At 37.7% G+C, this 115343-nt stretch carries 117 protein-coding genes, 4 tRNA genes, 1 other RNA gene, 2 riboswitches and 1 other annotated feature (2 of these 125 running past the window's edge); of the genes, 36 read left to right on the top strand and 86 right to left on the bottom strand.

All coding sequences use genetic code 11. The features are described 5' to 3' along the window. The 7 genes from dnaX to OXPF_RS05030 form a co-directional block, all read right to left on the bottom strand. Window positions 1-64, bottom strand: partial view of a DNA polymerase III subunit gamma/tau gene (gene dnaX, locus OXPF_RS05055; protein ID WP_054874110.1) — the start only. It extends 1559 nt beyond the left edge of the window; 64 of the gene's 1623 nt are visible here — the first part of the coding sequence; it begins with the start codon at window positions 62-64; the stop codon falls past the left edge of the window. A 114-nt stretch (window positions 65-178) separates the two neighbouring features. Further along, an RNA gene (gene ffs, locus OXPF_RS21595) (signal recognition particle sRNA large type) lies at window positions 179-445 on the bottom strand. Window positions 446-492: 47 nt separating this feature from the next. Next, a tRNA-Ser gene (locus OXPF_RS05050) sits at window positions 493-582 on the bottom strand. A 101-nt stretch (window positions 583-683) separates the two neighbouring features. After that, window positions 684-1229: a DUF5317 domain-containing protein gene (locus OXPF_RS05045; protein WP_054874109.1), complete on the bottom strand. Its 546-nt coding sequence runs from the start codon at window positions 1227-1229 to the stop codon at window positions 684-686. A 9-nt stretch (window positions 1230-1238) separates the two neighbouring features. Continuing rightward, window positions 1239-2510, bottom strand: a complete 1272-nt coding sequence (locus OXPF_RS05040) for an HD-GYP domain-containing protein (RefSeq protein ID WP_054874108.1) — start codon at window positions 2508-2510, stop codon at window positions 1239-1241. A 234-nt stretch (window positions 2511-2744) separates the two neighbouring features. After that, window positions 2745-3356: a hypothetical protein gene (locus tag OXPF_RS05035; protein WP_054874107.1), complete on the bottom strand. Its 612-nt coding sequence runs from the start codon at window positions 3354-3356 to the stop codon at window positions 2745-2747. Window positions 3357-3554: 198 nt separating this feature from the next. Beyond that, entirely contained in the window at window positions 3555-4748 is a 1194-nt protein-coding gene (locus OXPF_RS05030) for an aminotransferase-like domain-containing protein (RefSeq protein WP_054874106.1), read from the bottom strand. A 265-nt stretch (window positions 4749-5013) separates the two neighbouring features. On the opposite strand from OXPF_RS05030, the gene OXPF_RS05025 reads away from it, so the two are divergent. After that, on the top strand, window positions 5014-5568 hold the full coding sequence (locus OXPF_RS05025; protein ID WP_054874105.1) for a rubrerythrin family protein: 555 nt from the start codon (window positions 5014-5016) through the stop codon (window positions 5566-5568). A gap of 47 nt (window positions 5569-5615) precedes the next feature. Here the strand turns inward: OXPF_RS05025 and OXPF_RS05020 are convergent, their stop codons facing one another. Together OXPF_RS05020 and OXPF_RS05015 are read right to left on the bottom strand one after the other, a co-directional pair. Continuing rightward, window positions 5616-6335, bottom strand: a complete 720-nt coding sequence (locus tag OXPF_RS05020) for an EAL domain-containing protein (protein ID WP_054874104.1) — start codon at window positions 6333-6335, stop codon at window positions 5616-5618. Between the two features lie 142 nt (window positions 6336-6477). Beyond that, a riboswitch (cyclic di-GMP riboswitch) is annotated at window positions 6478-6565 on the bottom strand. Window positions 6566-6596: 31 nt separating this feature from the next. After that, window positions 6597-6782, bottom strand: a complete 186-nt coding sequence (locus OXPF_RS05015; RefSeq protein ID WP_054874103.1) for an aspartyl-phosphate phosphatase Spo0E family protein — start codon at window positions 6780-6782, stop codon at window positions 6597-6599. A 234-nt stretch (window positions 6783-7016) separates the two neighbouring features. Here OXPF_RS05015 and OXPF_RS05010 point away from each other — a divergent pair, with 234 nt between their 5' ends. Continuing rightward, a complete protein-coding gene (locus OXPF_RS05010; protein WP_054874102.1) occupies window positions 7017-7577 on the top strand; it encodes a tyrosine-type recombinase/integrase in 561 nt (186 codons plus the stop codon). A 484-nt stretch (window positions 7578-8061) separates the two neighbouring features. On the opposite strand, the gene OXPF_RS05005 is transcribed toward OXPF_RS05010, so the two are convergent. Genes OXPF_RS05005 through OXPF_RS04995 form a run of 3 tightly spaced genes read right to left on the bottom strand, consistent with a single transcriptional unit; the run spans window position 8062 to window position 9920 of the window. Continuing rightward, on the bottom strand, window positions 8062-8946 hold the full coding sequence (locus tag OXPF_RS05005) for a hypothetical protein (RefSeq protein WP_054874101.1): 885 nt from the start codon (window positions 8944-8946) through the stop codon (window positions 8062-8064). A 27-nt stretch (window positions 8947-8973) separates the two neighbouring features. Beyond that, on the bottom strand, window positions 8974-9474 hold the full coding sequence (locus OXPF_RS05000) for a GNAT family N-acetyltransferase (protein WP_152967696.1): 501 nt from the start codon (window positions 9472-9474) through the stop codon (window positions 8974-8976). A gap of 14 nt (window positions 9475-9488) precedes the next feature. Next, window positions 9489-9920 carry a VOC family protein gene (locus OXPF_RS04995; protein WP_054874099.1) on the bottom strand — a complete coding sequence of 144 codons (432 nt, stop codon included), beginning with the start codon at window positions 9918-9920 and terminating at the stop codon, window positions 9489-9491. Window positions 9921-10303: 383 nt separating this feature from the next. Between OXPF_RS04995 and OXPF_RS04990 the strand changes: the two genes are divergently transcribed. Continuing rightward, a complete protein-coding gene (locus OXPF_RS04990) occupies window positions 10304-11248 on the top strand; it encodes an alpha-hydroxy acid oxidase (RefSeq protein ID WP_054874098.1) in 945 nt (314 codons plus the stop codon). Window positions 11249-11444: 196 nt separating this feature from the next. Here the strand turns inward: OXPF_RS04990 and OXPF_RS04985 are convergent, their stop codons facing one another. From OXPF_RS04985 to OXPF_RS04975, 3 genes are all read right to left on the bottom strand, one after another. Then, on the bottom strand, window positions 11445-12167 hold the full coding sequence (locus tag OXPF_RS04985; RefSeq protein WP_054874097.1) for a hypothetical protein: 723 nt from the start codon (window positions 12165-12167) through the stop codon (window positions 11445-11447). Next, entirely contained in the window at window positions 12160-12645 is a 486-nt protein-coding gene (locus OXPF_RS04980) for an RNA polymerase sigma factor (RefSeq protein WP_054874096.1), read from the bottom strand. The genes OXPF_RS04985 and OXPF_RS04980 overlap by 8 nt, the downstream gene beginning before the upstream one ends. 435 nt (window positions 12646-13080) lie before the next feature. Then, window positions 13081-13320, bottom strand: coding sequence for a hypothetical protein (locus tag OXPF_RS04975; protein WP_054874095.1), 240 nt, complete (start codon window positions 13318-13320; stop codon window positions 13081-13083). A 149-nt stretch (window positions 13321-13469) separates the two neighbouring features. Here OXPF_RS04975 and OXPF_RS04970 point away from each other — a divergent pair, with 149 nt between their 5' ends. Together OXPF_RS04970 and OXPF_RS04965 are read left to right on the top strand one after the other, a co-directional pair. Next, the gene (locus OXPF_RS04970; protein ID WP_160317149.1) at window positions 13470-13949 is read left to right on the top strand and encodes a Mu transposase domain-containing protein; all 480 of its coding nucleotides are present in this window, start codon (window positions 13470-13472) and stop codon (window positions 13947-13949) included. Window positions 13950-14061: 112 nt separating this feature from the next. Next, on the top strand, window positions 14062-14679 hold the full coding sequence (locus OXPF_RS04965; protein ID WP_054874093.1) for an ATP-binding protein: 618 nt from the start codon (window positions 14062-14064) through the stop codon (window positions 14677-14679). A 380-nt stretch (window positions 14680-15059) separates the two neighbouring features. Here OXPF_RS04965 and OXPF_RS04960 read toward each other — a convergent pair. From OXPF_RS04960 to OXPF_RS04915, 11 genes are all read right to left on the bottom strand, one after another. Next, window positions 15060-15152, bottom strand: a tRNA-Ser gene (locus OXPF_RS04960). A 7-nt stretch (window positions 15153-15159) separates the two neighbouring features. Further along, entirely contained in the window at window positions 15160-15591 is a 432-nt protein-coding gene (gene tadA, locus OXPF_RS04955) for a tRNA adenosine(34) deaminase TadA (RefSeq protein ID WP_054874132.1), read from the bottom strand. A gap of 156 nt (window positions 15592-15747) precedes the next feature. After that, entirely contained in the window at window positions 15748-16227 is a 480-nt protein-coding gene (locus tag OXPF_RS04950; RefSeq protein ID WP_054874092.1) for a cytochrome c oxidase assembly factor Coa1 family protein, read from the bottom strand. 130 nt (window positions 16228-16357) lie between these two features. Beyond that, window positions 16358-16543 (bottom strand): hypothetical protein, encoded by a 186-nt coding sequence (locus tag OXPF_RS04945; protein WP_054874091.1) that lies wholly within the window; start codon window positions 16541-16543, stop codon window positions 16358-16360. 139 nt (window positions 16544-16682) lie between these two features. Further along, window positions 16683-16758 (bottom strand) — tRNA-Arg (locus OXPF_RS04940). 140 nt (window positions 16759-16898) lie between these two features. Then, window positions 16899-17525: a hypothetical protein gene (locus tag OXPF_RS04935; protein WP_054874090.1), complete on the bottom strand. Its 627-nt coding sequence runs from the start codon at window positions 17523-17525 to the stop codon at window positions 16899-16901. 203 nt (window positions 17526-17728) lie between these two features. Further along, window positions 17729-19186 carry a nicotinate phosphoribosyltransferase gene (locus OXPF_RS04930; RefSeq protein ID WP_054874089.1) on the bottom strand — a complete coding sequence of 486 codons (1458 nt, stop codon included), beginning with the start codon at window positions 19184-19186 and terminating at the stop codon, window positions 17729-17731. Window positions 19187-19702: 516 nt separating this feature from the next. Then, window positions 19703-19825, bottom strand: coding sequence for a hypothetical protein (locus OXPF_RS23315; protein ID WP_278308344.1), 123 nt, complete (start codon window positions 19823-19825; stop codon window positions 19703-19705). Window positions 19826-20185: 360 nt separating this feature from the next. Further along, complete coding sequence (locus tag OXPF_RS04925) at window positions 20186-21127, bottom strand: SPFH domain-containing protein (RefSeq protein ID WP_054874088.1); 942 nt, start codon at window positions 21125-21127, stop codon at window positions 20186-20188. A 47-nt stretch (window positions 21128-21174) separates the two neighbouring features. Continuing rightward, entirely contained in the window at window positions 21175-21387 is a 213-nt protein-coding gene (locus OXPF_RS04920; protein ID WP_054874087.1) for a hypothetical protein, read from the bottom strand. A gap of 2 nt (window positions 21388-21389) precedes the next feature. Next, on the bottom strand, window positions 21390-21815 hold the full coding sequence (locus tag OXPF_RS04915) for an NfeD family protein (protein WP_054874086.1): 426 nt from the start codon (window positions 21813-21815) through the stop codon (window positions 21390-21392). A gap of 286 nt (window positions 21816-22101) precedes the next feature. On the opposite strand from OXPF_RS04915, the gene OXPF_RS04910 reads away from it, so the two are divergent. The 3 genes from OXPF_RS04910 to OXPF_RS04900 all read left to right on the top strand — a co-directional run bounded on the left by OXPF_RS04910 (window position 22102) and on the right by OXPF_RS04900 (window position 25193). Next, window positions 22102-22692, top strand: a complete 591-nt coding sequence (locus OXPF_RS04910) for a DUF1836 domain-containing protein (protein ID WP_054874085.1) — start codon at window positions 22102-22104, stop codon at window positions 22690-22692. 139 nt (window positions 22693-22831) lie between these two features. Continuing rightward, window positions 22832-24157 carry a D-alanyl-D-alanine carboxypeptidase family protein gene (locus tag OXPF_RS04905; protein WP_054874084.1) on the top strand — a complete coding sequence of 442 codons (1326 nt, stop codon included), beginning with the start codon at window positions 22832-22834 and terminating at the stop codon, window positions 24155-24157. Window positions 24158-24260: 103 nt separating this feature from the next. Beyond that, window positions 24261-25193 carry an aminoglycoside phosphotransferase family protein gene (locus OXPF_RS04900; RefSeq protein ID WP_054874083.1) on the top strand — a complete coding sequence of 311 codons (933 nt, stop codon included), beginning with the start codon at window positions 24261-24263 and terminating at the stop codon, window positions 25191-25193. A 4-nt stretch (window positions 25194-25197) separates the two neighbouring features. Here OXPF_RS04900 and ilvA read toward each other — a convergent pair whose 3' ends face one another. Further along, entirely contained in the window at window positions 25198-26442 is a 1245-nt protein-coding gene (gene ilvA / locus OXPF_RS04895; RefSeq protein ID WP_054874082.1) for a threonine ammonia-lyase, read from the bottom strand. 30 nt (window positions 26443-26472) lie between these two features. Then, entirely contained in the window at window positions 26473-26952 is a 480-nt protein-coding gene (locus OXPF_RS04890; protein WP_054874081.1) for a DUF3189 family protein, read from the bottom strand. A gap of 149 nt (window positions 26953-27101) precedes the next feature. Here OXPF_RS04890 and OXPF_RS04885 point away from each other — a divergent pair, with 149 nt between their 5' ends. The 3 genes from OXPF_RS04885 (at window position 27102) to OXPF_RS04875 (ending at window position 30188) form a co-directional block, all read left to right on the top strand. Further along, a complete protein-coding gene (locus tag OXPF_RS04885; RefSeq protein ID WP_054874080.1) occupies window positions 27102-27866 on the top strand; it encodes a hypothetical protein in 765 nt (254 codons plus the stop codon). Window positions 27867-28008: 142 nt separating this feature from the next. Beyond that, window positions 28009-29322: a sensor histidine kinase gene (locus tag OXPF_RS04880; RefSeq protein WP_054874079.1), complete on the top strand. Its 1314-nt coding sequence runs from the start codon at window positions 28009-28011 to the stop codon at window positions 29320-29322. Between the two features lie 44 nt (window positions 29323-29366). After that, a complete protein-coding gene (locus OXPF_RS04875) occupies window positions 29367-30188 on the top strand; it encodes a Nif3-like dinuclear metal center hexameric protein (RefSeq protein ID WP_054874078.1) in 822 nt (273 codons plus the stop codon). A gap of 105 nt (window positions 30189-30293) precedes the next feature. Here OXPF_RS04875 and OXPF_RS04870 read toward each other — a convergent pair whose 3' ends face one another. Beyond that, window positions 30294-31607, bottom strand: coding sequence for a hemolysin family protein (locus OXPF_RS04870; protein ID WP_054874077.1), 1314 nt, complete (start codon window positions 31605-31607; stop codon window positions 30294-30296). 304 nt (window positions 31608-31911) lie between these two features. On the opposite strand from OXPF_RS04870, the gene OXPF_RS04865 reads away from it, so the two are divergent. Next, the gene (locus tag OXPF_RS04865; protein WP_054874076.1) at window positions 31912-33603 is read left to right on the top strand and encodes a methyl-accepting chemotaxis protein; all 1692 of its coding nucleotides are present in this window, start codon (window positions 31912-31914) and stop codon (window positions 33601-33603) included. A gap of 50 nt (window positions 33604-33653) precedes the next feature. Here OXPF_RS04865 and OXPF_RS04860 read toward each other — a convergent pair whose 3' ends face one another. From OXPF_RS04860 to OXPF_RS22075, 5 genes are all read right to left on the bottom strand, one after another. After that, window positions 33654-34991 (bottom strand): phosphomannomutase/phosphoglucomutase, encoded by a 1338-nt coding sequence (locus OXPF_RS04860; RefSeq protein ID WP_054874075.1) that lies wholly within the window; start codon window positions 34989-34991, stop codon window positions 33654-33656. Window positions 34992-35021: 30 nt separating this feature from the next. Beyond that, window positions 35022-35690, bottom strand: coding sequence for a rhomboid family intramembrane serine protease (locus OXPF_RS04855; RefSeq protein ID WP_054874074.1), 669 nt, complete (start codon window positions 35688-35690; stop codon window positions 35022-35024). A 31-nt stretch (window positions 35691-35721) separates the two neighbouring features. Beyond that, window positions 35722-37203 carry an aminoacyl-histidine dipeptidase gene (locus OXPF_RS04850; RefSeq protein ID WP_054874073.1) on the bottom strand — a complete coding sequence of 494 codons (1482 nt, stop codon included), beginning with the start codon at window positions 37201-37203 and terminating at the stop codon, window positions 35722-35724. Between the two features lie 96 nt (window positions 37204-37299). Next, entirely contained in the window at window positions 37300-38454 is a 1155-nt protein-coding gene (locus OXPF_RS04845; protein WP_054874072.1) for an eIF2A-related protein, read from the bottom strand. 151 nt (window positions 38455-38605) lie between these two features. Beyond that, the gene (locus OXPF_RS22075) at window positions 38606-38764 is read right to left on the bottom strand and encodes a zinc-ribbon domain-containing protein (protein ID WP_152967695.1); all 159 of its coding nucleotides are present in this window, start codon (window positions 38762-38764) and stop codon (window positions 38606-38608) included. A 171-nt stretch (window positions 38765-38935) separates the two neighbouring features. Between OXPF_RS22075 and lysA the strand changes: the two genes are divergently transcribed. After that, complete coding sequence (gene lysA / locus OXPF_RS04840; protein ID WP_054874071.1) at window positions 38936-40192, top strand: diaminopimelate decarboxylase; 1257 nt, start codon at window positions 38936-38938, stop codon at window positions 40190-40192. Between the two features lie 25 nt (window positions 40193-40217). Here lysA and nudC read toward each other — a convergent pair whose 3' ends face one another. The 10 genes from nudC to OXPF_RS04790 form a co-directional block, all read right to left on the bottom strand. Next, the gene (gene nudC / locus OXPF_RS04835; protein WP_242854321.1) at window positions 40218-40835 is read right to left on the bottom strand and encodes an NAD(+) diphosphatase; all 618 of its coding nucleotides are present in this window, start codon (window positions 40833-40835) and stop codon (window positions 40218-40220) included. Further along, entirely contained in the window at window positions 40811-41050 is a 240-nt protein-coding gene (locus tag OXPF_RS04830) for a hypothetical protein (RefSeq protein WP_054874069.1), read from the bottom strand. Before OXPF_RS04830 ends, nudC begins: the two co-directional genes overlap by 25 nt. A 133-nt stretch (window positions 41051-41183) precedes the next feature. Continuing rightward, the gene (locus tag OXPF_RS04825) at window positions 41184-42131 is read right to left on the bottom strand and encodes a tetratricopeptide repeat protein (RefSeq protein ID WP_083479695.1); all 948 of its coding nucleotides are present in this window, start codon (window positions 42129-42131) and stop codon (window positions 41184-41186) included. A 309-nt stretch (window positions 42132-42440) separates the two neighbouring features. Continuing rightward, the gene (locus OXPF_RS04820; RefSeq protein ID WP_054874067.1) at window positions 42441-43316 is read right to left on the bottom strand and encodes an SDR family oxidoreductase; all 876 of its coding nucleotides are present in this window, start codon (window positions 43314-43316) and stop codon (window positions 42441-42443) included. 158 nt (window positions 43317-43474) lie between these two features. After that, window positions 43475-43954 (bottom strand): YbaK/EbsC family protein, encoded by a 480-nt coding sequence (locus OXPF_RS04815; RefSeq protein WP_054874066.1) that lies wholly within the window; start codon window positions 43952-43954, stop codon window positions 43475-43477. 113 nt (window positions 43955-44067) lie between these two features. After that, window positions 44068-45756: a helix-hairpin-helix domain-containing protein gene (locus OXPF_RS04810; protein ID WP_054874065.1), complete on the bottom strand. Its 1689-nt coding sequence runs from the start codon at window positions 45754-45756 to the stop codon at window positions 44068-44070. A 1-nt stretch (window position 45757) separates the two neighbouring features. Continuing rightward, a complete protein-coding gene (locus OXPF_RS04805; RefSeq protein ID WP_054874064.1) occupies window positions 45758-46546 on the bottom strand; it encodes a PP2C family serine/threonine-protein phosphatase in 789 nt (262 codons plus the stop codon). Further along, window positions 46539-47225 (bottom strand): vWA domain-containing protein, encoded by a 687-nt coding sequence (locus OXPF_RS04800; RefSeq protein WP_054874063.1) that lies wholly within the window; start codon window positions 47223-47225, stop codon window positions 46539-46541. Before OXPF_RS04800 ends, OXPF_RS04805 begins: the two co-directional genes overlap by 8 nt. A gap of 141 nt (window positions 47226-47366) precedes the next feature. Beyond that, window positions 47367-47561: a DUF4250 domain-containing protein gene (locus OXPF_RS04795; protein WP_242854320.1), complete on the bottom strand. Its 195-nt coding sequence runs from the start codon at window positions 47559-47561 to the stop codon at window positions 47367-47369. A gap of 29 nt (window positions 47562-47590) precedes the next feature. Next, window positions 47591-48340: a metallophosphoesterase family protein gene (locus OXPF_RS04790; RefSeq protein WP_054874062.1), complete on the bottom strand. Its 750-nt coding sequence runs from the start codon at window positions 48338-48340 to the stop codon at window positions 47591-47593. 222 nt (window positions 48341-48562) lie between these two features. On the opposite strand from OXPF_RS04790, the gene OXPF_RS04785 reads away from it, so the two are divergent. Beyond that, window positions 48563-49612, top strand: a complete 1050-nt coding sequence (locus OXPF_RS04785) for a branched-chain amino acid aminotransferase (RefSeq protein WP_278308346.1) — start codon at window positions 48563-48565, stop codon at window positions 49610-49612. 180 nt (window positions 49613-49792) lie between these two features. After that, a complete protein-coding gene (locus OXPF_RS04780) occupies window positions 49793-50548 on the top strand; it encodes a VanW family protein (RefSeq protein WP_054874060.1) in 756 nt (251 codons plus the stop codon). Window positions 50549-50579: 31 nt separating this feature from the next. Here the strand turns inward: OXPF_RS04780 and OXPF_RS04775 are convergent, their stop codons facing one another. After that, a complete protein-coding gene (locus tag OXPF_RS04775) occupies window positions 50580-51287 on the bottom strand; it encodes a glutamine amidotransferase (RefSeq protein WP_054874059.1) in 708 nt (235 codons plus the stop codon). 22 nt (window positions 51288-51309) lie between these two features. After that, window positions 51310-52212, bottom strand: coding sequence for an amidohydrolase family protein (locus tag OXPF_RS04770; protein WP_054874058.1), 903 nt, complete (start codon window positions 52210-52212; stop codon window positions 51310-51312). Between the two features lie 210 nt (window positions 52213-52422). Here OXPF_RS04770 and OXPF_RS04765 point away from each other — a divergent pair, with 210 nt between their 5' ends. The 4 genes from OXPF_RS04765 to OXPF_RS04750 all read left to right on the top strand — a co-directional run bounded on the left by OXPF_RS04765 (window position 52423) and on the right by OXPF_RS04750 (window position 58055). After that, window positions 52423-53121 (top strand): lysophospholipid acyltransferase family protein, encoded by a 699-nt coding sequence (locus tag OXPF_RS04765; protein ID WP_242854319.1) that lies wholly within the window; start codon window positions 52423-52425, stop codon window positions 53119-53121. Window positions 53122-53338: 217 nt separating this feature from the next. After that, window positions 53339-53530, top strand: a complete 192-nt coding sequence (locus OXPF_RS04760; RefSeq protein WP_054874057.1) for a DUF1858 domain-containing protein — start codon at window positions 53339-53341, stop codon at window positions 53528-53530. Between the two features lie 112 nt (window positions 53531-53642). Next, a complete protein-coding gene (locus OXPF_RS04755) occupies window positions 53643-54203 on the top strand; it encodes a nitroreductase family protein (protein WP_054874056.1) in 561 nt (186 codons plus the stop codon). Window positions 54204-54803: 600 nt separating this feature from the next. Beyond that, window positions 54804-58055 carry a DEAD/DEAH box helicase gene (locus OXPF_RS04750; RefSeq protein WP_054874055.1) on the top strand — a complete coding sequence of 1084 codons (3252 nt, stop codon included), beginning with the start codon at window positions 54804-54806 and terminating at the stop codon, window positions 58053-58055. Window positions 58056-58195: 140 nt separating this feature from the next. Here the strand turns inward: OXPF_RS04750 and OXPF_RS04745 are convergent. The 9 genes from OXPF_RS04745 to OXPF_RS04705 form a co-directional block, all read right to left on the bottom strand. Then, window positions 58196-58271: transfer RNA gene (locus OXPF_RS04745), tRNA-Gly, on the bottom strand. Between the two features lie 115 nt (window positions 58272-58386). Beyond that, window positions 58387-59838, bottom strand: a complete 1452-nt coding sequence (locus OXPF_RS04740; RefSeq protein ID WP_054874054.1) for a TrkH family potassium uptake protein — start codon at window positions 59836-59838, stop codon at window positions 58387-58389. Continuing rightward, entirely contained in the window at window positions 59789-61195 is a 1407-nt protein-coding gene (gene trkA, locus OXPF_RS04735; protein WP_054874053.1) for a Trk system potassium transporter TrkA, read from the bottom strand. The genes OXPF_RS04740 and trkA overlap by 50 nt, the downstream gene beginning before the upstream one ends. After that, a complete protein-coding gene (locus OXPF_RS04730; protein WP_054874052.1) occupies window positions 61192-61674 on the bottom strand; it encodes a hypothetical protein in 483 nt (160 codons plus the stop codon). Before OXPF_RS04730 ends, trkA begins: the two co-directional genes overlap by 4 nt. A 204-nt stretch (window positions 61675-61878) precedes the next feature. After that, the gene (locus tag OXPF_RS04725; RefSeq protein ID WP_054874051.1) at window positions 61879-62250 is read right to left on the bottom strand and encodes a sigma-54-dependent transcriptional regulator; all 372 of its coding nucleotides are present in this window, start codon (window positions 62248-62250) and stop codon (window positions 61879-61881) included. 4 nt (window positions 62251-62254) lie between these two features. After that, on the bottom strand, window positions 62255-64081 hold the full coding sequence (locus OXPF_RS04720; protein ID WP_054874050.1) for an ATP-binding protein: 1827 nt from the start codon (window positions 64079-64081) through the stop codon (window positions 62255-62257). Window positions 64082-64109: 28 nt separating this feature from the next. Further along, window positions 64110-64544: a YaiI/YqxD family protein gene (locus OXPF_RS04715; RefSeq protein WP_054874129.1), complete on the bottom strand. Its 435-nt coding sequence runs from the start codon at window positions 64542-64544 to the stop codon at window positions 64110-64112. 16 nt (window positions 64545-64560) lie between these two features. Continuing rightward, window positions 64561-65499 carry a dipeptidase gene (locus tag OXPF_RS04710; protein ID WP_054874049.1) on the bottom strand — a complete coding sequence of 313 codons (939 nt, stop codon included), beginning with the start codon at window positions 65497-65499 and terminating at the stop codon, window positions 64561-64563. 104 nt (window positions 65500-65603) lie between these two features. Beyond that, a complete protein-coding gene (locus tag OXPF_RS04705) occupies window positions 65604-66200 on the bottom strand; it encodes a CD3073 family putative ECF transporter S component (RefSeq protein WP_242854318.1) in 597 nt (198 codons plus the stop codon). Between the two features lie 198 nt (window positions 66201-66398). On the opposite strand from OXPF_RS04705, the gene OXPF_RS04700 reads away from it, so the two are divergent. Then, complete coding sequence (locus OXPF_RS04700; RefSeq protein WP_054874048.1) at window positions 66399-66887, top strand: CD3072 family TudS-related putative desulfidase; 489 nt, start codon at window positions 66399-66401, stop codon at window positions 66885-66887. Between the two features lie 247 nt (window positions 66888-67134). Here OXPF_RS04700 and OXPF_RS04695 read toward each other — a convergent pair whose 3' ends face one another. Then, window positions 67135-67578: a hypothetical protein gene (locus OXPF_RS04695; RefSeq protein WP_054874047.1), complete on the bottom strand. Its 444-nt coding sequence runs from the start codon at window positions 67576-67578 to the stop codon at window positions 67135-67137. 359 nt (window positions 67579-67937) lie between these two features. Here OXPF_RS04695 and OXPF_RS04690 point away from each other — a divergent pair, with 359 nt between their 5' ends. From OXPF_RS04690 to OXPF_RS04645, 10 genes are all read left to right on the top strand, one after another. Continuing rightward, complete coding sequence (locus OXPF_RS04690) at window positions 67938-69212, top strand: L-cysteine desulfidase family protein (protein WP_054874046.1); 1275 nt, start codon at window positions 67938-67940, stop codon at window positions 69210-69212. Between the two features lie 148 nt (window positions 69213-69360). Beyond that, on the top strand, window positions 69361-70527 hold the full coding sequence (locus OXPF_RS04685; protein ID WP_054874045.1) for an ABC transporter substrate-binding protein: 1167 nt from the start codon (window positions 69361-69363) through the stop codon (window positions 70525-70527). A 111-nt stretch (window positions 70528-70638) separates the two neighbouring features. Beyond that, complete coding sequence (locus tag OXPF_RS04680; protein ID WP_341441968.1) at window positions 70639-71523, top strand: branched-chain amino acid ABC transporter permease; 885 nt, start codon at window positions 70639-70641, stop codon at window positions 71521-71523. Window positions 71524-71526: 3 nt separating this feature from the next. Then, the gene (locus OXPF_RS04675) at window positions 71527-72585 is read left to right on the top strand and encodes a branched-chain amino acid ABC transporter permease (RefSeq protein ID WP_054874043.1); all 1059 of its coding nucleotides are present in this window, start codon (window positions 71527-71529) and stop codon (window positions 72583-72585) included. Window positions 72586-72652: 67 nt separating this feature from the next. After that, on the top strand, window positions 72653-73423 hold the full coding sequence (locus OXPF_RS04670) for an ABC transporter ATP-binding protein (protein ID WP_054874127.1): 771 nt from the start codon (window positions 72653-72655) through the stop codon (window positions 73421-73423). After that, a complete protein-coding gene (locus tag OXPF_RS04665) occupies window positions 73416-74123 on the top strand; it encodes an ABC transporter ATP-binding protein (protein ID WP_054874042.1) in 708 nt (235 codons plus the stop codon). Before OXPF_RS04670 ends, OXPF_RS04665 begins: the two co-directional genes overlap by 8 nt. A gap of 40 nt (window positions 74124-74163) precedes the next feature. After that, window positions 74164-75147: a dihydroxyacetone kinase subunit DhaK gene (gene dhaK / locus OXPF_RS04660; RefSeq protein ID WP_054874041.1), complete on the top strand. Its 984-nt coding sequence runs from the start codon at window positions 74164-74166 to the stop codon at window positions 75145-75147. 29 nt (window positions 75148-75176) lie between these two features. Further along, on the top strand, window positions 75177-75821 hold the full coding sequence (dhaL, locus tag OXPF_RS04655; protein WP_054874040.1) for a dihydroxyacetone kinase subunit DhaL: 645 nt from the start codon (window positions 75177-75179) through the stop codon (window positions 75819-75821). A 36-nt stretch (window positions 75822-75857) separates the two neighbouring features. After that, on the top strand, window positions 75858-77570 hold the full coding sequence (locus tag OXPF_RS04650; RefSeq protein WP_054874039.1) for a sigma 54-interacting transcriptional regulator: 1713 nt from the start codon (window positions 75858-75860) through the stop codon (window positions 77568-77570). 15 nt (window positions 77571-77585) lie between these two features. Further along, entirely contained in the window at window positions 77586-78068 is a 483-nt protein-coding gene (locus tag OXPF_RS04645; protein WP_054874038.1) for an L-2-amino-thiazoline-4-carboxylic acid hydrolase, read from the top strand. Window positions 78069-78194: 126 nt separating this feature from the next. Here the strand turns inward: OXPF_RS04645 and OXPF_RS04640 are convergent, their stop codons facing one another. After that, window positions 78195-79094 (bottom strand): DMT family transporter, encoded by a 900-nt coding sequence (locus tag OXPF_RS04640; RefSeq protein WP_054874037.1) that lies wholly within the window; start codon window positions 79092-79094, stop codon window positions 78195-78197. Window positions 79095-79370: 276 nt separating this feature from the next. On the opposite strand from OXPF_RS04640, the gene OXPF_RS04635 reads away from it, so the two are divergent. Together OXPF_RS04635 and tyrS are read left to right on the top strand one after the other, a co-directional pair. Further along, window positions 79371-80543 carry a hypothetical protein gene (locus tag OXPF_RS04635; protein ID WP_054874036.1) on the top strand — a complete coding sequence of 391 codons (1173 nt, stop codon included), beginning with the start codon at window positions 79371-79373 and terminating at the stop codon, window positions 80541-80543. A 133-nt stretch (window positions 80544-80676) separates the two neighbouring features. Beyond that, window positions 80677-80932 (top strand) — a binding site (T-box leader). 92 nt (window positions 80933-81024) lie between these two features. Next, window positions 81025-82236: a tyrosine--tRNA ligase gene (gene tyrS, locus OXPF_RS04630; RefSeq protein WP_054874035.1), complete on the top strand. Its 1212-nt coding sequence runs from the start codon at window positions 81025-81027 to the stop codon at window positions 82234-82236. Between the two features lie 69 nt (window positions 82237-82305). On the opposite strand, the gene OXPF_RS22335 is transcribed toward tyrS, so the two are convergent. Both OXPF_RS22335 and OXPF_RS04625 read right to left on the bottom strand, forming a co-directional pair. After that, window positions 82306-82467, bottom strand: a complete 162-nt coding sequence (locus OXPF_RS22335) for a hypothetical protein (protein ID WP_160317148.1) — start codon at window positions 82465-82467, stop codon at window positions 82306-82308. Then, the gene (locus tag OXPF_RS04625) at window positions 82460-82978 is read right to left on the bottom strand and encodes a hypothetical protein (protein ID WP_160317147.1); all 519 of its coding nucleotides are present in this window, start codon (window positions 82976-82978) and stop codon (window positions 82460-82462) included. The genes OXPF_RS22335 and OXPF_RS04625 overlap by 8 nt, the downstream gene beginning before the upstream one ends. On the opposite strand from OXPF_RS04625, the gene OXPF_RS04620 reads away from it, so the two are divergent. Continuing rightward, complete coding sequence (locus OXPF_RS04620; RefSeq protein WP_054874033.1) at window positions 82955-84082, top strand: tetratricopeptide repeat protein; 1128 nt, start codon at window positions 82955-82957, stop codon at window positions 84080-84082. The two genes, OXPF_RS04625 and OXPF_RS04620, sit on opposite strands and share 24 nt — an antisense overlap. 82 nt (window positions 84083-84164) lie before the next feature. Here the strand turns inward: OXPF_RS04620 and ppaX are convergent, their stop codons facing one another. The 13 genes from ppaX to OXPF_RS04555 form a co-directional block, all read right to left on the bottom strand. Then, window positions 84165-84824: a pyrophosphatase PpaX gene (gene ppaX / locus OXPF_RS04615; protein ID WP_054874032.1), complete on the bottom strand. Its 660-nt coding sequence runs from the start codon at window positions 84822-84824 to the stop codon at window positions 84165-84167. Window positions 84825-85040: 216 nt separating this feature from the next. Beyond that, window positions 85041-85766: a beta/alpha barrel domain-containing protein gene (locus OXPF_RS04610; RefSeq protein WP_083479693.1), complete on the bottom strand. Its 726-nt coding sequence runs from the start codon at window positions 85764-85766 to the stop codon at window positions 85041-85043. 14 nt (window positions 85767-85780) lie between these two features. Beyond that, complete coding sequence (locus OXPF_RS04605) at window positions 85781-86827, bottom strand: homocitrate synthase/isopropylmalate synthase family protein (RefSeq protein ID WP_054874031.1); 1047 nt, start codon at window positions 86825-86827, stop codon at window positions 85781-85783. A gap of 36 nt (window positions 86828-86863) precedes the next feature. After that, the gene (locus OXPF_RS04600; RefSeq protein ID WP_054874030.1) at window positions 86864-87172 is read right to left on the bottom strand and encodes a 2Fe-2S ferredoxin; all 309 of its coding nucleotides are present in this window, start codon (window positions 87170-87172) and stop codon (window positions 86864-86866) included. Window positions 87173-87227: 55 nt separating this feature from the next. Then, window positions 87228-89855 carry a nitrogenase cofactor biosynthesis protein NifB gene (gene nifB, locus OXPF_RS04595; protein ID WP_083479692.1) on the bottom strand — a complete coding sequence of 876 codons (2628 nt, stop codon included), beginning with the start codon at window positions 89853-89855 and terminating at the stop codon, window positions 87228-87230. Then, window positions 89831-91243 carry a nitrogenase iron-molybdenum cofactor biosynthesis protein NifE gene (nifE, locus tag OXPF_RS04590; protein WP_242854317.1) on the bottom strand — a complete coding sequence of 471 codons (1413 nt, stop codon included), beginning with the start codon at window positions 91241-91243 and terminating at the stop codon, window positions 89831-89833. Before nifE ends, nifB begins: the two co-directional genes overlap by 25 nt. Window positions 91244-91541: 298 nt before the next feature. Beyond that, window positions 91542-92906, bottom strand: coding sequence for a nitrogenase molybdenum-iron protein subunit beta (nifK, locus tag OXPF_RS04585; protein ID WP_054874028.1), 1365 nt, complete (start codon window positions 92904-92906; stop codon window positions 91542-91544). Continuing rightward, on the bottom strand, window positions 92900-94501 hold the full coding sequence (gene nifD, locus OXPF_RS04580) for a nitrogenase molybdenum-iron protein alpha chain (protein ID WP_054874027.1): 1602 nt from the start codon (window positions 94499-94501) through the stop codon (window positions 92900-92902). The genes nifK and nifD overlap by 7 nt, the downstream gene beginning before the upstream one ends. Before the next feature lie 20 nt (window positions 94502-94521). After that, complete coding sequence (locus OXPF_RS04575) at window positions 94522-94905, bottom strand: P-II family nitrogen regulator (protein WP_054874026.1); 384 nt, start codon at window positions 94903-94905, stop codon at window positions 94522-94524. Between the two features lie 12 nt (window positions 94906-94917). After that, a complete protein-coding gene (locus tag OXPF_RS04570; protein ID WP_054874025.1) occupies window positions 94918-95244 on the bottom strand; it encodes a P-II family nitrogen regulator in 327 nt (108 codons plus the stop codon). A gap of 21 nt (window positions 95245-95265) precedes the next feature. After that, window positions 95266-96087, bottom strand: coding sequence for a nitrogenase iron protein (nifH, locus tag OXPF_RS04565; protein ID WP_054874024.1), 822 nt, complete (start codon window positions 96085-96087; stop codon window positions 95266-95268). A gap of 143 nt (window positions 96088-96230) precedes the next feature. After that, window positions 96231-97445 (bottom strand): PucR family transcriptional regulator, encoded by a 1215-nt coding sequence (locus tag OXPF_RS04560; RefSeq protein ID WP_054874023.1) that lies wholly within the window; start codon window positions 97443-97445, stop codon window positions 96231-96233. Window positions 97446-97709: 264 nt separating this feature from the next. Continuing rightward, the gene (locus OXPF_RS04555; RefSeq protein WP_054874022.1) at window positions 97710-98078 is read right to left on the bottom strand and encodes a VOC family protein; all 369 of its coding nucleotides are present in this window, start codon (window positions 98076-98078) and stop codon (window positions 97710-97712) included. Between the two features lie 126 nt (window positions 98079-98204). Between OXPF_RS04555 and OXPF_RS04550 the strand changes: the two genes are divergently transcribed. The 3 genes from OXPF_RS04550 to OXPF_RS04540 all read left to right on the top strand — a co-directional run bounded on the left by OXPF_RS04550 (window position 98205) and on the right by OXPF_RS04540 (window position 101039). Continuing rightward, the gene (locus OXPF_RS04550; RefSeq protein ID WP_054874021.1) at window positions 98205-98939 is read left to right on the top strand and encodes an MBL fold metallo-hydrolase; all 735 of its coding nucleotides are present in this window, start codon (window positions 98205-98207) and stop codon (window positions 98937-98939) included. Between the two features lie 62 nt (window positions 98940-99001). Continuing rightward, window positions 99002-100093 carry a tRNA 2-thiouridine(34) synthase MnmA gene (gene mnmA / locus OXPF_RS04545; RefSeq protein ID WP_054874020.1) on the top strand — a complete coding sequence of 364 codons (1092 nt, stop codon included), beginning with the start codon at window positions 99002-99004 and terminating at the stop codon, window positions 100091-100093. Window positions 100094-100142: 49 nt separating this feature from the next. Further along, window positions 100143-101039 carry a DMT family transporter gene (locus OXPF_RS04540; protein WP_054874019.1) on the top strand — a complete coding sequence of 299 codons (897 nt, stop codon included), beginning with the start codon at window positions 100143-100145 and terminating at the stop codon, window positions 101037-101039. A 75-nt stretch (window positions 101040-101114) separates the two neighbouring features. Here the strand turns inward: OXPF_RS04540 and OXPF_RS04535 are convergent, their stop codons facing one another. The 14 genes from OXPF_RS04535 to OXPF_RS04470 form a co-directional block, all read right to left on the bottom strand. Then, window positions 101115-102494, bottom strand: a complete 1380-nt coding sequence (locus OXPF_RS04535; RefSeq protein WP_242854316.1) for a uroporphyrinogen decarboxylase family protein — start codon at window positions 102492-102494, stop codon at window positions 101115-101117. Window positions 102495-102553: 59 nt separating this feature from the next. Further along, on the bottom strand, window positions 102554-103189 hold the full coding sequence (locus OXPF_RS04530) for a cobalamin B12-binding domain-containing protein (protein ID WP_054874017.1): 636 nt from the start codon (window positions 103187-103189) through the stop codon (window positions 102554-102556). A 323-nt stretch (window positions 103190-103512) separates the two neighbouring features. Then, window positions 103513-104898 (bottom strand): MFS transporter, encoded by a 1386-nt coding sequence (locus OXPF_RS04525; protein ID WP_201779667.1) that lies wholly within the window; start codon window positions 104896-104898, stop codon window positions 103513-103515. A gap of 149 nt (window positions 104899-105047) precedes the next feature. Further along, a complete protein-coding gene (locus tag OXPF_RS04520; RefSeq protein WP_054874016.1) occupies window positions 105048-106901 on the bottom strand; it encodes an ASKHA domain-containing protein in 1854 nt (617 codons plus the stop codon). Window positions 106902-107239: 338 nt separating this feature from the next. Beyond that, window positions 107240-108049 carry a methyltetrahydrofolate cobalamin methyltransferase gene (locus OXPF_RS04515; RefSeq protein ID WP_054874015.1) on the bottom strand — a complete coding sequence of 270 codons (810 nt, stop codon included), beginning with the start codon at window positions 108047-108049 and terminating at the stop codon, window positions 107240-107242. Window positions 108050-108249: 200 nt separating this feature from the next. Beyond that, a complete protein-coding gene (locus OXPF_RS04510) occupies window positions 108250-108981 on the bottom strand; it encodes an amino acid ABC transporter ATP-binding protein (protein WP_054874014.1) in 732 nt (243 codons plus the stop codon). 12 nt (window positions 108982-108993) lie between these two features. Further along, the gene (locus OXPF_RS04505; protein WP_054874013.1) at window positions 108994-109644 is read right to left on the bottom strand and encodes an amino acid ABC transporter permease; all 651 of its coding nucleotides are present in this window, start codon (window positions 109642-109644) and stop codon (window positions 108994-108996) included. A gap of 122 nt (window positions 109645-109766) precedes the next feature. Beyond that, a complete protein-coding gene (locus tag OXPF_RS04500; RefSeq protein WP_054874012.1) occupies window positions 109767-110612 on the bottom strand; it encodes a transporter substrate-binding domain-containing protein in 846 nt (281 codons plus the stop codon). A gap of 118 nt (window positions 110613-110730) precedes the next feature. Continuing rightward, window positions 110731-110914: riboswitch (Lysine riboswitch) on the bottom strand. 316 nt (window positions 110915-111230) lie between these two features. Beyond that, window positions 111231-111353 carry a hypothetical protein gene (locus OXPF_RS23310; RefSeq protein WP_278308342.1) on the bottom strand — a complete coding sequence of 41 codons (123 nt, stop codon included), beginning with the start codon at window positions 111351-111353 and terminating at the stop codon, window positions 111231-111233. Window positions 111354-111427: 74 nt separating this feature from the next. Continuing rightward, a complete protein-coding gene (locus OXPF_RS04490) occupies window positions 111428-112372 on the bottom strand; it encodes a transketolase family protein (RefSeq protein ID WP_054874010.1) in 945 nt (314 codons plus the stop codon). Then, window positions 112373-113218 (bottom strand): transketolase, encoded by an 846-nt coding sequence (locus OXPF_RS04485; protein ID WP_054874009.1) that lies wholly within the window; start codon window positions 113216-113218, stop codon window positions 112373-112375. 147 nt (window positions 113219-113365) lie between these two features. Continuing rightward, on the bottom strand, window positions 113366-113884 hold the full coding sequence (locus tag OXPF_RS04480; protein ID WP_054874008.1) for a nitroreductase family protein: 519 nt from the start codon (window positions 113882-113884) through the stop codon (window positions 113366-113368). Beyond that, entirely contained in the window at window positions 113885-114643 is a 759-nt protein-coding gene (locus OXPF_RS04475; protein WP_054874007.1) for an MBL fold metallo-hydrolase, read from the bottom strand. 118 nt (window positions 114644-114761) lie between these two features. Next, on the bottom strand, window positions 114762-115343 hold the 3' portion of the coding sequence (locus tag OXPF_RS04470; protein WP_054874006.1) for an HlyD family secretion protein. It continues 435 nt past the right edge of the window; the window shows 582 of its 1017 coding nt (coding positions 436-1017); its start codon lies off the right edge, out of view; its stop codon occupies window positions 114762-114764.

The following is a 115343-nucleotide window of genomic DNA, read 5'->3' as shown; positions in this document are numbered from 1 at the left end:
CCTGTCCCATGATTTCCTTAAAGGTTTTAGGCCGCCACTCTCTGTATAATGCTATGTAAGACATAAATTCACCTCTTTTTTGCCATATCTATATTATACATAATTGCAAACTCAACTCAAACATAATCTCTGAAATAATTAAAAAACCATAGAATATTCTATGGTTTAAAATTATAGGCCGCACACCTAACTTCGATAATAACCTTACAAGCGTTACCCATATAGTTAGCTCGGACCAGGCTACCCTGCGGCACACGAAAGGGCTTGCTTACCGTTGCTTCCTTCCGGACCTGGCGGGGTTCACAAGTTTCCGTTGCGCAGGACCCAGTCGTCGTCACCACTTACACAGGCCTGACCTTACAAGGTTACACCTCAGCCTAGGACTTCACCCCTGCTATTGCGGGTTGCAGGTTACAGGGCACCGCAAACTCCCCAGCTAGTACGGCCAGAACGTACATAGTTATTATGCTAAAAAAAGCAGATCTTATACTATGGCGGAGAGAGCGGGATTCGAACCCGCGGTAGAGTTGCCCCTACACACGCTTTCCAGGCGTGCTCCTTCAACCACTCAGACATCTCTCCATGAGTAAGGTCTACTTTTTAAAGCTTTATATTCGATTTTAACTCTCTCGACTTTTCCTATTATAAATAAATAACAACCCACTGTCAATATGATATTAAGGTTACAGCATTATACTTTTCACCTTGGTTTTCCGCATTCCGCTTATCATAAATATCATCAAACCTATTGCGGATACTAAATCGCCGATACTAACTACATAAGATCTAAATATTCTAAAAGGAATTACATCTCCCAAAAACCACAGTCTTGTGCTTTTATTTACCAGTGTGTAAAGTCCCTCGGAGGAGACACTGCCCTTTATACCTGCTGCATCAATTGCAGCCTGACTTACCGGCATCAGGCCTCCGTTCGCAAATATAGCGACAGCGTTTAGCATAAAACCAATCCCCATAATCAAGATCCATTTATTTTTCCTATTCATATAAATGAACATAAATATAAGCATATATTCCACTATATATAGTAAAAGTGTAATAATGCCCGGACTTATAATACCTTTCCTGACAGGTATGAAAATCATAATTTCGATTCCAAAGGATAAAAAAGCAATATAGCTTCCTTTTATATTTTCTACATTGACTCTTTTAATGCTCCCTTTAAGGATATATCCAATTATTATAGACAACAGCAAGGCTTCTATAAACATAGTTCAACCTCATGCAATGTTATTTTTCTTCTTAAGTATTTTAAAATATATATCAACAACATCAGGGTGAAATTGTGTCCCTTTATTATTTACAATCTCAGCAATTATCTCTTCAAGATTCATGCCTTTTCTATAAGGCCTGTCAGATTCCATAGCGTCTATACTATCTGCCAGCTGAATTATAAATACATCTATAGGAAGCTCACTTCCGTTCTTACCCGATGGATAACCTTTGCCATCATATCTTTCATGGTGATGTCTGACTAGCATGGGTATATCACCGATATCTTTAATATCTTTTACAATCTTATATCCTATCTCAGGATGGGATTTAATTATATCATATTCATCCGGAGTAAGCTTGCCTGGTTTATTTAATATGCTGTCATCTATGCCTATTTTACCTACATCGTGAATATACGATGCTATTATCAGCTGTTCTATCCTGCTTTCACTGTACTTCATCTCTTTTGCAATCATCTCAACTATATCCGCTACTCTTCTGGCATGGCCTTCGGTATATTTATCCCTGGCTTCGACCGCATGCATCAAAACCTGTACAGTCTGCATGTACTTGGATTTTGCTTCTATGTAAAGCACATAAATGTAACGCATCAGCATCACCAAAACCATTATTACAAAAGCGCCTACGAAATTATATTGTTCATATAAATATTTCAGTACCGCACCTAAAGGTGCCATTGCTATAATATTCAATATTCCAAATTTAATATTGCTTACATATACTTCAATAAAGCTGTTTCTTGATATTATAAATATGAGTGTGGAAATAATGGCAGTATTTACAACAAGAAAAGCAATAACAAAAGCGGCGTATTTTATAACCGACATTGCTTGTATACTGAACAATCCAGTATTTATAGTATCATACATTAGCCAACCGCAGAATGCAGAAATTGCCATTTCCGAAAAATTAAAAAGGGTTTTATAGACAGGAGTATTTAATATATGTACTAATACCCCGTCCCTTTTCTGAACTCTAAGTGCTGTTCCTATACTTACGATAATCATCGTCCAGAATGGACCGAAAAGCAAAAAGGCTGCTGAAGTTATAGCAAATCCGGGACTAACACCTAAATGCTTCAATGATATCATGCCGGATTCAGTTAATACCGATAAAAGGATAAAAAGTATTATTTCTGTGATGGAAGGCTGTCTTCCGGTATAAAAAAACTTGTGAGATGTAAATGCAAAATAATAACATGACGCTGCTAAAACATATATAAAAATCAAAAATACAGCTAGTTTTTTATCCTTCATTCTATTTCCTCCAAAAAAAATGGCCGAATATATTGTTTTATATTACTTATGCCCAGGTAAAATGTGAACCACCAGCTAATAAAAGAGCCAGAATAGCCATTATAACCGGTAAAAGTTTTTTCACGTGAATTCCCCCCCATCAGAGTGAATTCACAGGGCTTCGCTATAACCTGTGATGTTTTACTCCGCTAATATGGACTGGTTTAATACAATATAATCGGCCAAAGAAGCTATTTACTTGTATACCCTTCTGTTGATCGCATCCAGAGCTGCTTTTGAAATTGTTTCATTCAAGTCATCTTTGATTATTGCAGAGCCAATCAATATTTCCTCCTTGCCACCGAATATCATATTTACCATAACACACACATAAGGGACGGTATGATTCTTATTTACTATAATATCAGCCACATCAAATATTGCACCGTCATTTATTATTTTTTCCACTGCTTTAAGAGTGGATTTTGCCATGGTTTTTATTCTTCCGGACATAGTGTTAAGACCTGTCTCGGTGACAGAGTATGTTTCTTCTTTAAAAGATAATTCCACATTGTACTCAATTGTATTGTCATATGTTCTAAGAGAAAATCCTTCGAATATAATCCTTCCTGTTGAATCCGCCGATGTTTCTGTTTCAATCTGGGCAATGCTTATTTTATTCTTGTCCACTCTGTAACTAAAAGTAACCAATATTGCAGATTCTATGTCTCTCGCTATCTGCTTAGCCGACCGCTGCTTATTGGCAAGAACGTGAACTTCTGTTATTTCTCCTTCTTCCCAAATAACTTTACTGTTTATTACCCCAGTAATCTTATTGATAAAATTTTCAAAGCTAGCAGAATCCATACAACTTCTCCTTAAAACTATATAAATTTACTAAGAATACCAAAATATGTCTATACTTGAATATTCATATATTCTTATAATAATCCATTTTTTGACTTCAAACAATGATAAAATTGTTAATAATTCTTTATAGGCCAATATTTTTGAATAAATTTCTTTAACTCCGGCTTTTAATACATACAAACTATGATAACAAAGTTAAATATTGCATAAATATTCCTTCAAAACTCTTCCAAGTCTCTTTATGCCTTTTGTAATTCTATCTTCAGACATATTTGAAAAATTCAGCCTAAAGGAATTTTCATTGCCGCCGTTAGGATAAAATGCACCGCCCGGAACAAAGGCTACATTATTTTCAAGACTTTTTATCAGGACATCTCTTGCATTGATATTTTGAGGCAATTCAACCCAGGTGAATAATCCGCCTTCCGGATATGTGAATTTGGCCTCTTTAGGAAACTCCTCTTCCATAGTCTTAATCATAGAATCCCTGCGTGCCCTGTAAAGGAACTTGATTCTCTCTATGTTTTCTTCGATATCATACATCTCCATGAATTTAACTATTTCTCTCTGGCCCATATTAGATGTATGAACATCCGAGCAGGACTTAACAGTTGCATATTTATCAATGAGTTCCTTTTGAGCAGCCACCCATCCTATTCTTAAGCCGGGACAGAATATCTTCGAAAAGGTGCCTAAAAATATTACAAGTCCTTTTTCATCCATAGATTTTATAGATGGCGGAATCTGCCCGTCATAACGAAGCTCACCATAAGGATTATCCTCAAGAACGGGTATTTCATATTTATTAACTATTTCCATGAATTTTCTGCGCCTTTCAACAGACCAGGTTTTACCGGTAGGGTTTTGAAAATCTGGAATTACATAAATGAATTTAACATTGTTTTTGGAACTCAATATTTTTTCAAGCTCTTCAGGAATTATCCCATAAGCATCTGTAGGAACTTCAATCAAATCAGGTCTATATGCTTTAAAGGCACTTATTGCCCCTAAATATGTAGGACTTTCACATAGCACAATATCTCCTTCATTCAAAAAAAGCTTAGCTGTAAAATCCAATCCCTGCTGCGACCCGCTTGTGATAATAATATTTTCATGATTTACTTTTGTATAAAATTTACTGTTCATTCTCTCAGCTATTTTCTGCCTTAATGGCAAATATCCCTGGGTGGTGGAGTATTGAAGTGCCTGAATTCCGCCTTCCTCCAGCACAGCCTCCGAAACCTTCTTAAGTTCCTCTACGGGAAAAAGCTCTGGTGCAGGCAAACCACCCGCAAAGGAAATAACCTCCGGCCTCTCAGTAAGTTTTAATATTTCCCTCGTATCGGAATCATCAAGATTATCCATACGTCTCGCAAATACGACAGCCATACAATCACTCCTAATCACTAGAATATTACCATTGTATCATATATAATCATACCAAGTACTACATTTCTGTTTATAAATATATTTTGACTATGCAAACTTCAACAAAGTTATTTTTTTATTATTTGTAATTATATAATTGTTATTTTGGGGTATAAATTATAAATAAGTAGTGTCCATAAGTTAGGGCATTCCTTCGATTTCCAAAAAGTTCATTCTATAGAGACAAGAGTGACCTTACATTAATTTAAATAAGGAGGGTAAAAATATGCCGGTACAAAATGCAATGACAGCAGACTTTTTGCGTTCAGCTTATGGCGGCGAGAGTATGGCACATATGAGGTACCTTATCTGGGGTAATCTTGCCGAAAAGGAAGGCTTTAAAAACACAGGCAGGCTATTTAAAGCCATAGCTTATGCAGAACAGGTCCATGCAGACAATCATTTCAAGGAATTAAAGGTGCAGCAAGGTGATTATACCGTTGCTGCCGGAGCAGTTTTCGGAATCGGAACCATAGTTGAAAACCTTCAGGGAGCCATAAACGGAGAACTCCATGAAATCGAGCAAATGTATCCAGTATACCTTAACACAGCGAAATTTCAAGAGGAAAAAGGTGCAGAGAGGTCCTTTCACTTTGCACTGGAGGCCGAAAAAGTTCATGCCATCCTCTTCAAACAAGCTCAGGATGCAGCAAAGGCAGGTAATGACATACAGTTTGAATCTGTAAATGTATGCCCAGTCTGCGGCCATACCGTTACAGATGAAGCCCCGGACAAATGCCCTATCTGCGGTGCCAAAAAAGAAATGTATAAAGGTTTTTAATGATAAACCCTATCAAATTGTGAAATTTAATTTGATAGGGTCTTCCATTATTTATTATCTCGGTATAATTCCATATTCTCTACGGTAGGCGCAGGCTTTCCAAGGAAATACCCTTGTGCATAGAGTATACCTAATTGTTCCGCAATTTCTAAATCTTCTTTAGTCTCTATTCCTTCTATAATAATTTCTGTTGTGTCGGAGAATAAATCTATTAAACTCTTTATAGTATTTTGCTTTCGGTAATTTGTTGAGAGATTTTCTGCAAAATACCTATCCAGTTTTATAAAGCTAGGTTCCAGTTCAATCCATTGCTGAAAGAAAGAATACCCTGTACCCATATCATCTATAGCTATTTTCACACCCTTTTTATGCAGCTCTCTTACTATTATCTTAAGGTCCTTCCAGTTCCAGATAGGTTCATTTTCCAACAACTCCAGCACTATGGGTCTCATTAAAGGCATATTACTATCCCACCAAGATAAAAAATTTTTTTCTAAAAGTGTGGAAGGAAATACATTGATGAATAACGGTGTCTCATCTTTAAAAGCTGTAAATGCAGCTTTTACGGACATAAGATCCAGAATATTCCGGTATCCGTTTTTATGTGCTTCTAAAAATATATTTATTGGTGAATCCTCGAGCTGTGAAGAATCTCTCAATAGAGCCTCGTAACCTATAGCTTTATTATTTTTTAAATGATAAATGGGCTGAAACCAATGAGTTAAAGAATGTCCGAACTCACACTCCGTATTTTGAGTTATTACCATCTTAATCCCTCCATATAAAAGAACAGGCAGCAAATAGGCTGCCTGCTTTTTTATATTATACAAAAGGTACATAATTTAGGATTGAAACAGTATATTCATTTTCAATTAAATCATTTCCTTACTTTATATTACTATAAAATCACTTGGCAACCCAACCATCATGGCATTTTTCATGCTTTAGACTTGTGGCTTTGCGTCTTCATTTTTCAATGAATTTGCCCCTTCATTTGTTTTATCCTAATAGTATATAGTGTTTTACGCTCATTTATCTTCTGTCTGCATATTATAATAATTATTTATTAGTATATCCAGCTTATGACTTGTGTCTAAAATCTCATCCGTTATTTTTGCCTCATCCTGTTCCAGCAATGAATTTAACTTCTTTCTAGTCTTTTCGATAGTTCTCTTTAATCCTTGTATCTTCAGTTCTTCAATATAAATGAACAATACATGTCCCCCTTTTTTTCTAACCAATGTAACAATTTACATAAAATGTTACATTGGTTAGAGTAAACTCTTCTGTAAATATAGGGTTTTTATCTTAATTAAAATATATATAATCAAATTTAGTATTGAAATTTTATGTAACATTTTATATTATATGTTGATGAAGCATTACATAGTAAAGAGGAATCTATATAATTGCGCCTATTTTGATTACATTGCAAAGGGGTATATTGTATGACTGTTGAACCAATAAGAGATAAATCGAAAATTAAGCAGATGTACCAGTATTTACACGGTAAAGATCAAAAGTATGATCTGATTTTTAAATTCGGGCTTAATACAGGTTTGAGAATAAGTGATATCCTACCATTAAAGGTAAAAGATATTTTTGTCAGTAATGGAGAGTTTCGTGATTATCTGGTATTAAAGGAAAAGAAAACAAAAAAGGAGAAAAAAATTAAACTTAACAACGCCCTTCGAAAAAGAATTCAACCATATATAAAAGAAAATAACCTAACATTGGCAGATTATCTTTTCCCAAGTAAAAAGGGCAGCCACATTGGCAGAATACAAGCTTACCGTGTATTGAAAGAAGCTGCCAACCTAGTTGGTATCCAAAATTTTGGTACTCATAGTTTGCGTAAGACATGGGGATATTGGACATATAACACTTCGAAATACAACATCGGATTGATAATGGACACTTTTAATCACAGTTCCCAAAGTATAACGCTTCGATACATTGGTGTTAATCAAGACCAAAAAGATGAATTATACTCACTTGTTCAGTTTTAGGGGAAATTACTGATAAATCCTTGAATAATTCTTATATGGGTGGTATATTTATGAATGAAACTACACTGTTTTACCTATTTCGTTACACAACATTTTATGTAAATTGTTACATTTACGACATAAAGTTTTATATTATGCATAATTTTTACCTTTCTATCTACATTTTATTATTCCCTATTAATTAAATTCTAAAAAAAGTAATTAATGTTATGCTTAATAATGCCTAATTCAATTATAAATACACAATAATTCCAGATATGATGATCTCTATTTAACTTACCACATAAAAACTAATGAATGCGTTTCTGTTCTTCTATTTTAGATTCCTTTACGAAGTCATATGACGCATATATGACAATAATCTAATATTGATAATGTATTTCAATAACATGTGTATAGTCATAACAATAGCAAAAATATGACTGCTTAATTTAAGCAATCATATTTTTGCTATTAAATATATTGTATTTTTTTAAAACTTAAATTACTCAAATTTAATCTCATTGCCATTTTTGTCTATTATAATGCATTCATTCCCTGCAAAATGTTCTGATTGTTTACGTCCATCAGGTGAAACATATATGCTGTCTATAGGATAGCGATAGGTTATACCGTTTGTATCTTTAACTTCAATATACAATATAAATTCATCTCCTGAATTTACTGCAAATATTTCATTGAATTCAATATCATTTTCTTTTTGATTGCTGAATGAAAAACCTTTTGTCCATAGTTCTTTTTTATTTAATAAGGCTAAAAATCTTCCTGACTCTACTCCCATCTCTGTTGGAAGGCCGAAGTATATAATAACATTCCCTTTATAATTTAAATTGCCATTATTATATGATTTCTCCCCGGAAAATCCGCTTTTTATCTGCATCAAATAATTCTGACGGAATGAAAGTGTATCTTTCAAAGTTTCATTTCTGCTTATATTATTCTCTAAAAAAGTAATTGTCGGTTGATATTCCTTTGCAACAGGTACCTTCACAGAAGCAGCAAAGGAGTTGCCTATGCGGTTCATTTCGCTTTTTACATCGTCCAGTGAAACAGTAGCCTTAATGTTTTCTCCCCCCTCTTTTGGAGTCACTGTAAATAAAACCTCATAAGTTAAATCATCACCATTAAAGGCTCCGTATTTGATATCATAACTGTCTATTATGCTAGTCTGACTTTCAAGCAGATTTTCAATTCGTGCATACAAGTTGCTGATTTGTTGATTCTGGTTGTTCACAGTGTTGCTAAGATTCTGCACCTTATTTGAAAGATTACTGATACTTGTATCTACTTTGTTGCTAATGATTAAACCAAATATTAACACAAGAGCCATTATTATAGCTAACATTGTTTTTTCTGATACATTTTTCATTGTATGCCCCCCTTTATGCTAATAACTTTAAATTAATGCTAATTTCATTTTTTCATGATGTGATTCTTCGAATTTAAGGAAGCCCAGCTTTTGATATAAAGGTTTGCCTAGTTCGGAAGCGGAAAGCTCTATATATGATAAATTTTGATTTTTCGCTTCATCTATAAGCGAATTCAATGCTTTTGTAGCATAACCCATTTTGCGATATTCCGGATAAGTAAGCACATTTAGAATAGTTCCGGTTTTACCTGTTGGGAAGTATAGATTTGCAGGTTTTTCAGATATAATCAAAAATGCTGCAGATACAATATCTTCGTTTGCATCTTCCACTAATGCTGCAAAGAAATCCTTATTTAAATGTTCAGGATAATATTGCTGCAGCTGTGAATAAATCATATTCTTTTTGTCAACGGTTAATTCCCAGTTATCAGCATCAAAATAATCAAATCTTACCTTTATAAGCAAGTCTATATCGTTTACAGTTGCCATCCTAACTTTCATTACTACGCTCTCCTTTTTTAGCTTCAATATCTACACTCTTTTTAGAATATCAGCATACCATTATCATCGTATTTAAAATTGGGTCCCCAGACTACTTCCCAGTAATAACCATCTAAATCAGCAAAGTATGCGTGATATCCGCCCCAAAAAACATCTTGAGGCTCTTTGACGATTTCAGCTCCGGCACTTCTTGCCAGTTCAATGGCTTTATCAACGTCTTCTTTATGTTGAACGTTATATGCCAAAGTAATTCCAGCAAAGCCACTTGCTATTTTAGGCGGATTTTGATCGCTGATATCTTCCGCCAACAACTCCAGTGGATATAGCTCGAACTTTGTACCCGGTGTATTAAAGAACACTACTTTGGGATTATTATCTTTTTCTTCCGTTTGAAAACCCAGCTTATCTCTATAAAACTCAATAGATTTTTTCATGCTTCTTACACCTAAGCAGATGCATGTAATCTTATTCACTCCACATACCTCCTATGTATTTCCAATTGTCGTATTGATATAAGTATAACACAAAAACAGTGCAGGACAAATGACTAACCATGGCGCCTACCCAATGTACACTAGTCCTCATAAAGTCAATTATTTTGATAGATTATTTTAGTCACGTTTTTCGAACCTGCTCATTATATTCTGTGTTCTTGAAAATGAGATAACGCAATAGTACTATTATTATATCAAATAGCCTAGGATTCAGGAGTCGCCTATCTAAAAGTTCCTAATTGTATTGAGCTGTTGCTAAATCCGGAAAGAAAAAAGAAATAGATAGTGCCTTTTATGAAAAAAACCGGCACTATCTGAAATATCAGTCAATATGGCTTAAATATTTAAATGGAGGTATTCATATGAGTGAGAATTCTTTAAATGACGGTGAAAAAAAGCCGCAGGAAAAAGGAATAACCAATAGACAAGCGGTTTCGGGCGATTCTGCAAAAATAACTCGTGACTACATCGATTCGTTGTTGATCGAAATGCGGGTAATAGACTCAATAGTATCTTCAACAAAGATGAAGCTTTTCGGTGAATCCTTTGCGACTCCCGTGATGGTGGCTGCTTTATCAGGGCTAAGTAATGTCCGTACTAATGGTATGGTTGAGGTGGCAAAGGGAGTGGCAGCAGCTGGCGCGGTAATGTGGTCCGGTATAGGCGACGAAGAGGAACTAAAGGCAATAATCAAAACTGGGGCAAAAACCATAAAAATCATTAAACCATATTCAGACACAGACTTGATATTTGAAAAAATATCTCAGGCAGAAAAATACGGCGCTTTAGCTGTTGGGATGGACATAGACTACGTATTTGGAAGCAAAAGAAGCAGAGGTTATGCCCTATCTTATCCCGTAGGTCCCAAAACACAGGATGATATCAAAAGTTACATAAAGGCGACAAAACTGCCCTTTATATTGAAAGGCGTACTCAGTGAACAGAATGCTAAAAAGGCATTGGAAGCAGGTGCAGCTGGAATTGTTGTCTCCCATCATGCTGGTGCAGTTTTGGATTATGCAGTGCCTCCGCTTATGATTTTGCCTCGCATTGTAAAAATCATCGGCGGGAAAATATCTATTTTTGTTGATTGCAGCATCAGCCGCGGGACTGATGCATTTAAAGCCTTGGCGCTAGGAGCAAAGGCTGTTTCTGTGGGAAAAGCGGTTATATCAGGTCTTGCATCAGATGGTTCCGATGGCGTTAGAAAGGTCATTGAAGGAATAACCGATGAACTTCAGATGGTCATGAATGTCACCGGCAGCGCTTATTGCGATAAAATCGATCCCGGTGTAATATGGCGCTAAAAAGTTTTTCCTGTTAAATCAGGCAAGCATTCTCGAATTAGGTGTATACCTATAAGATAGTATATAAAGCGAGAATTTATATTGTAAAATTATTAAAAAGCAGGTCACTGACCTGCTTTTTAATGAGAAGTTAAGTAAAAAAAGATTCCACCGTTCTTTTCTGCTATCTGAGCGTACATTTAAACGCCAGTTGATTCTAATTTTCCAGAATTAAATCTAAGACAGCAATAAATTCCTTTTGTGTAAGATTGTTTGCCGTTACCCTGTATCCAAGCCCTTTATACATAAATTCAGCAAGATACCGTTCGGACGTATTGCCGTTTTGATCTATGGCAATGGGCATACGGACTATGGTGAGTGGTACGCCATTTATTTCAGAGCGGGTCTTCTCATCTTCCAGATATCGAACACAAGTCGGGGATAGCCTGCCTTTAGAAACGGCAACCGAGAGGTCTTTTGTACGAGATGTCCATTCCCCGGCTTCAGAATAATTATAAAGGAAGTTATCATAATTCATAGTTCCATCGTTGTTGAGTATAACGTAGAAATCATTCTGAGGTTGATATTCCAATCCATTAAAAGACTTAGCAGGCACCGGATTCCGCCCAAAATACTCCAATACCTGCGCTTCTGTCCATTTCTCTTCATGAGTAGTTTCTGGATCGAAGTACAGCTTTTGGTTAATCTCTCCATAGGAGCTGAATTCGATTATATGGATTTGAGTATTACTGCCCTGTCTGCCCCAAAGCCCGATGATCACCGTAAGGCAGAGGCAGGCTACTACTGCGGCTGTGCGGACATCAACCTTATGATTCCACTTCCTCTTTTCTGAATTTGATATTCTCTCTTTTGTTTCCTTGATCAATTGAACATCAGGTACAATTTGCTCGTTCATAGAATTATACGCTCCTTTAATCATTTATAAATTCCTCCCCCAGACTTTTTCCCAGAGCTACACGTGCTCTTGTAAGCCATGTACGGATCGTGGGCTCTTTTTGACCAAGGATCTCAGCAATTTTCGCAACTGAAAAATCCTCATAATAGAACAAATGCAGTACAATACGAAACTTTTCCGGCAATTTGCATAACTCCGATGTCAGCGTATTCTCTGCGCTGCCTTCAAAAACCAACTTATCATCTAATGGAACAGTTTTGCGAAACCAGGCCGACCTCCAAAGGTTTTTGCTGCAATTCACCGTAGTTCTGATCAGCCAAAATTTTTCGTGCTCCTTACTGTTGAAATTCTTCACATTTTTTACATACCGCAAGAATACCTCTTGGAAAATATCATCGGCATCGGCTTTGTTCCTCACTTGCGCATAGGCAAGCCGATAGACCATCGTCGCATAATGCTCCACGGCCTCTTCTGATGAAGTCGGCCGGTACTGTTCGCCCATCCTATCTCTCCTTTCATACTGAATACACTGCAGAGTGATAAAAAGCTACAGCCGCCAAAAATATATTTAAATTACCACTATAAACAAGTCCGCATTTTATATTCCCAGTCTATTATCTACTCTTGACCGCCTTCCTATAATCTAGTGGTAAAACACACAGCATGTGTAAAAACGGACATACTCAATTCGAGCACGCCCGTTTGGCTGGCTTTTGCCTGTTATTTTTTCGGTTTTTAATACGAAGAGTAGTACAAATTATAGATTTTATCGCAACTTCATACATCCATCAGCACATTTGGATTGATTTACTTTCAGCATAACTTATGAAACAGAAGCAGTTTTGCGCTTACGTAAATCTAATATAGATATATTTATATATAGTTGTATTGTATCAGTATAAACATGATTTCTAATAAATTGCTCGGTTTTTTTAAATTAGCTATCAGTAAAACACGCAATTAAATAAAATGCATTTTTATAATTAGTAGACAACATATAATCTGCCAATTGTTTTTCATATCCTTTTTTTAAATATGAACTGCTTGCTCTTTTAATTTCAATTAATATTTTTTCACCCTCGTTTTTATTTCTATATAGTTTGAAATCTACTTTACCATTTCCTAATAAAGCTTCTCTAGTAATATCGATTTCTTGATTATAAAAATACGCATCCATAATATTTTCTAGAACTAATTGTATACGTTCTTCTTTAACGGGAGCATCATTTTCCCAATATCGAAGAACTAAACCGCAAGCTTTGGGATGGGTGCATTAAATATCGTGAAAATCATAAAGTTGAACACCGTCAGCATCCCGTTAAAGTAATGTATCAGAAAGAAGTAGCGGCCTTGGATTCTATACCCAAATATCGATTTGATACAAGCAAAACAGCAATAGCCAGGGTGGATGATTTTTCAACTGTTCGCTATGAGAAAAATAACTACTCAGTTCCTGCAAGATATCTGCGTAAAGATGTCACAGTCAAAGGTTATGCCAATAATATCAATATACTGCATCAAGGAACTGTAATTGCATCATATTCACGTCAATATGGTTCCGGCTATACACAGTACCGTTTAGAACATTACATTGACTTAATAGAAAGAAAGCCTAGGTCTGTGCATAATGCCAGACCAGTTAAAGAAACTCTCACCGAAGAAATATTAGAATGGGGAAGACAACTGCCCGGCGGAAACAAGGAAATGGTTAAACTGCTTCGCTTATGCATAGATTATGGTGAAGAGAGAATCCTCTCTATTAAGCACCAGATTCCAATTCATATTATTCCTTCAGTTGACATGTGAAAACTTATTTAAATGGGCCAATGGATTCCCCCATCATATATCTTAAAAATGAGATTAACATTGCTAAAGCTGACTTAAGGAAATATGATAAAAAATACGGGGTAGCAAATCAATGAAAAACAGCAACGCTCAGACTATTGAACTGTATTCCAAGCATTTAAAGCTGCCCACATTTAATAATTATGATAAAGTAATACGCCAATTAGAAAACACCAAAAGCTATGAAGATTTTCTCTTGGCTCTCATGAAAATGGAGCTTGATTCCTGGATGGAAAGCAGCCAAAAACGCAAAATTAAGGCAGCGAATTTCCCGTATGTAAAAACTATTGATGAACTTGATTTTAGTTGTTTTGAACACATTACGGAATCTTTTATTTATGAACTTGCCAGCTGTAATTTTATTAGTAAAAGGCAAAATATCGTAATGATTGGCAACCCTGGTACGGGTAAAACCCATCTTAGTATAGCCCTTAGCGTTAAAGCCTGTATGCAAGGCATGAATGTAAAATTTTACACAGCAGCAAATCTATCAAATGAGCTGATTGAAGCTCAGGAATACAAAAAGCTTATTAAACTGGAACGACAGATATCCAAAGCTGACTTACTGATTATTGATGAGTTAAGCTATCTTACTTTTAATCGGCATCAATCAGAATTATTATTTAAAGTCATTGCAGACAGAGCTGAACGCCCTCAGTGTGATTGTATCTACAAACCTCAAATTTTCTGAGACCATCCTTACAGAGCAGAACATTCAAACAAAGATAAGGATGAATAACTACCGGGGGAATGCTGCAAATCAGTGTTTCCCCACAATTAGAGATTAAGTGGTAAACTTTTCCAATGTCAAGTGGTAAAGAAATTCATTGACATTCACACTCCAATATCTATGTATTCATCTTCATTGAAAATCTCCACTTCTAAAAAATGATGAATAATATAGTTATAAACCTTAAAACGATCAGTATCAAATAATATCATATAATCACCCCTAATTAACACTCTTTTATTATATTACAACAAAGAAATTCCCTTTTGGAGATTTTTTATTGATAGAGGTAATAAAACAAAACCCGAACCCAAAATCAAGGGCTCGGATTTACAGTTGTTTGGCGGAGAGAGTGGGATTTGAACCCACGGTACTGCTCATCACAGTACACACGATTTCGAGTCGTGCACTATAGACCACTCTGACATCTCTCCATGTATGTTAGATTCGCTTTCTCTTAAAATAATCCTTCATTATATTACTGCATTCGCTTTCCATAATTCCGGATGTTACTTCCACTTTGTGATTTAGTTTTGTATTACCTATTACGTCCATTACGGAGCCGCAGGCTCCGGCTTTTGGGTCTTTTGCTCCAAAAATAAGCCTTTTTATTCGTGCCTGCACTATAGCACCGGCACACATTGGACATGGCTCTATTGTTACATAGAGGTCACAATCTAACAGCCGCCACGCATCAAGGGTTTCGGAAGCTTTTTTTATAGCCAGTATTTCTGCATGGGCGGTTGGATCTTTTAATACTTCTCTTAGATTATGAGCTTTGGAAATAACAATTCCATTTCTGACTATAACAGCGCCAATTGGAACCTCGTCTTGTTTATAAGCTTCAGAGGCTTCATCCAGTGCCAGTTTCATAAAATCTATATCCAATATCTACACATCCAAAATAAAAGTAATGTACTTAAATGAATAGCACATCTGTTTGCAATGCTTTAATACGTTAATCATTATAGCGAAGATTTTATATTTTGTCCACCTCTAATTGGGTGTATATGCTCTCTGGAACAATACCTATTCCAGGACTTCCAAGCTTACTATCCTCCATTTGCTTCCGAGGAATTTCGATAATACTGTATGAACATAAACATCTTTATTGCTTCCTTTAACTTTAATAACAAATTCAGCATTGCCCACTCCATTATTTGTTGAGACTGAACCAGTTGGGAAAAATCCATAACCTTCAATATTCCCTGTTTGCTCCAGTACCTTTTCATTATTTTGAATCTGATAAATGGCTTCTTTATATGCACTGCTGCTCTTAATTAATGATATAATGCCAAAAAAGAGGGTGCAGAAAAATAATATACCAATGGCAATTATAATAACAATTATTTTTAAGCATGACGCTCCATCATCTTTTTGCTGGCCGATGTATGCATTATATTTTTCAATGGCCTCATCTTCGCTATGTTTGCTGTCTTCTGTCAATTTTACAACTGCTGTTCCTGCAAGTCTATCCCCTGTTCTTTGATTCTTTTTGTTAAAAAGCATATAGAACAAATCTATAAACAATAAGATAAAAGTAACATTTCTTAAAACTAATTTCTTTTTCGGGTATATTTGTTATATCGCTCTCATCTCTGACTGCAAGCTTAAATATTCTCTTGCCGATACTTTGCCCTTAAAAGATATCTTTTAGCAGGAGAAATACTGTTCCCACAATAAGTGATATCCAGCCTAATGACTCATCAATCAATGTTAAAATCGCCAAAGAAGCTCCTATAGATAAAAATATTACTATATAATCTATAATAAAACTCAGCAATCTTTCTCCAACATATGCAATTCTTAGAAATTTCTTATCCATATCGCTCCTCATTAGCCATGCATATATAGCAACTTTAAACTATATTTAATGTTTCCATAATCCTTCTTTAATAACCTCATCAAAGTAAAAAAGGCTACGAATTTATATCGTATCCTCCTGGCAAAGATTTATTTTGTTATGGTGCGCCCGAGATGAATCGAACATCCGACACACGGTTTAGGAAACCGTTGCTCTATCCCCTGAGCTACGGGCGCATATGGCTTTGACGCTTCTTGCGTCACTTATACATTATACATAGACTAAACTTTGTTGTCAATGCTTAATAGATTATAAAAGAGAGCATATCCCTGCCCCCTAATTATTATAAGCTGCACTATGGTTCTCACTCGAATGACTAAATAATAATATTGAAAAAAGAGCTTATATAACTTAATGCATCCACCAAAAAAATTGAAAATATAAGAACCAGTATAAATCCGATTATTTGCCCTGCAGCCTTTTTTCCCTTTGAAATCCTCTTATAAATACTAAACCCTGAGTTTTTTGGGTTTTTCTGAGCATATACCTCTGGATACAGAAGAAGAAAGGAGCCTAAAATGATCAATATTAATGATGCTATAAGTAAATATTGATTTATCTCATTTATGCTTTGGATCAAATATTCGTCTAGAGAATTAAGCATTATGTACCTGCTATATATCCCGGCAACCAGTGCAATTATCCACATCCAGAATCTGAAGGTTAATATGGTATTCTTTATATATATCATAAACCCGGCGCCCTTGATATCCCAAAGCAATGCAAGGATGGTGCCTACTGTTACACCCGTAATAATAGGATGGAATCCAAAAAAGAAGTCCCGTTTTATATATAATCCAAGTATCCCTGCAAGCATCAATATAAAACCGATTATGTCAGGAAGATCAATGTTAAATATGCGGTTTAAGTATGCAAATATATTTAAAAAAACCACAAGTGATACAATTCCCGATAAAATTGCCATAACCAATTCCATATCCATTACATGTCAACTCCTTGCGTATAATTATACCCCTTTAACAGTGCATATAAACAATCAAAAAAATGCCTGATAATATAATATATATTATATACGAATGTAAAAAATCCTTCTTTTATGCTGACAATGTTTGTTGTATTAGGTTAATTTATGGTAAAAAAAGGGTAAAGCAAGAGTTTATTTACTCTTGCTTTACCCTTTTTACTTTAATATGAATACTCCTGTAAGAGTTTTTGCTTTATCTCCCATAATGGCCTTGAGAGATCCACATAATATTTGTGAGGATTTTCAAACCTCAATACCTCTTCCCATAAGGTATCAATCTGATCCCGGCAGTATTCGCTGATATATTTTAAATTGGGACTCTCATATATGCATCTTCCCTTTTCAAAAATCTTTTCATGGAGCGGCTTGGCGTGAAAGTTAGTAACAACCTGCTTTTTCCACGTATGAACAGGGTCAAAAATCTCATATGGCTTTGTATCATCAATGACCTCATCTGCAAGGGTAATAACGTCCGCAATTGCCTTTCCGGTATCCCTTCTGAAAAGCCTGTATACTTTCTTGAACGATGGGTTTGTAATTTTAGCAACGTTTTCACTTACTTTAATTTTGGATACTATTTTACCGTCCTCTTCAACTGCCGCCAGCTTATATACTCCTCCGAAAACCGGTTCGGATTTTGAAGTAATAAGCCTTTCACCAACCCCGAAAATGTCTACCTTTGCGCCCTGGATTAATATATCTCTTATTACGTATTCATCAAGAGAATTTGAAGCTACTATTTTGCAATCCTTAAAGCCTGCATTATCAAGCATTTTTCTGGCTATATTTGAAAGATAAGTAATATCCCCGCTGTCAATTCTGATTCCTGCGGGTCTGAATCCTCTTGGAATTATTTCTTCTTCAAATACCTTTATAGCATTTGGTATTCCCGATTTTAGAACATTGTAGGTATCTACTAATATTGTACAATTCGAAGGATATATTCTGGCGTAGGCTCTGAAAGCGTCAAGTTCGGTGGGAAAGGACTGCACCCAGCTGTGTGCCATGGTGCCTAATGCCGGGATTCCGAAATCTCTGTCGGTTATCGTGCAGGCGGTACCGCTGCAGCCTCCTATATATGCGGCTCTGGCTCCGAGTATTGCTCCGTCATATCCTTGAGCCCTTCTTGATCCAAACTCCATGATAGGCCTGCCCTGGGCGGCTCTTACTATCCTGTTTGTTTTTGTAGCAATGAGGCTTTGGTGGTTTATAGTCAGAAGCACCATAGTTTCAATAAACTGAGCTTCTATAATAGGGCCCTTGACAATCAATATTGGTTCATTGGGAAATATTGGGGTTCCTTCAGGAACTGCCCATACGTCGCAGCTGAAACTGAAATTCTTTAAGTATTCCAAAAATCCCGAAGAAAATATATTTTTAGATTTTAAGTAGTCTATATCTTCATCTTCAAATTTTATACTTTTAAGATAATCCATTAGCTGTTCCACCCCCGCCATGATGGCAAATCCTCCATCATCAGGAACTTCGCGAAAAAACATATCAAAATACGCTATCTTATCCTTTAAACCGTTTTCAAAATAACCGTTTGCCATGGTCAGCTCATAAAAATCAGTCAGCATTGTAAGATTTCTTTTTTCCCTGAAGTCAATCTTATGCATTTGTAATCTCCCCTCAAATGTAACACTTATATCACACACTTATTATTAACTTAATAATAACTGAATATCATTATAATACTATATTTATACATTTACAAACCTTAGGCCAAAGACAATTGGTAATTAAATAATTATCAAAGTATTTGACGAAATATTTTTGAATAAGAAAGGTCCATCAATCAGCCTCAATGAACCTATAATTATTAATATATATTTTTATAAAATAATAAGGGCAGCTGTTAACTGCCCTTACAGGTAATTGATTTACTGCAGTGAAAGAATTGATATTCTATATAAAACAAAGGCAAGCTCATTTAAGTTTACACCTTATATTTTATTTCACTTTTCGCGCAGAATTACCTTAACCTATCTTTCCATAACCGGTTTTGATGGAGAGAAGAGGTAATCACTCCCCTTATCGGCTAATTATAATTTATCCAATTCTATGTTATTTACACATGCAATTTATATAAATAATTCATTTATTATCCATAGTTAATTAAGTCAAGCAAAATACTACCGTTCCGAGCATCTGTATCCTTCATCCCCAAAAATCAAATCATCAATATCACCGGAAACCCGTGTTTCATTGCTCACTTTTTCAAATTCTTCCTTTTTGTCAGTTTTATTTTCCCTCATATCGTCACCTCCAATATCAACGCGCTTATAAAGGTTATAGACTATTATAACAAAATATAAATGCGATGCAAGAAACTTCATATGATATATACCGACACAAAAATGCAGTATATTATTTATATTTTTTGCATGTGATATTTTTCTTTGTTTTTTAATACGCGGCTATGTATTTAGTGAATTGTTAAGTTCATGTTAAATACCCTTTTTTTATTAATATATATGAAGTCAAAAGAGGTTGTGCAATTTTAAAGAAAATATTTTGAGATTTTACAATAGAAATATTAAATCGTATATAGAGGACGTAAAATTAAAGCCTATGAAATTGAATATTTCATAGGCTTAACAACTTAATGTTTTAACTTACTTTCCTGACTTCAGCATTTCAGCGGCAGCTGCAATGCTCCCCAGGGATGATACTGCTTCTGTAGGTATGATGAGCTTATTTGCCGGATTTTTAGCCATTTCTGTCAATGCTTCTATCTGTTTTAATGCGATTACTGCCTCATTTGTGCCTGACTCTATTATAGCTTTGTTTACCACTTCTATTGCATCAGCCTGGGCTTTTGCAATTTCCTCCATGGCTTTTGCCTTACCTTCGGCTTCAAGCAGCTGTGATTCCTTCAAGCCTTCTGCCCGCCTTATATTGGCTTCCTTTTCGGCTTCCGCCTGCAGTATCTTTGACTGCTTATCTCCTTCAGCTATGGCAATGGCCGCTTGTTTCTCACCTTCAGCCTGCAGTATAGCTGCACGTTTATCCCTTTCTGCCCTCATCTGTTTTTCCATAGCCTGCTGAATTTCTGCAGGAGGTATGATATTTTTAATTTCAACTGAAAGAATTTTAATGCCATATGCATCTGTTATCTCATCTACTACTTTTAAAAGTTCAGAGTTTATCATGTCCCTACCTGACAATACTTCGTCCAATGACATGTTTCCCACGATGTTTCTCATGTTTGTAATTGTCGAATAGACTATACCCGATGTAAAATCTTCTATATTATATACTGCATCCCTTGCATTCATGATTTTATAGAATATTACATTATCAATGGATATTTTAACATTATCCTTTGTAATAACGCTCTGGGGCTCAATATCAAGAATCTGCTGCTTAGTGGAAATCCTTTTTCTCACAAAATCTACAAATGGAATTAATATATGCCATCCCGGCTCCAATACTTTATAAAACTGTCCGAATCTTTCAACCACAAACAAATATCCGGTATTTACAACTTTAATTGATGAGAATAGTAATACTAAAACCAGTCCGCCAAGCAATACAGTAAGAACAAATCCTAACATTTATAAATTCCTCCCAAATTTAAATTTCATTATTATATAGCAATCTTTTAATTCCATACCACAATCAAACCATAAAATATAAGTGATATCAGAAACAAGGTTATACAGTTTATCAAAATTGCCGACTTAAGTGTTAAAGGTATTACCCCTAAAAATGTTTTTGCCGGCTCATCCATAAGCATGGCCTTTGCCATAATTCCTAAGGAACCAAATACACCAAATGAAACAGCAGCATATTTTTTAAAAGGAATCACTTTCATAGCTAAACCACCTTCTTTACAATCATCCTGTTACCTTTTATACCGGTAACCTCAAACTTATCTCCTATACGTATGGATTCTCCATCATTTTCGGCAGCCCAGTATATACCGTCAATTTTTATTCTTCCTTTATCTCCAATGTCTTCATTGGCAGTCATTATTCTGCCGATGTATTCTTCTTCCATCTTATTTGTCTTAGGTATGGTCTTATTAAGCTTTTTCTTCAGCCAATAATATTCACCAGCTATGGCTATAGAACTTACGATAGCGAATACCATTATCTGTCCGGTAAAGCCTATCTTAAGCACCTTTGCCAGCAAAGCAAAAATACCGCCGACAGTGAACCCCGAAAGAAAGAAGCTGCTTGTTATTATGTCAGCTATCAGTGCTGCAATTGAAATTATCAGCCAAAACAATATTGACCCCATTTTTATCCCCCCTTAAATTTTTATTGTGCCTGATTCAATCTTATAGTTTCGCCAACAACTTTATGTAGTTTTAATTACTACTTATTGTTGTTATATTTATAATAAAACATAGTTGTAATATTATCAACACGCCTATGACATATTTTAAGAGCATATCAGTCGGTGTTATAATAACTCTTTTATGTTTTATACTTTTTCTCTTTGTATCTCTTAATATCTCTTGTTATCTTATAAATGTGTTGTAACATAGTTATAAATACTATATAATGTCTATGAGGTGATATATATGAAGCTGGAAAAAAGCGATTTAATGAAGATAATAAATGATATGTCATTGCTTGATGATATTGAAATCTCCAAAATTCCGGATATAGATCTTTATATGGAACAGCTTACATCCTTTTTTGATGATAAATTGGGTCATTTGAAGAGGGGCAGCGAGGATAAAATACTTACCAAAACCATGATTAATAACTATACAAAGCTGGGTATTCTTATGCCTTCAAAAAATAAAAAATACAGCAAAAGGCATATGATACTTTTAATTCTTATCTATTATCTTAAGCAGATACTTTCAATTAACGATATCCACACTATCATGGCACCTATTTTAAACAATATAAGCACAGAGGAAGACGATTTAATACCTCTTGAAGACATATATTCAACAATACTTGAGATAAAGAAAAAGGAATTTGAAAAATACTATGATGTTTTTGATGACAAGTATAAATTGATAAAGGAAAAAACCAAGACATTAAGCAGCGAGAACAAGGATTTAGCCGAGCTGTTTTTGGTGATACTTATACTTGTGGCACAGGCAGATGCACAAAAACGCCTTGCTGAAAAGCTCATAGACAAATACTTTAATTCATAAAAAGATAACTTTTTTCCTGCTATAACCAGTTGAAAGTGCTATAGAGGTAAAGTATAGTAAAATAAGTAAGGTATTCAATTACAGGCTTTAATGTTATGTAATTGAAAAATTTAGAAAAATAGTTTGAGGTGTACGTATTATGAAGGGACTACTGAAGAAGAGCATTATGTATATGCTTGTATCACTGTTTTTGTTGACGGCAGTACTGCCTCATGAGGCTTTGGCCGCTCCAGCAAATACTCTTGGTTTAAAGGCTGAATCGGCCATTTTGGTGGATGCTGATACAGGAAGGATTTTGTATCAATATAAGCAGGATGCTCCACTTCATCCTGCCAGCATGACGAAGATGATGACAGAGTATCTGCTCTTTGAAGCAATTAAGGAAAATAAGATATCTTGGGATCAGGAAACTTCTATCAGTGACTTTGTTTATCAAATATCTCAGAACAGAGCATTGTCAAATGTGCCATTAAGAAAAGATCAAAAATATACCGTGCGAGAGCTTTATGAATCAATGGCCATTTATTCCGCCAACGGTTCAACCATAGCATTGGCGGAATTAATTGCAGGCTCTGAGACCAATTTTGTTAAAATGATGAATGAAAAAGGTGCCGAAATGGGACTTACGGATTTTAAATTTGTCAATTCCACAGGGTTAAATAACGAGGACCTCTTAGGACAGCATCCTGAGGGCACCGATGGCAATGAAGAAAATGTAATGTCCGCTAAAGCTACTGCTACTCTTGCATATCATTTGTTGAAGGATTATCCCGAAGTTTTGAATACCTCCAGCATTCCCGTTAAGAAATTCCGCGAAGGAACAACGGATGAAATTCAAATGGATAACTGGAACTGGATGATTCCCGGCACCATGTATGGAGTATATGACTATCCTGGAGTGGATGGCTTAAAAACCGGCTCCACAGACTTAGGCGGAAATTCATTTACTGCAACGGCAAAGAAAAACGATATGCGTATCATTGCTGTAATAATGAAAACCAGCTCTAAGCTTGAACGTTTTGCCGAAACAAAAAGGCTTTTAGATTATGCATTTAACAATTTTGAGAAAAAGGAGCTTTTTCCTGCAGGATACAGCATAGAAGGTAATTCTACATTACCTGTTGTTAAAGGCAAGGAAAAAAACGTAGGTGTTGTAACCAGGGATCCTTTTACAATGATTATTAAAAAAGGCGAAGAAGATCAATTTGAGCCTTCTTATGATTTAGACCCGGCGGTTTTAAAAGACGGCTCTTTGACAGCACCCCTTGAAAAAGACCAGGTTATGGGTTCCATTGCGCTTACATATAAAGGAGAAGAAGACTACGGTTATCTTACCGAGGCTATAAGGATTATGAATGAACCGGTAATAGTAACGGCAAGCGAGGTCAAAAAAGCCAACTGGCTGGTGCTTTTATTCAGAGCAATCGGTGAATTCTTTTCCGGCTTATTAAAAAGCAATAAATAATTCAATAATAAAAACAATGCACCTTGAATAAGGATATAAGACACTTATTTAAGGTGCATTTTCAAACATTGTTTTTTTATAACCTTACAAGGAGGTTGTAATTATGACTCCTCTTACGGAAAAAACTGCCCTTGATATTATACACTCTGTTTTTCATAAAAAAGTTAACATTAAAGCCGTGGGAAATCATGAGCTTAATAGACATCTTGTTTATCATGTTACTGACGAAAATAACCTTTCAGTTATATTCAAAATATATTTTATTAAAAACAGAGCCAACAGGGAGGTTGCCTCTTTAAAGCTATTATCAAAGAGTTCTGTAAAATGCCCTGAACTCATTGATTACAGAATAATAAATAATGAAATTGACTGGATCATGATTGAATATCTCGAGGGTCAATTGTTTGAACAGGCAAAAAAAAATATAAGTGATGATTCTGTTCATAGCATTTTTGAAGGTATGGGAGAAGAGTTGGGTAAAATACACAGCTTTAAAACCTTTGATTTTTTTGGAAATTGGGATGAGAACTGCAAAAGCTTTGATAATATAAAAAGCTATAAAGAACGCTTTATAGCTTTGGCTGAAAGCTGCATAGAAGATATGCTGCCTAAAACGCCTGAACAGCAGTCTTTATTTGATAAAGCCATAAATAAATTGAGAAGCAATTATGATTTGATGGATGATATCACGGAAGCCCGCCTTTGCCACAACGATTATAACGGCAGGAACATACTTGTTAAAGCTCAAGGAAACTCATGGTCTTTAAGCGGTATTATCGATTTTGAACAATGCCTTCCGGGAAATAAGGATGTTGATATTGCATTGCTACATCATGATTATTTTCTCTATAATAAGGATTATGAAAAAGCTTTCTTAAAAGGCTACAATAAATATTGTTCTATTGATGAAAGCTTTTATAAAAGGCTTGATTATTATTTTCTTTTCATGGGTATATACATCTGCAGCTGGGCATATAAATCAGCCCCCTCATATTATGAGGAGGGCTTAAGGCTTCTTTCTCTATACGGATTATAAAGTATTAATATATTCTTATGACGCTGTATCCCATTCTTTCCACCGTTGAAATAATCTGGTCTATATGACCGTGCCCGTTGGTTTCCACCGTTACTTCAAGCTGTACCTGATTAAACCTGTCAAAGGTTTTAAACTGATTATGGTCAAGCTTTATAATATTTGCATTAAGCTTTGCCAAAACTTCAGCAATTTTTTGAAGCTCTCCAGGCCTGTCTGTCAATTCCACAGAAAAGCATAAAAGCCTTCCTCTTGATACAAGTCCTCTGTTTATCATTGAGGATACAGTAACGACATCTATATTGCCGCCGCTTACCAAACAAACTATGTTTTTTCCCTTTTCCCTGATCTTCTTCAGCCCTGCAAGAGATAATACTCCTGAGCTTTCGCCTATTATTTTATGCTTTTCCATAAGTATTAAAAATGCCTCCATCACCTCAAAATCGGTGACGGTAACAATCTCATCAACATAATCCCTTATTATTGAAAATGTGATGTCTCCTGGCCTCTTAACTGCCACGCCGTCGGCTATGGTCTTAACCGTATCCAGGCTTATAAGCTTATCATTGTCTAATGATAATTTCATTGCCATTGCGCCTTCCGGCTCCACGCCGATTATTTTTATATCCGGCTTTATGGATTTTGCAGCTACGGCTACGCCGCTTATTAAACCGCCTCCGCCTACGGGTACCAGTATAGCATCAGCATTTTTAAGCTCCTCCAATATTTCAATTGCTATTGTCCCCTGACCTGCAATTACATCCAAATCATCAAAAGGATGGATAAAAGTATATCCTTCCTCCTTTTCCAGCTCCCTGGCCTTCGAATAAGCCTCGTCGTAAAAATCCCCGTGCAGCACAACTTGAGCACCGTATTTTCTGGTTGCCTCAATCTTGATTAAGGGTGTCATAGCAGGCATGACTATGGTGGCCTTGACTCCTAATCTTTTAGCAGCGTATGCCACTCCTTGAGCATGGTTTCCTGCTGAAGAGGAAATGAGTCCCCTTTCTCTTTCCTTGGGAGAAAGCCTGCAAATTTTATTATAGGCTCCTCGTATTTTAAAGGAGCCGGTAGTCTGCAGGTTTTCGGGTTTAATATACACATGGTTATTGAATTCGGTGCTGAATATTTCACTGTATATGAGTTCAGTCTTGTGGACTATACCCTTGAGATTTTCCATGGCCATATTTATATCATCAAATTTAAGCTTCGGCTTTGATTTTTGCGTTTCGTCCTTAATTGGAGTTACCATATAGACTCACCCCCGCTTAATATATTAATGTTACGGCATTGCCGTGTCAAGTTCGGACCTCATTTTGTTTTTAAGTTCTTTTACAACCTTTGAAATCTTCGGATATGCAATGAGGGCTCCGTAAGTTACAATAGGTCTTCCAAATGGAACAAATCCCAGAACTCTTGATGAATATCCGCCAATCCCCATTATCCAGTTTACTGTGGGAGTGGTATTTACCATATACAAGCCCTTGACTGTTCCTTTTAAAAGCAAATACATATCTGTAACCGCCGGAACAACAATTTCCGGCTTGTATTGCCTGCAAAGAGTATACACCTTTGCCCCATATTCATCTTCTCCGCGATATATAATATGTCCCCACTGATATTTTTCCAGCCTGTCAAATCCGGGAAGGTTAAGCAATACATTTTTATCCGGAACATAATCCATAGGTATCCTGTTTAAATGCATATTGGCAGCAATTACTGAAGAGTGGGTACCTCCTATGTCATGGTAAATTACAATCATAACATCACTCCTTTTTTTGCTCAATTAATTATAGGATACCCATAACGGCTCATATTTTTCATGCCCTACAAATTGATTTATATGGAATATGCACCAAAAATTATGGATAAACTAACAGATATATTTTCCAAAGAAAAGAGTGAATTGAATTGAAAAATTTTTTATTTATAATAATACCAATAATAATTGCCTTTTCGATCGGCAGGACCATAATAATAGGCAACCAGTCCCCGATAACCTCAATTGAAGATACCGCACCACCGGTTCATGAAGCGAAGGATTTAACTGAAGCAACCAGATTTGTATTCCAAAATAAGGAATTGACCGAAATGGATTTCTTCAGTAATATAACGGAGCAGATAAGAAAGGATTGGGAAGCAGATGCTAAAATGTACAGCATATATGCCGATATCCCCGGCAGCAAAGTTAAGGACCTTCTTAATCTGTCTTATAATTATAACTGGTCTGCAGCATATATATCACCGTCAAGAAAGCGTAAGATTGAAGTGTCTTTATATGATAAAAGCATAAGCGGCGGCGCCGGAGCAGATATAATTTATACTTATAAAAATACCACTACAGGGCATATAGGCAGAGCTAAAATAGAGGCCGTAAAAGACAATATAAATTATAAGATAGAAGAAACAGATATAGTTAATGACTATTCATACTACACTTTCCCGGAAGAATGGTTCTATGGATGGCAGAAAACTTTTAAAGACATAGGCAGTATGATTTATAATGAATTACAGGGTGATATTAAAAATACGGATTCTTTTACTCTAAAGCTCTATACAATTAATAAGGAGAAACCTTTGCCCGTATGGGAAGCAAATTGGAAGAGTAAAAACAATAAACAAAACAAATTGCTTATAGATGCTGTTTCTGGAAATATACTTGATAATAATATTTAATATTCTTTTTTTGTCTTACTGTTCCACTTAAAATTGGATTAATAGAAATTTTTTATAAATATTGTAGATTATTTGAAAATCTTGTAGAATTATTTATATACATATATTGGATTTAAAGCAAACTCGTCGGGAGGCTTACAATATGAAGGGCCATAGGATATACAAAAAAAAACCGGACAGATTTTTGAATAAAAAGATAATATGCAGGGATACCTCTGCACAGTCATATAATCAATACAAGCTTCTTATTGATTTGTCTCCAATGGCTATAATTGTTCATGATTCTAAAACTATATTATTGGCAAACCCGGCTGCAGTAAGACTTGTAGGAGCCAAAGCCTTCCAAAAGCTTGAGGGTCTGAGTATCTCGGATTTTGTGCATATCGATTATCATCAGTTGGCACAGGTACGATTGGATGAAATTGTTGAAACCCAGAGATATGTGCCGCCTGTTGAAGAAAAACTTATTCGTTTGGATGGCTCAACAGTTGATGTAGAAATTACGACAGCCTATTTTCCCTATGAAAACAAGGATGCTTTTTTAGCCATGATCAAGGATATCGGAGTGCAAAAAAAAGCTATAAAATATGAACAGGAAAATATTGAAAATATGAGAATTCTTAATGAGACTATTGAGTTTGATAGGATAAAAACCGAGTTTTTTGCAAATATTTCTCATGAATTAAGAACTCCCCTTAATGTTCTTTTCAGTTCTGTGCAGCTTCTGGATTTTTATCACAGGTCTGAAAAAATACAAAGCGATGAGTACGACTTATCAAAGCAGTTAAAAATTATGACTCAGAACTGCTACAGGCTTTTAAAGCTTTTAAACAATCTTATAGATATTACCAAGATAGATTCAGGTTATATTCAGCTCAAGCTTGAATACTGCAATATTATAAGCGTTGTGGAAGATATAACCATGTCCGTAGTTGAGCTTGCTGAAGAAAATAATATTTCTCTGTTATTTGATACCGATGTGGAAGAAAAATATATGGCTTGTGATTCCAGAAAAATAGAGAGAATAATATTAAACCTTCTTTCGAATGCGATTAAATTTACAAATGCCGGAGGAAGTATAATAGTAAATATTCATGATAAAGGAAATTCTGTTGTAATTTCAATTAAGGATACTGGCATTGGAATTCCACATGACAAGCTTAATATCATATTTGAACGCTTCAGACAGGTAGACAGGCTGTTAACTCGGCAGCGTGAAGGGACAGGCATAGGCTTATCCATAGTTAAATCCCTTGTAGAAATGCATGGAGGCACCATAAATGTGCACAGTAAATACGGGAAGGGGAGTGAATTTATAATTGAACTTCCTGCAAACATACCCACTGATACCGCCGGCATATCTGATGATAAATTTGCAAACAATATGCAGGATAATATAGAACAGATCAATATCGAGTTTTCTGACATAGAAACAGGATATACCAAAAACCGATAATCAAAAAGCTTCATATATGATAAAATATATATGAGGTGAAAAATATGAATTTAAATAATATAATGGACCTGGCATTAAAACTTTCAGACCTTAAGGATATACCCTCCGACTCCGGTATTATAGTGGATGGAGAGAATATAAAAAAAGTAGTGATAGGTGTGGATATGGAAGGCCCAGAACTTCTTCTTGCTAAAGAATTGGGTTCCGATTTGGTCATAAGCCATCATCCGAAAACAGGATCGCCCTATATTAATTTTCACAATGTAATGTACAGACAAATTGATAAGATGGTTGAAGTCGGCGTTCCCATAAACAAAGCTCAAAAAGCTTTAAAAGACAGAATCGCCAAAATTGAACGCGGACAGCACCCGGGAAATTATGACAGAGTGGCATCCTTTGCCCGTCAAATGAGTATGCCCTACATGAACATACATCTGCCTATTGATATAATTACCGAAAACTTCCTGCAGAACTATTTGGATGAGGGTCTGAAAGACTTATACAGGCCTACTCTTTCAAGCGTACTGGATTTATTAAAACAAATCCCCGAATATAAAAATGCAGTTACCATGCCTGCAATAAGAGCAGGCAGCACCGATGATTACTGCGGAAAGGTGCTGGTACTTATGGCAGGCGGAACCAATGGCGGCGACAAGGTATTCAAAGCATATTTTGATGCCGGTATCGGGACCATAGTATGCATGCACATGCCTGATGATGTAAGGCAGGCAGTAATAGAGCAAAACATAGGTAATGTCATTGTAGCCGGTCATATGTCTTCAGATTCCATAGGCCTTAATATTTTTTCAAAAGAATTAGAAAACAAAGGACTGTCCGTTATAAAGATAGGCGGAATAGTTGAATAACACTGACACGGGGCTTCAAAATTCTTGTATCTTTAAGGCAGCAAGCTTTAGAATTTGCAGAACTTGAACTGCCGAATGGAGTGTTCAAAATTTTGAAACCCCTGATTACACTTTGCATACCTTGACTTTAACTATTCTTTTTTCGGATACCTCCTCCACCTTAAAAAGAAAGCCGTCAAATTCCACAAAAGGGGTCTCGTCTTCATGGGGTATTCTCCCTAACTGGCTTATTATAAAGCCTCCTAAGGTATCATAATCATCAGAGGGCAGCTTTACATCCAGAAGGTCCTCCACATAATCCAAATCCGTAGACCCTTTTATTAAAAAAGTAGTTTCATCTATTTTTTCTATCTGCTTTTCTTCTTCATCATATTCATCCCATATGCTGCCTACTATCTCCTCCAGCAAATCCTCTATTGTCACTATACCTGACGTTCCGCCATACTCGTCAATTACAACGGCTATATGGCTTTTCTTTCTTTTAAGCTCTTTTAAAAGCTCATCGGTTCTTTTGGAAGCAGGCACATAATAAGGATGGCGCAAAATACTTTTTATGTCAAAGGCAGTATCCGGATCCTGCCTTAAATAAGAAAACAGGTCCTTTATGTGTAAAATTCCTATTATATTATCTATATTATCTCGGTAAACAGGGACTCTTGTATATTTTTCATTAATAACTATATCCAATACTTCTTCAATATCCGCATCGGCAGGAAGAGCTGCAATATCCCTTCTATGGGTCATGATTTCAGAAACAGATTTATTATCGAACTCAAAGATATTGTCTATCATCTCTTTTTCCTCTAACTGAATAACCCCATTCTCTTCCCCTAAATCCATCATCATGCGGATCTCCTCCTCTGTAACGCTTTCCTGATCATAGGAAGGATTTCCTCCAAAAATTTTAATGACAAAATTAGTGGAAAATGTAAGAAACCTTACAAAAGGATAAGCTATTTTTAATAAGAAGCTGAGGGGTTTTATGGAAAACATTGAAATTGCCTCGGACTTTTGCATAGCCAGCCTTTTAGGGACCAATTCCCCAAAAACCAGCGTAAAATATGATAAAAGTATGGTTATTATAATGAGGGAAGCAACCTTTATGAGCGAGACATCAATAGGTAAACCATAATACATTGCCAGGTCTGTGAGCCTGTCAGCAAAGCTTTCGGCCGCAAAGGCGCTGGCTAAAAGCCCCGATAAAGTTATTCCTACCTGGATTGTAGCTAAAAATTTGCTGGGCTCCATGGTAAGGTTTAATATTAGCTTTGCCTTTTTATCTCCTTCTTCGGCCATCTTTTTAATTTTATTATCATTAAGGGATATTATAGCAATTTCAGAGGACGCAAAAAAAGCATTTACCCCTATCAATAAAATAAGAAACAGCACCTGCAATGTAAGGCTTCCGTTTTCTGTCATTCCAATTCCCCCAAAGACATATTACAATATTTTTTTCTTATCTTTATTTTATTTAATAACTTATATTATATGTACATTTATAATTTATTTATCCATAATTCCAATTTATACCTGATTTTTCCCCTTATTACAAACAAAACCTAATTTGACCATTAATTTTATAGCTTGCTTTACATATTATGAAAAAAATCATATAATAAATAATAATTATGCCAAATATACTATAAAAAACCACTTTTTTGTAAGATTCTTTTATTTTACAAAAGTGTTATGCTTGTATTCATATAGTGACAGGAGGAATAAAATGTTTAAGAATCTAAAAATCGCAAACACCATTATACTCGTATTTCTAATATCCTGTATATCTCTTCTCCTAATAGGGTTTTTAGGTTACAGCAATATGAAGAAAATAAACGAAAACGTTACAGTAATGTACGACAAAGGATTGACTCCTGTCATGCAAATTGAAGATGTAAGAAACAGCGTCCTTTCAATAAGGATAGATGTACTTACCATGTTAGATACAAAATACACTGCAGATATTGCAGATCATATAACAAATAACCATAATAAAGTAAATGAACTCATAGGACAGCTTGAAGCATCAGGCTTAGATGATCAATCCCTAGGCTATATAAATGAGTTTAAAGCAAAATATAATGAATATATACGCTCCTGGGGCACTATAAAATCTTACCTAAGCGGCGGAATGAAGCCCAATGAAGCAGAAAAGCTTACCTTTGGTAATTTAGGCAGTCAAGCTACATCTCATCTTGATAGTTTATTTATTCATTATCAGGAAAATGCACAGAACTTAAAGTCTCAGAGCGATACTCTGTATTCTAGCGGAATTATGCAGTTTGCTTTTATTTTCTTTGCTTCCGTAGTTGTAATTTTCTTAATAACCCTCCCCATAGTTGGTGTAGTTAAGGGTACGTTAAAGGAAATGAATACAGGTCTTATGAAAGTTGCACAAGGTGATTTTACAATTACTCTTGATACACAAGGAAGGAATGAACTGGGAGTAATGAAAAAATCCTTGGCCAACACTATAAAGAGTATATCGGCAATGTTAATCAGCATAAAAGAAGGTTTTCAGGCAGCACAGGATCAGTCTGAAAAGCTTACATCTATATCCAAGGAGATGTCTGCATCTTCACAGCAAATAGCAGATACCATACAGTATATTGCTTCCGGTACGGGGCAGCAGGCTGAAAACCTCATACACATAACCAATACGGTTAATGGTTTCGGTATGGAAGTTGAAGAAATAGCGATGGCAATTGACGATGTAGATAAGAGAGCCAAAGAGATAAATACCATGGCTGAAAACAGCAACACAGGACTTAACAGCCTTGTATCCTCTATTGAGGAAATTAAAGAATCCTTTGATGATGTATGCAATAAAATTTCTGCCTTAGGAACAAGCATAAAACAGATAAACGACATTACAGTTATAATAAACAGCATAGCTGACCAGACAAACCTCCTTGCCCTCAATGCCGCAATTGAGGCAGCCAGAGCAGGTGAGGCAGGAAGAGGCTTTTCCGTAGTTGCAGATGAAATAAGAAAACTGGCTGAGCAGTCTAAAAATTCATCCTCGGGCATAGGTAAATTGACGGATTCAATTTCGAAAGAAACCATTGAAGTTATAAATACCACCCAGGATGTAAGCGAAGTTTTGGAAAATCAGCTTGAAAGCATCAATGTTACTCTTCATTCCTTCAAGCAGATAATATCTTCGGTAGAAAATATGCTTCCAAAAATCAATAACGTTAACTCTTCTGCCAATATGATAAATACCCAAAAGGATGACATAATATCCATGATAAGAAAAGCATCCAACTTAGCCGAAGAAGCCTCGTCTGCGACAGAGGAGATTGCGGCTTCATCACAGCAGATGAATGCTTCATCGGAAGAAGTGGCCGAAACGGCACAAAAGCTTAATAATATGTCTTCGAATTTATCGGTAGAAATAGAAAAGTTCAAGCTGTAAAATATAACCCGTGTACAAGGTTAAACTCTTATACACGGGTTTATTTATTGCTATTCAAATTCCTTTAATACAGCTTTTATCTGAGTGAGTTTTTCATCAAGAATTTCTTGATTTCCTGCCTCAACAACCAGCCTTAGATAAGGCTCGGTATTTGAAGGCCGGACATTAAACCACCAATCCTTGAATTCTATTCTGTAGCCGTCAAAATCATATACCCCTTGGGGACTCTCCCTTAATGTGAATACTTCCTTAAGCTTTTCCATGGCAGCGGTTTTGTTTTCTATCCGGAAGTTTAATTCGCCGGAATTGGCGTAGGTTTTTATTTCGTCTATAATCTGTGAAAATGTTTTATTTTCTTTTTTCAATTTTGACACAACATTTAAAACTAAAAGGCTTGCCAGTATTCCCGAATCACAATTGTAAAAGTCGCGGAAATAATAGTGTCCTGCTAATTCTCCTCCGAATATTCCTTTTATCTCTTTTAGCTTTACCTTGGCATAAGCATGGCCTACCTTCCACATATTCGGTGTGCCGCCTAATTTCTCAATGTACTCCGAAACTGCCTTTGTGGTACGTATATCATGAAGCACGTTTCCCTTTTCCTTTTCAAGATAATAAAGACCTATGACACCTATTACAAGATCGGGTGATACAAACCTTCCCTTTTCGTCTACAAAAACTACCCTATCAGCATCCCCGTCATATATTATTCCTAGGTCGCAATTGTTTTTTAAAACCAGCTCTTTAAGGCTTTGTGTATTTACCTCTTCTAAGGGATTGGGCTCATGGTTTGGAAATGTACAATCCATCTCATCATAAATGTATATAGGAGATTGTCCCAATATATCTTTTATAAGTATGGATGCCATGCCATTGGAACAGTCAACGCCTACCTTCATATTATCCAGGGAGGGCAGGTATTGTTTTAAAAACTCAATGTATTCTTCTTTTACATCAAGCTTATGAACTTTGCCCTTTGCTGCTGTCCTTTCAACTTTATTGTTCTTAATCAGATTTTCCAAATCCTGAAGGCCTGATTCATAGCCCACAGGTATGGCACCTCGGGTAGAGACTTTAAGACCGTTGTATTCCTTAGGATTGTGGGAAGCAGTTATCTGAACAGAAGCTGGGAAACCATGTTTTGCTGTTGCAAAATACACCATGGGTGTAGTGGAGTAACCTATGTAGTATACATCCGCCCCGCTGTCCGTTATGCCCTCAGTTAAACTATTGTATATCTCATTAGAGGATACCCTTCCGTCCTGGCCTATTAAAACCCTGTCGGCCTTTAAAAGTCCTGGAAGGAAGAATCCGATTTTATATACATCTTCCTTGTTAAAATCCACATTGTATATTCCTCTTATATCATAGGCTTTAAAAGCATTCATATTTTATACCTCTAAAAGTAATTTTTTTGTTTACCTTCTCCACCTGTCCTTGCCTTTGTTGACTTCGTCAAAGAATCTCTTTCTGTTCTTATACACCATTCTCTTCATTTTATACCACTGTATTATATCGTCCCAGAAAAAGATAAAGAAATTTATGACCGAAACTATGGCAGCAAGTTTTAAATGCACTGGCTCAATCAATACAGTATAGGCAATATATACCCAGTTAAGCCAGGCAAGATATTTTATTTTAACAGGCAGTATAAAAAATACCAGTATCTCAAAATTCGGATATAACTGGGCAAAAGCTAAGAAAAGTGACAGGTTTAAGTACACACCTGTAGTTCCGGCGCCCGTTATGAATGCAGCTATTGTGGTGCCCAGCATTCCGATAAGATAATATACATTTAATCTGAAGCTTCCCCATGACTGTTCCAGTGCAGTTCCCACCATATAATAAAAATACAGGGTAAAGAATATGAACAGTACTGATGCTGACGGGGGGATTAAAATATAGGTAATAAGCCTCCATACCTCACCTCTTAAAACCATGGACGGAATAAGCATAAGCTTGCTTACAATTGAATTGTTGAACAACATCAGCAAAAATACTGCCCCGTTGAGTCCTACTATATACATGGTCAGATTTCTGATTGAATATCGGCCATACTTTCTTTCGAGATTATCCAGCCATTTCATAAGAATCACTCCTCCATAATGTGATAAACCGCTATTTTATGGACTTTAATACTTCCAGAAGATATTCCCATACCCTTCGGGTAGAGGATATGCTTAAATGCTCATTAGGTGTGTGTACATCGTATAAGTTCGGTCCCATTGATACCATATCCAAATCCGGGCGTTTGGCCTTGAACAAGCCGCACTCCAGTCCTCCATGAACTGCAGTGATAACAGGATTTTTACCATACATGCTCTCATATACCTCTTCAAATATAGTTCTTAATTTTGAATTTGGCTCAAATTCCCATTCGGGATAATCGGAAGATGTTTCAAATTCCGCGCCTAAAAGTTCGGCAACTGCCTCTGTCTGGCTTAAAATATAGTATTTTAAGCTTTTTACCGAGCTTCTTACAGCACTCTCAAAGCATACTTCCTTTTCATCCGTTGTAACCACTCCCAAGTTTGATGAGCTTACCACCAAGCCTTGTATTTCATGGCTCATGGACATGACACCATTTGGTATAAGAAGAAGTGACATTATAACCTTCTTCTTTGTATCTTCAGAAAATACCTTTTTCACGTCATTTTGATATTTTTCAGTATTTAGGCTAAAACCGCTGTCCGTTACCCTCAGCTCATTTTTAAGTGTTTCTCTTAAATCATCAATAATTTCTAAAAACTTTGCATTATCCTGGGGCTCAATTGCAACAACAGCGTCGGCTTCCCTTGGTATGGCATTCATTTTAAAGCCGCCGTTTATATCCGCTACACTATAGTTTATGCTTCTTTGCAATTGGTTTAAAGCTCTGCCCATAAGCTTATTTGAATTGCCACGATCAAGATGAATGTCTGCACCGGAATGTCCGCCCTTCAATCCTTTTATGCTTATTATATAATACTCAAGTTCATCTTTGACATCTTCCCAGGAAATAGGGATACAATGTTTTGTCCTCACTCCGCCGGCACATCCTGCAAGCAAGTAGCCTTCTTCTTCCGAGTCTATGTTTATTAAATATTTGCCCGTCAAATTATTCATATCAAGAGCTGAAGCTCCAATAAGTCCCGTTTCTTCTTCTGTGGTCAAAAGCACTTCTAAAGGGGGGTGAGGAATATCCTTTGAATCTAAAAGTGCAAGTCCATAGGCTACGGCGATGCCATTATCCGCACCAAGAGTAGTATTATTTGCATAAAGCATATCCCCCTCCACTCTGAGCTTTATGGGGTCTTTCTCAAAGTCATGACGTGTTTCTTTGTTTTTATCACATACCATGTCCATATGGCCCTGGATGATGACGGTGGGGGCATTCTCATATCCAAAGTTTCCTGGTTTTTTTATTATAATATTTAATGCTTCATCCTGAATACAATGAAGGTTTCTTGCCCTGGCAAACTCAACCATATAGTCACTTATAGCTTTTTCATTTCCCGAACCTCTGGGGATGGATGAAATCTCCTGAAAAAACTTAAACACTGGCTCAGGATCCAAGCCTTTATAAATATCCGTCAACTGCTGCACACCTCTCTCATTCATATGTTTTATTCAATTTTTATTATACCAGAGTTTTTATGGCAAAATAACAATTATTTGACTTTATAATATTAAAAGCCCGGATACCGGGCTTTTAGCTTATTGTTTGCTTTTTATCCATCTGCCTTCACTCCCCGGGCAGATTTCTGTGCTTTGCTGCTTTTCTACATCCCAAACCATTATTTTAAGCTTTTTATCTTCTTCATCATATAAGGTATATAGTACATTATTTCCGTCGGAAGAAATATCATAAACTACATTTAAAGCCTCATCGGGAATGTTCTGAGGTTCTTCCTGCTGTGGAATTTCCTCCATATTTATTTCTGTAAGATTCGAGGTATTTATATCTGCTTTATAATATTGAACTTCCCCTTCGCCTTGTACCATCATCTTTTCTATAATGAGAGTATCATTATCAAGCCATAATACCGGCTGGCAGAGATATTCACTGCTGCCTTTCATAAGTATTTTCATGTCGCTGTCTTTATGCATTAAAACTACTGCAGTGCTTATGGAATCGCCTTCCTCTATAGGTGTGGGCGGATCCACATTTTCAGAAATACCTATGGTTATTGAATTGCCGTCAGGAGACCATTCAAACCCCATGGTAGCCCCTTCGGTAACCCTAATCCATTTTTTGCTTTCAATATCGTATATTTTTGTAGCTCCCAATGACCCGGTACCATAATCCACGGCAATGTACTTATAATTTGGAGACCATCTTACTATTCTGGCCGGCTCATTTTTGTCAATTATCTCTCTTGTTTTTGTCTTGATGTCATATAAAACCAATATGTTGTCTGAATAGTCTTCATTGTCGCGGGCAATATATACCACTTTTCCGTCCTTTAAGTTGAGGTCGTAATCATATATGTCTATATTTTCGGTTACTGCCTGTTCAAAATTATCATTCAAGCTTCTGAGCTTTAAATTTCCATCTTCATCTATATAGGCAAAGGTGTCGTTTTCAACTATGTTTATGCTCAATCCGGCAACCATGGTTTCTTCTGCAGATGCCGCCAATGTTTCGCTGTTATCTGCTGTGGTTAAGTTATGATTTTCAGCAATGGATGTGCCTAATCCGCTTGCAAAGTCCGAAGTGAGATCGGGTAGGTTGGCTCCTTCCTTTCCCTTTGAATTAAGCCCTGTCTTAAATCCCCCGCCATAGCCATCCATACCCTTCATCACAGCCATGGACGTTATTGCAATTAATAATACCGATATTGAAAATAATAACAATACATTCTTTCTCATACTTTTTCCTTCCTTCAGTATCCTTTTTTATAAATCTAACTAATTTAATATATAAGAACTTATCATTATTATTTAATATTGCCCAATTTTTTCCTTTTTTATAACATGGATTTATATCGACATCTAAAAGACAATTGCCCGGGAAATATCGTCAAAATAAACTTGTGCATCCATTTTTAACGCATTCCTGACAAAGCTCTGAATTATTGTCGAATTCATCGCTGCAAAATAAACCTCCGCAGGAAATACAGAAATTTATATTATCATCTTCCAGTTCCTTCCCGCAGCTGCTGCATAGTATAGCTGACACATTTATCACCTCCCGTATTTTTATAAATGTATTTTTTCATTATTGAGTAAATATATGTAATTAATTTGTATATGCTGGATAATATTTAACTAGCAGGTGCAAAAAATTCTTTTTATTATTGCAAAAGCTTATTATAATTATTCTATAACTAAAGAAATAAGGAGAATAAAAATGATTAAGATATATTCCGACGTAACCACTGATTACAATATTTTTGAAGGCAAGGATCCAATTGAACTCGTGGAAAAGTACGGCAGCCCCCTTTATGTATATAATGAAAGAATATTCAGGGATAAATGCAGGGAAATGAAAAGCCTCCTTAAATATCCTAATTTTTCTGTAAGCTATTCTGCAAAGGCCAACAGCAATTTAACTTTATTAAGCATTGCCCAGGAAGAAGGCTTGAATGTGGATGCAATGTCTCCCGGTGAAATATATGTGCAGCAAAAAGCCGGTTTTAAACCCGAGCAGATATTTTATATAAGCAACAACGTATCTGCAGAAGAGATGAAATACGCCATTGATAATGATGTTTTGATAAGCATTGATTCTATTTCCCAGCTTGAATTATTCGGCAGTATAAACAGAGGCGGAAGAGTTGCTGTGCGTTTCAATCCCGGCCATGGTGCCGGCCACAATGCAAAGGTTGTTACTGCAGGTAAAAACACCAAATTCGGTGTAGAGGCCAAATACTTGCCCCAAGTGAAGGAAATTATTAAAAAGTATGATTTGAATCTTGTTGGTATAAATCAGCATATAGGTTCTCTTTTCCTTGAAGGCACCGCATATATTGAAAGCTTAAAATCCCTTCTTTCTATTGCAGAGAATTTTAAAGACCTGGAATTTATAGATATGGGCGGAGGTTTTGGCATACCTTATCATAAGCAGGAGGGTCAGGAACGTTTGGACTTAAAAAAGCTGGGAAAAGAAATCGACACCATAATATTTGAGTGGGTTAAAAAATATGGCAGGGAAATTCACTTTAAAATCGAGCCCGGAAGATACATCCCGGCAGAATGCAGCGTACTTTTAGGCACCGTTCATGCCGTTAAAGAAAACTACGGAAGAAAATATGCAGGAACCGACTTAGGCTTTAATGTGCTTATAAGGCCGGTTATGTACGACTCCCACCATGATGTGGAAATATACAGAAAAGTGGATTTAAAATCCGATATTAAAGAGAATGTAACCATTGTGGGAAATATTTGCGAAACAGGGGATATATTGGCCTATGAGAGGCTGCTCCCTCAAATATTTGAAGGAGACGTCCTTGGAATATTGGATGCCGGCGCATACGGATATGTGATGAGTTCAAATTACAACAACAGATTAAGGCCTGCAGAACTCCTGATAAAAGAAGACGGCACCGAAAAAATTATCAGGAGAAGAGATACCCTGGAAGATTTGATACGAAATTATGAACTGTAAAAAAATAAGATGGATAAACTTCCATCTATTTTTTTACTGATTTTAAATATGCATCAATGAGCTTTCTTGCGATGCTGCCCTGGGAAGGTATTGTAGGAAGTTCATCTGGTTCAAACCATCCTGCCTTTTCAATTTCCTTTCCATCCACATCGATATCTCCGCTTTCATACTGGGCAGTAAAACCCACCATCAATGAATGAGGAAAAGGCCAGGGCTGGCTCCCGAAGTACTTTATATTTTTGATTTTCAAACCTACTTCTTCGTATACTTCTCTTTCCACGCACTGCTCAAAGGTTTCACCCGGTTCTACAAAGCCGGCTATCAAGCTGTACATACCATTACGGAAGGTCTTATTATGTGCTAAAAGTATGCGGTCATTGTCGGTTATGGCAACGATTATTGCCGGAGAAATACGCGGATAACTTGAAAATCCGCATTGAGGGCAGTATTTTGCTCTTTCATTATCCACATACACCATGGCTGCCCCGCATTTCCCGCAATATTGGTGTTCATTGTCCCAAACCATTATCTGATAAGCTTTCCCTGTAATATGGAAAAGCTCATCATCCATAATATCTAAAAGGGGCCGCATTTCTTTCATCGAAAAGTCCTGTTCTCTTATCTCCTCTGAGACTTCTGCCACATGACAGTTCTGTCCGTCCAATAAACCGATAAATTCTTCCTTATGACTTTATCATTAAAAGATCTTATATTATATCCATGGGGTATTATTATTTTCCCATCGTGCTCTTTTATTAAAATCTTGCTGTTATAAAAAACAAACCATATGTCATTTTCGCTGCTATCTGAAGGCGGGGTAACGCCCGGCTGAAACCTTGATATTGCTCGTCCACTCATTATAAACTTTTGCCTCCTATGTCGATACAGATATACTTAAAAATAAATATAACATAAAGTAAAATTTTTTTCGCTATTTATTTTTATCAATATATCGTATCGCTATGAGTCCCTCAGAGGAGGCCGCTTGCCTTTATAAAGTTGAGTATAAGTTTTTAATTACTTTATATGCGTCAAGTTTCTTGACAGGAAACAGCTCATAATCTCTTTCCATATCCCAGACCAGTCCGGGATTATGCCTTGCTGCCATTTTAAGATCATTTAAGGCTTTTTTAATGATATCCAGGTGTACATAAATGCATGCCCTGCTGTAATATAAAGCAGCTTCTTTTTTATTGTGTTTAATGCCGAAAGATAAAATATCTACAGCTTTTTCAAAAAGTTCCTTGCTTTTATAAATATCCGATAGGTTTAAAAAGCTTGGAATATAATTGGGGTTTTCTTCTATAGCCTTAACATACATGCCGATTGCTTCATCTGTTCTTTTAAGCTTATTTAGTATCACACCCATGGTGAAATGGGTTTTGTAGTAGTCAAAGCCATTATCAATGGCTTTTTGAGTTATTTCAAGGGCTTCCTTATCTTTGTCCAGCTTTTCATAAATTTCTCCAAGGTTTATATAAGCCCAATAATCATCAGCATTGATTTCAACAGCTTTTTTATAGCAGCTGATTGCCTCGTCGTAAAGTTTCATTTTATCATAAGTTTCTGCCAGGGAAAAATATGCTCTTTCATTACAAGGGTTTATATCAATAGCTTTTTTATAATACTCTATTGCCTGATGATAATCCTTACAGTTAACAAAGATAACTGCAAGACCGCAATAGGCATCTGCTTCGTCAGGGTTTAACTCCAAGGCTTTCATATACATCTTTTCCGCATTATCATAATCTTCAAGCTCCACATATACGGAAGCCATATCCATGATGGATCTTATATCCTTAATCCCATGGCTTTCATGATTTCTCTTCGCTAGTGCAAGAGCCCCTAACAATTGAAGTTCTATTATTTTATTTTCTGTCATCACCCTATAATTATGGAGCATTTTGAGATAATTTCTCACGTCAATCACCTTCTCCATTTTTATATTAAATTATTAGACATATTTCCAGTTTTTCATAGCAAGTTTATTTGAATATTGATACCCTATCAGGCCTAATATGTTTAAAGTAAGTTTTTCAGGGAGGCTGCACTTATATGGTAAGCAACGCATCACTGGTATAATGGTATTTTGAAGAGATGGACAGATATGAAAGCTTATAAGCTGTTCCTAATTTAATGATACATCTTATGTAGACTGTTAACCATAATCAAATTTTACATATTTGGTGAAATCTTGCTTTCTTGCTTTGAAGCAATAAAATAGGGACAGAATCTTTCTGTCCGCTATTCATCCGTTTACTGAAACTCCGCCGTTTACATGTATGGTCTGCCCTGTCACATAGGTTGAATCGCTGCTTGCTAAGTATACATAAGCCCCGGCTAATTCAACAGGCTGCGCCGGCCTTTCCATGGGAGTTGTGCTTCCGAACTTTGCGACTTCCTGCTCATTAAAGGAAGAAGGAATAAGAGGTGTCCATACAGGACCGGGAGAAACTGCATTGACTCTTATATTTCTTCCCACCAAGGACAATGCCATGGAACGGGTAAATGATACAATTGCGCCTTTTGATGATGCATAATCGATAAGCCCCTCATCACCTTTATATGCGGTAATGGATGCGGTATTAATTATGGCTGCCCCTTCTTTTAAATGAGGAATAACCGCCTTTGTAAGAAAAAACACACCAAAAAAATTGGTTTTAAATGTTTGCATAAGCTGTTCCTTTGTTATATCCTCAATGCTGTTCTGAGGGTGCTGTTCTGCGCTGTTATTGACGATAATATCTATTTTACCGAACATATTTATAATCTTTTTGACTGCATTTACACAGAAGAATTCTTCCCCTATATCTCCAGGTATAAGAAGGCATTTCCTTCCCGTTCCTTCTACTATCTTTTTTGTAGCTTCAGCGTCCTCATGCTCGTCTAAGTAAAGTATGGCAACATCTGCCCCTTCCTTTGCAAAGATGGATGCTACCGCCCTTCCAATTCCGCTGTCTCCTCCTGAAATCACAGCCACTTTACCTGCCAGTTTGCCGGATGCCTTGTAGTTAGGATCTTCATCAATAGGAAGCGGGTTCATTAACTTTGTCATTCCGGGCTGCTTTGGCTGCTTCTGCGGCGGTACGGTTTTGGGAAAAGAATTTACCATATTTTCATCCATTGCATTATCTCCTTTCATAGCAAATAAAAAATCTTTCTTAATTAAGTTTGGATTTTATCATCCTTACTATGCATGATATTTGTAAAAAGATAATAAAATCCCCGACCATAGAATAAAATCTACAATCAGGGGATTAATTTATGAAATAAAGTACTCTTTTATTTTACATTTATAATATTTCCTTTTGTTATTTCGGATAGTATCTTTGGAGTAAGCCTGAACACGGCATGGGGTGTGCCGGCGGCAGCCCAGATTTCTTCATATTGCAATAAATCTTCATCTATAAACGTGGCGATTGTATTTTTATGACCAAGGGGAGGAATCCCTCCTATTGCAAAGCCTGTGTGTTCCAATACAAAGTCTGCATCGGCCTTCTCCAGCTTTTCGCCTGTGATTTCTTTTATGGCTTTTTCATTAATTCTGTTTGTTCCGCTGGCAATTATTAATATAGGCTTTTGAGAAACCTTTCCCTTGAAAATCAAGGATTTTGCTATCTGGCTTACGGTGCAGCCTATAGCATCTGCTGCTTCCTGAGCAGTTCTGGTGGAATCCGGAAGCTCAACTACATTAAGTTCATATCCGAATTCATTAAGAACTGCCTGAACCTTTTCAGCACTTTTGCTTAGTTTCGACAACATAAAAATTGCCTCCTTTTGTATGTTATTATATAAGAAAAAAATTTTGCTCTTTGGAAAAATATATTAAATACATTATATATCATAAAAATTCTTGTTTAAACATTTTATATTATCTATGCTCTGCTCCTTTCCAATATATCAATGCACTTTTTTATTTCATCACATACCGCGTTTTTCCTCTTTTCTGCTCTTAAGCGCAATTGCTCCAACTGCTCCATACCATTTTTAAGCTCTTTTTCTATTTTGCTGCTTTCAATGATAAGTTCCCTGTCTAATATATCAACAATTTTATATTTGTTTTTATCAGTCCTTGTTTCTTTTAAACGAAGCTTTCGCTTTTGCTCCAAATCCTTATATGATTCATAAATTAAAGCCAACTGTTCTTTTTTATCTATAAACCTTTTTCGCAATGTATCCCTGTCTTTTATACTTAAATATAAATCCAGCCTTTTCACCGTATCATTATAGGTTTTATCAGTTTGGGCCCTGCATTTTACAAGGGCGGGCTTTAATGTCAAAAATACTGCTGCAGCAAATAAAATTCCTGCAGCCACCATCCAGTAAGAGCCTAAGGTCATATTGACGGCAGCAAGTATGAATCCTATACCTCCAATAAAGGGTGCTGTCTTTTTTATAATTACCTTTCTGCTGAGTTTGTGCCTTGCCGATTTAAGCTTAAGATTCAAATCCTTATATTCGGGCATGTCGGGAAAGGGTTCCGGCGGATTTAAACTAGCGATACTTCTCCATATATCTTCAACATCAGTATATTTATATTTATCCGGCTGTCCTGCCGCCCTGCCGAAAAACAATACTCCCTCTTTGCTGCCTTCCATTCTGCACCAGGGGCATCGGGCCTGGGACTTATAGTATTTATGGGAAGGCTCTTTAGTACATTTTATCAAATCATTGAGCATTTCCTCTAAAGAGATGGACCATTCTTTTCCGTCAGGACGGTCCGAGGTTAAAAAGGCTCTTTCAAAAAGCTTCGCTACGGTATCAGATACTCCATTGATGGAAAGTGTTCCAAGAGGCTGCCTCATGTATCTTGATTTTGATTCTTTCATATATGCAAATCTCTTTTCTTTTATTGCCTGCTCTAAAGTCATATCTTCCGAACCGGTATATTTTGCGGAAAAAGGGTGACGTCCCATAAAAATAAGTTGAAATATAAAAACAGCCAGGCCGAAGTTATCGTGATTGGAGGTCCTTATAAGCCCTTCAAAAGATTTGATATCTTGAAGCTCCGGCGGTTGATACATGGTGACTCCCACATTGCAGGGATAAATATTCCCATAGGCACTTACCTGAAAGCTGTCGGTATCTATAAGCATCACTGTTGCCCGACTGGAAACAACGATATTGCCGGGGTTGATATCTCCAATCACATGATCATGTTTATGCACTACTGAAAATGCCCGGGCTAAATTGGAGGCTGTGCGTATTAGAAAGTCCCAGCCTGCATGGGGAAATTCTGCAATACGCACACCGGGGTTATATAATTTATGAATTTCTTTATACCCTTTTACCATAGGCATCAATATACCAACCATTGAGTTATCATCAGCATTATAAAGGGTATCCACCGGCCAGGCCAATACGTTTAGAAGCTTCTCACTTTTAACATAAGTCATTGCTTTTAATTTATCTTCCTTATTTTTATTCAATGGATCGTGATATATCTTGGCAGCAAGATTTGCATTGCCCGCAACTTCATATACGCTGCCTTCTCCGCCTCTTCCCAAAAAATCTCCAAGTATTATTTTATTCTTGTTGCTGTCATAAACATTTATATTCTCCATATCAATCACTCCTGGATGCTATAACGAGAGTCTTATCATCGTCTGTCCTTTTGTTTATCCTGGGGGAATTAAGGAATGAATCCAAAGAATGGTTAAACTTTTCGGTATTTGTATCGGCCTTTGATTTAATGTAGGAAAACAGAGGCTTAAAGAAAGGTCCATAGGCTGTCCTGGTCTTATAATGAAGAGCCAGCCTCTGCAAACCATCGGTAAAGACTGCAATATCCTGTATATTTCCAATAATGGATTTATACTCCAGTCCTTCTCTTAAGCTTTCCGTATCTGTGGCATAAAGGGTGGAATTCTCATATTCTCCCCTCATAGGCCAAAAGACAGGAAAATAATTTTCACTGTCTTCATCAGTGGATATGACAATGGCACCGTCTCCTATCTGAAAAAACACCCCACCCTTGTCTCCTATTAGAGCACACAGCAATGTACAGGAAAATTCCCGGCCGGAAGTTTCAAAAATACCTGCAAATCCCGATAACCCATGCTGAAAAGACCTTATCATCTCCTCAGCATTTTGGCGGCTAAAATCATAAAGCTTTTTATCGCCTTTAAAGAATTCTTTTATTTCTTCCATTACGGAATGGCAGACAATACAGGAGCCTATCTCTGAGTACTTTGCACTGCCGGCTCCGTCTGAAACTACAATTGCCAGTACTGTTTCAGACTTCTTTGAATGAATAATCTTAATATAGCAGTAATCCTGACAGGGAATATTTCTATTTTTATGATAACTTCCCTGACAGGATGCATAGGCAATTTTAAATGTATCTTTAATCATCTGCAGCAGCCCACCCGTCAGGACCTTCGGGGTTTTTTAAGCTTACTTGCTCGCCAAGGCTGGAATGGGATACCGAAACCAGAGAATTTGAAAGCCAGGAAAATAAGTCCCTGAATCTCAAATCCTTTAATTTTAAGGGCTGGCGTACAGCTATCTGATTAAGTATTCCCATGTTGGCGCCTTCCACCCCCACAGCAAAAAACATGAACGCTTTTTTATCTTCACCTTCTCTAATCATCTTTGCAGCTCTTTCCCATTTATCCGTGGGACCTCCGTCAGTTATGAGGAAAATCCAGGGGCGGTAGTAAGAAATTCCGTTTTGCCTGTATTCGCTTTTTCGTTTATTAATCATTTCTATTCCCGTTTCAATGGCTGCACCCATTGGCGTATGACCGCTGGTATTCAATAGGGAAGGCTCAAATACATCGGCTGTCTGAAATGAATTTTGTACTCTTACAGGGCCGAAGGTAATTATACCGATTTCAACTCTTTTGGATGCCAACTCATCTGCCATAAGCTCATCTTTAAAGCATATCAATCCTTCATTTAGTTCAGAAATAGGTCTCCCTTTCATGGAGCTTGAGGTATCTAAAAGCAAAAGGCAGGGACACCGGGGTTCAGGATTTTCAGCAAATTCAATCTCTGAAAAAGGAATCTGGTCTTCAAATTCCGACATCATTTTTCACTTCCTTAAAATAATTTACTTATCAGGACTTTGACAGATCCAATGCAAAAAACCTATGCTGTTATTACAATATGATGAATAAGGCAATTTTGTTCCAATTTTATTTAAAAAACTTATGACAGGGCAAATACCCTGTCATAAGTTTTTAAATTGATTTTCATCAATATCGTATTTATATCCTATTGATTGTAGCCTGCGGATAAGCTCCTCTTTTTTAAAGCCATATAAATGAAGCAAGTCGTCAAGGCTGTCGGCTTTATCTCTCAGCATGGTGTTGGTCCAGCTAAGCAAAATATGAGGGTCTCCCTTAATCATTTCTTTTTCATCCAATGTTTTTAACCCCTTTTTTGTTTTCTATACTATTCGCCTTTAAGAAGCCTTTTATGCAAGAATACCGGGAGGTTGTTGGCTTTAATCTTTTGAACCGTTTCCTCCACAGGATATTCAAATCTTAGGTATTTGACCGTATATTCAATGCTGTCATAAATAGCGCAGCATCCTTTGGGATTTCCGTCTCTTGGCTGTCCTACGGCTCCGATATTTATTATATACTTTTTATCTTTTTCAAGCTGTATATCCCTGTTGAATGTAAGAGAGTCTCCGTTAACTTTTAAAATATGTGGCTTATCATCTTTTTCGTATAGCCTCCACATGGCCGGAACATGAGTGTGGCCGGCAAATACCAGAGGTGTTGTGGCTATCTCCATAATGCGCTCTGCCTGGTATTCATATTCAATGTATTCCAATGGGTCGCACAGGCTTCCGTGGGTTATGGTATAGTTGTGCTGTATAAATACCTTGCTGTTATTAAGGGATGATAAAAAGTCCATATTCCTTTTCTTTATGTTCTCTCTCGTCCACATTATAGCCTTGGCAGCATAGGAGTTAAAATATTTTAATTCTTCATCGTTGAAAACCGCATTATCGTGGTTTCCCAATATGCATTCAAACTCTTTTACCTTCTCCACGCATTCATTAGGGTTGGCCATGTATCCCACAATATCACCCAGTACATTAATAGTATCTATCTTTTCTTTTTCTGCAGCCTTAAAACAGCTTTCCAGAGCTTCTAAATTTCCATGAATATCACTTATTAACAAAATCCTCATTTTATTCCTCCACTAGGGCTGTTTAGTCTGTCCCTGAGATTAAAGAAGCAAACTAAGATAATAAAGGTTGTCATTATTATTATATTTTTTACCTCAGGTATATAGAATAGCAAAGCTTATAATAAACAAGCTTTCACTTGAAATTTATGCATTGCTTATGTATAATAAACTCACTATAATTTCAAAAAATAACCTATAAAATCAAAATTTAAATAAAAATATATTCACGCGCAGGAGGAAAATGAAATGAGCAGTAATGTAAATATCGACTGGGGCAAACTAGGTTTCAGCTATATCAAAACCGATTTGCGCTACATTTCAGTGTATAAGGACGGAAAATGGGATGAAGGTAAACTGGTTGAAGATAACATGCTTTACATAAGCGAGGCTTCAACTTCCCTTCATTATGGTCAGGAATGCTTTGAAGGTTTAAAGGCATATCGAACAAAGGAAGGAAAAATACAGCTTTTCAGGCCTGATGAAAATGCAAAACGCATGCAGCAAAGCTGCAGAAGGGTACTTATGCCCGAGATACCGGTGGAAAAATTCATTGATGCCTGTATCCAGGTAGCAAAGGCAAATGAAGCTTATGTACCGCCCCATGGAACAGGAGCCACACTGTACTTAAGGCCCTTTATGATAGGAGTAGGAGATAACGTGGGTGTAAAACCTGCGTCCGAATATATATTCCGGGTATTCTGCACTCCCGTTGGTCCATATTTTAAAGGAGGAATGGCACCTGTCAATTTTACAATATCCGAATACGACAGAGCCGCACCCTATGGAACAGGAGCTGCCAAAGTAGGCGGAAACTATGCGGGAAGCCTTTATCCTCATGAACTTGCTGCAGGGAAAGGCTATGCAGACTGCGTATACTTAGATCCTGCAACCCACACAAAAATAGAAGAAGTAGGGGCTGCCAATTTCTTCGGTATTACTAAAGATAATAAATTTGTAACGCCGAAATCCCCCTCCATACTTCCCAGCATAACAAAATATTCCTTGATGCATATAGCAAAGGCATACCTTGGGTTGGAAGTTGAAGAAAGGGATATCTACGTAGATAAGCTTGATGAATTGAAGGAAGCAGGAGCATGCGGTACAGCTGCCGTAATCACTCCAATCGGCGGTATAGAGTATAAAGGCAATTTGCATGTGTTCCACAGTGAAACAGAAGTAGGACCTGTAACCAAGAAACTTTATGACACCCTTTACGGAATTCAGTTTGGCGATGTAAAAGCCCCTGAAGGATGGATTGTTGAAGTAAAATAAATTTTTGAAAATTTTAAGCCATATCAAAAAAATGATATGGCTTTTTTTCGAGGACAGTTCTCTTTACAGTACAATTTTCCAAAATGAATTACAGCAGAGAACCGCCCCCATTTTTGTTATAATTATCAACGAGTTAAAAGCCTCTATAGATATATACTATATTTAAGAGGTGATGATTGTATGAAGTACAAGTCTGGAATTTTATATTTTACTGCTGTTACCATCAGTGCTGTACTTCTGGTAGTTTTATATAGTGCATATAGGTTTACGCCTCGCCGGGGGAGTCCTGACAATAATATTCAAATCACCCCGGAGCAAAATATTTCAACTCCTGATGATATTTTAAAAGAGCCGGCGCTTCCTGCTCCGACCATACCTATTCCTGAAGTCACACCTTCTCCGATTGTAACCGTAACTCCTGCTCCTCCCCTTAAGATTACACCAACACCGACACCGAGGCAGCAGATTAAGAAAAATGTGGTTCCTAAAAACGCCATAGGGGCATATGAAACATCCCTTATGGATAAAAGCAGCAAAAGGTCTAAGAATATATCATTAGCTTCAAAACAAATAAACGGTTATGTTGTAAATCCCGGAGAAACATTTTCTTTTAATCAGGTCGTGGGGGAAAGGACAAAAGAAAGAGGCTTTCTATCAGCTAAAATCATTGTAAACGGAAAATACGATGAAGGTACCGGCGGAGGTGTATGCCAGCTAAGCAGCACTCTTTTCAATGCCGTAAAAAAATCAAACCTTGAAATTGTTGAACGCCATCCTCACAGTAAAAAGGTCGCCTATGTAGGTGAAGGCAGGGATGCGGCGGTAAATTACGGAAGCCTGGATTTCAAGTTTAAAAACAACAAAGACTATCCGGTGCAAATAAAAGCCGGTGTAAAAAACGGCAAAGTATACACCTATATTCTGAAAGTAAAATAAAAACATCTCCCGCCATATCCGGGAGATGTTTTTATATGAGCTCTATAAATCTTTTTAACAGTATCTTTCCATAATCATTATCCTGCAGAGAACTTTTTAAAGCTTTAATATCATATCCCTCTATTTTTAAGCTATCTTCAAGCTTTTCGATATATGAATGGGTAATATCCATAGTAAATTCGGGATGAAACTGCACTCCCCATATGTTATTTTTAAGGGCAAAGGCATGATGAGGCTCAAATTCATTCCCTGCCAAAACAAGAGCCTCCGGCGGAACCTTTATGGCAGTCTGGGAATGGGCAACATGTCCGAAAAATTTTTCGGGAAGAACACCTAAAAGAGGGTCCTTTTCCCCATCTTCAGTCAACTCTATATACACAGTTCCGAACTCCTTTCCTCTGGGGTGGTAACCCACAGTTCCTCCGAAGGTTTGGGCAAGAAGCTGATGGCCATAGCAAATGCCAAGTATGGGAACCTTACCTGATGCAGTATCCTTAAGCCATTTTGACAGCATTACACTCCAGTCCTCAAAGTCCGATACCATGGAATGAGAGCCGGTAATAATTATGGCCGAAACATCATTTATATCCGGCTCTTTTTCTTTTTGATATGCATTCCAAACTAGGATATCTTCATAATTTAAGTCAGCCGTATTTATAATATAATCTTCGAAATCTCCATATTTTTCACGTATTGAATCATAGGTTGTCCCAGCTTTTATTATAAGTATTTTTTTCATTTTGCCCGCCTCCGTTAAAAACTCATATTTTCATGATCAAATCTTTTTCTTGTTGTGTAAGATTCAATGATTTTGCCCCGTTTTCAAAGCACATCCTGATCAAATCTTTCTTATCAAAACCTATCATTTCAAACTGCTCAATTTCATCTAACAGCCCTTGACCATGCTCTACCTTGTATGCTCCCGAGTCGCTTCCCAAAGCAATTTTAACTCCTATGTCCCGTGCTTTTTTTATGTTTTCAGTCTGCCTTTTGTATACCTTGTCAATTACTTCCCTCTCTTTTTCAAACTTTGGGTCCCTTGATAAAAGTATATTTCCTAATGGGGCTAAAGTAGGGAGCCATATTATATTTTTTTCAGCTATTTTATAGATTTCAGACTCTGACATGAGATAACCGTGCTCTATGGTATCTGCTCCTGCTTCAACGGCTCTTTTAACACCCTCCGGACCATTTGTGTGAACCATTACAGGCAGGCAATTGTCTTTTGCACATTGAACCATATATTTTAATTCATCCAAAGTAAAGGTGGTCTCGCCAACATCACCATACTTTTCAAAATTAACTATGCCTGTTAAAATTATTTTCAAATGATCCGGCTTTTGTTTCATCAATAATTTAAATTCTTCCTTGAATCCTTTAATATCATCAATGGGTTTACCTAAAAAAGAGCCGTAAAATCCTCTTCTATAAATGGCATAGACGGGAGATTTATATATAATACCCTCAGAAAGTGCTATTTCCCTTGATATTTTTGCAGCATCAATACCATCTCCACCGTCACGTATGGCGTTTATATTTCTTTTCTTATATTGCCGGAAATTTTCTTTTATCCATTCAATTTTTTGTTGTACCTCTGCCTTTACAAAATCCTGTCTTGTATAATGATTGCTGAAGGCTATATGGGCGTGTGCTTCGATCAACAATTTTATCACCTGCTTTAAAGTTATTTTTTATATAAATCATAAGAAATGTTATATTTATCTTAAAAAAGTTTTAACATATAAATGAGTTTATGTCTATAAGATAATGTTCAAATATATTTTTCGTTGTTTCAAATTGCAACAGCTTGTATAATAAATTATATCTTTATAACTTTAATTGAAGGTCGTGATTTTTTGATATTAAGGACTATTGTGTGGTTTATACTTTTCTGGCTATATCAGATTTATCTCATCCCCAAGCTCATATATGCTTATATTTTAAATAAAAACAATAAAATTAAAGAGAGAGACTCCTTCGTCTATGGTGTTGCCGGCAGGTGGGCAAGATTTCTTGTCAAAATGACAGGCTCTACTGTCAAAGTTATCGGAGAAGAAAATATTCCCCACAACAGTCCTGTTGTTTTTATAGGCAACCATCAGGGAAATTTCGATATCCCCATTTATTTAGGCTATATCAATAAGCCAAAAGCATTCATTTCAAAAATTGAGATTAAAAAAATACCCTTTATAAGCACATGGATGAAATACATGAATTGCATATTCATGGAAAGAGATGATGTGCGCCAATCCTTAAAAGCCATAAATGAAGGCGTAGAATATATAAAGCAAGGATATTCCTATGTCATATTCCCCGAAGGCAGCAGGAGCAAAGGAGATAATATAAATGAATTCAAAACAGGAAGCTTCAAGCTGGCATTAAAAGCAGAGGTACCCATAGTACCTGTCACAATGAAAGGCTCTTATAAGATAATGGAGAAAAATGGTTTTTTTATAACCCCTGCATATATTGAAGTTATAATTTCGCCTGCCATTGAAACCGCCGGCATGTCTAAAGAGGATGCCCGAAATATTCAGGATAAGGTAAAAAATATAATATCCTCGAATTTATAAAATTCCGTAATCCATAAAACCAATAGAAATATAATTAAGTATCAAATATTTTGAAAATGTGATGCTAATCACATTTTTATTTAAAAGTTGTGCTATAATTTAATTTAACATTGATATATAATATATATATTAATATTTGAATTTTGATGTAAAAGTTACCCAGTAGCTTTTATAATATATATTAGTTCAATATAAGAAGAATTTGGAGGTGGACATATTGATTACAAAGGAAATGTCAATTACCGATATCGTTGAACAGTATCCAAAAACCATTGAGGTTTTGTTAGGCTATGGTATGCATTGCTTCGGATGTATGGCTGCAAGATTTGAAAATATCGAGGAAGGTGCTCTTGCTCACGGAATCGATGTAGATAAATTGATGATTGATTTAAATAAAGCAGCTAATTAAAGCGGGAAGTTCCCGCTTTTTTTGTTGTGCAAGAAAAGGGGAGATACCTAAAGGCATGTCCCCCGACTTAGATAAAGAGGACGAAAGTCCTAACCTTAGGGAGGTATTTTACATGAATGAAACAATCTCTACTTTACTAAGCAGGAGGAGCATAAGGAACTATACTGCCGAGCAGGTCAGCGATGAGAACCTTAAAGCTATACTTGAGGCAGCCGTATATGCTCCCAGCGCTGTGAATCAGCAATCCTGGCATTTCACTGTAATACAGAATAAAGAGGTGCTGGATAATATGGCAGCGGACCTTAAAGATAGCTTCAAAAAATCCAATAACCCTCGTTTTCAGCAATTGGGAACAAATGAGAATTTCAGCCCTTTTCATCGTGCACCTACAGTAATAGTAATAAGCGGTGATGAAAAAGCAGTTGCACCTGAAGCCGATTGTGCCGCTGCGGCACAAAACATATTATTGGCTGCAGAATCCTTAGGACTTGGCGCTTGCTGGGTTAATATGACAATTTTTCTTCTAAACAGCGAAAAGGGAGCTTTATGGAAAAAGAATTTAGGCATTCCTGAAGGTTACAAGCCCCTTTATTCAATTACCTTAGGCAACAAAGGCACTGCCAATCCAAAGGCCGCGCCAAGAAAAGAAAACTCAATAAATTATATAAAATAGCATGTACTTGCTTTATCAAAACACATGTGTTATAGTTAGATGTTATATAAAATAAATTAATCAATAGACTAGCTGTAAGTAGATTTATCAAGATCAGAATTGTTTTTAATATTAGAGTTATTATGATTAGAACATTGACCTGTCTTTATTTATAGAGTTCCATAGACATCAATTCCTGCCTTCTAATTTGACCGCTAATTTTAGAGTCCATTTTGTTCGAAACTTTTAAAAAATGAGTTTTTATATAGTAATACTATTAAACAGCGGCACTTCTAGATGATTAGGTTGGAGGAATTTAGGTGAATATCGAAAAAACATTTGTAATTACTAAAGATATTATTGAAGAATGCCTTGAAGAATGCTTGGCAGAATAACATCTTAAAAGAAGAAACTGTTATATGGGTTGTTCAACTTGCGCATCCATAAGGCAGTTTCTTTTTGATTATCTTATTTGTTTTCCGCATGTGTATAATAATGTAAAATGACAATAATATTATGATAGTTTAATTCAACATTGTTGCAATGGCAATTTAAAATTATAATGAATATTATAGCTTTCAAAGTTTATTGATATTTTCTTTTATCAAAAGGATGATTTATATGTTCAACATTTCAGAAAATAAGATAAAAAACATGTGCACTTCTTATGAGGTATATATAAGAGGTTTAAGATATTTTCTAGAAGGCAGGATAAAGGATATTGATATTGATGAAATTTTAGGTTTCGTTGAAGCAACTGTATACGGAAGCCGGGATTATTATGTCAACATAGAGTTTTCACATCACGGAGATTTGATTGATGCTGCTTGCAGCTGTCCGGCATATTATGGTCAGGAAGGCATGTGCAAACATATAGCTGCCGTGCTTTTATATATTCACAACCGGGGCAGAACCTCTAATTTATCAATAAACCAAGGTGCCGTAGAAAATCACGGCTTTAGGCAAAGCAATGAGATAATAAGCTTTTTTGAAAATAAATTAATCCCTGTATCTGCACAACCTATAAACATTGAAGTTACTATGGAAATATTCATGAGCGGAATGTACGGAAAAGACATAAGACCTGCCATCTCACTTCGAATAGGAGATAAAAAATTATATGTGGTAAAAAATATCAAAGACCTTGTAAGATCCATTGATTCCTATAAGCCGTTGGACTTTGGAAAAAATTTTACCTTTGACCCGTCACAGCATTGTTTTAAGGAAAGTGACCTCACTTTAGTAGAGTTTTTTAAGGAAATGAATGATATTGACAAAACTGTAGAAAGCAACGCAAGTTACAGATTTGATCATAGCGGCGGTTTATTCAGAGGAAAATATCTTTATATACCATATAAGATTTTAGGGCGCTTTTTAAAGCTTATGGAGGATAAGCCTTTAAAGGTTATAGCAAGGGAAAAAGAATATAATGACGTCAAAATAATAGACAGAGATTTGCCGGTAGAATTCCTTTTAAAGAAACCAGATAATAATTTAGTTCTTAACATAAATATATCCTCTGATGTAATACCTCTATCCCCTGACGGAAAGCACATGTTCGCGAATGGTACCATATACAATCCTTCACAGGATCAAATAGAAAATCTGGCACCTTTTTACAGAGCCATTGCACAAAGCGGCACCAGGGAATTCAAGTTTTCCCAGAAAGACAGTGAAAGATTCGCATCTGTCGTAATGCCCAATATAAAAAAAGCAGGGCAATTGAATGTTGATGCAACTGTGAAGGAATTGTTCTACCAGCAGCCCGTCGAAGCCAGCGTATATCTTGATAAGAACGATGACGCAATAACAGTATCCATAGGCTTTACCTATGGGGATATAACCATAGACCCTTTCAACCAGAAGCACATGGATTCCAAATTGATAATCATACGGGATTATGAAAAGGAAAGAAAGATACTGGATATATTCGAGCAGTCCGGCTTTAAAATAAACAAGGATGCAGTATATTTAGATGATGACGATTTGATTTATGATTTTTTAGCTATTCATATACCAAGGCTCCAAGAGCTGTGCCAAGTGTATTATTCTGAGTCTTTTAAAGCCATAAGACTTTATGATTCTTCCTATTACAGGAGCTCCATCCGCTATAACGAAGAAACCGACCTTTTGGAGTTCAATTTTTCCATAGATGGTATTGATAAAGAGAGCCTCCCTAGTATATTTGCATCCTTAAAGAGGAAGAAAAAATATCACAGACTGCCGGACGGTTCCCATTTACCTTTAGACACAGACAGCCTTCATAATATGTCAAGCCTCATGGAATATTTAGACCTGGAGGGTGAAGATTTAAAAAAGGATATTATAAACCTTCCCAAATTTAAAGCTATGTATCTGGACGACAGCCTTAAAAGCTTCGATAGCGTGTACGTGGAACGAAATCTGGCTTTTAAAAGGCTGGTTGAAAATATAATGGAACCTAAAGATACTGATTTCAAAGTACCTGAAAATCTGGAAGGCATAATGAGAGGGTATCAGGTTACAGGCTTTAAGTGGTTGAAGAACCTTTCTGCCTATGGCATGGGAGGAATACTGGCAGACGATATGGGACTTGGCAAGACTCTCCAGACCATAGCCTTTATTATGTCTGAAAAGGAAAAGTCAAGTTTGCCTTCACTGGTTATATGCCCTACTTCTCTTGTATACAACTGGGAGAGCGAAATACAAAAATTTGCTCCTTCCCTAAGAGCTCTGGTAATAGCAGGCAATAAGTTTGAAAGAGAAGATATGTTCAGAGAAATCAATAACGCTGATGTGGTTATAACCTCATATCCTTTAATACGCAGAGATATTGAAAACTACGGGGATATTACCTTTAACTATTGCATATTGGATGAGGCCCAGCACATCAAAAATCCAAGCTCGGTAAATGCCAAATCCGTAAAGGAAATACGGGCTAAAGGATACTTTGCCCTTACGGGCACTCCTATAGAAAACAATTTAACGGAGCTATGGTCCATATTTGATTTTTTAATGCCGGGATATTTATCCTCCCACGGTAAGTTTATCGCAAGGTTTGAAAAGCCCATTGCCGGCAATGATAACAAGGATTCCTTAAAGGAACTGAGCAAATATGTCAGACCCTTCATTTTAAGAAGGCTTAAAAAAGATGTATTAAAAGAGCTGCCGCCAAAGATTGAAAGCGTATTAACCTCTGAGCTCACAGAGGAGCAAAAGAAAGTTTACCTTGCATATCTTGCCCAGATAAAAGGTGAAATCGAGGAAGGAATAAGGATAAAAGGTTTTGAAAAAAGCCATATACAGATACTTGCCGGTTTGACGAGGCTGCGGCAGATATGCTGCCATCCTTCACTTTTCATAGAAAATTATGACGGCACCAGCGGCAAAATGGAAATGGTAATGGAGCTTTTAGATGAGCTTATGGCAGGCTCTCACAGGGTGCTCCTTTTCTCTCAGTTTACCGGCGTTCTGAAGCTGATTGAAGGCCATCTTAAAAAAGAGAATATTTCATTTTTTTACCTTGACGGCAGTACAAAGGCAGAAGACAGGCGGGACATGGTAAAAGCCTTCAATCAGGGTTTCAGAAATGTGTTTTTAATATCCTTAAAGGCCGGCGGAACGGGACTAAACTTAACGGGTGCCGACACCGTAATACATTTTGATCCCTGGTGGAATCCTGCTGTTGAGGAGCAAGCCACTGACAGAGCTCACAGAATCGGTCAATTAAGCACGGTACAGGTTATGAAGCTCATAACCAAGGGCACCATTGAAGAAAAGATATACGCCATGCAGCAAAAGAAAAAGGAGCTCATTAACTCTGTACTAAAACCCGGAGAAACCTTTATATCGAAGATGACCGAGGAAGATATAAGGGAGCTTTTTAGAGTGTAGATGTAAATGAAATATCGCACGGCGATATGAAATAACCCTTTGGCGTATGAAATATTTTGCAGATGTAAAATATGAAATTAAATTTGCTATAAAGCAAATTTAATTAAAAGAACACCAAGTTTTAAACCTGGTGTTCTTTCTGGAGCGGGAAACGGGGCTCAAACCCGCGACCTTCGCCTTGGCAAGGCGACGCTCTATCAACTGAGCTATTCCCGCATAAAATAACTGCTATATTAAAAAGTATTTTCCTGTCGGCAAAAATTATTATATAGCATCCGAAGGAACTTTTCAACTGGCAATTATTTATTTTTTCTATAATCATGTTAAAGGATTATATGTTTACCTTTTTCCAGAATGAAGGAAAAAGCATTAAGAGTATTGGATAAATTTCAATTCTCCCTATAATCATACACATGGAAAGAACTAATTTGCTTATATTGGTCATCTCAGAAAAATTACCAATAGGTCCTACCATACCAAAGCCCGGTCCTATGTTTCCAAGAGTTGCGGCAATAGAAGATACAGTTGTGGCAAAGTCTTTTCCTTCAAGGGATATGATGAGAACTGCTGCTGCAAATATCATCATATACATAAAGAAATAAACAAGCACTTCCGATAAGGTATCATCATCTACTACTTTACCTCCGAATTTCAGTACATATACTGCTCTTGGATGGATTATTTTAAGAAGCTCCCTTTTCATTATCTTAAAGAGCATGAGTATCCTTATGTTTTTAATTGCTCCGGCTGTAGAACCGGCACAGCCTCCTATAAACATCAGCATAAATAAAATGATTTTGCTAAAAGTCGGCCATAAATCAAAATTTGTGGACGCATATCCGGTGGTGGTAATTATGGATGCCACCTGGAAAGATGAATGCCTTAAGGATTCCCATATGGATTTATATATAGTTCCATGTATATTAAAAGTAATTAGAAGTATTGATGCAGTTACAACTCCTATATACAGTCTGAACTCTTCATCCTTGAATATACTTTTTATGCCATCTTTTAATGCCTGATAGTATAAAGTGAAGTTTGCTCCGCAAATAATCATAAATACCGAAATTACAACCTCTATATAAACGCTGTTATAAGCCCCGACGCTTAAATTCTTATTGGAGAACCCTCCGGTTCCTACAGTACCAAAGGCATGAATACAGGCATCTAAGAAAGACATGCCACCAAATAAGAGCAATATGATTTCGACTATGGTGACAACAAAATAAATTATATATAAAATTTTAGCTGTCTGCCTTACTTTAGGCACCAGTTTACCGGGATTAGGTCCAGGACTCTCAGCCTTCATTATTTGAACGGTATTCGCCCCTACCAGAGGGAGTATGGCTAATGTAAGAACCAGTACTCCCATTCCGCCCACCCAGTGGGTAAAGCTTCTCCAAAACATTATTCCTTCAGGCAATCCTTCCACACTTGTCAGTATGCTGGCACCGGTAGTGGTAAATCCGGAGCTTGTCTCAAAGAATGCATCTACAAAGGAAGGAATAACTCCGCTGAATATAAAGGGTAAAGACCCAAAAAAAGAAATAAGTATCCATCCAAAAGCAACAATAGCAAAGCCATCGCGGGGATATATATTTTTTTTCTTTGGTTTGATTGACAGCCCTGCACTACCTGTGGCACCTAATAGGGCAATTGTATAAACAAAGGGGAAAACATCATATCCTTCGTATATTATTGATACCGCAAGGGAAGGAACCATAAGCAGCGCTTCACATATTAATAATATCCCCAAACTTCTTAATACCATTGGCAAATTCATGTTTTGTTCCTCCGGATACATTCAGAATGAGCTCATTGAGCCAGTTGAGATTCTCCTTCTTGGTTATAACTATAACCCTGTCACCTTTTTTGATAGCATCATTGCCCCGGGGGATTACAACCTCGTTGCGCCTTACAATGGTGGTGATTATAGTTTCTTTTGGAATGTTCAGATTTTTGATAGGCTTATCCAGCAATCCGCTGGATTCCTTGGCGATAAACTCTACTATCTCAGCTTGGCCTTCCACTATTCTATATAGTGACTCTACGGTATTACCGCGTACATATTTCAATATTTGATTGGCCGTAATAAGTTTGGGACATATGACATTATCGATACCCAGCTTTTTTACCATATTGATATAACTGGTCCTGCTTATTTTTGTAATAACCTTTTTAACTCCGCTTTGTTTAGCTAAAAGGGAGGATAAAAGATTTTCTTCATCCATTCCTGTTACGGCTATAAAGCCGTCCATGCTGTCTACGTTCTCCGAGCGCAATATCTGCTCATCAGTACCGTCTGCATTGATTATAAGTGCATTTGGCAAGCTTTCCGACAGCTCCTCGCACCTTTCCCGGTTTATTTCAACTATCTTAACTTTCATGCCCATAGTGGTAAGAAAATTGGTAAGATAATATGCTATTCTGCCTCCGCCTAAAATCATAATACTTTTATATTTTACAGGAGATTTTCCTGTGAGCTTGCAAAAATTATAAATGCTGGCCGATTTCCCTATAACATATATTTCATCATCAGCTTTTATTTCAAATTCTCCATCCGGCACAATAACCTCTTCGTTTCTTATAACGGCACTTATCAATATGGAAGAGTATTTTTGAAATGCCGCATCCTTAAGCTTATATCCTACTATCGGCATATCCGGCGTAACCTTTATTTCCACCATCTTAACCCGGCCTTTGGCAAAGCTTTCGATATTTAATGCAGGCGAGAAGCTTATCATACGTGCAATTTCATCTGCTGCGGCATATTCCGGGTTTATTACTAAATCTACTCCAACCTCGTCCTTTAGCATGACCAATTCCTTGGCATACTGAGGGTCCCTTATTCTTGCTGCCGTATGGGCTGCGCCCAGCTTTTTAGCCGTAAGGCAGCATACCATATTAACCTCATCGCTGTCGGTAACGGCAATTATCAAATCGGTTTTTTTAATCTTTGCTTCCAATAGTACACTTACACTTACTCCGTTTCCTTTAATAGCCAAAACATCCAAGTTATCTTCCACTTTCTTTAAAGCATCATAATGCCTGTCTATTACCGTTACATCGTGATCTTCGGAAGATAAACTTTCAGCCAGTGTATATCCCACTTTGCCTGCTCCAACTACGATAATTTTCATAAATTATCCTCCCCGGCATTTTCAACTGCTAAAGGAAAACTCCTGCCCCATTTTTCTAAAAAAACTTCTTTTACTTTATCTACCACGCTGCTGCAGTCTGTCAAAATACAGCTCTCGAAGGATGTTCTGGGTCCATTTTCCCTGTTGTATTTATAAGAGTAAGACAGGACAAAAGCATTATTTCCGATTATTATAATGTTATTGCTGGCATTGCTGTTTATTTTAATTTTACCGCCCTGGGTATAAAGTTTTCTTATCTGTGATTTAGAAAGACCTTCTCTGTTTATAATATTTGATATGATAATTTTGCACTTATCCCCATTGTTCATTTCTATAATTTTATCAATAATATCTCCCAGTATCATTCTTGTGTAAATTCCGGATATCAATATCTCGGGTACAATAGAATCCCCTAAGATTGATAACACTGCTTCCTTGAATTGATTAATATCAGATATATATTGTATTAGCCCCTCCATAGTACAGCCCCTTTCTTTATAATCGCCGATATTGCATGTATTGAATTGTGTTTATTTTGATTATATCATATTTGGTCCCTCATTCTAAGTATATCTTCATATTATAATATAATTTATTAGTTATTTATGAATCTTACTATCTATACAAGAAGCTATATATCAAATAAAAAAACAGCAATTTCTTGCTGCTTTAATCTCTTATTTTCAATTTTTATTCCCGTTTATTACCTGCTCTATCGTAGATTTGATTTTATCAGGAGTAAAAGGTTTTCTTAAGTATTCCACCGCGCCCATTTTAATACAGTCCACAGCATTTTTAATCGTAGGATAAGCAGTCATTATTATTACCGGCACATCTTTTTTGATTTCCCTAATAGACTTCAATACCTCGGTACCGCTGAATCCCGGCATCCTGATATCCAAAAGCACTACGTCATAATCGTTATCTTTGAGAAAGTTTAAGCCTTCATACCCGTTTTCTGCAGTGTCAACTGCATATCCGCTTAAAGTCAACGCCTTAGCAACCATTGTCCTTATATTTTTAACATCATCTATCACAAGCACTTTTTTAGCCATAAAATCACCCTTCATAAACAGGCAAAGTGAACATGAAATTGCTCCCTTGGCCAATTTTGCTTTCTACCCATATATTACCATTGTGCTTCATTATGAATTCCTTTGCAATTGCAAGTCCCAACCCCGTACCATGATTTTTAAAATTATCAATCTGGCTGAACTTATCAAATATCTTGTCATGGAATTCCTCCGGGATACCTATGCCTGTATCCTTTACCGAGACCCTAATAAAACTGCCTTCGATGCTTGCTGATATCTCTACCTTCCCTCCTCTGTTAGTGAACTTCAATGAATTTGTCAGAAGGTTCATTAAAACGCTCTTTATTTTATTATAATCAATATATGCGTAGGGAAGGTTCGGAGAGACGTAATTTATAATCTCTATATCTTTGCTTCGGGCATTATCATAAAGGGATTTGATACATAGCTCCGCCATATCATAAACCGAGGTTTTCTCAAGAGTTATCTGCATTTTCCCAGATTCGGCCTTAGACAAATCCAAAAGGTCATTTATAAGCATCATGAGCTGATTTCCGTCCTCGTCCATGGCATTTATTATTTCTTTTTGTTCGGTATTAAGCAGCTCGTCGTCCAAAAGTAATTTTGTACCCATGATTATAGATGTAAGCGGTGTTCTTAGCTCATGAGAAACTGTGGAAATAAATTCTGATTTAAGGTCTTCTACTTCTTTTAAATGCGTTATATCGGTAAAGACACAAACCATGCCTATAACTTCATTATCATCGTTTAATATGGATGTCACTGACGGAATAAAATAGTACCTTTTATTTCCCTTGATTATAGTAATAGTCCGACTGTCATCTATTCTGATTCTATTTTCAGACGTCTCTTTAATCTTCTGAAAAACCTCCTTGTGGTTTATAGCCTCTAAAAAATGTCCTCCGCTAACCTCTTCCTCAACTATGTCAAAGACATTTTCTGCCGATTTGTTTACCAGTATAACCTTAAAATCATTGCTGATTACTACAATCGGGTCGGATATGCTTTTCACAATAGCCAATGACTTGTTTTTTTCTGCGATAAGATTATTGACGCTGCTTTTGTCATATTCACGCAGCCTCTTCGTCATATTATTAAACTCCATAGCCAATACCCCTACTTCATCCCTGGTATTTATATTTATCTCCTGGTCCAAGTTGCCTTCCTTGATGGATTTGATTCCCGATATAAGCATATCGATAGGTTTTATGGTCTTTCCAGTAAAATATACTGACACAAACAATCCCATAAGTATGGTTATAACAGAAACCAATACTGTAATGTAAATCATGTTTCCGGAGTTTAACGTGGCCCTATCCTTTCTTACAAGCATGGAATTTTCATTCAGGCTTAACAGCCTTCTGCAGTCATCTTTGACAGAATGAAAAATGGGATATATCTCATTATTGTAAAAGGCAATGGCGGATAAGCCTCCTTCGGTATTTTTTATTTCCTGCAGCGTTGAAAAATTTTCGATATATTTTATGTAATTGGAACTTATACTGTTTAACAGCTCTTTTTCATCCTTTTCGGTTATGTTTTCTTCTGCTTTACCCAGCCACAGAAAAAATTCACTTTGATTTTCACTGAAAGACCTTATACCTTTTTGCTTATCTACTTCGAGATAAATCAATTGATTGCTGTCCTGCCTCTCTATGGCATCAATCATATTTGTGGCTGCTGCTATACTTTTATAGTTAGATGCAATAAGGCCGTCAATGGCCTTATTCAGACTGAATAAATTATAAATTGATATACCGGCTATAAAAGATATAAGCAGTATAAGAAAAAGATATATAGATAATATTTTACTTTTCAGGGAATTCAGCATTTATATCACCTGTTTTCATGGCAATTTGCTATTGGCTTAATATAATTCTAAATGCTCTCTCAAATTTTTCATCATCTTCTTTTGTCCTTTTTCTAGGACCTTTAGCCCGGCCTCCAGATTTTCTCACCTTTGATGAAAGATGCCTCTCGAATAAAAGCTTCTCAATATTTTCATCGGTATATATAAGGCCGTTCTGGTTTACGACCTTTGCTCCTTTAGCCAGTGCCATGGTGGCAACGCCGTAATCCTGGGTTACCACTATATCGCCCTGGATTATTTTGTTTACCAGGGCAAAATCCACCGAGTCTCTGGACTTCTCCACTGTTATAACTTCTGAATAACCGTCATTAAGTATGTGGCTGGTATCTATAAACATGGTTACAGGAAAGCTGTACTCCTTAGCAACTTTAACTATTATCTCCTTCACAGGGCAGGCATCGGCATCCACCAAAATCCTCGTCATTATACCATCCCCTATATCACAGTACATCTTTTATAACTCTTAAGGCATTTTTATATAATATCTTATCAATTTCATCTTCTGTGAAGCTTTCTTTTTTAAGACCGGTTATAAGTTTATCCATTTCTCCTGCATTGTCGATTTCCAGACTTCTCTCAATGCCGTCAAAATCAGTCCCCAATGAAACAACACCTATCCCGCCGGTGTTTTTTATATGCTTTATATGTTTAACCATATCCTCTACCCTGCTTACCTTGCTGTCTCCTAAAAATACATTTGCAAAATTAATGCCTGTGACTCCGCCTTTTTGCGCCAGGATTTTTATCATATCATCCGTCAAATTTCTGGTATGCTCCCATACGGCGCGGGCATTGGAGTGAGAAGCAATGAAGGGTTTTTTAGACAGCCTTGCCACATCATAAAAACCTTCATCAGACAGATGGGATACGTCTATAATCATACCTAGTCTATTCATCTCAGCGACAACTTCTCCTCCAAAGGAAGTCAACCCTTTGTCCTTATATGTATATCCATGGTTTGGGTACCCTATTTCATTAGGATAATTCCAGGTCAGGGTGATTAATCTCACGCCCAGTCTGTAAAAATTTCTTAAGTTTTCCAATTTACCCTTTATTGCTCCGCCTTCTTCTATGGTTAAAAAGGCTGACATTTTGCCCTCTCTTTCATTTGCGGCAAACTCATCATGGCTTGTGGCTATACTTATGTAATCTTTATTTTCCTCAAGCTCCAAATAAAATTTATCTATCATCGAAAGTGCCCTCTCCAGTGAGTCTTCAACCTCTTCTAAGTTTACAAACATGGCAAAAAACTGAGCTTTGTAATTGCTCCTTTTCATTTTTTCAATATCTATTGAAAGTATGTTATTTCTCAGATTGCCGCAATCTGCTCTGTCTGTAAGCTCCAATATGGTATCACAGTGAAAATCTATTATCTTCATTACTATTCCTCCAAAATAATGTATATATATTAATAATAACACAAACACCTATTGTTGAGTTTGCAAAAATAAAAAGTCCAAAAATGGACTTTTTAAAATTATTTTTAAGCTTTCAATATAGAATTATTCTTTTCATCCTTAATTTCAGAATCAAAATTTTTATACTGCTCCGGTATGTATTTCAAAGACAAAAATATAAGAATGCAGGAGGCGATTTTATCGATAAAGTTGCCTGTAATTCGTGGAATAAAGGCTGCTGAAAATACGCTGCTTCCTGTCTTTGTAAGCCATAGAAATATTATATCATTACCTGAACCGGTTATACCGCCATATACCCAAACTGCAATGGGAGTCCCTATAAGAGGACTTATTATGGAAAGCAGCAGCCCTGATATAATTGCAGTTTTAAGATCAAATTTATATTTCTTTGCTATAAACCCTATGATTATACCTACCACTGCATTTACGATAAAAAATGGTATATCCTTAACGTTTCCGGATAATATGGGTGTAAGCAAATTGGTGATAGTTCCTACAGCCGCACCCTGCCATGGGCCGAATAATACTGCCACGAATATGGTCCCTATGGTATCCAGAAAAAGTAAAGGGATTTTTGTCATCTGTACTACAGTACCCAGCACTATGTTTAATGCGACTCCTATAGCACACATGACTAGGATAAATACATTTTTGTTTCTCAAAATATTACCTCCTTAAGAAAATATAATTGCTTATACCACTATATTATCCCTTAAGCAAAATTAACTAAAATACTAAATTCCTATATGAGCATACATACCTATTGATAAATCCAATAAATAAATTTATAATTCATTATTCTTGATATAATAAATTCATGTATAATTGCAATTATCATATATAAAAGGTATGGGGTTTATATGTTAAGAAAAAAAGAAGTGGTTTTGGTATCTCATTGTGTTTTAAATCAGAACAGTGTTGTATATCCCATGGCAAGGGCAGAAGGAACCTTTAAATTTATAAATTTTCTTATGGAGCGCGGTATTGGAATTATTCAGCTACCCTGCCCCGAACTAAGATATCTTGGTGTTAACAGAAAGCCTATGTACAAGGAAGAATACGATACAGAGGAGTACCGCAAATTATGTGTTCAATTATTTATTCCTATTTTGGATGATATAATTATGTACTCTGAAAATGGATATTCGGTAATCGGCATTATAGGTATAAACGAAAGTCCTACATGCAGTATATCGGGGAAAAGAGGAATATTCATGGAAGTGATTATAGGCATGCTAAAAAAACAAGCCATCAATTTGAAATTTTATGAAGTGCCTCCCGATTATAACGATGATAAGGACTATAAATCTGTATGGTTAAAAATAAATCGCCAGTTTGAAATAGGATAAAAATTGCAAGTGAAAATATTATGTTATCAGTAGGTGGTTGAATATGAAGTTCAATAGTTTAAATACAAGACCTGACGGTTATTTGTTAAGATTTTCTCAAATACAAACAAATGATGCAGCTGCGAACTTGTCTTAAACTGGAGATTATTTTAAATAATTAAATTTTTAATATTCATAAATGATTCCGTCATTCAGTCACAAGAGCAGAACAAAGTATAAAAGAGGAAAAACTGCTGCAAATTTTTCATTATTCCTTATCATACCACTTTTGATACAAGTAAATAATAGGCACAAAGCTGTACAATAAAAGGAAAAGTCCAAAATTACTCATTTTGTTCATTTGATAATATCCTAACTTTTCAAAAACAAAAGGGCTTATAATACATCCTTGAATAAAGTCCAGTACTAAATTTACTCCAAAAAATAACCAGGCGTTATGAAAAGTAAAATAAAAAATCAATAAAGTAATCACAGGAGTAAATCCATATGTAAAGGCAGGTATTGTTGTAAGGAAAAACAGGTTATTTTTTATGTCCCACCAATTTTCAACTTCGGCTGTTTGCCAGAATATAGACGTTAGTAATATGGTAAAAAAAGCAGCCGACAAAAACCTTTTTAACTTTTTTTTATCTAAAAAAAACAGGATAAACCAAGGGGCTATCATTGAAACCCATAATAATATCTGTGCCATCACCGTTACCTCCAAAGTCTTTTCTTTATCTTTTAGTTTTTCTTTGTTTTATTTACTCTATGCACAATTTATATGGTAAAAGTGACATACTCCCGCCTCCAGGCTTTGCTTGGAGGCGGGAGACTTTTTGTGCATCAAGCTAAAAACACAGCTGCACTTTTGTTTCAATTTGATACATGTTTTTATAAAATCACGCAAAATATATTATGATGTGCAAAACATTGAATATATAACAGAAGCGTTGAAAACTATCTATATTGACAGGACAAACATTATTGCAGTACCAATTAATAGCTGATATAATTGTATCATTAAAAAGATACACCAGTCTCAATTTGAAACAGTGAGGGCGAATAAAAATGGCGTTAGGTAAAGAAAAATATGAAAATTATGTACATATCCTTAAAGAAGAGCTAATCCCAGCTCTGGGGTGTACTGAGCCCATTGCAATTGCATATGCATCTGCAAAAGCCCGGGAAGTGCTGGGCTGTATCCCGGAAAAAATTGTTGCGGAGTGCAGCGGAAATATCATCAAAAATGTCAAGGGGGTTATCGTCCCAACCACAAAGGACTTGCGCGGTATTGAGGCAGCCGCAATTATCGGTGCCGTAGGCGGAGACGCTTCCAGAGAGCTGGAAGTCCTTGCCGCAGTCAATCAAACTCATTTAAATCAGACAAAAATATTAATGGAAAAAGGTATATGCGAGGAAAAGCTTCTTAACACACCTGCCAAGCTGCATATCATAATCAGGGCTTTCAAGGGCGACGACAGCGTGCTGGTGGAAATTATACACTCTCATACTGGGATTGTCAGGATAGAAAAGAACGGCAAGGTGCTGCTTGATATCCCTCACAGTGAAGAGGATGAAAAGAGTGGGACAACCACCGGATGGATGAACATAAGAGAAATACTGGAATTCGCCAACACTGTAAATATTGAAGATGTAAGAGATATCCTTAACAGGCAGGTAGAATACAATACGGCAATTTCTTCCGAGGGTCTGCACAGAATATATGGAGCAAATATAGGGATGACTTTGCTAAGCGTTTATGGCGATGATGTTAAAGTCCGGGCTAAAGCTGCGGCAGCAGCCGGCTCCGACGCCCGTATGAGCGGCTGTGAAATGCCCGTTGTTATCAATTCCGGCAGTGGAAACCAGGGGATGACAGCCTCTCTGCCGGTCATAGTTTATGCCAATGAACTGTCTGTAACAACAGAAAGGTTATACCGGGCACTTTGTATCAGCAATTTAATCGCCATTTATCAAAAAACGAAGATAGGACGGCTTTCTGCTTACTGTGGCGCAGTAAGCGCCGCAACGGGAGCAGGGGCCGGAATTATATATCTTTATGGAGGTGGAGAAAAAGAGATATCTCAAACTATCACCAATACACTGGCAAATGTATCCGGCATCGTATGTGATGGAGCAAAGCCATCCTGTGCTGCTAAAATTGCTTCTAGTGTAGATGCTGCATTGCTTGCCTGTTATATGACAATGCAGGGAAGAGGTTTTCAATCAGGCGAGGGAATAGTCAAGGACAGCATTGAAGGTACCATAGATAGTGTCGGCAAGCTTGCAAAGTATGGAATGCAGGTAACAGATGAGGAAATTTTAAAAATTATGATCAGTTGACAATTGTAAAAATCAAATCAAAATTACACTATGGGAAGGAGAGAATTGTTCTAGTATTACTTAGGGCCATATATAATCTTACTTTATATGTGAAATATTGATTGCAGCTTATATTTAAGCCCTGATGGTAAGAACGGACGAACAAATTATGAAAAAAATATCAAAGGGTATTTTAACCTTAGCATTAACAACGACAATGCTGGCTGGATGTGCAAGCAAACCTTCAGAACCATCCACACCTGGCGGGAATTCAACCCCGGCAGCCGATGGAGTAATTAAAATAGCAGTAGCAGGCCCCATGACAGGTGACAATGCAGAGTATGGGAAAGGCTTTGCAAATGCAGCTAAACTGATGGTTGATGAGTGGAACGCCAACGGCGGAGTACTGGGCAAAAAGATTGAACTGGTAACTTTTGATGATAAAAACTCCGGTGAAGAAGCTGCTTCTATCGCACAGAAGATTGTCAGCGATAAAGATATCATAGGCGTTATCGGCCACTTTGCTTCCGGCGTCTGTATGGCAGCCGCTCCCACATACCAGGAAAACAAAGTAATAGAAATATCCCCGTCGGCTTCCCATCCGGATTATTCCGGTATAGGCGACTATATCTTCAGAAACAACACGGTAATCAATGTGGAGGCCGCCGCAGGGCTTGATATAGCCATCAATGACCTTGGGAAAAAGAATATTGGTATTATTTCCATTAAAACAGATTGGGGTACAAGCACTGCAGCTATTGTAAAAGATCTTGTAGCAGATAAAGCCGGCACAGGCGCAAAAGTTGTTGCTCATGAAGAAGTCATGGAAGGCTCGGACGATTACAGCCCTGCTATAACAAAGCTTAATGCAGCCGGAGCCGATGTGGTTATCTGCGTAGGTATGTACAACCTGGTAGCCCCTGTTGCAAAGCAGTATAAGCAGGTTAATCCGAATATCGAAATCGTCGGATTCTCCAACTCTTACAGCCAGCAGCTTCTTACTCTTGGGGGTAGCGCAGTTGAAGGCGTAAGGTTCCCTGTTATATTCTTCTCAGAGTCCACCGACCCAAAAGTTAAAACTTATGTAGACAATTACAAGAATGCCTATGGCTCCGTCCCAAGCGCTCTTACTTCCCAGGCATATGACTCAGTAGGCATGCTTCTTGAAGCAGTAAAGGCAGCAGGCACAACGGACCATGCAAAGGTAAGAGATGCCCTGGCAGCAATTAAATATCCCGGTGTTACCGGAAACACGGTTTTCAATGAAAAACGCGATGTACAGAAAGAATTTGTAAAAGTAATGATAAAAGACGGTAAATTCGAGGCTGTAAAATAGTTTATAGCTCAAGACATGTGGAAATTGTCCGGAGGTCTTCCCTCCGGCTATTTCCCGGTCAAAGTATAAGGGAAGGAGAGAATGTTGTCGGGCCTTTCACCCGCAACTTAAGTGGCGAAAGTGATTATTCAGCAATTATTTAACGGATTGGCACTTGGCATGGCATATGCTCTTATAGCGGTGGGTTATTCGCTGGTATTCGGTATCTTAAGGCTTATCAATTTTTCTCATGGAGCAATCTATGCTTTCAGTGCCCATATGGCACTGCTTTTTATCAGTATGCAATTCGGCATTATTCCGGCAATCATCCTCAGCATTCTGCTTACGGGTTTGCTTGGTGTATTCATTGATAAAACAGCATTAGAGCCCTTGAGAAAGAAAAATTCCATACCTATGGCAACACTTATTACAACAATAGGAATGTCTAATATTATACAAAACCTTTTGATGATTTTCTTTAACACTGAAAGGAAACCCTTTCCGGCTTTTTTCGATTTTGGCATGTTAAAATTCGGAAGCCTTCAAATTAACTCCACACAAATTGTTATGTGCGTTGTTTCATTAATTCTCCTTGTTTTGTTGACGCTCATTATTAATAAAACCAAATTGGGGCTTGCAATGCGCGGTACCGAGCAGAACTCAAAGGCAGCCTGTCTTATGGGCATAAATACAAACTTCGTAATATCCTTTACATTCTTTTTAGGCGGTGCGTCGGCTGCTATTGCAGGGGCCCTTATAAGCGGATACTATCAGATTGTGTATCCGGGTATGGGATTTATGGTTGGCCTTAAAGCATTTGCTGCTGCGGTACTGGGCGGTATTGGAATATTATACGGCTCAGTAGTCGGCGGTCTGGTAGTCGGAGTATCCGAGAGTTTTGCAGCAACCTTCCTCGGCTCTTCATATAGGGACTCGGTGGCATTCATCATACTCATCCTTGTTTTGATCATAAGACCGACAGGACTGTTTGGCAAAAAAGATATTAAGAAGGTGTAGTGTATGGGCAAAAATATGTTAAAGGATACAAATAAAAATTTTATCTTTAAATTGGAATCATTTATTGAAAAATATAAAATCCCTGTAGCCGCCGTCTGCGCCTTTATTTTTCTGGGCCTTCCGTTTCTGGGATTCAACCAGTATATAATGCGTATCATTATCATGGTGGGAATTTACTCCATGCTGGGATTGGGCCTTAACATCCTGACGGGCTATACCGGCCAGGTTTCACTTGGGCATGCAGGCTTTTATGCCATCGGCGCATATACCGCTTCCCTGCTTTCCCTTAAACTTGGCATCAACTTTTTATTAGCGGCACTGGGCGGTGCGATACTGGCATCTCTTTGCGGACTGCTTCTTGGTCTGCCCACACTGCGTTTAAGGGGTACCTATCTTTCCATTGTTACTTTAGGCTTTGGTGAGATTGTCAAGATGATATTGATAAACTGGGATAAGGTTACAAACGGAACATTGGGGCTTAAGAATATTCCCCGTCCATCAATATTTGGTTTTAACCTGACTTTGGCCAACAACGGCCTCTACTATTTGATGCTTTTTTTATTAGCTTTTGCAACCATTATCTGTTTGCTGATCATCAAATCAAAGATCGGCAGGGCGTTTACTGCCATTAAAGAGGACGAGCTTGCGGCAACAATGATGGGTATTAAGACCACCCGCTACAAAATTCTTGCCTTTGTTCTATCGGCATTCATTACAGGCATTGCAGGCGCATTCTATGCATCCATGATAGGATTTATAGATCCCAATTCATTCACATTCGATATATCAACGCTTATAATCAGTATAGTTATCCTTGGAGGCATGGGTACTATACGGGGTATGTTCCTTGGATCTGCAATTTTAATTTCACTCCCCGAAATATCCAGGTTTCTCATGGACTACCGTTTTGTTGTATACGGGTTGATTTTAGTGATCATGATGAGGTTCAGGCCCCAGGGAGTCTTAGGATGGAAGTCCCAGATGGCTTATAAACTGCCAAAGCTGGTTAAGCAGCAGCTTGAAGAGCAGGAAAAAGATGAAGTCCAGGCTCAAGATATATAAAGTCAACGGTAGGATACTTACGGAAAGGAGAAGTTGTCAAGAAAGATAATTGACAATCTATAATGATATGGCATATTTACAGGTTAATTCAATTACCAAACGATTCGGTGGGCTCGTTGCCGTTGAAAATGTCAGCTTTGAGGTTGAAAAGGGTGAAATAGTCAGTATCATAGGCCCCAACGGTGCCGGTAAAACAACTGTTTTTAACATGCTTACGGGAGTATACTCTGTTGATGAGGGCCAAATCATTTTCGATAATGCCCACATTCACAATCTGGATCCCCAGAGTATAGTCGATGCCGGCATTTCCAGGACATTTCAAAATATCCGCCTGTTTCCCAATATGCGGGTAATCGAAAATGTACTGGTGGGCACACATATCAGGACAAAATATAGTTTTTTAGATACCATGTTAAGAACTCCCCGTTATAAAAAGGAGGAAGCAGAAAAGACTCTTAAGGCTATTGAAATATTGAAGTCCATAGGGCTTGGGCACAGGATTAATGACTATGCTCAGAACCTGCCTTACGGAGAGCAGAGAAAGGTGGAAATCGCCAGGGCAATTGCTACGGATGCCAAAATAATCCTTCTGGATGAACCTGCAGCCGGCATGAACCCACAGGAATCCGAAGAACTCCTCCGTTTTATCAGGGAATTAAGGGACAAGGGATACACCATTATTCTTATTGAACATGACATGAACGTTGTTATGAATATTTCAGACCGCATATATGTAATTGATCACGGCAAAAAAATTGCGGAGGGCCTTCCAAAGGACATCGCAAGCAATGAAAGTGTAATCGAAGCTTACCTAGGAGGTGTGAAGAAAGATGCTTAAAATCAGCGGTTTGAATGTATTCTACGGCCATATTCACGCCTTGAAGGGTATAAGCATGGAGATTAAACAAGGTGAGATTGTTTCACTAATTGGCAGTAACGGGGCAGGTAAATCCACAACCTTAGGCTCCATCGCGGGTCTTGTACCTTCACAATCCGGAAGTATAACATTTTTAGGCAAAGACATTACCAATATTCCTCCTCACAGCATTGTTAAGCTGGGTACCAGCCTTTCTCCGGAAGGACGCGAAGTTTTTCCGGCACTTACGGTTCAGGAAAACCTGAGGCTGGGTGCTTATATTAAGAAAGATAAGGCAAAAATATCTGAATCTTTTGAGCGTGTCTACAGCCTGTTTCCAAGATTGAAGGAAAGAACCAAGCAAACAGCAGGTACCCTCTCAGGAGGCGAGCAGCAAATGCTTGCCATAGGCCGTGCCCTTATGAGCGAACCACAGCTTCTCATGCTTGATGAGCCTTCATTGGGACTGGCGCCCAACCTTGTGCTGATGATATTTGAGCTTATAGAATCCATAAACAGGCAGGGTACCACTATCCTGCTTATTGAACAAAATGCAAGCATGGCATTGTCCATTTCCCACAGGGCTTATGTATTGGAAACAGGAAGCATTTCTATGGCAGGAAATTCAAAAGACCTGGCTGATGATCCCAGGGTAAAGAAGGCTTATCTGGGAATTAGGTAACCTGCATATTTTAACAAGACATACAAAGGGAGGTTAAAAAATGAAAAAGATTATTAATCAACCCAATGCCGTCGTGTCCGAACTATTAGCAGGCATGGCAAAGGCATATCCCGAGCTTAAGCATATCGAAAATCTTGAAGTTATATCAAGAAAAGAAAAGAGCAAAAAAGTAGGTATAGTATCCGGCGGCGGCTCCGGCCATGAACCGGCTCATGCCGGATATGTAGGCAAAGGCATGCTGGACGCAGCCGTTGCAGGAAATGTATTTTCATCCCCCAGTCCTGACCGCATCATTAAGGGCATCGAAGAAGCAAATTCGGGAGAAGGGGTGCTTCTTATCATCAAAAACTACTCCGGGGATATAATGAATTTCAGTATGGCAAAGGAAATGGCGGAAATGGACGATATACGTGTTGAAAGCGTTATAGTAAAAGACGACGTAGCCGTACCGGACAGCACATACTCCACAGGCCGCCGAGGCATTGCCGGCACGGTATTCGTCCATAAAATTGCCGGGGCAAAGGCTGAATCCGGCGCCTGTCTTGAAGAAGTTAAAGCTGCCGCCGAAAAAGCAATTGCCAACATACGCAGTATGGGCATGGCAATGAGCGCCTGCATCCTTCCGGCTGTGGGAAAACCTGGCTTTGAGCTGTGTGAAAATGAGATTGAAATAGGTATGGGTATCCATGGAGAACCAGGGGTAGAACGCACATCTATAAAGACTGCTGCGGAAACTGCCGACATACTTTTATCAAAGATACTGGCAGACTATGACTACTCAGGATCCGAAGTGGCCCTTCTGATAAACGGTCTGGGTGCTACGCCTTTAATGGAACTCTATATAGTCAACAATGAAGCAGAAAAGATACTGTCATCAAAGGGAATTAAAATATATAAAACCTTCGTGGGCAACTATATGACAGCCCTTGAAATGTCCGGATGCTCCATTACGTTGATGAAGCTGGACAAAGAGCTTAAGGAGCTTCTTGATGCTCCCTGCAATACCCCGGCATTAAAAATATAAATTGGGGACATTAACAGGAGGAAAAAATAATGGGCTTTCAGTTAAGCAGTAAAGATTACGCGGAATATATCAAGCTTGCCGCAGCCAAAATTCATGAAAACGGAGACTACGTTACCGCCCTTGATTCTGCAACGGGTGACGGCGACCACTGGTCCAATATCAACATGGGTTTTGAAAAGCTTGTCGAAGCAATTCCTGAGCTTGAAGCTATGAACCTCTTTGATGAATTTAAGAAAATTGGTATGATAATGATGTCTGTAATCGGTGGTTCGTCAGGTGTACTTTATGGCAGCGCATATATAGGTGCAGCAAAGGTACTTAAGAACAGGGACATCATTGAAAACCAGGATATGTGCAATATACTTGAAGCAATGCTGGAGGCAATAATGGCCAGAGGCAATGCGCAGCCCGGATTTAAAACCATGATTGACTCCCTTCACCCTGCCGTAGAGTGCTATAAAGATTGCATAGCAAAGGGGCTTTCTGAAAAGAAAACTTTATCCCTGGTAAAAAGTGCTGCCGTTGATGGTGCACAAAGTACTGCAGCTATGGAAGCTGTCCGCGGAAGAGCCTGTTACCAGTCAAACAAAGGTATCGGCCATTTAGATCCCGGCGCTGTCACAATGTCTTATCAAATTGAAACTTTGATGGATTATATTGCAGCCAGATTATAGAAAGACTTTAATTGTATTTTTAGTAGGAGGTTCACCATGCTTCTGGCAGAAATTAAAAATGACGCTATTAAGTTTGCTGAAGTAATATCAAAAATTCTTGAAGTGGATGTTTTGATTGTAGACAATAATTTGAAAACAATCAGCAACACCTATCATTATCCGGACAAACCTATGACTATTCACAGGATGTCCATTATCGGACAGGTGATTACATCAGGAAATACCATTACCATTGACGACAAAGATGATTACGCTACCTGCAGAGAATGTTCGGATTTTATGAAATGTGATATGAAGGGATTCATCTGTGTCCCTATTCGCTACAAAGGGGCAGTAGTTGGAGCAATAGCACTTATTGTGCCTGAGCACAAAATCCCTCACGTTTTCAGCAACGTGAATAATTCCATAGAATTTTTGGAGCGCATGGCAGACCTTTTATCCAGCAAAATACAAAACAGCGATGATTACAATAACCTGAACCTGATAAAGCGAGAGCGCGAGGTTATAATGGACTCCATCGACTATGCTATGGTGTCCATGGACGAGCTTGGATATATTACCTACTACAATAAGCGTTTCAAGCAGTATTTTGGAGAAAATATTGATTGCTTCGGTATGTTTATCCGGGATGTGATACCCCATAAATATCTAACGGAGTTTTTATCAAATTATATAGAGTTTTCCGACAGGCTGATATATTTTGAAAAGGACAGCCGCCCCTTTTATGGATTTTTATCCTGCATGAATATTGATATAAACGGAAGCCGGGGGGGCATGCTTTTTATTTTTAAATCTATCAGCGATGTCAACATACAGCTAAATGAAATAGGCTACAGCAATACAAGAATGACTTTCAAATTCCTGGAAGGTGGCTTGATACCGGAACAGGTAATTGAGGAAGCAAAGCGGCTATCCGTCACTTCAAAAACAGTGTTGATAAGCGGCGAAACCGGTGCAGGGGAAGAGCTTCTTGCCAAGGCAATGCATACCTTCTCCGACCGGGTAAACAATTGCTTTATAACGGTAAATTGTGATGGTACCTACCGGGAACTCCTTGAAGAATCCCTCTTTGGGGATGACCGTTCTCTTCATGTTGTGGGAGGCCTGGGCAAACTACAGCTTGCTCATAAGGGAACAATCTATTTTTATAAAATTGACCAGATGCCCATATATCTGCAAAGGCGGCTGGTGGAGGTCTTAAAGACCGGTACAATTTACCGTGCCGGTATGCATGGCATCAAGGTGGATGTCCGTATGATTTTTTCAACAAGTTCAGATTTAGCAGGCCTTGTGCGGAACGGTCTTTTCGATGATGAACTGTATTACCGCATTTCGGAAAATACAATATATATCCCCCCACTGCGCCAGGACAAGGAGTCCCTGTGCCAGCTAATTGACAGCAGTGCAAGGTTTTATAAAGAAAAATACGACAAAAAAAGTCTTTCCTTTGATATACAGGCCATGGATGTGCTGTTGAATTACTCCTGGCCCGGCAACAGAAACGAGCTTGAAAAAGTAATGGATAATATTGTTTACCGTTGTACAGGCCAGGTAACTTCCGGTGACTTGGCTCAATTTAACCTGATGGACGAGAGGGAAAGCGCCATAAAGCTTTCATTAATCCGGGATCTGGAAAAAGAGAGTATTGCTGCACTGCTTGCTTCAAATATAAACAAGGATGAGGTGGCTAAAACGCTGGGGATCAGCCGGGCTACCCTATACCGCAAAATTAAAAAATACAATTTATAAAGGAGACTGATTATTATGATAACAAACAATCCTTCAAACAGAGGTCAACATATAGAGGACCTTAGAAATGCAATTGAACACAGGGCAACATGGTTCTATTATCTCATCGAAGAGGCTCAAAAACGCGGGCTAGGCATAGACTTTGCAAGGGACGCCATTTTAAGCTGCGGCTGCTTCCATGGCAAAAACAAATATACCCAGACAGATGATCTAAAGAAATTTGCTCCTGAATTTGTTACAGACAACGTTAAAAACATTTTTGAAATGGATGTCGATGTAACTGACGAAGAACTGAAAATTGAATTCCACTACTGTCCCCTTGTAGCAGCATGGAAGAAACTCACAGACGATGAAGAAAGAATTGCTACACTTTGTGATATCGCAATGGACGGTGACAGGGGTATTGCAAGCCAGTTTGACACCTTTGAATTCCACTTGGGCAAGACAATTGCAAAAGGCGACAGCATCTGTGAAGTCTGTTTTAAAAAAGTTAAATAAGCCCCTTAATTAATAAAAAATACTCCTTCCGGATTTGTTTAGTTCCTGCCGGAAAGGAGTATTTTTTTCACCCACCCGAAAATTATTTACGTTACCAGCAATTATTATCATTAATCATCAGCTTATTCAAAGTTTTACCTGTTTTTTATTTTTATCGGGCCAGTTATGATTTTTGCTTATTTCGCTTATAAAGGTTGAGCCTAGCAGCAGTACGGCGCCGATGACTTGAAGCGCTGTCATCTTCTCATTAAAGATAAGCACTGAAACAAACAGCGATGTTATTGGATCTATGTAGCTTAATGCTGCAATGCTTTGTCCGTTTATTTTTTTCATTCCGGTAAAAAATAAATAAAAACCTATTCCGGTATGAATCACTCCTAAAATGACAATGCAGACCATAGAAAAACCTGTTGCTCTAAATAGATTAACTCCCTCTGTAATAAAAACGTAAGGTGCAAGTATAATAGCTGCTAAAAATAATTGCACTATAGTGGTTTCCAATCCATTCATATTTTTAATGAACTTGTTTGTCAGCATCAAAGTTGCGTAAAATGCTGCTGCAATTGTTCCGTAGAGGATACCCAGCAAATGATTGTGCTCTGCACCATCATTTCCGCTGCTCTGTACAATAAAAAACATTCCAAGTACAGCAACACATATGCAAGCGGCCTTTTTAAAGGATATTTTTTCTTTTAATACAATCGGTGACGATATAATAACGAATACAGGTGCAAAATAATAGCTTAATGTTGCATTTGCTATGGTCGTATGCTTATATGCCTGAAAAAGAAATATCCAATTGGTTCCCAGCGCCAAGCTTGATAACAACAAAGCAGGAATATTTTTCTTAATGTTTTCCCATGATAATTTTTGTCTGGTGAAGGTAACAACGGCCAGCAAAAACAAGCTGCCGATAAAACCCCTCAATAAAGCTATTTCACTTGAAGATAATTTAATATATCTGACAAAAATCCCGATTGTACCAAATATAACCATTGATAAGATAAAATATATTTTGGATTTCATTTTAAGTCCTCACCTTCTACAATCTCATTTCCTTAAAAATACTAACTCGCTTAACCTGATGATAATTATAACATATCGTTCATTGTATTTCGTGAAGCTCAAAACAGACTTTACTTAAACCATGAAAGTCATGAAGCAACTTTCATGCTATAATATAAATATAATCTGATTAATTGAGAATAATCAAGATGAAACGACTTATTGCCACTTTTTTGCTGTTATATACTGAACAAGTCAAGCAACAGAATAATATATTACATTCCGGGGGTAAATGGCATGAACGAAAAAATTATATTTGCTAATGAAATTAAGATTGGTTTTTGTGATAATTCATCAGTTACTTATTATGAAAGCGAATATTTTAAGAAATACAATAAGAACCTTAAGGATATAAAACAAAGGAGTGCATGGAAAACAGAAGGATCAGGAGCAGCATTTATGGGTGTCTCCAACCCATATACTCGATTGGATGAAGGCAAGATTACCGGACAAATACATGGAGTTACTTTTATCGAAGATGGAGCAAAAATCATCTATTCAATATCCGTTAACGAATTTTCAGGACTTTTTATTAAGAGTTTAAATGATGCGGCTTCTGAAGAAGGCCACATAATTCATGATACAAAAATAAAATTCTTTAATATGGATTATAATAAAAATACTGATAAAATAGCAATATCGGTGGGCAGCTCCGTAACAGATACTGATATAGCGGTACTGGATGTAAAAACAGGTCATTATCACCTTGTGACAGAAGGAAACTGCAAAGATGAAAATCCTGTATGGAGTCATAGCGGCAACGTTATTTACTACGATTCAAGCGGTGCGGCAACGGACAATGAAGGGAATTTCACTGCCTGGAGTCCCAGGGGCATAAACAGGCTGGATTTAGATACTGGAGAAATTGATGAAATAGTGTACTTTGATAAATTTGATTGTTTCCTTCCTAAAGAAGATTCTATGGGCAATATGTATTTTATAAAAAGGCCTCTTGACTCTGGAAAAAGCACCGGAAGTTTTTTAGATGCTCTTCTTATCCCGTTTAAAATAATGAAAGCAATTTATAACTGGCTTGAGTTTTTTACAATGAGATATACAGGTCAGACATTTTCAAGCGGAGGCAAAAACCCTTCGAACAGCAAAACACGTAATCCGGAAGAATCATTTATAAACGGAAATCTTATCAATGTTGAAAAAACATTAAAAGAAAACAAGGATAGGGGTGAAAAAAACCCCGGTATTATCCCCAGAACATGGGAGTTAATGAAAAGAACTCCTGACGGCAGTATAAAAACCGTAAAAAAAGGAGTACTTGATTATGATATCAATAATCGGGGAGATATTATTTACTCAAATGGTAAATATATAATAAAACTTAATGATAGCGGAAAGGAAGAAGTTCTGGAAAAGGTGGAGCTGGCGGATAAAATAAAATGCTTTTCGGTTTAACCCAAAACAAATCGCGATATCAACAAAGTCCTCTCAATCTGTTGACTCCCTTAAAACTACAGTGTATAATTTTTATAATTTAATATCTGCATAACGAAGACTTGCGGCATTTTCGCATTTCGGAGTATAAGAAGTAAAAGCTGCGATAAGAATTAGTAGCAATCAGTATACCAAACAGAAAGTTACCGTATGATGAGAGGTGCATGGTTATGGATTGTGAATACATCTTTGAGCTTCGCACCGAACAAATTTATCAGTAGGCTGCGACGGTAACCCGCACCCGTTATTGTGCTAAAGTATCTCATTTTTTGTGACGTACTTGATAAGGTGAGCAATGTGAATTGTTTATGAATTTAAGGTGGTAACACGAGTGTAATCTCGTCCTTTCAAAAGAAGGGGCGGGATTTTTTATTTATTGTCCACTTTTACTTTCTTATAGACCTTGCAATATTCAAAATAATATTTCAGGGAGATGATTAATATGTTAGAATCAAACGAGCAAATGCCTATTATCCGTAAAGGGGTACACACCCTTGTAAACCAAGAAGAATTACTTGCAAAACTTAATAAATCCTGTGCACAAAACAAGCCGCTGGTTATAAAACTGGGGCTGGACCCTTCGGCACCGGATATCCACCTTGGTCATGCGGTTGTATTGCGAAAGATTAAACAAATGCAGGATTTAGGACATCATGTAGTAATTGTCATAGGTGACTTCACCGGAAAAATAGGCGATCCTACGGGAAAAACTAAAGGAAGGGCTGCCTTAACCGATGAAAAAGTAAAAGAAAATGCCAAAACCTATTGTGATCAGATCTTCAAAATACTTGATATGGAAAAAACTCAGGTGAGGTTTAATAGCCAATGGCTTTCAAAGCTCACTTTTGAAGATGTCATAAAACTTGCCTCTGTCACAACAGTTGCCAGGATGCTGGAGAGAGATGATTTTGGAAAAAGATACAATAACCAGATTCCCATAGGGATTCACGAGTTTTTTTACCCACTGATGCAGGCATATGATTCTATTGAACTTAAAGCAGATATCGAATTGGGAGGAACGGATCAAACCTTTAACATCCTCATGGGAAGGGCACTCCAAAAAAACATGGGGCAGGAACAGCAAATTGCCATTTTTATGCCCATCCTCGAAGGTCTGGATGGAGTTGAAAAGATGAGCAAAAGCCTGGGAAACTATATCGGTATTAATGAGCCTGCCGAGGTGATGTTCAAAAAGGTTATGGAGATTCCCGATGACCTTATCATTAAATATTTTGAACTAGCAACCGATGAACACCCCGAAGAAATTGATAAAATCAGGGCAGAGCTAAATAGCGGTACAAACCCCAGGGATGTCAAATACCGTCTGGCTAAAACAATAGTGTCTCTTTATCATACACAAAAGGATGCAGAAAAAGCAATTGCATATTATGATGCGGCATTCAGCAAAAAAGCCATACCTGATGATATCTCAGAGCTTTTGATGAAAGATGGAAACGAAACTATCACAGATATTATTCCGCAGCTTATGGGAATGTCCTTGGTTAAAAGTAAAAGCGAATTTATGCGGCTGGTAAATCAGGGCGGCGTTCAGCTAAACGGTGAAAAATTATCATCAAATGACATGGGCATGGGTATAAATAGTAGTGATGTTATGAGAATCGGCAAAAAACGTTTTGTAAAATTTATAAAATAATCACGACTGGTTTTTGAACGTGAAGAATACCGGACGCCTGGGCCGTCCGGTATTCTAAAATATAGATTATTATTTAATATCAGCTTTCAAAAATAAATATGTGTTTTTCAGCGCCGCCGCATGTTTATATCCCAACCCGTCAGTCTGAGAGTAGTGCTCCAGCATATCTGCAATACCTCTACGGCAGGCTGCTGCCCGCAATGGTTTAATCCTCCGCTCCACATTATCCATTTTCAATATAATAATTACTGGTTACAAAAGCCTGATCATGGGTTAATAACAATTCCATGATTTTAAGCAGCTTTTCGATATTGCGAGTCATCATTTTAAAGCAATCCACAGTAAACGGAGTGCCGTATGCCACAGCGTTATATAGAGATTCAGATAGTTGAGGATCAATTTCAAGGGAATAGCCGTCCAAAACAGCCTCGATCATTCCATTACTCTCAATATCGACAGGGATAAAGCCATCCAATACAAAAGGCTTCTCAAAGGGTACTTTGGTATACTCGGTTTTCTTCCCGGCGGAACCGGCAATTCTTTGCAGCGCCGTCCAAGCAACAGGAAATCGCTGCGCAAGTTCACCGTAAAGGTCAAAATGATTATCTTCTCTTGCAACCTTAGAAAGCTCTTCAAAATTCAATTTGTTAAAATAAGAGATTGCTTTTCCTGTAACCGCCTTAACCTGGCTGTCTGACAATGCCGATGATAATCCTGTTTGCGCATAGTTATTACTCTGCACCGTCTCATTAGTAAAGCAATAAAAACAACAGTTATTATCATAATTTTAATTGCCATAGGTGTTCCCGTCTCGGTCTATGCTTACAATAAGTACAACTTTGATAAGTTTTACAATGAAGGCAAAACCCATATTGAAAATGAAAAATATGATGAAGCTATATCAGCTTATACATCTGCTCTTAAATATCAAAAAAAATCTGTCAATGAAGTAAATGAGCAAATAGGCTTAGCTGAAAATCTAAAAAATTCAAAAGCAATATATGAAACAGGACTCAAAGAATTAAATAATAAAAAATATAAAGAGGCAATTGCCGTCTTTGAGACCATAAAGGAAGAAGATAAAAAAAGATATGCATTATCTCAGGAAAAAATAGCTGAGTGCAGGAGTTTATATATTAATGATAATATAGACAGCGCAAAATCAGAGGCAGCAAACAAGAATTATACAGAGGGAATAAGTTTTCTGAATTTGGCCCTTGAAATGGACTCCCAAAATGAGCAAGCTTTAAGCTTAAAAACAGAATATATAAATCAATATATAAATGATAACGTTATATTAGCCAGAGAAAAAGCTTCATCCAATAAATATGAAGAGGCTATTAAATATTTAGACAAAGTCCTTGAATTTGCTCCTGATGCCGAAGAACCTTTGAAGCTTAAGGATAACTACAATAAAGCCATAGCAGAAGCAAAAGAAGCAGAAAAAGCCAAGAGTACCGCAACAAAAAATAGTAACAGCAAAAACAAGGAGCAAACTTCGGCTATAAAACAAGCTCATAGTATCTCGGATATGAAGAATGAATTCCAGAAATTAGGTTTTGTGTTTCAATCAGATACAGCCGCTTTGTATGAAAAAAATGGTATCGCAATAGGCTTATTAAATAGAGGTGACTGCTGGCAGCTTGCAACAAAAACTTGGGGCTACTATGAAGAATCCATATTTGAGGATTGTATGGCAATAGTTTTAGGAAGAGATCTTGCCTGGAATAACTTAATATATATCGATTATGCTTTGAGTATGCCAGACAGCACCCATGCTTCTTCAAATGTAAAAGCTTTTGTTAACGATGACAAGCTGATTGTCTATGTTTATATTCCTAAGTGATAATCAAGCCTTATTATGTACAATAAACTCATAATGAAGAATAAGTTTTTTCAAACAGACAAGGAAGGCTTTTGCCTTCCTTTTATACCGCTTCGATGTCTGATAAGTTTTCTTTAACAATATCAATTATATCGAGGGGTTTGTCTATTAAATAATCAGGCTTATATTTCATAAGCTCATCTAATGGAGATTCAGAGTATTTAACAGCACAGGTTAAGGTACCTGCATTCTTCCCGCATTGTATATCGAAACGGGAGTCCCCTACATATATGACATCCTCAGGTGATATATTCAAAATACCAAGGGCTTTATTTAAAGGTTCAGCATCCGGCTTGTGTTTTTCGGTATCATCAAAGGTTACTATCACATCCATAAATTCATATATATTAAACAGCTTTAATGCCCTTTCGGCGGTTTTTCTCATTTTTGATGTAACTATTCCCACCTTTATGCCCATGGCCTTTAATTCTTTAATTGTATCTTCCATTCCGACATATCTTTCTATCATCTCATCGTGAAAGGCCAAATTATGCTCCCTGTATACTTTTACGATATTGTCTGCTTCATCACCGCCAAAGCGCTTTGCAGTTTCTACAAGAGGTTCTCCAAAAGATGCGATAATCTCTTTATCTCCGGGATACCAGCCTAGAATCTTTTCCAAGGTATGCTTCCAGGATGATATTACCAAGTTATTTGTATTTATAACTGTTCCGTCCAAGTCATATAAAACTGCTTTAATCATATTTAAATCCTCCGAATTATATAAACTGAAATTTATAGACCACGATTATAACTAATTCATTATAGCATAAAATCTACAGAGCAAATTTCATGTTAAATTATTTCAAATGGCTGCGCCATTAAAAATAATTATATCATAAAGTGCCCTGAAAAAATAAGGTGGGATGAATTTTCATCCCACCTTATTTTCCCTGTCAGGCAGTTTAAATTACTTCAACTAAAGTTCAGCCATCAGTTTCGTAAATCCATAGTAATCGCAGTTTCCAGCTCTTTCTCCAATGCCTCCCAGGGTACAATCTATATATTCAGCACCTGCTGCTGCAGCTGCCGCGGAATTTGCTATGGCCATACCAAAATCGTTGTGAGCATGTATTTCTATATTTACATCAAATAATTGCTTTATCTTTTTAATTTCCGGGAATATCATAGAAGGTGTGGATATTCCCAGAGTATCAGCATACCTGATCATTTCAACCCCTTTGTTTTCACATAGGCTCAATATCTCAGCTATGAATATAAAATCTGCGCGGGTGGCATCTTCCATCCCCACAGAAACCTTAAAGCCTTCACGTTTTATAAACTCTATGCATTGACTGAGCTGTGAAATCACCCATCCCCTGCTTTTTCGAAGCTTTTGGATTATATGCATATCAGACGCGGGAGCAGATATATGGATAATATCAACGCCGCAATCCATTGAATGCCGTATATCCTCTATATTCAATCTGTTCCAGGCGGAAATTTTGCTGTTGAGCCCTAGCTTCATAATTTCCTTTATACTCTGCTTTTCTTCCCCGCCCATGGCAGGTATTCCAGCCTCTATTTGATAAATGCCCATGCTGTCCAAGTGTTTGGCTATTTTAATCTTTTCTTCAGCTTCATAGGCAATTCCGGCCTTCTGCTCACCGTCTCTTAATGTCGTATCCACAATTTTATACACCATTAAAACCACCTGCCTTATACCGCGCTGTTGTATTCTTCAATTATTTTAATGACATCCAAAAGCCGTATATCACCTTTTAGAGTTATGCTTTTCTCTCTTATCTTATCAAGTACCAGACGTATTTTATCGCTGTTTATAATATCCATATCCATTTCCTGAAGCTTGATAATCAAAGCTGCAGCACCTGAGTGCTTGCCAAGGACTATCTCTCTTTTCTTGCCTACCGTTTCAGGGAGATATGGCTCATATAAGGCCGGATTTTTATAAATACCATCCACATGAATGCCCGATTCACATTTAAAAATATCGCAGCCTAAAACAGGCTTTTGCTGGTGTATAAAGCTTCCTGTAATCTTTTGAAAGATGTGGGCAGCCTGGGGCAATATTTCTGTATCTGCTTCTATGTCTTTACCGTATATGACGATTGATGACATGATTAATTCTTCAAGTGCTGCCCACCCTCCACCCATACCTTTTCCGCAGAAGGAAGAAGTGACATAGTCCACCCCTGAGCCTATGCCTTCAATGCAGACAGCGCCGGCACAGTTAAAGGTATTTACCGGACTCAAATGAATTCTCTTCCGGAAGTTTTCCCTTATATATTCAAGGTGCTGCTTTACAAGATAAGGTGCCTGTTTGTAAAGCCCTTTCATCCTTATACAATCTATACTTGCTAAGTCAACATAATCATTGTTTTCTAAAATCATTACAGCATCTTTTAAGGTATTGCACTCTACCTCCAGTGTGGTAAATCCGTTAAAATACCGACAGTAATTGCTTTTCATAAATTCTTTGATGTTTTTTATATTAATTACTACATTTTCAAAACCATATTTACGGATTATTTTTACATCGTTAATATCCTCAGCTTTATATAAAAAGTCGGTCTTATCAGGAAATATATCAAAATAACCGACAGCACTTTTATCCAGTTCCTGAAAACCTGCGCCAACTGCTTCTATCATATGAGACAGGTTTTTTAAATCTTCCTTGTTTATATTAGCCGAAGACTTCAATATCTCTAATACGGTTCTGTCGATAATTTCAGTATTTTGAGGCAAGCTTCCCACCCCCATGCTTTTATAAACTATTAAAAACTATATAACAAGCCGTTCTACGGCATTTCCGTTTTCTATATGGCTTTCTACTATTTCTTCCACATCATCCGGGGTTACATTTCCGTACCAGGTGCCTTCAGGATAAATCACAATTATTGGTCCTTTATTGCATATTCCGAAGCATCCTGTGTTTGTTACCATAACCTCACTGCTTAAATCTCTTGAATCAATCTCTTCCATAAACTTTCCTACTATATCCACAGCATCTTTTGAAAAACAGAAACCTTTTTGCTGTCCGTTTACTCTGCAGCTGGTACAGACAAAAATGTGATATTTTGGAGATACCATAATAAATTCCTCCTTATAAATTAAGTTATTATATTTCAATAATAATTTCTTTTCTTCAGCAAGCCCTCATAAGCTCTACGGCCTTTTCTATTCCCTTGTTTATGCCTTCATACATCTGAAGTATCTTTATGCCCTTTTTCCCAAGCTTTTCCGTAGGTCCATGACCGGCTCTTAGGGCTAAAACCGCATTGCAGTCTTTTAAGGTATCTATTATTACTTCCATTTTATCTTCTTTATCATCGCACTCGGTATTTCCGCTGCAGTATTTGCCTATATCCCTCTTTTCAACAAAGCTTATTCTGCCTTGAGTAAATTCATAAATATAAAATTCTTCAGCATGGCCGAAATGCTGGTCAATATTTATTCCGCTCTTTGAAGCTATTGCAAATCTATAGGATACATTGCTTAACACTTCATCATCTTTCTTATTTGATGTATCTTTATCGGTATTGCAGCCATTGCATCTGAATTCAATGGACCTGTCCTGAGACAAAGTGCCTATGGCATCTGCCCTGCATTGCTTGCAGTGATACATCTGCTTTAAATCGACCTCACACTTCTTTCTCATGTCGTTAAGCTCCACCTGACTTACAAGGGGCATATTTTCGAATTTGCTGCCGGATGCCGGAATCATCTGCATTATATTTGTAATGAAGGCACCGCATTCCTTTACTTTTTTGACTACTTCAGGTATATGAGCATCATTCACACCTTTTACCATAACTATATTTACCTTGCATACAATGCCTTTAGATGCAAGATAAGTCAGTCCCGATAATTGGTTCTGAAGAAGTATTGAAGCACCCTCCTCACCTGTTAAGGTTCTTCCGAGATAATTTATTCTATTATATAGCCTAGCTCCGATTTCAGGATCCACGGCATTGATGGTAATTGTAACGTGGGTTATGCCTAAATCAATTAAGTCCTGACAATAGAATGGGAGCATAAGCCCGTTGGTCGACAGACAGAATGTAATTGAAGGATCCTCCTTTTTAATGAGCTCGATGGACCTTCTGGTCTCTTCATAGTTTGCCAGAGCATCTCCCGGGCCGGCTATGCCTAAAACCGTCAAATTAGGCACCTTTTTCTTTACGGCCTTGAATTTTTTAAGAGCTTCTTCGGGAGATAAAACTTCACTTGTGACCCCCGGCCTGCTCTCGTTTGGGCAATCATATTTCCTGCTGCAGTAATTGCAGGTTATATTGCAATTGGGAGCTACGGGAATGTGCATTCTGGCACAATCATGAGCTGACTTATCATAGCAGGGATGGCTCATGGTTTTTTCATTAATTGACTTTTCAGCTGTTTGCTTACTATCTTCTTTATAATAATTTTCGTACATCTCTTCCCTGTATGTCCTCTCTTTTCTTGAGAGGATGCTGTTTGCTGTTTCATCTATAAGGCTCATGGTGCCTGTATACCCTGTATAGCATTTTCTCTGGCCGCCTACCCTGTCATGTATGGGAAAGCCTACCCTGATAAGTTCAATCCCCTGTTTTTCTTCTATCCTTCTGCCGTCAGAATTTCCTATCATGATATTTGCCTTCAGCTCCAGTGCATATTTTTCAATGGTTTCAAAATCCGTATCATCAAGAATTACTGGTTCTTCATGGAGCATTTTGCTTAAATCATTAAAAAGGTGATTAAAGCTTTTATTTTCTGCCCCGCTTGCAATTAAAACAGGATTTATGCCGTTCTCCGCACATAATTGTGATATCGCATAGCATTGCTCCCCATCCCCGTAAACAACAGCTCTTCCTTCCCCGTTATATTTGTGGGAATCAATCATGGCATCTAAGAGCCTGCCCCTTTCTTTCAAGTATTTTTGAGGGATGGACTTTTTGCTCAGCATGGACAAAAGCTCGATAAACTCATCAGTGTTTCTCAACCCTGTGGGAATTGTGCATTTATATAACGGAACACCGAATTTATCCTTAAGATATTGTCCGGGGGAAAGACTGTCGTCAACAGTCATGCCCATTTCAATGGTAAATGCGGCGCCTCCCATGTCCCTTATGTCCGATACTTTACATCCTCCTTTAGGAACATGATTGTATTCATTGGTAAAGGGGGCGTCCAAGGTTTCGGATACGTCGGGAAGCAATATATAATCAACTGAAAAATCCTCCAGCATCCTTTTTATTTCTCTTATGTCCCCGGGATTCAAGTTTGCCGCTATGACATTTACCCTGTTATTTGGAAGGGTTTTAACCGCGAGGTTTTCAACTATGGAACGCAAGGCGCTGTAATACCCTTCAGACTGAGTACCGCCGTAACCAGGTGTGGACACGGGAATAATCTTTATTTTTTTAAGCTCGGGCTGTTCTTCATACATCTCTGCTACAATCCTTTTTATATCCTCACCTATGGTTTCGGCAAGACATGTTGTCATGACTCCTATGACCTCGGGCTTATATACCGAAACCACATTTTTTATACCTTTTTTAAGGTTTTCAGAACCTCCGTATATCGTACCTTTCTCACTCAAGGAAGTAGATGCAATATCTATTGGTTCATTGTAATGAGTTGCCATATGCCTTCTTATATAAGTGCTGCAGCCCTGGGAGCCGTGGAGTATGGTCATGGAATTCTCTATTCCCTTAAAGGCCATGACCCCGCCCATGGGCATACACATTTTGCATGGATTTACATTTAAATTTACAAAGCTTCTTGCCATAACCATTCACTCCCTTTCCTCTCGTTCTTTATGATGTTCCATACAGGGCTGTTGGCACTTTGATGTATCTCCCTGGCAAAATTCACCGCTCCTTCAAAACCGCACAAGGGATGTTTCCTCTCATGGTTGTGGTCACAAAAAGCCGCTCCCAATTTATATGCCAGAGGCCGCTCCTTTACCCCTCCAACCAGAATATCCACATCCTTTTCCTTCATGAATTTTTCAAGTTCATAAGGGTTGGTATCGTCTAAAACTACCGTACCTTCATCGGATATCTCTCTTATGATTTCATAATCTTCCGGCTTTCCTGTCTGGGTCCCTACAATTGCAGTGTTTATTCCAAGGTCGTTAAACTGCTTTATCAAGGATATAGCCTTAAAGCCTCCTCCAACATATATAGCCGCCTTTTTGCCTTTAAGCTTCATTCTAAAATAATCAAGGTCTTCTTTAACCTTCTTTTCTTCATTTTTGATTAAAAGAAGGGCTTTGTTATATGCATCTTTGTCCCCTAATGAATCTGCTATGGCTAAAAGGGACCGTTTTGTATCCTCCAGACCGAAAAAGCTTATTTTTATATAAGGAATTCCATATAACTCCTCCATTCTTTTTGCAAGGTAAACCATGGAACCTGCACACTGGACGATGTTAAGCCTTGCTTTGGGTGCGTTTTTAAGCTCCTCATAGCTTGAGTCTCCTGTGATTTTTGAAACTATATTTATGCCCATTTTCTTAAGGTATTCTGTTAATATCCATATTTCCCCTGAAAGATTAAAATCTCCGAGATAATTGATTCCATCAACCTTTCCTTTTTTCTCATTTCCGAACAGGGTAACCAAAGCTTCACAGGCTGCCTTGTATCCCATGGATTTGTGCCCGGCAAAGCCCGGTGATTTGACGGGAATTACTCTTATGCCGTATTTTTTCTCAGCCGTTCTGCATACGGCATCAACATCATCACCGATTACTCCCACTATACATGTGGAATATATAAATATTAATTTCGGAGAAAATTTTTCCATTATCTCATCGATGGCCGAGGCCAGTTTTTTCTCTCCTCCGAAAATTATATCCCTTTCTCTTAAATCCGTTGAAAAGCTGTTTCTGTAAACTTCCTCGCCGCTGCTTAGGCTGCCTCTTATATCCCATGTATAGCTGGCACACCCTATAGGCCCATGTACTATATGAAAAGCGTCGGTTATAGGATTTAAAACAACCCTGGCACCGCAGTATACACAGGCGCGCTGGCTTACAGAACCGGATACGCTCTCTTCATCACACATCACTGTGCCTTTTTTGCCATTTTTAGAATTAATAAAAATAAATTTTTCTCTTTCAGCGATGGGAACTGTATTGTTCATTGAGCAGCCTTTTGCTTCATCGCTTCCACATTTCATATAATCATCTCCTTGATTAATGTTAGGGGACACTCCTTCTCTTTTTGAGAAGAAGCTCTGGGAAGTCGAAGGAATGTCCCCAACTTATTAAACGACACATCTCCTTTTATTAGCACGAGTCTGGGGTAGGCTTAAGATATGTCCCCAACTTATTAAGGGACACTCTTTTTGTCCCTAACTTAATGCATAAGGACACACCCCTCCTTTTACTAACCTTCTTTGGTATTCAAAGGAATGTGAGAGGTATGTCCCTATGACTAATGGTATTATTATGGATTTCTATCTTTAGATTGCTTGCTTACATTACAAGTTCGAAGTCCTCCTCGGCACATTCGCGGTCCATCTTGTCTAATATGGCATTGGTTATCATCTCAACTAGCCTTATAGCTCCCATATAGCCTGTTGCCGGCAGATAGTGATGCGCATATCTGTCTAAGATTGGGAATCCGAATCTTACAAAGGGTACGTTTTCAGCCCTTGCTACGTATTTACCGTGTGTGTTTCCCATTAACAGATCCACCGGCTCATTTTTCATCCACTGATGGAGCTCAAACAAGTCTCCGGCATTTTTAACAGTGCTTCCCTTTACTCCTGCATTTTTGAGCATTTCTTCCACTTCGGCGTTGAAACCGTCTCCGGGAGTACCGGTCAGTACATATTTAGGAATCATTCCTAAGCTTAATACGAACTCTGTCATGGCGGTTACTGTATCCGGGTCTCCGAATATGGCGACTTTTTTATCATGGAGGTAGTGGTGTGAATCAAGCATCAAGTCAACCAGCTGCCCTCTTTCCTCTTCTATATAGTCAGGAATATCTTTACCTGTAAGCTTAGACAGTGCCATTAAGAACTGATCCGTTGCATCAATGCCTATGGGAGTTCTTAAAACGCTTAAAGGGACCTTGCATTTCTTTTCTAAGGATATGGCTCCTGCCGCTGATGCAAATTTTCCAAGGGCAAGGGTATGATAGGAATTTCCTGCATCAACTATTTCTTCAATCTTTGTGCCGCCTTTGGGATACATATTAAATTCACCGGTCATAGGAGAATCCAATACTCCGCTGGTGTCCGGAAGCATTATGAAGGATAAACCCATGGATAACAGCAGCCTTTTTATTTCTTTCATATCTCCCGGGCTTATAAAGCCGGGGATAACGGTGATTTTTCCATTAGGCTTGCCTGAATTTACCGACAGATAATCAACCATCCCTTTAACCATCCCCGAAAAACCTGTAATATGGGAGCCGACATAGCTTGGAGTGTTAGCATGAATAACAAACTTTCCTTCCGGAACTTCCGACTGCAGTATAATTGTCTTTAAATCGTCACCTATGGTTTCTGAAAGACAGGTTGTGTGTACTGCGATTATTTCAGGATCATATATTGTAAAAATATTTTTTATAGCTGTCTTTAAATTGCTACCTCCTCCGAATACCGAGGCGCCTTCTGTGAATGAGCTCGTGGAAGCCATTACAGGGTCCTTAAAATGCCTGGTAAGCTGCATCCTGTGATATGAACAGCACCCTTGTGAACCATGGCTGTGAGGAAGGCACTTGTGTATGCCTAAAGCTGCATACATGGCGCCTATTGGCTGACAGGTCTTTGCCGGGTTGATTCTAAGGGCACTTCTTTGTGATACTTCCTTTGGCGTTAAATTTAGCATGCTTCTCCCTCCTCTTCCAATGTACCTTCAATCATGGGTTCAGTTTTCCACGGAGGCGTTACATATTTCCATGCCGGCGTGTATACCCCTGCAGCCACATCCCTTGCAAAAACCAGCGCCCCTTTGAACCCTGCATAAGGACCGGAGTAATCATAGGAATGGAGCTGTTTTGACATTACACCCATTTTTTGAACCACATATTTATCCTTTATACCCGAGAAGAACATATCCGGCTTTAATATTTTTATAAATTCTTCGGTTTCATAATGGTTCAAGTCATCTATTATTACGGAATTTTTGTTCATTGCCTTGATAATACCGCCGTAATAGCTTAATGGTATTTCTTTTTTGAGCTTCTCATATCTTTCCTTGGATAGAATAACTCTGTAGTTTTTCTCATCCTTTTCCACCTTAATCTCTTCAATGTTCTTATTATCAGCGTCGGTTTTTATTGTAGATATTACTTCCCTGCCCTCATAGTCATCCCTGTGGGCAAATTCGTAACCGGAAATTATTGTTTCAACACCCAAATCCTTCAATAATTCCTGATAGTGGTGGGACCTGGAACCTCCTACATAAAGGAATGCCGTCCTTCCCTGAAGTTTCTCTTTATAATATTCCATCTGGCCTTCAATATCAGCCAGTTCTTCTTTAATGACTTCCTCGGTCTTTTCTATGAGCATATCGTCACCAAAGTAATTAGCAAGGTATCTTAAGGTTTCAATGGTGCTCTTTACACCTATGAAATTTGCCTTAATCCATGGGATACCGTATTTTGTCTCAATCATTTCTGCAATATAGTTAATTGACCTGTGGCACTGTACAAGGTTTACATCTGCTTTATGGGCATTCTTTATATCTTCATAGGAACCGTCGCCTGTCATTATGGCAATGATGTTATACCCTATTTTATCCAACACTCTTTTAATTTCCCAGCCGTCACCGCCTATGTTATATTCACCAAGAATATTGATGGAATATTTTTTAGGCTTCATATCTCCTATGCCTATAACATGCTTCATCAGGTTATTATTGGCTATGTGGTGGCCTGCTGACTGGCTGACGCCTTTATATCCTTCACAGCTGAAAGCCAAAACCTGTATGCCGTATAGCTTTTGGGCTTCGGCTGCCACAGCGTTTATATCATCACCTATAAGACCTACAGGACATGTGGCCGAAATTGTAATTGCCTTTGGATTGAATAGCTCCACAGCTTCTTTGATAGCCTGCCTTAATTTTTTTTCTCCTCCAAATACTATATCGCTTTCCTGCATATCCGTTGAAAAGCAGTATTCCAGGAAGTTTTTTTCGCCATCAATCACCTTGGCTTTATTTCTTCTTGTGCCCCAGGCATAATAAGAGCATCCTATGGGCCCGTGTACTATGTGAACCATGTCTTTTATAGGCCCCAATACAACGCCTTTGCAGCCTGCATAGCAGCATCCCCTATTTGTGATAATACCCGGTATGGTTCTGGTATTTGCAGTAATTTCCGGAACTTCATCTTCATTTTCCTTTATAATGATGTGCTCTTTCCTTGACTTAAAGACCTTAGCAGGATATTTTTCAAGAGCCCTTTCTACGACTTTTTTCATTAATTTCACCTCTCTTATTTTTACAATGCCAGTTCGTTTTTCTCGCCTGTTCTCACTCTTACTGCTTCTACAACATCTGTAACAAATATTTTTCCGTCTCCCGGGCTTCCTGTCCTGTTAACTTCAATCAGTGTATTCACAACTTTTGACACTTCATCATCCTTGACTATGATCGACACCATTCTTTTAGGAATAAGCCTGTGCATCTCGGAAAGCTCTGCCGCCAGTTTTGATGATTTGAACTCGTCTAGAACTATTACATCCTCCAGTATTGAAAAATCAACTTTTCTTTTTCCCCTGCCCATTACTTTTCTGCAGTTAAAGGAGGAAAATCCCTGCTTCATTAAAGCTTCCTTTGTTTTGTTTATCATGTTCATTCGGATTATAGCCATGACTTCCTTCATGTGCAATCCCTCCTACAGTCCTTTGCTTCCGGAGCTTATAGTATATGCCTCCAGTACTTCCGATACGAATATCTTACCGTCTCCAAAGGCTCCTTTTTCACCTGTTTTTGCATTTCTCATTATTATACTTAACACATCATCCTTTTCTTCGGTCTTTACAACCAGCATTATCATTTCTTTGGGAATCTCATCATAGTGAATATCCCCAACCTTCATACCTCTTTGCTTGCCTCTTCCTACCACATCCATTTTTGTTACTGCAGGAAAGCCTGCATCAGACAGTTCAGATAAGACATGGTCCACTTTTTCAGGTCTTATTATTGCTTTTATCATCAACATAAAATTCACTCCTTTTTAATATTAGGCATCCAGAATTCCATATTCCATCATGAGCTGTTCCAATCTATCCTGAACCATAGGCTTTGGAATTACAAACATATCGTTGCCGTCTATTGCCTTCGCAAGGTTTCTGTATTCATCGGCCTGAGTTTCTTCCGGAGCAAAATCGATAACCGTCTTTCTGTTTATTTCTGCTTTCTGTACTATATTGTCCCTAGGTACGAAGTGAATAAGCTGTGTGCCCAGTTCCTTTGCGAAAGCTTCCAAAAGCTCCCTTTCATTATCAACCTTTCTGCTGTTGCATATGATGCCGCCTAATCTTGTTCCTCCGGTATTAGCATATTTTGTAACACCCTTTGATATATTGTTGGCTGCATACATTGCCATCAATTCTCCCGATGCAACTATATATATCTCTCTTGCTTTGCCTTCACGTATGGGCATTGCAAATCCTCCGCATACAACGTCGCCCAATACGTCATAAAATACGTAGTCTAAGTCTTCTTCATATGCACCCAGCCTCTCAAGCATGTTTATTGAAGTTATGATACCTCTTCCTGCACATCCGACGCCCGGCTCGGGACCGCCTGATTCAACGCATTTTATATTGCCGAAACCGTTTTTAAGGATATATTCAAGCTCTATATCTTCTCCTTCGTCCCTTAATGTATCAAGAACCGTCTTTTGTGCAAGTCCTCCTAAAAGAAGCCTTGTTGAATCAGCTTTAGGATCACATCCTACTACCATTATCCTTTTACCCATCTCAGCAAGTCCTGCCGTAAGATTCTGAGTAGTCGTTGATTTGCCTATTCCACCTTTACCATAAATAGCTACCTGTCTCATAATACTGCCTCCTTTAAATAAAGTATTTTATTATTCATCTTCAATAAAAAAAGTGTGATAAAAATTATGTAACTAATTTATCACACTGAATCATCATTTTTGTATGTCCACGATATACAAAATAGAGGCTTTTAATTTGTTCATTAATTAATACCTAAGAATCTTTTTATTTTAAATGCCAGCCTTAATATAAACAACTGGTTAACGTTATCAAAGTTATATCCTAATATCTCCTGGATTTTTGCCAGCCTGTACTTTAGAGTATTCCTGTGAAGAAACATTTTCTTTGAGGTATTGGATATATTTTCATCCTCGTCCAAGTAAATTTCCAGGGTGGATAATAAGTCTGAATTATTGTTTTTGTCATATTTTATCAGAGGCTCTACGGCATCATAATATATACTTTTTAGTTCATCCGTATCCTGAATCTTGAAAAATAATCTGTATACACCAAGCTCTGCATAGCTTCTAACGGTATTTACCTTATTACAGGCTCTTATTATTTTAAGGCTTTTATTTGCTTCCATAATACTTCTTTTAAACTCATTCAAGCGGTTGCAGCAATTTCCTATACCTATGCTGACTGTAAAGCCTGAGATTTTCTTTGAAACCTCTTTGCATATATCCTCGCATATGCCCCGAACCTCAGCTTCACTTCCTGCCTCATCCAGAACAGGTATCATAAGCACAAAGGAATCGCTGTCAATAAAGTACAAAATTCTTTTGTTGAATCTTGTTGTCACTTCCTCTATTATCCGCATTACATTCCATTTTATCTTCATGATATCCGACTCATCCTCTATTTGTTTCTCAAACAAATAATTGGAGAATCCGTCGATATCAACAATGACACCCCTGTAAATCCATTTGGGGCGGTAACCAAAAAAAACCGCCATTTCAACAAGGTCTTCCGAATACCTGTCCAGCATAAGCCCCTTCATGAAATCGTTCATGGAATCCATTTTCTTTTTATCATCCATTATCCTCTGGCAAATGGCCTGGATGATGAACATTATATTGTTTTCATAAGGAGTTTCAAATATAGGAAACTGTAATTTATTTGCAAGCTCCAGCACTTCTTTCGGAAGCCTTTCGATATAAGGTCCTATTCTTATGACCATACCTGATGATTTTTTCTTATCCAGTTCGTCAATAATGTGCACTAGATCCTGTGTAATATCATTAAATCCCGCACCTGTCATAAAAACAAGTTCTCCCTCCATTACGCTCTCGTTTATGACGGGCAGTTCAAGGACATGTACCCAGGACAGCCTCCTGTCCAATCCGCTTTCACCAGCTAAAAGCCTGAAATTTTTTAATTGAGGTAGATTTAAAATGCTCCCGATTGTAATATGCATCTTTGCCTTTCACTCTCCTAAAAATAATGTGAAATAGTCAACTTCTTCCTCATCTGCATAGAGTAAAATGCGTTGTATAGGCTGCGTTTAAGCTGTTAATTTAAGTTAAAGCCATAAAATAAAAAAAACGCCTCAAAATTAGATTTTGAGACGTCTTTGCCTCTAAGTGTTGATTATATTAATATTATTAAGATATATTACCACACTGCAAGATTTATGTAAATAGAAATAAAAAAATTTACATTTTAGAATGATTAGTTGCTATTATCTTGTAGGCAATATCTCCAGCCAGTACCCATCCGGATCATTTATGAAATAAATGCCCATATCCTTGTTTTCAAAGCATATACAGCCCATCTTCTTATGATGCTCGTATGCTGCCTTTATATCATCCACTCTGAATGCTATGTGAAATTCATTATCCCCAAGGTCATATGGCTCTTTCCTGTCCTTAAGCCAAGTCAATTCCATTGTATGATGGCTATGACCGTCTCCTATAAATACTAGAGTGAAATCTCCGCTTTCAGGGCTTATTCTCCTTACTTCAGTCAACCCTAAAGCTTCTTTATAAAAAGCCAGGCTTTTATCCAAATTAAGAACATTTATATTGTTATGCTCAAATCTGAATTCCATGTTAATCTCCTTCCAAATTCTTTTATTTAATTATATACTAAAATGTATAATTATATCAAAGGCTGTGGGAATATTTTATTAATGATTCTTGAATTTGTATATAATATTTGTAAGGTGGTATACATTATGAAAAAGAAAAACATAAAAATCTATTACCTATATAACAGCGGCTTTACTGTTGAAACGGAAAATTGCTTTCTTATTTTTGATTATTTCAAGGACTCGGTGTTAAAGGGAGAAAAAAGTATTTCAAATGGTGCCATAGGAGAAGATGACTTAAGGATTGATAAAAAAATATTTGTTTTTTCATCTCACAGCCATGCTGACCATTTTAACAAAGTAATATTAAAGTGGCAGAATATAAGGCCGGATATTACCTATATATTAAGCAGTGATATAAAATTGGGCTATGCAAAAGAAAATATAAAATACCTATCTCCCTATGAAGAGATAAACCTTGGTGATATAATTATAAAAGCTTACGGTTCAACGGATATAGGGGTATCCTTTTATATATTGGCTGACGGAGTTTCCATATTCCATTCCGGTGACTTAAATTGGTGGTATTGGTGGGATGATACCCCCGAAGAAATAGAAAAGGCGGAAAAGGCATTTAAGGAAGAGATTGAAAAAATCAAGGGAAATAAAATAGACATAGCCTTTTTCCCGGTGGACCCAAGATTAGAACACAATTATTCAAAGGGCGGGGAATATTTTATTAAGGAAATTACACCTTCATATTTTATACCCATGCATTTTGGAGTCACATATGAAATAACGGAAAAATTCGCACATTTGATGAAGGACTCCCCGGTAAAGGTACTGAAATTATCCAGGAGAGGCCAGGAAATGATATTATAAAATTTAAATTTCCTGGACATTTTCCGATTATACAGGCTTATGATAAGATTGGAGATGAATTTATGATAAAAAGCCCAAAGGATGCAAAAGTTGTGGTGGGTATGTCCGGGGGGGTAGACTCCTCTGTCGCCGCTCTTGTTTTAAAGGAACAGGGCTATGACGTAATGGGCATATTCATGAAAAACTGGGATGAAAAGGATGAATTCGGATACTGCACCGCAGCTGAAGATTATGAAGATGTAAGGGCAGTTTGCGACCAAATCGGCATACCCTGTTATACCGTAAACTTTGAAAAAGAATATTGGGACAGAGTGTTCACATATTTTCTTGATGAGTATAAAAAGGGCCGCACACCCAATCCTGATGTAATGTGCAATAAAGAGATTAAATTCAAGGCCTTTTTGGAGCATGCGTTAAAATTAGGTGCAGATTACCTCGCCACAGGACATTATGCACAGATTGATTTTAAGGATGATGAATACCGGCTCCTTCGCGGTGTTGATTCAAATAAGGACCAGACATATTTTTTATGTACCTTAGGACAAAATCAGCTGTCTAAAACATTGTTTCCCATAGGTCACCTTACAAAGCCTGAGGTTCGTGAAATAGCCCTCAGGGCCAATCTTAAAACTGCAAAAAAGAAGGACAGCACCGGCGTATGTTTCATAGGCGAGAGGGATTTTAAAGAATTTTTAAGCCACTACCTTCCTGCCAAAGGCGGGGATATCAAAACCCTAGCCGGGGATGTCGTAGGCCATCACGACGGCCTTATGTACTATACATTAGGCCAGAGAAAAGGGCTGGGTATCGGCGGCTCAGGAACGGGGGAACCTTGGTTTGTTGTGGATAAGGACCTTGAAAAAAATATACTCTACGTCGTTCAGGGGGATCAACCTTCTTTATATTGCAAAGGCCTTGAAGCCGCTGATCTGCACTTTGTAAGTGGCAGACAGCAAAATCAGGAATTTCATTGCACTGCAAAATTCAGATACAGGCAAAAGGATCAGGGAGTAACTGTATTTTTAAAGCCTGATAATGCCTGTGAAGTGGTTTTTGACAATCCCCAAAAAGCCATAACCCCTGGCCAGGCAGTAGTCTTTTATAAGGATGAGGTATGCATGGGGGGTGGAATAATCAACAGACAGATAAAATAAAGTTTCTTAAAAAGCTTAAATACTGTGACAATAAGGAGTTGGATAGCAAATGAACAAGTATCGTGTCTGGCTGCTGCTGGTTTTATGTAATTTATTCTGGGCAGGTAATTATGTATTGGGAAAATATATTGTGGCAGAGATGACACCCCTCTGGCTGACATTTTCCCGCTGGTTTATAGCCTCACTCTTATTGCTTATAATTGCATATTTTACTGAAAAACCAAGTTTCAGCGCAATAAAAAAAGAGTGGTTTTTACTTTTAATCATGGGCGTTTTAGGAGTGATATGTTATAATCTTATACTTTATTCTGCCTTAGACTATACATCCTCAACAAATGCCTCTATGATAAATTCATTAAACCCGGGAATTATGGCGGTATTTTCGGTGATTTTCTTGAAAGAAAAATTTTCTCCCCTTCAGGCTTCAGGAGTAGCTGTTTCTTTAATAGGCGTATTTGTAATACTCACTCAAGGCAATTTAGATAAAATATTTGAAATAAACTATAATAGGGGAGACCTATTGATGCTCCTTGCGATTTCAATATGGACAGCCTACTCCGTTATAGTAAAAAAGCTGAAATTTGTTCCTCCTATAACTGCAACGGCTGTGTCCTCCCTATTTGCCGTTATTATACTTTCTCCCTTTGCCATAGCGGAGGGTATTGATTTTACAAAGATAAGCTCAACTGCTATTTTAGGAATTATCTTTTTAATATTCTTTCCCTCGGTATGCTCATTTATATTCTGGAATATTTCAATACGTGAAATAGGTGCCAGTAAAGCCGGAGTATTTTTAAACTTAATACCCGTTTTCACTGTAATAATAACATTATTTTTAGGACAGGACCTTTCAATGTCTCAAATTATCGGCGGCCTTTTAGTTTTTGCCGGGGTATATGTTACGACAGGTGCACTGGATAAAAAATTGGTAAATAAGGGACAATAAGAACTACCCAAAAGGTAGTTGTAAAATGATAAGGGACAGCTCATCTTAAAATGGGCTGCCCCTTTTTCTTTATTCTTAGACCAGCAAGTTCAGGTAGAATCTGAACATTTCATCATCATAGCCCTGGAAATTTGCCTTTGCGAATTCAGGAGTGTAAGGATATTTTCCCTTGAATTCTTCCCAATCAAAAATATATTTTGATTTAACAGGCGCAGGCTCCAATTTGAAGCCTTCGCTGTTTAACGGTGTTCCAAAGCTTTCTCCCGCATTTTCATATACCGCATAATCGCGTACAAATTCAGCTAAGGCGATATAATTTTCCATATTGATATCTTTGTACACAAGAGCACCTTTATCAAAGCCGAATAAATATCCGCCGCCGGGCATCATGATATCAAGTATCTCTTTTGCTTTATCAATAACCTGCTGTTTTGTTCCTGTCTTTATTAAATTAATAGGATACAAACCTGATATGATATATTTCTTACCAAGCTTATCTTTTATAGTCTGAGGATCACCATATTCAAAACGCAAAATTGTGCCTGCAGGCAATTCAGTCAAAAGGTCTAAATATCTCATCCAGTCATGCTCGCAGAATGCATTGACACGTGCTCCTGCCGCTGCCAGCTGTTCCACCATCTTTTTGTATGTGGGAAGCCATACGTCAACGACATCTTTTTCCCTCATAAATGTAGGCATATGCAATGGCGTCGAAACAATTCCCTGAGGAGACGGTTTAGCGGGCATAGCATATTTTAACATCAGAGGGTACAGTGCTTCACAAGCTTCTTTAACTTTGTTTCTGTTCCTTCTTATATCCTTTGAAATTCCTGAAAAACTTCTTAACTGGTCAGCCAGGAAATCATAAGGAGCTGCTCCAAAGCCTGCTGATCCTCTTGGCGGTCCCGGGTAATACCCTTTTTCTTCCGTAGCTTTTTGAACAATTGCTCCTATTGCCGCTGCATTGTCCCTTAAAGCAGCCTGAGCCATGGGTATAACCTTTGATGTAGACGCCGTGTTATTTGAATCAAGAGCTTTATATTGTCTGGGGATTACCCTTTCCAGCAAGCAGGCATATGGGTCTTCAATGAGAGCGTCATAATCTTCCTCCAGCATGCCCACAACCTCGGGATGCTGCATTAATCCGCTGCCGCCCATAACAAATGACTGAGAACCTAATATTTGATAAAAAGAAGGTATTCTGGTGGCAACTCCGGCTCCTGCTAATGGGCTTACATCGGAATACAATTCGTTTGTTACCTTTTCATGAGCTTCGGCTAGCTGCGAATAATCAAACTGTACATTAAAAATATTCTTTCCGCTGTATTCAGCCAGCATATTAAGAGACATTCTCATAGCGTCTACCGGCAATCTTTTAGGCAATTTGTTGTTGTAGAAATCATCATATAACGATATTCTTTCTTCCTGAAGCTTCTTTACTTCGTTATTATCCATCATTACCCTCCTATTTTACTTTACATCCACTGTCATAAAAAATTCTGTGCTCTTGATTATTAAACCCAACCCTGGCAAATTTTAACGCCTTCAGCTGCGTTAGTTGTGAATGCATCTGCTCCTATCTGTGCGCATGCTTCCTTTGTAACAGGGTTTCCACCGATTATAATCTTAACACTGTCTCTTAATCCTGCTTCTTTAAGAGCATCTACAGTATCCTTCATGGCTTCAAGTGCAAGCGTTAATACTCCGCTCATACCAACTGCCACAGGTTTTACTTCTTTTACTTTTTCAACAAATGCGCTGGCAGGCTGGTCTATGCCGAGGTCAATAACTTCAAAGCCTGCTGCTTCACACATGCTCTTGAATATGTTCTTGCCTATGTCATGTAAATCTCCGGCAACTGTTCCAAGTACTATTGTACCGGATTTTGCAGCACTTCCGCTTCCCAATACAGGTTTTAAAGTGTTTATTGCATTTGTCAAAAGCTCTCCTGCAAAAATAAGGTCACCTACGAAGTATTCTCCTTTTTCATACAGATCACCTACAATTGACATACCGCTCTGGCAAGCTGCTACCACTTTTTGAGCATCCTCTTCCGATGGATTTGAAGCCACAAATTCATTCAGCACCTCAAGCACCTTTTCTTCATCCAATTCTCCTACTGATGTTGTCAAAGCTTTTAAGTCGACCATTATTATTACCTCCTTTTATTACTTTATAGTTAAATAAAATACCCCACCCCCTTTAAACGGAAGTTTAGTATGTTATTTTTATATGGATACGTTTTAAGGGTAAGTTTAATTCCTGATCTGATAAATATTAGAATAGAATGCTGGAATGCAAGTTGTCCAATTTAAAAACAAAAGTTTGGAATTTATGATTTGAGTCTAACTAATACAGCAACTGAATTATTAAAGGTTTTTTAATAATTCAGTTTTTTTTTGCATTATTATGTCGTTATCATTTTACACAAAAAGAATACCATCTTTTGTAAGTATTGTCAACGCATTTTACATTACAGATCTTGCCCTGACCTGTTTATTTTCCCCCTGGCAACGGAAGCAAATATACCTGCTATGCACAATACCGTGAGTATAGAAAAGGTGACTTTGACTGCACCTATAAAAGCCGTCTGATTGCTTGCATTTATTGATTCATTTCCCATATATAGAGCCATTATGAGAGATGTAATTCCCAGGCTGAAGGTTTGGCCTACAGTTCTGGCAGCCCCTAATATTCCCGAAGCAACTCCGTAATATCTCTTTTCCACAGAGCTCATTACCGCATTTGTATTTGGTGATGAAAAAAGGGCAAATCCAAAGCCTAAGGTTAATAAACCCGCAACTATATATATAACGGAAGTACCTTGGGATAAAAATATAAAGAATGCCAGCCCGGCTGCGGTTATAGCCATGCCTATGGACGCAACCTTTTGAGGTTCTATCCTGTCGGATATTCTTCCGGCAACAGGAGAGAACAGGGCCATTACAACAGGCTGTGCCATAAGGATTAAGCCTGCCTGAGTGGGGTCCAATACCTTTATATATTGAAGGTAAAGGCTCAAGAGATAGCTCAAGGCAGAAGTAGCGCTGTAATTAATCAATGCTGCCAACGAAGAAAAGGTTAATATTCTGTTTTCTTTGAGCAAGTTCATATCCATTATGGGGTGTTCAACCTTAGTTTCAAAATTATAAAATACTATAAGTGCAATAAAGCCTATAACCATAAGAATAATACCTGATAATGACCTTATAAGTGAAAAACCGCACACAATACCAAACAGCGCTATACCATAAATAGCCGCACCCTTGTAATCGAAGCTCTCATCCGTTGCTTCTGCCCATTCCTGCTTTAAATTTAAAAGCAGCACAACAACAATTATCAGTAAAACCACAGTGATTATAAAAATACTTCTCCAGCCCAAATACTCCGTCAGTAATCCTCCCAAAAAAGGTCCTGTAGATAAACCGGCATAAGTCATTGCAACATTTAAGCCTAAAACCTTGCCTCTTTCTCCCGGCGGGTATACGGAAGTCAATATAGAAACAACGGTCACCGATACGGTAGCCCCGCTTATGCCCTGCAGCACCCTGGCTATAATAAGCATTGCAGAATTAAAGGTAAGCCCGCATAACGCCGATGAAATGCTGAGTCCAATCATACCCCATAAAAGAAGCTTTTTTCTGCCAAGTATATCTGCCAGCCTCCCGAAGGGAAATACAAATATTGCCGTTGCCAGGGAATAAGACAGTGAAATCCAGCTTAAGGCAACTGTACTCATGGATAATTCTTTGCTGATGGAAGGTAATGCTACGTTTACACTTGACATCATGAAAGGTACGACAAATGCTCCAAGAGTTGCGATAAATAATACGATTTTTTTGTTTTGATCATTGTTCAACTTAAATTCCCTCCATTCTATAGTTTGCAATGAAAATATTAAGGGGAAAAAGCCTTCAAAACCCAGTCACCTTTGATAGTTTGGGATACAAAGAGAAGACTTTCTCCGCCTTTAAATGCAAATTACTTAAAACTTTATTATAAATTTATTTAGCGGGGTACTTTAAAGTAGGAACATTCACCGAAATAACTGTTGAATTTGGGGTGGCTTCCCAGTTCAACAAAGCCTACAAATTCAGCTATTTCTCCGGCCTTTAAGAATTCTCCGGCTGAAAGCAAGGCAATTCTTGATCCTGTTCCGGCAGCATTGCCCACCATTTTTATTTTACTCTCCAATTCCATAGGAATCAATCCTATAACGCATGCGCTGTGGGGTGTCAAATAATTTCCAAAGGCTCCGGCCAATAATACCTCTTTAATTTCATCCACCTGTATATTAAGAACCTCCATAAGTACCTTTACCCCAGTTGCCATGGCGCCCTTTGCCAGCTGAAGCTCACGTATATCGCTTTGTGTAACCATTACTGCCTTGCCGCTGCCTGTTTTATTTTTATCGGCAAGTAAAAATGCCGCCTGGCCTTCATGCTCTGTTATATTATCCTTGAATTTAAGAGCTTCAGGATTGGTTAATTTATCAGGGCTTAGAATTCTTCCTCTCTTATCTACAATTCCAAGCTCGATAAGCCCTGCCACCACATCCAAAAGCGCTGAACCGCATATGCCTATGGGCTTAACATCGCCTATGACAGTATATTCTAATTTATCTTTAAAATATACATGGTCTATGGCACCGGCTGCACCTCTCATACCGCTGCTTATCTGAGCACCCTCAAAGGCAGGGCCTGCTGCTGCAGAGCATGCAAACATTTTTTCTTTTGACCCTAAGGCAATTTCTCCGTTGGTACCGATATCTATAGCAAGTTTAACTACATCGCTTTTATACATTTCCGTAGATAGAATAACTGCCGATGTATCCGCTCCTACAAAACCTGCTATGTTTGGAAGAACAAAAATTTTTCCGCCGGTATTTATATCAATTCCAAGTTCTTTTGCATCTATAGCCAAGGGCTCGCTTACAGATGATACATAAGGGGATATTCCTATATTTTTAGGGCTTGTTCCTATAAATAAATGATGCATTGTGGTATTTGCGGCAATGGATACACCATATACGCTGCTTCTTTTTACAGAAGCTTTATCGCATGCTTCACCGATTAATTTGTTTATGGCTTCTATTACTGCATCATGTAATTTTTTTATTCCATCTTCCTCATTGTTGGCAAAATTGATGCGTGAAATTACATCGGCTCCGTATTTTGTCTGGGGATTTAAGGTGGATGCAATTGCAAGCTCCTCTCCTGTATAAAGGTCCAAAAGATATCCTACTATTGTAGTAGTTCCTATATCAAAAGCCACGCCCAGCATGGTTTTTGTGGTATCACCGGACTCTATCTCCATAATCTCATTTTCATACATTACGGCAGTAGCTTTAAAGCCTGAATGGCGCAGGGTCTCCGGAAGCTTTTGCATAACTGTAAGTGAAGCCTTCAAATCATCATGTCTGTAACCTTTCCTGCTCAAACTGTCCTTTACCCTATGAAGGTCCGACCTCTGGTCACCTAAAAGAGGCCTTTCTATCTCAATTGGCACCTTCTTTATATGGGGTTCTATTTTTACTGCCTTTTCTTCAGATGTAATTAAAATATTGTGCTCCATCTTTCTTACATTCAAAAGTTCTACAGTAATGTCATTTTGTATTTCCGTCATGCATGCTAAGCGTATGCCTTCTTCTATTTCCTTCTCATCAAGATGCTTCTCCTCTTTGGAAGTTGGCTTTTGCGCACCTTTTAAAACCTTAACCTTGCATTTTCCGCATTTGCCTATTCCGCCGCAGGGAAAATCGTAGTAAATCTTAGCCTCATCAAGAGCCTCCATTATTGTGGTTCCGCTTTGTACTGCTATTTCAACATTATTAGGCTGAAACTGCACCTTGTGACTTGCCATACCGAATTCCTCCCAACTTTTTTAATCCGTACTAATTTATAACCATGGTATAATAATAGCAATTTGGCATTTATTTGGCAACATATCAATAAGGCTGTAGAATTTCAAATACGGCCTTCGCTATGTTAAGTTCTGCAAGTTCTAAGGCCCTCTGCCTTGAAAATACAAGAATTTTTAATAACTGCCTCTCGCTCAAGCAATCAAAAATTCTAAGCATTTTCTGCGGCAGCATCGCCAAGAACTTTTAAGGAACTTCTACAATGCTCATTTCGTTACTCAAAATTCCACAGCCCATCTTTTATTTCTATATAAGAATTATTTAGTCAATTAATTAAAATTTATTCTGTTTTAACGGGACCGATTTTATTTTTCCTGTATGCATTGGTAAAATTCCTGCATAGCCTGTCACGTCCCATTAACGCATTTGTAGTTAAAAGGGATGTATATAAATCTCTGTTTATAGGGTCCATTATGGCTGAATCCATACCTGCAAACATGGCTATGGTTAAAAAGTGCTGGTTTATAACCTTTCTCAAAGGCATCCCAAAGGATATATTGCTTAAGCCCGAGGTAATTTTTATGGTTGGAAACAGTTCTTTTATTTTTGTCAGTGCCTCAACAAATTGAAGCAAGGATTTATTTTCTGCCGACATGGCCATAACCAGGGGGTCAACATGTATTCTATCGGGAGTTATGTCATATTTGGAGGCCTTTTCTACAATAATCTTTGTTATATCAACCCTGGTCTGCACATCTGACGGAATACCTCTGTTATCACAGGTTAATGCAATTACCTGCCAATCTGTTCCCTTTATAATAGGAAAAATGACTTGGGTTTTATCTCCCTCTTCTGAAATTGAGTTAATAATACCTGGTCTTTTTGCATGTTCAAAAACCTCTGCTATTATCTTTGGATTAGGACTGTCAATGCAAAGGGGCTTATCTACAACGCTTTGTATTAAATTCATAAGCCATATTAATGTTTGTGCCTCGATTTCAGGAGCAGTGCTTGCGCACACATCAATATAATCGGCACCTGCTTCTGCTTGCTTGACAGCAAGGTTTTTTATGAATTCTTCATCTTTTTCTTCAATTGCCTTTTTAACGCTGGGGATGGTGCCATTGATTTTTTCACCTATAATTATCAAATAAATCTCTCCCTTTACAGATATTTTGCTACAGCATTCATTAAAAAAATTCCATAAAATAATATTTCCTTATCAATATTACTCTCCACAATGTTTATGATATATGCAATTTTTTTGTTACATACAAAATCCAAAAACTACAGCCTCTGCGGAATTTACGCAGAGGCTGTAGTTTTCAATTATCTATAACCTTAAAAAGCTTACAGTATCTTTTCAAGGAACATCTTCGTTCTCTGTTCTTTAGGATTGGAAAAAATATTTTCAGGTATATCTTCTTCAACAATTTTTCCGCCGTCCATAAATATAACCCTGTCTGCCACCTCTTTTGCAAAGCCCATTTCATGAGTTACTACAAGCATGGTCATGCCTTCATTGGCAAGATCCTTTATAACATTTAAAACCTCTCCGACTAATTCAGGATCCAATGCCGATGTGGGCTCGTCAAAGAGCATTATGTCAGGTTTCATTGCAAGGGCACGGGCTATAGCCACCCTTTGTTTTTGTCCTCCCGACAATTTTGCCGGGTAACTGTCCATCTTATCCTCTAACCCTACTTTTTTCAAAAGGCCTTTAGCCCTTTCCATCACCTCTCCCTTTGGTTCTTTTTTAACAGTAATAGGAGCAGCCATGACATTCTCCAATGCCGTCATATGAGGAAAGAGGTTAAAATTCTGAAATACCATTCCCATTTTGGTGGTTATTTCCTTTAGAGCCTTTTTATTTTTATAGTCCAGTTTCTGATTTTCAACATAGACACTGCCTTCGTCTATTTCTTCAAGATTGTTTAAACACCTTAAAAATGTACTCTTGCCTGAGCCTGAAGGCCCGATGATGGCGACTACTTCTCCCTTTTTTACATTTACGTTTATATTTTCAAAGACTGTCAGCTGTCCGAATCTTTTAGTCAATTGCTGAGCTTCAATTATATTCATTTGACACCCCTCCTAAACATAAACTGCAAGCTTCTTCTCCAGTGCCGAAAATGCGCTGGTGAATAAAGTCGTCATAACAAGATACAATACTGCCGCACTGAAAAGCATTTCTGTATATTTGAATGTTGCTGATGAAATCTGCGTTGCCGTCCTCATGAGTTCTACCATGGCAATGGTGGATACAAGGGATGTGTCCTTTAACATTGCTATAAACTCATTTCCTACAGGAGGGAGTATGATTCTTATAGTCTGAGGGAGCACTATTTTGGTCATAGTCTGAAAATATGTGTATCCTAAGGCTTTTGACGCTTCAAACTGCCCCTTGTCAATTGCCAGGATTCCGCCTCTTATAATCTCCGCCATATAAGCCCCGCAGTTTAAACTCAATCCAACTACCGCTGCAGTAAATGGAGAAAAAGTTATTCCTAAAATAGGCAGAGCATAATAAAAGAAGAACAGCTGAAGTATTAATGGGGTGCCGCGAAAGACCCAGGTATAAAATGTCGCCAATAAATTTATTATCTTTATTTTTGATATCTTAAGCAATGCCAGTATTATGCCAAGAAATGTGCCGATAATTAATGTTACTACCGTAAGCTGTATGGTCATAATGCTGCCTTGAAGCAAAAACGGTAATTTACTAAGTATAAACTCTATATTCAAGTTTAGCCCCCCACGAAATAATTAGTACCATTGCATACCTCATTCAATTAATGCAGAATTGCTGCACTTAGCAGCAACTCTGCCAATTTATCTTCAGGCTTTACAATGGTACACGTTTTCTACTAGTTTTTATAATAATCTGAATTGAACCACTTCATAGAAATCTTTGAAAGTGTACCTTCGCTCTTTAATTCATCAATGGCTTTTTGCACAGCATCAATTAATGCTGTATCATCTTTCCTGAAACCGATACCGAATGGTTCTTCCACCATTTTTCCGGCTACAATGTACTTTTCAGGGTCTAAGGCAATGTAGTACCTTCCTACCTGGTCATCGGCTACAACAGCTTCAGTTCTTTTAGCCGACAAATCCTGCAGCGCTTCAGTTATTTTATCATATGATTTTATTTCTTTAACGCCTTCTACTGATTTTGCCGCATCTTCCCCTGTAGTACCAAGCTGAGCTCCTACAACCTTGCCTACCAAATCGTCACCTGATTTAATCGAAGTATTTTCTTTTAAAGTGATGATTACAGGACCGCCCTGAATGTATGGTTCGCTGAATCCTATTTCCAATTTCCTCTCATCAGTTATACTGAGTGAGGAAAGTATGAAGTCAAACTTTGCTGCCTGCAGTGAAGGTATTATTCCTTCCCAAGCTGTCGGAACCCATTCAACTTCCACGCCTAGCTTTTTACCCAATGCATTGCCGAAATCCACGTCAAAGCCTACAAGGGCGTTATTGTCATCCCTGTATTCCATTGGAGGATATGAATCGTCTACACCTATCATGATTTTTCCTGCTGTTTTTACCCTGTCAGGTAAAGCAGCTGCTATTGCATCGCTTTTCTTAACTGATGCAACGATATCTTCTGTCTGATTGCCTGAACCTGAATTTTGATTTGTGCATCCTGCCATAACGGCAAAGGACATTGCCACTGTAAGTAAAATCGCCAGTACCCTTTTCATAAAATTATCCATCCCTTCATTTTTATACATGGTCTATTTATCAAAAAATATAAAAACACCTAATTATAATAGGCGTTCATATACTCATAGGTATAGACCCGCACCCCCCTCGACCCATTTTTGAGATAGCGCACCACCCATGCAATGGTCAAATGCGTGGATGACAGTCCTGCATCTCTTCGATACAGTCCCAGCTGCAGACTTTGGATGTCTGAAACTTCGGCAGCGGTTCCTTTCCATATGTATCCTCGGCTTCCGGCCTCAGCATATGTACTATTAAACGCTGCTCCTCTACCTCACCTCTTTAAGGAGATGAGGTATAATTATTCTTTTTTATTTATTGAAGCATATAATTACAAAAAAGTCAATATAGCCTTTTATATTGACCTCTTTGCCCATTTTATTTTAATTTTTCAATTAATCTATATTAGAAGGTAAAATCCTTGTTTTTTCAACGTATTCTGCAGGGTTGGCACATCTATATCCCTTGGTTGGACATTGGAATTTATGGCAACATATGCTACGGCTCCCGCTGCTAATTATATATTATCATAAGTATATATATACAAAAAAATGAAAAGGCAAGGCATTTGCCTTGCCTTAAGTTCTTATTCTACATTACCAGTGGGATCTCATCTTCATGAATACTGCAGTTGCTATGCCTAAACCCAGCACACCTGCCATTATACCTACAGTACCCGGACCATGAACTGATTTCATCATTCTTCTGCGGTTCATCATAAAATCCACTCTCCTTATATTGGTGTAGAATATGACTCGTTATTATAGTTAGCCAATAACATGATAGCTATTCATTATTTTACTTTAAGTTTTATTGCCTCTCTTACTTTTTCAACGATGTTTTTTGCGGTAAGGCCGTACATTTCTAAAAGGGCAGCCGGTTTTCCCGAGCGGCCGAATTTATCTTCCACTCCTACCCTTTTTACAGGCACGGGATAGCTTTCTGCAACCACCTCAGCAACAGCGCTGCCTAAGCCTCCCAATATATTATGCTCTTCTGCCGTAACTATGGCCCCCGTTTCTTTTGCAGCTTTGATTATTATTTCCTTATCTATGGGCTTAATGGTATGAATATTTATAACGCGTAGGTCTATTCCTTCATTTTTAAGCTCTTCCTTAGCTTTCAATGCTTCATGGACCATAAGCCCTGTTGCAATCACCGCTGCGTCGTTTCCGTCTGCAAGCATTACACCCCTGCCCAGTTCAAAGTTGTATTGTGATTCATCGAATATGACGGGTACACCCAATCTTCCGAACCTTAAATAAACAGGGCCATTATGCTTTATGGCGGCTTCCACTGCTGCCCTTGCTTCTACTGCATCGGCGGGATTTATGACAACCATATTTGGTATGGTTCGCATTATTCCAATATCCTCCAAGCATTGATGGGTGGCACCGTCTTCGCCTACGGTTATGCCTGCGTGGGTGGCGCCTATTTTTACATTGAGGTTGGGATATCCTATGGAATTTCTCACCTGTTCAAATGCCCTTCCGGCGGCAAACATTGCAAAGGTGCTTGCAAATACCACTTTGCCGCAGCTTGCAATGCCTGCAGCAATGGACATCATGTTGGACTCTGCTATACCTGCATTTAAAAACCTTTCAGGAAATTTCTTTTTGAAAGTATCGGTTTTCGTTGATTTTGATAAATCGGCATCCAATACTACTATTTCATATTTATCTCCGAATTCTGCCAAAGCTTTGCCGTATGCTTCTCTTGTCGCTATATTATCTGCCATTTATTTCACCCCCAGGCTTTCAAGGTATGCATCAAGCTCTTTTATTGCCTGTTCATACTGTTCTTTATTAGGAGCAGAACCATGCCAGGAAGCCTGGTTTTCCATAAAGGATACTCCCTTGCCTTTTATAGTTGTTGCAATTATTGCTGTAGGTTTGCCTTTTACTTGTGCTGCCTTCACTGCAGCATTTTTAATTTCTTCTATATCATGGCCGTTTATCTTGATTACGTTCCATCCAAAGGCTGCGAATTTTTCATCAATGGGCATTGGTGACATGACCTCAGATACGTGTCCGTCTATCTGCAGGCCGTTGAAATCTATAAAGGCTGTAAGGTTATCAAGCTTATAGTGAGCGGCAAACATAGCTGCTTCCCACACCTGTCCTTCTTCAAGCTCTCCGTCTCCGACAATTGCATATACTCTGTAATTCTTGTCAAATATCTTGGCATTCACCGCCATACCGCATGCTGCTGAAATTCCCTGTCCTAAGGAACCGGTAGACATATCCACACCGGGAACGCACTTCATATCGGGATGGCCTTGAAGTATGCTGTCAATATGCCTGAAAGTCTTTATAAGATCCTTTGAGAAAAATCCCTTTTCTGCCAATGCCCCGTAAAGGGCGGGACTGCAATGGCCTTTTGAAAGTACAAGCCTGTCTCTGTCTTCCCACTTAGGGTTATTGGCATCTACCTTCATTAAGTCAAAGTATAAAACCGATAGTACATCTGCTATTGAAAGTGAGCCTCCGGGATGCCCGGAACTTGCACTGTATACTGCCTCGATTGAATGCTTTCTTATTTTTGTTGCGGTAATCAACAAATCTTTTATTTTACCCTGCTCCATAGTTTAATACCTCCAATAATGGACATCTTAAGTGCTGCGTCCAGCAAAGACTGTTCAATTGTATAGTTTTTCCCCAAATAATTAGATTATAGCATTTTCACTCAAAAAAGCCAAATTTTTAAGGGACGTATCAGACCGTCCCTCACTTTAAAATGTCTCGTAAACAACCGTATCCTTTATGGGTTTGCGCATAGTATCATGCCTGTCTGGTAAAGCATCTTCACCTTCCGCATATCCTATGGCAAGGATATTTACAGGCTCTATGTTATCCGGAAGATTGAATTCCTCCCTTAAAACTTCAGGGGCAAAATAGCATATCCATACAGTGCCTAATCCTAATTCCGTAGCCTCAAGCATCATATGATCGGTTACAATGCTAGCATCAATGTCTGATGTGTCTTTTTTATCATATGGCCTTTTCCATGAACTATCATGATTGGCACACACTATAACTGCCAGAGGTGCTCCATAAAGCCTTGCGCACTTATGTAATTTTTCAAGGCCCTTTTCTTCCCGGACCACTATTAATCTTTGAGGCTGGGCATTTGCCGCCGTGGGGGCAATTCTACCCGCTTCCAATATTTTTAAAAGCTTTTCCTCTTCAACCTTTTTATTTTGATACTTTCGTACAGAATAACGCTTTTTAGCTAAATCAAGAAATTCCACTTACTTCACCCATACATCCTCTCCTTGTATTAATTCAGCAATACGCTGGTTTGCATTATTGTTATATATTCCTCCGTGATAGCAGATTACAGTTTGTATATCATAATCCGATAGCTTTTTAAGGGAATTCAAGGCCTTTTCCATATCATAAGTGTATATAGGATTAGGACCGTATAATTTGCCGTCCACAACATTTAATGCATCTCCCGTAACCAAAGCTTTATATTTCTTTAAGTAAAGGCAGATATGACCCGGAGTATGACCGGGTGTATGTATTACCTTTATCCCTCCGCAAATGATAAATTCCTGACCATCGTAAACTTCGCAGTCGATCTTTCCTTTGATGTAATACATAGCTCTTTCTTTTTCACGCTCTTCCTCAGGAAGGACATTAATTTCGGCTTCTATTTGTGCTATGCGCTGAAGCGTCATTTTTATGGGCATTTTATCTCCCTCAATATATGGTCTTTCCTCTCCATGAGACATGGTTTCAACTTTCCCGCCAAGCTCATCTTTTATATCTTTAAGGCTTCCTATGTGGTCTCCGTCCTGATGAGTTATAAATATTTTACTAAGCCTGCCAAAGGATACGCCTGTCTTTTCAATCAAATCTTTTATGTCCTTCAATTGTCCGGGCAATCCCGCATCAAACAATACTGCAGTATCTTCATCCCATAAAAGGGTAAGATTAAAAAAATTAGGAGCATCCTCATGGGGTGCTTTAAGCTGCAGCATTTCCAAACCATCAGCTATTTTCATTTTCTCCAAAGCCTTTATATGGCCCCGGTTCACCTCCTCATTTTACAGGTTGGCCTCTATGAATTATTACATTATTATAGCATAAATACCGTTAATTGTAATTAAATACCATTAACCCTCACCTTTTAATCTCTACGTCCACATTAAAATTTGGAAGCAAAAAGCCGTCATTATTTTCAATGGTAATTTCCGCTCTGACAAAGGTCTGTCCATTTTCCCTGGTTGCCATATCGGCAATTTTGTACACTTCTCCATTATAGACCTTGGAACTGTCAGCCACAGGATGAATTATGACCTTTGCTCCCGGCTTTACATCTTTTATAAATTCTTCAGCAATATTTACGTCGATAAAAAGGCCGTCCAGATCCATAATACTTAAAAGTTTTTTATCGGTGCTTATAATATCACCGGATTTGTAACCTATTTCATAAACAAGTCCATTTTGAAGCTCCGATATAATATTATTCTGTATTATATAATTCCTGTTTAATTTCTCACGTAATGATTTTAAATTATACTCTAGAGATGCAAGCTTCTCCTTTTGTATTTTTACCTTCTCAGCTTCTTCCTGCTTATTATGCTGTATTTTATCCATGGCATATTTTATATCTTCCATATTTTTTCTTTTGGAATCCAGTCCCTTTTTCTGCTCATCCAGTTGTTGTTTTGGTATGTATCCTGAATTGTACAGCTTTTGCTG

The sequence above is a fragment of the Oxobacter pfennigii genome, assembly GCF_001317355.1.
GTDB lineage: Bacteria > Bacillota > Clostridia > Clostridiales > Oxobacteraceae > Oxobacter > Oxobacter pfennigii.
The sequence above is the reverse complement of the archived record's forward strand: the minus strand, read 5'-3'. Positions and strand labels throughout refer to the sequence as shown.

Bases quoted from the DNA above. Each gene is read 5' to 3' on its own strand.
- OXPF_RS04925 (WP_054874088.1), bottom strand. From the start codon at position 21,127: ATGTTAGGATTTGTTCTTACTGTATTGCTTGGCGGACTGGTTTTAGTA.
- nifE (WP_242854317.1), bottom strand. From the start codon at position 91,243: ATGAAATGTGGAAGCGATGAAGCAAAAGGCTGCTCAATGAACAATACA.
- OXPF_RS04695 (WP_054874047.1), bottom strand. From the start codon at position 67,578: ATGGCACAGATATTATTATGGGTTTCAATGATAGCCCCTTGGTTTATC.
- OXPF_RS04855 (WP_054874074.1), bottom strand. From the start codon at position 35,690: ATGAAATGGCTGGATAATCTCGAAAGAAAGTATGGCCGATATTCAATC.
- nifH (WP_054874024.1), bottom strand. From the start codon at position 96,087: ATGAGACAGGTAGCTATTTATGGTAAAGGTGGAATAGGCAAATCAACG.
- OXPF_RS04475 (WP_054874007.1), bottom strand. From the start codon at position 114,643: ATGAAAATAGCTGATGGTTTGGAAATGCTGCAGCTTAAAGCACCCCAT.
- OXPF_RS04990 (WP_054874098.1), top strand. From the start codon at position 10,304: ATGAGTGAGAATTCTTTAAATGACGGTGAAAAAAAGCCGCAGGAAAAA.
- ilvA (WP_054874082.1), bottom strand. From the start codon at position 26,442: ATGGTAACTCCAATTAAGGACGAAACGCAAAAATCAAAGCCGAAGCTT.
- OXPF_RS04520 (WP_054874016.1), bottom strand. From the start codon at position 106,901: ATGGCAAGTCACAAGGTGCAGTTTCAGCCTAATAATGTTGAAATAGCA.
- OXPF_RS04810 (WP_054874065.1), bottom strand. From the start codon at position 45,756: ATGGAGAATATAAATGTTTATGACAGCAACAAGAATAAAATAATACTT.
- OXPF_RS04635 (WP_054874036.1), top strand. From the start codon at position 79,371: ATGAACGAAAAAATTATATTTGCTAATGAAATTAAGATTGGTTTTTGT.
- OXPF_RS04805 (WP_054874064.1), bottom strand. From the start codon at position 46,546: ATGATTAAAGATACATTTAAAATTGCCTATGCATCCTGTCAGGGAAGT.
- OXPF_RS04965 (WP_054874093.1), top strand. From the start codon at position 14,062: ATGAAAAACAGCAACGCTCAGACTATTGAACTGTATTCCAAGCATTTA.
- OXPF_RS05025 (WP_054874105.1), top strand. From the start codon at position 5,014: ATGCCGGTACAAAATGCAATGACAGCAGACTTTTTGCGTTCAGCTTAT.
- OXPF_RS04550 (WP_054874021.1), top strand. From the start codon at position 98,205: ATGAAAAAGAAAAACATAAAAATCTATTACCTATATAACAGCGGCTTT.
- OXPF_RS04820 (WP_054874067.1), bottom strand. From the start codon at position 43,316: ATGGATGAAAATATGGTAAATTCTTTTCCCAAAACCGTACCGCCGCAG.
- trkA (WP_054874053.1), bottom strand. From the start codon at position 61,195: ATGAAAATTATCGTAGTTGGAGCAGGCAAAGTGGGATATACACTGGCT.
- OXPF_RS04975 (WP_054874095.1), bottom strand. From the start codon at position 13,320: ATGGATGCGTATTTTTATAATCAAGAAATCGATATTACTAGAGAAGCT.
- OXPF_RS04755 (WP_054874056.1), top strand. From the start codon at position 53,643: ATGAATGAAACAATCTCTACTTTACTAAGCAGGAGGAGCATAAGGAAC.
- OXPF_RS04650 (WP_054874039.1), top strand. From the start codon at position 75,858: ATGCTTCTGGCAGAAATTAAAAATGACGCTATTAAGTTTGCTGAAGTA.
- OXPF_RS04880 (WP_054874079.1), top strand. From the start codon at position 28,009: ATGAAGGGCCATAGGATATACAAAAAAAAACCGGACAGATTTTTGAAT.
- OXPF_RS04920 (WP_054874087.1), bottom strand. From the start codon at position 21,387: ATGAAAGTGATTCCTTTTAAAAAATATGCTGCTGTTTCATTTGGTGTA.
- OXPF_RS05030 (WP_054874106.1), bottom strand. From the start codon at position 4,748: ATGGCTGTCGTATTTGCGAGACGTATGGATAATCTTGATGATTCCGAT.
- mnmA (WP_054874020.1), top strand. From the start codon at position 99,002: ATGATAAAAAGCCCAAAGGATGCAAAAGTTGTGGTGGGTATGTCCGGG.
- OXPF_RS04890 (WP_054874081.1), bottom strand. From the start codon at position 26,952: ATGATTGTAATTTACCATGACATAGGAGGTACCCACTCTTCAGTAATT.
- OXPF_RS04775 (WP_054874059.1), bottom strand. From the start codon at position 51,287: ATGAAAAAAATACTTATAATAAAAGCTGGGACAACCTATGATTCAATA.
- OXPF_RS04900 (WP_054874083.1), top strand. From the start codon at position 24,261: ATGACTCCTCTTACGGAAAAAACTGCCCTTGATATTATACACTCTGTT.
- OXPF_RS04845 (WP_054874072.1), bottom strand. From the start codon at position 38,454: ATGAGAAAGAATGTATTGTTATTATTTTCAATATCGGTATTATTAATT.
- dhaK (WP_054874041.1), top strand. From the start codon at position 74,164: ATGAAAAAGATTATTAATCAACCCAATGCCGTCGTGTCCGAACTATTA.
- OXPF_RS04670 (WP_054874127.1), top strand. From the start codon at position 72,653: ATGGCATATTTACAGGTTAATTCAATTACCAAACGATTCGGTGGGCTC.
- OXPF_RS05005 (WP_054874101.1), bottom strand. From the start codon at position 8,946: ATGAAAAATGTATCAGAAAAAACAATGTTAGCTATAATAATGGCTCTT.
- OXPF_RS04865 (WP_054874076.1), top strand. From the start codon at position 31,912: ATGTTTAAGAATCTAAAAATCGCAAACACCATTATACTCGTATTTCTA.
- OXPF_RS04715 (WP_054874129.1), bottom strand. From the start codon at position 64,544: ATGACGAGGATTTTGGTGGATGCCGATGCCTGCCCTGTGAAGGAGATA.
- OXPF_RS05010 (WP_054874102.1), top strand. From the start codon at position 7,017: ATGACTGTTGAACCAATAAGAGATAAATCGAAAATTAAGCAGATGTAC.
- OXPF_RS04645 (WP_054874038.1), top strand. From the start codon at position 77,586: ATGATAACAAACAATCCTTCAAACAGAGGTCAACATATAGAGGACCTT.
- OXPF_RS04555 (WP_054874022.1), bottom strand. From the start codon at position 98,078: ATGGAATTCAGATTTGAGCATAACAATATAAATGTTCTTAATTTGGAT.
- OXPF_RS23315 (WP_278308344.1), bottom strand. From the start codon at position 19,825: ATGAGGGAAAATAAAACTGACAAAAAGGAAGAATTTGAAAAAGTGAGC.
- OXPF_RS04610 (WP_083479693.1), bottom strand. From the start codon at position 85,766: ATGGTGTATAAAATTGTGGATACGACATTAAGAGACGGTGAGCAGAAG.
- OXPF_RS04725 (WP_054874051.1), bottom strand. From the start codon at position 62,250: ATGGCTAAAAAAGTGCTTGTGATAGATGATGTTAAAAATATAAGGACA.
- OXPF_RS04945 (WP_054874091.1), bottom strand. From the start codon at position 16,543: ATGGATAAGAAATTTCTAAGAATTGCATATGTTGGAGAAAGATTGCTG.
- OXPF_RS04875 (WP_054874078.1), top strand. From the start codon at position 29,367: ATGAATTTAAATAATATAATGGACCTGGCATTAAAACTTTCAGACCTT.
- OXPF_RS04600 (WP_054874030.1), bottom strand. From the start codon at position 87,172: ATGGTATCTCCAAAATATCACATTTTTGTCTGTACCAGCTGCAGAGTA.
- OXPF_RS04790 (WP_054874062.1), bottom strand. From the start codon at position 48,340: ATGAGGATTTTGTTAATAAGTGATATTCATGGAAATTTAGAAGCTCTG.
- OXPF_RS04915 (WP_054874086.1), bottom strand. From the start codon at position 21,815: ATGGGGTCAATATTGTTTTGGCTGATAATTTCAATTGCAGCACTGATA.
- OXPF_RS04665 (WP_054874042.1), top strand. From the start codon at position 73,416: ATGCTTAAAATCAGCGGTTTGAATGTATTCTACGGCCATATTCACGCC.
- OXPF_RS05020 (WP_054874104.1), bottom strand. From the start codon at position 6,335: ATGGTAATAACTCAAAATACGGAGTGTGAGTTCGGACATTCTTTAACT.
- OXPF_RS04935 (WP_054874090.1), bottom strand. From the start codon at position 17,525: ATGGATATGGAATTGGTTATGGCAATTTTATCGGGAATTGTATCACTT.
- OXPF_RS04690 (WP_054874046.1), top strand. From the start codon at position 67,938: ATGGCGTTAGGTAAAGAAAAATATGAAAATTATGTACATATCCTTAAA.
- OXPF_RS04850 (WP_054874073.1), bottom strand. From the start codon at position 37,203: ATGAATGAGAGAGGTGTGCAGCAGTTGACGGATATTTATAAAGGCTTG.
- nifK (WP_054874028.1), bottom strand. From the start codon at position 92,906: ATGCTAAATTTAACGCCAAAGGAAGTATCACAAAGAAGTGCCCTTAGA.
- OXPF_RS04910 (WP_054874085.1), top strand. From the start codon at position 22,102: ATGAAGCTGGAAAAAAGCGATTTAATGAAGATAATAAATGATATGTCA.
- OXPF_RS04485 (WP_054874009.1), bottom strand. From the start codon at position 113,218: ATGGAGCAGGGTAAAATAAAAGATTTGTTGATTACCGCAACAAAAATA.
- OXPF_RS05040 (WP_054874108.1), bottom strand. From the start codon at position 2,510: ATGAAGGATAAAAAACTAGCTGTATTTTTGATTTTTATATATGTTTTA.
- OXPF_RS04970 (WP_160317149.1), top strand. From the start codon at position 13,470: ATGTATCAGAAAGAAGTAGCGGCCTTGGATTCTATACCCAAATATCGA.
- OXPF_RS23310 (WP_278308342.1), bottom strand. From the start codon at position 111,353: ATGATGAACCGCAGAAGAATGATGAAATCAGTTCATGGTCCGGGTACT.
- OXPF_RS04710 (WP_054874049.1), bottom strand. From the start codon at position 65,499: ATGAAGATAATAGATTTTCACTGTGATACCATATTGGAGCTTACAGAC.
- OXPF_RS04750 (WP_054874055.1), top strand. From the start codon at position 54,804: ATGTTCAACATTTCAGAAAATAAGATAAAAAACATGTGCACTTCTTAT.
- OXPF_RS04905 (WP_054874084.1), top strand. From the start codon at position 22,832: ATGAAGGGACTACTGAAGAAGAGCATTATGTATATGCTTGTATCACTG.
- OXPF_RS04985 (WP_054874097.1), bottom strand. From the start codon at position 12,167: ATGATTAAAGGAGCGTATAATTCTATGAACGAGCAAATTGTACCTGAT.
- OXPF_RS04780 (WP_054874060.1), top strand. From the start codon at position 49,793: ATGAAGTACAAGTCTGGAATTTTATATTTTACTGCTGTTACCATCAGT.
- lysA (WP_054874071.1), top strand. From the start codon at position 38,936: ATGATTAAGATATATTCCGACGTAACCACTGATTACAATATTTTTGAA.
- OXPF_RS04570 (WP_054874025.1), bottom strand. From the start codon at position 95,244: ATGTTGATGATAAAAGCAATAATAAGACCTGAAAAAGTGGACCATGTC.
- OXPF_RS04980 (WP_054874096.1), bottom strand. From the start codon at position 12,645: ATGGGCGAACAGTACCGGCCGACTTCATCAGAAGAGGCCGTGGAGCAT.
- OXPF_RS04860 (WP_054874075.1), bottom strand. From the start codon at position 34,991: ATGAATGCTTTTAAAGCCTATGATATAAGAGGAATATACAATGTGGAT.
- OXPF_RS04490 (WP_054874010.1), bottom strand. From the start codon at position 112,372: ATGGCAGATAATATAGCGACAAGAGAAGCATACGGCAAAGCTTTGGCA.
- OXPF_RS04500 (WP_054874012.1), bottom strand. From the start codon at position 110,612: ATGAAAAGGGTACTGGCGATTTTACTTACAGTGGCAATGTCCTTTGCC.
- nifD (WP_054874027.1), bottom strand. From the start codon at position 94,501: ATGAAAAAAGTCGTAGAAAGGGCTCTTGAAAAATATCCTGCTAAGGTC.
- OXPF_RS04510 (WP_054874014.1), bottom strand. From the start codon at position 108,981: ATGAATATAATTGAAGCTCAGCAATTGACTAAAAGATTCGGACAGCTG.
- OXPF_RS04700 (WP_054874048.1), top strand. From the start codon at position 66,399: ATGTTAAGAAAAAAAGAAGTGGTTTTGGTATCTCATTGTGTTTTAAAT.
- nifB (WP_083479692.1), bottom strand. From the start codon at position 89,855: ATGGTTATGGCAAGAAGCTTTGTAAATTTAAATGTAAATCCATGCAAA.
- OXPF_RS04870 (WP_054874077.1), bottom strand. From the start codon at position 31,607: ATGACAGAAAACGGAAGCCTTACATTGCAGGTGCTGTTTCTTATTTTA.
- OXPF_RS04720 (WP_054874050.1), bottom strand. From the start codon at position 64,081: ATGCTGAATTCCCTGAAAAGTAAAATATTATCTATATATCTTTTTCTT.
- OXPF_RS04930 (WP_054874089.1), bottom strand. From the start codon at position 19,186: ATGCATAAGATTGACTTCAGGGAAAAAAGAAATCTTACAATGCTGACT.
- OXPF_RS04825 (WP_083479695.1), bottom strand. From the start codon at position 42,131: ATGGAGAAGGTGATTGACGTGAGAAATTATCTCAAAATGCTCCATAAT.
- OXPF_RS04800 (WP_054874063.1), bottom strand. From the start codon at position 47,225: ATGATGTCGGAATTTGAAGACCAGATTCCTTTTTCAGAGATTGAATTT.
- OXPF_RS04560 (WP_054874023.1), bottom strand. From the start codon at position 97,445: ATGCATATTACAATCGGGAGCATTTTAAATCTACCTCAATTAAAAAAT.
- OXPF_RS04540 (WP_054874019.1), top strand. From the start codon at position 100,143: ATGAACAAGTATCGTGTCTGGCTGCTGCTGGTTTTATGTAATTTATTC.
- OXPF_RS04950 (WP_054874092.1), bottom strand. From the start codon at position 16,227: ATGCTTTTTAACAAAAAGAATCAAAGAACAGGGGATAGACTTGCAGGA.
- OXPF_RS05035 (WP_054874107.1), bottom strand. From the start codon at position 3,356: ATGGATTCTGCTAGCTTTGAAAATTTTATCAATAAGATTACTGGGGTA.
- OXPF_RS04575 (WP_054874026.1), bottom strand. From the start codon at position 94,905: ATGAAGGAAGTCATGGCTATAATCCGAATGAACATGATAAACAAAACA.
- OXPF_RS04675 (WP_054874043.1), top strand. From the start codon at position 71,527: ATGGGCAAAAATATGTTAAAGGATACAAATAAAAATTTTATCTTTAAA.
- ppaX (WP_054874032.1), bottom strand. From the start codon at position 84,824: ATGATTAAAGCAGTTTTATATGACTTGGACGGAACAGTTATAAATACA.
- OXPF_RS22335 (WP_160317148.1), bottom strand. From the start codon at position 82,467: ATGGATAATGTGGAGCGGAGGATTAAACCATTGCGGGCAGCAGCCTGC.
- OXPF_RS04685 (WP_054874045.1), top strand. From the start codon at position 69,361: ATGAAAAAAATATCAAAGGGTATTTTAACCTTAGCATTAACAACGACA.
- OXPF_RS04730 (WP_054874052.1), bottom strand. From the start codon at position 61,674: ATGGAGGGGCTAATACAATATATATCTGATATTAATCAATTCAAGGAA.
- OXPF_RS05045 (WP_054874109.1), bottom strand. From the start codon at position 1,229: ATGTTTATAGAAGCCTTGCTGTTGTCTATAATAATTGGATATATCCTT.
- OXPF_RS04640 (WP_054874037.1), bottom strand. From the start codon at position 79,094: ATGAAATCCAAAATATATTTTATCTTATCAATGGTTATATTTGGTACA.
- tyrS (WP_054874035.1), top strand. From the start codon at position 81,025: ATGTTAGAATCAAACGAGCAAATGCCTATTATCCGTAAAGGGGTACAC.
- OXPF_RS04535 (WP_242854316.1), bottom strand. From the start codon at position 102,494: ATGGATAATAACGAAGTAAAGAAGCTTCAGGAAGAAAGAATATCGTTA.
- OXPF_RS04740 (WP_054874054.1), bottom strand. From the start codon at position 59,838: ATGAATTTGCCAATGGTATTAAGAAGTTTGGGGATATTATTAATATGT.
- tadA (WP_054874132.1), bottom strand. From the start codon at position 15,591: ATGAAACTGGCACTGGATGAAGCCTCTGAAGCTTATAAACAAGACGAG.
- dhaL (WP_054874040.1), top strand. From the start codon at position 75,177: ATGGGCTTTCAGTTAAGCAGTAAAGATTACGCGGAATATATCAAGCTT.
- OXPF_RS04530 (WP_054874017.1), bottom strand. From the start codon at position 103,189: ATGGTCGACTTAAAAGCTTTGACAACATCAGTAGGAGAATTGGATGAA.
- OXPF_RS04815 (WP_054874066.1), bottom strand. From the start codon at position 43,954: ATGTTGTCGAAACTAAGCAAAAGTGCTGAAAAGGTTCAGGCAGTTCTT.
- OXPF_RS04830 (WP_054874069.1), bottom strand. From the start codon at position 41,050: ATGAGTGGACGAGCAATATCAAGGTTTCAGCCGGGCGTTACCCCGCCT.